General features: G+C 63.4%; 99 protein-coding genes, 1 tRNA gene and 1 pseudogene (1 of these 101 running past the window's edge). 50 read left to right on the forward strand and 51 right to left on the reverse strand.

All coding sequences use genetic code 11. From position 1 onward, the window contains the following. Window positions 1-161 precede the first annotated feature (161 nt). Both NKJ08_RS00005 and NKJ08_RS00010 read right to left on the reverse strand, forming a co-directional pair. Window positions 162-1,661 (reverse strand): helicase HerA domain-containing protein, encoded by a 1,500-nt coding sequence (locus NKJ08_RS00005; protein ID WP_352780647.1) that lies wholly within the window; start codon window positions 1,659-1,661, stop codon window positions 162-164. Window positions 1,662-1,830: 169 nt separating this feature from the next. Then, window positions 1,831-3,174: a lactonase family protein gene (locus NKJ08_RS00010; protein ID WP_352780650.1), complete on the reverse strand. Its 1,344-nt coding sequence runs from the start codon at window positions 3,172-3,174 to the stop codon at window positions 1,831-1,833. Window positions 3,175-3,295: 121 nt separating this feature from the next. On the opposite strand from NKJ08_RS00010, the gene NKJ08_RS00015 reads away from it, so the two are divergent. Beyond that, window positions 3,296-4,189: a LysR family transcriptional regulator gene (locus NKJ08_RS00015; protein WP_352780652.1), complete on the forward strand. Its 894-nt coding sequence runs from the start codon at window positions 3,296-3,298 to the stop codon at window positions 4,187-4,189. 55 nt (window positions 4,190-4,244) lie between these two features. On the opposite strand, the gene NKJ08_RS00020 is transcribed toward NKJ08_RS00015, so the two are convergent. Continuing rightward, window positions 4,245-6,284 (reverse strand): PAS domain-containing hybrid sensor histidine kinase/response regulator, encoded by a 2,040-nt coding sequence (locus NKJ08_RS00020; protein WP_352780653.1) that lies wholly within the window; start codon window positions 6,282-6,284, stop codon window positions 4,245-4,247. Window positions 6,285-6,336: 52 nt separating this feature from the next. Beyond that, entirely contained in the window at window positions 6,337-12,048 is a 5,712-nt protein-coding gene (locus NKJ08_RS00025) for a HAMP domain-containing protein (RefSeq protein ID WP_352781131.1), read from the reverse strand. A 288-nt stretch (window positions 12,049-12,336) separates the two neighbouring features. On the opposite strand from NKJ08_RS00025, the gene NKJ08_RS00030 reads away from it, so the two are divergent. Further along, complete coding sequence (locus NKJ08_RS00030) at window positions 12,337-12,645, forward strand: hypothetical protein (RefSeq protein ID WP_352780655.1); 309 nt, start codon at window positions 12,337-12,339, stop codon at window positions 12,643-12,645. 225 nt (window positions 12,646-12,870) lie between these two features. Here NKJ08_RS00030 and NKJ08_RS00035 read toward each other — a convergent pair. Then, window positions 12,871-12,946: transfer RNA gene (locus tag NKJ08_RS00035), tRNA-Ala, on the reverse strand. Window positions 12,947-13,114: 168 nt separating this feature from the next. Next, window positions 13,115-13,504, reverse strand: a complete 390-nt coding sequence (locus tag NKJ08_RS00040; RefSeq protein ID WP_352522539.1) for a TIGR02300 family protein — start codon at window positions 13,502-13,504, stop codon at window positions 13,115-13,117. A 195-nt stretch (window positions 13,505-13,699) separates the two neighbouring features. Between NKJ08_RS00040 and aroA the strand changes: the two genes are divergently transcribed. From aroA to rpsA, 4 genes and pseudogenes are all read left to right on the forward strand, one after another. Beyond that, window positions 13,700-15,058, forward strand: coding sequence for a 3-phosphoshikimate 1-carboxyvinyltransferase (gene aroA, locus NKJ08_RS00045; RefSeq protein ID WP_352780657.1), 1,359 nt, complete (start codon window positions 13,700-13,702; stop codon window positions 15,056-15,058). Beyond that, a pseudogene (locus tag NKJ08_RS00050) lies at window positions 15,055-15,333 on the forward strand (DUF6881 domain-containing protein); the annotation flags it as partial. The gene aroA and the pseudogene NKJ08_RS00050, both read left to right, overlap by 4 nt. Before the next feature lie 30 nt (window positions 15,334-15,363). Next, on the forward strand, window positions 15,364-16,014 hold the full coding sequence (cmk, locus tag NKJ08_RS00055) for a (d)CMP kinase (RefSeq protein WP_352522763.1): 651 nt from the start codon (window positions 15,364-15,366) through the stop codon (window positions 16,012-16,014). A gap of 205 nt (window positions 16,015-16,219) precedes the next feature. Further along, window positions 16,220-17,917 (forward strand): 30S ribosomal protein S1, encoded by a 1,698-nt coding sequence (gene rpsA / locus NKJ08_RS00060; RefSeq protein WP_023676278.1) that lies wholly within the window; start codon window positions 16,220-16,222, stop codon window positions 17,915-17,917. Window positions 17,918-18,012: 95 nt separating this feature from the next. Here the strand turns inward: rpsA and NKJ08_RS00065 are convergent, their stop codons facing one another. Genes NKJ08_RS00065 through NKJ08_RS00075 form a run of 3 tightly spaced genes read right to left on the reverse strand, consistent with a single transcriptional unit; the run spans window position 18,013 to window position 21,203 of the window. Further along, window positions 18,013-18,720 (reverse strand): SDR family NAD(P)-dependent oxidoreductase, encoded by a 708-nt coding sequence (locus NKJ08_RS00065; RefSeq protein ID WP_352522537.1) that lies wholly within the window; start codon window positions 18,718-18,720, stop codon window positions 18,013-18,015. Between the two features lie 57 nt (window positions 18,721-18,777). Then, complete coding sequence (locus NKJ08_RS00070; RefSeq protein WP_352522536.1) at window positions 18,778-20,358, reverse strand: 5-guanidino-2-oxopentanoate decarboxylase; 1,581 nt, start codon at window positions 20,356-20,358, stop codon at window positions 18,778-18,780. Further along, the gene (locus NKJ08_RS00075) at window positions 20,355-21,203 is read right to left on the reverse strand and encodes a dimethylarginine dimethylaminohydrolase family protein (RefSeq protein ID WP_352781133.1); all 849 of its coding nucleotides are present in this window, start codon (window positions 21,201-21,203) and stop codon (window positions 20,355-20,357) included. Before NKJ08_RS00075 ends, NKJ08_RS00070 begins: the two co-directional genes overlap by 4 nt. A 218-nt stretch (window positions 21,204-21,421) precedes the next feature. Here NKJ08_RS00075 and NKJ08_RS00080 point away from each other — a divergent pair, with 218 nt between their 5' ends. The 5 genes from NKJ08_RS00080 to NKJ08_RS00100 all read left to right on the forward strand — a co-directional run bounded on the left by NKJ08_RS00080 (window position 21,422) and on the right by NKJ08_RS00100 (window position 25,887). Then, window positions 21,422-22,231 carry an ABC transporter ATP-binding protein gene (locus NKJ08_RS00080; RefSeq protein WP_352522535.1) on the forward strand — a complete coding sequence of 270 codons (810 nt, stop codon included), beginning with the start codon at window positions 21,422-21,424 and terminating at the stop codon, window positions 22,229-22,231. Between the two features lie 52 nt (window positions 22,232-22,283). Then, entirely contained in the window at window positions 22,284-23,078 is a 795-nt protein-coding gene (locus NKJ08_RS00085) for a transporter substrate-binding domain-containing protein (protein WP_352522534.1), read from the forward strand. Window positions 23,079-23,293: 215 nt separating this feature from the next. Then, window positions 23,294-23,959, forward strand: coding sequence for an ABC transporter permease (locus tag NKJ08_RS00090; RefSeq protein WP_352522761.1), 666 nt, complete (start codon window positions 23,294-23,296; stop codon window positions 23,957-23,959). Continuing rightward, window positions 23,959-24,768, forward strand: coding sequence for an ABC transporter permease (locus NKJ08_RS00095; protein ID WP_352522533.1), 810 nt, complete (start codon window positions 23,959-23,961; stop codon window positions 24,766-24,768). The genes NKJ08_RS00090 and NKJ08_RS00095 overlap by 1 nt, the downstream gene beginning before the upstream one ends. A 117-nt stretch (window positions 24,769-24,885) precedes the next feature. Then, window positions 24,886-25,887 (forward strand): Ldh family oxidoreductase, encoded by a 1,002-nt coding sequence (locus tag NKJ08_RS00100; RefSeq protein ID WP_352522532.1) that lies wholly within the window; start codon window positions 24,886-24,888, stop codon window positions 25,885-25,887. Window positions 25,888-25,944: 57 nt separating this feature from the next. Here the strand turns inward: NKJ08_RS00100 and NKJ08_RS00105 are convergent, their stop codons facing one another. Beyond that, window positions 25,945-26,217 carry a hypothetical protein gene (locus NKJ08_RS00105; RefSeq protein WP_352522531.1) on the reverse strand — a complete coding sequence of 91 codons (273 nt, stop codon included), beginning with the start codon at window positions 26,215-26,217 and terminating at the stop codon, window positions 25,945-25,947. Window positions 26,218-26,561: 344 nt separating this feature from the next. On the opposite strand from NKJ08_RS00105, the gene NKJ08_RS00110 reads away from it, so the two are divergent. Continuing rightward, on the forward strand, window positions 26,562-27,533 hold the full coding sequence (locus tag NKJ08_RS00110; protein WP_352522530.1) for a complex I NDUFA9 subunit family protein: 972 nt from the start codon (window positions 26,562-26,564) through the stop codon (window positions 27,531-27,533). Between the two features lie 22 nt (window positions 27,534-27,555). Here the strand turns inward: NKJ08_RS00110 and NKJ08_RS00115 are convergent, their stop codons facing one another. Further along, window positions 27,556-28,929, reverse strand: coding sequence for a cytochrome P450 (locus NKJ08_RS00115; RefSeq protein ID WP_352780660.1), 1,374 nt, complete (start codon window positions 28,927-28,929; stop codon window positions 27,556-27,558). A gap of 187 nt (window positions 28,930-29,116) precedes the next feature. Between NKJ08_RS00115 and NKJ08_RS00120 the strand changes: the two genes are divergently transcribed. The 4 genes from NKJ08_RS00120 to NKJ08_RS00135 all read left to right on the forward strand — a co-directional run bounded on the left by NKJ08_RS00120 (window position 29,117) and on the right by NKJ08_RS00135 (window position 36,174). Further along, on the forward strand, window positions 29,117-29,686 hold the full coding sequence (locus NKJ08_RS00120) for an NADPH-dependent FMN reductase (protein ID WP_352522529.1): 570 nt from the start codon (window positions 29,117-29,119) through the stop codon (window positions 29,684-29,686). Between the two features lie 42 nt (window positions 29,687-29,728). After that, window positions 29,729-32,395 carry a caspase family protein gene (locus tag NKJ08_RS00125; protein WP_352780663.1) on the forward strand — a complete coding sequence of 889 codons (2,667 nt, stop codon included), beginning with the start codon at window positions 29,729-29,731 and terminating at the stop codon, window positions 32,393-32,395. A 146-nt stretch (window positions 32,396-32,541) separates the two neighbouring features. Then, window positions 32,542-35,013 (forward strand): DNA topoisomerase (ATP-hydrolyzing) subunit B, encoded by a 2,472-nt coding sequence (gene gyrB, locus NKJ08_RS00130; RefSeq protein WP_352522527.1) that lies wholly within the window; start codon window positions 32,542-32,544, stop codon window positions 35,011-35,013. Between the two features lie 246 nt (window positions 35,014-35,259). Beyond that, entirely contained in the window at window positions 35,260-36,174 is a 915-nt protein-coding gene (locus tag NKJ08_RS00135) for a hypothetical protein (RefSeq protein ID WP_352522526.1), read from the forward strand. Between the two features lie 97 nt (window positions 36,175-36,271). Here NKJ08_RS00135 and NKJ08_RS00140 read toward each other — a convergent pair whose 3' ends face one another. The 11 genes from NKJ08_RS00140 to NKJ08_RS00190 all read right to left on the reverse strand — a co-directional run bounded on the left by NKJ08_RS00140 (window position 36,272) and on the right by NKJ08_RS00190 (window position 50,040). Further along, window positions 36,272-37,744, reverse strand: a complete 1,473-nt coding sequence (locus NKJ08_RS00140) for a hypothetical protein (RefSeq protein WP_502906280.1) — start codon at window positions 37,742-37,744, stop codon at window positions 36,272-36,274. Window positions 37,745-37,887: 143 nt separating this feature from the next. Continuing rightward, window positions 37,888-39,285, reverse strand: coding sequence for an NAD(P)(+) transhydrogenase (Re/Si-specific) subunit beta (locus NKJ08_RS00145; RefSeq protein WP_352780665.1), 1,398 nt, complete (start codon window positions 39,283-39,285; stop codon window positions 37,888-37,890). Window positions 39,286-39,291: 6 nt separating this feature from the next. Next, the gene (locus NKJ08_RS00150; RefSeq protein ID WP_502906281.1) at window positions 39,292-39,714 is read right to left on the reverse strand and encodes a proton-translocating transhydrogenase family protein; all 423 of its coding nucleotides are present in this window, start codon (window positions 39,712-39,714) and stop codon (window positions 39,292-39,294) included. Beyond that, window positions 39,714-40,976, reverse strand: a complete 1,263-nt coding sequence (locus NKJ08_RS00155) for a Re/Si-specific NAD(P)(+) transhydrogenase subunit alpha (protein WP_352780669.1) — start codon at window positions 40,974-40,976, stop codon at window positions 39,714-39,716. Before NKJ08_RS00155 ends, NKJ08_RS00150 begins: the two co-directional genes overlap by 1 nt. An 81-nt stretch (window positions 40,977-41,057) precedes the next feature. Further along, window positions 41,058-41,282: an aa3-type cytochrome c oxidase subunit IV gene (locus NKJ08_RS00160; protein ID WP_023718042.1), complete on the reverse strand. Its 225-nt coding sequence runs from the start codon at window positions 41,280-41,282 to the stop codon at window positions 41,058-41,060. A gap of 240 nt (window positions 41,283-41,522) precedes the next feature. Further along, on the reverse strand, window positions 41,523-41,672 hold the full coding sequence (locus NKJ08_RS00165) for a DUF3096 domain-containing protein (RefSeq protein WP_013528205.1): 150 nt from the start codon (window positions 41,670-41,672) through the stop codon (window positions 41,523-41,525). A gap of 125 nt (window positions 41,673-41,797) precedes the next feature. Continuing rightward, entirely contained in the window at window positions 41,798-42,580 is a 783-nt protein-coding gene (locus NKJ08_RS00170; RefSeq protein WP_023676258.1) for an N-acyl amino acid synthase FeeM domain-containing protein, read from the reverse strand. A gap of 150 nt (window positions 42,581-42,730) precedes the next feature. After that, entirely contained in the window at window positions 42,731-45,052 is a 2,322-nt protein-coding gene (locus NKJ08_RS00175; RefSeq protein WP_352452207.1) for a putative bifunctional diguanylate cyclase/phosphodiesterase, read from the reverse strand. A gap of 152 nt (window positions 45,053-45,204) precedes the next feature. Further along, window positions 45,205-48,684, reverse strand: a complete 3,480-nt coding sequence (locus NKJ08_RS00180) for an indolepyruvate ferredoxin oxidoreductase family protein (RefSeq protein ID WP_352780671.1) — start codon at window positions 48,682-48,684, stop codon at window positions 45,205-45,207. Window positions 48,685-48,908: 224 nt separating this feature from the next. After that, window positions 48,909-49,439, reverse strand: a complete 531-nt coding sequence (locus NKJ08_RS00185; protein ID WP_352522518.1) for a hypothetical protein — start codon at window positions 49,437-49,439, stop codon at window positions 48,909-48,911. Next, window positions 49,432-50,040: a CGNR zinc finger domain-containing protein gene (locus NKJ08_RS00190; RefSeq protein WP_352780673.1), complete on the reverse strand. Its 609-nt coding sequence runs from the start codon at window positions 50,038-50,040 to the stop codon at window positions 49,432-49,434. Before NKJ08_RS00190 ends, NKJ08_RS00185 begins: the two co-directional genes overlap by 8 nt. Before the next feature lie 75 nt (window positions 50,041-50,115). On the opposite strand from NKJ08_RS00190, the gene NKJ08_RS00195 reads away from it, so the two are divergent. The 4 genes from NKJ08_RS00195 to NKJ08_RS00210 all read left to right on the forward strand — a co-directional run bounded on the left by NKJ08_RS00195 (window position 50,116) and on the right by NKJ08_RS00210 (window position 54,620). After that, a complete protein-coding gene (locus NKJ08_RS00195) occupies window positions 50,116-51,021 on the forward strand; it encodes a branched-chain amino acid ABC transporter permease (protein WP_352522516.1) in 906 nt (301 codons plus the stop codon). Window positions 51,022-51,224: 203 nt separating this feature from the next. Then, window positions 51,225-51,809, forward strand: coding sequence for a TRAP transporter small permease subunit (locus tag NKJ08_RS00200; protein WP_352522515.1), 585 nt, complete (start codon window positions 51,225-51,227; stop codon window positions 51,807-51,809). Beyond that, window positions 51,809-53,581: a TRAP transporter large permease gene (locus NKJ08_RS00205; protein WP_352781135.1), complete on the forward strand. Its 1,773-nt coding sequence runs from the start codon at window positions 51,809-51,811 to the stop codon at window positions 53,579-53,581. The genes NKJ08_RS00200 and NKJ08_RS00205 overlap by 1 nt, the downstream gene beginning before the upstream one ends. 16 nt (window positions 53,582-53,597) lie before the next feature. Next, on the forward strand, window positions 53,598-54,620 hold the full coding sequence (locus NKJ08_RS00210; protein ID WP_352522514.1) for a zinc-dependent alcohol dehydrogenase family protein: 1,023 nt from the start codon (window positions 53,598-53,600) through the stop codon (window positions 54,618-54,620). Window positions 54,621-54,686: 66 nt separating this feature from the next. Here NKJ08_RS00210 and NKJ08_RS00215 read toward each other — a convergent pair whose 3' ends face one another. Further along, window positions 54,687-55,796 carry a TRAP transporter substrate-binding protein gene (locus tag NKJ08_RS00215; RefSeq protein ID WP_023718055.1) on the reverse strand — a complete coding sequence of 370 codons (1,110 nt, stop codon included), beginning with the start codon at window positions 55,794-55,796 and terminating at the stop codon, window positions 54,687-54,689. A gap of 284 nt (window positions 55,797-56,080) precedes the next feature. Between NKJ08_RS00215 and NKJ08_RS00220 the strand changes: the two genes are divergently transcribed. Beyond that, on the forward strand, window positions 56,081-56,854 hold the full coding sequence (locus NKJ08_RS00220; protein WP_352780677.1) for a gamma-glutamyl-gamma-aminobutyrate hydrolase family protein: 774 nt from the start codon (window positions 56,081-56,083) through the stop codon (window positions 56,852-56,854). Window positions 56,855-56,928: 74 nt separating this feature from the next. Here the strand turns inward: NKJ08_RS00220 and NKJ08_RS00225 are convergent, their stop codons facing one another. The 5 genes from NKJ08_RS00225 to NKJ08_RS00245 form a co-directional block, all read right to left on the reverse strand. After that, on the reverse strand, window positions 56,929-57,321 hold the full coding sequence (locus NKJ08_RS00225; protein WP_352522512.1) for a hypothetical protein: 393 nt from the start codon (window positions 57,319-57,321) through the stop codon (window positions 56,929-56,931). Between the two features lie 156 nt (window positions 57,322-57,477). Beyond that, window positions 57,478-58,461, reverse strand: a complete 984-nt coding sequence (locus NKJ08_RS00230; protein WP_352776323.1) for a 2-hydroxyacid dehydrogenase — start codon at window positions 58,459-58,461, stop codon at window positions 57,478-57,480. Further along, window positions 58,458-59,480 (reverse strand): LacI family DNA-binding transcriptional regulator, encoded by a 1,023-nt coding sequence (locus tag NKJ08_RS00235; protein WP_352781137.1) that lies wholly within the window; start codon window positions 59,478-59,480, stop codon window positions 58,458-58,460. The genes NKJ08_RS00230 and NKJ08_RS00235 overlap by 4 nt, the downstream gene beginning before the upstream one ends. Before the next feature lie 68 nt (window positions 59,481-59,548). After that, window positions 59,549-60,433, reverse strand: a complete 885-nt coding sequence (locus NKJ08_RS00240; protein ID WP_352522510.1) for a DMT family transporter — start codon at window positions 60,431-60,433, stop codon at window positions 59,549-59,551. A 218-nt stretch (window positions 60,434-60,651) separates the two neighbouring features. Then, window positions 60,652-61,059 (reverse strand): DUF2000 family protein, encoded by a 408-nt coding sequence (locus NKJ08_RS00245; protein WP_352780682.1) that lies wholly within the window; start codon window positions 61,057-61,059, stop codon window positions 60,652-60,654. A gap of 49 nt (window positions 61,060-61,108) precedes the next feature. On the opposite strand from NKJ08_RS00245, the gene NKJ08_RS00250 reads away from it, so the two are divergent. Beyond that, window positions 61,109-61,981 (forward strand): AraC family transcriptional regulator, encoded by an 873-nt coding sequence (locus NKJ08_RS00250; protein ID WP_352776325.1) that lies wholly within the window; start codon window positions 61,109-61,111, stop codon window positions 61,979-61,981. Between the two features lies 1 nt (window position 61,982). Here NKJ08_RS00250 and NKJ08_RS00255 read toward each other — a convergent pair whose 3' ends face one another. Continuing rightward, complete coding sequence (locus NKJ08_RS00255) at window positions 61,983-62,465, reverse strand: MarR family winged helix-turn-helix transcriptional regulator (RefSeq protein ID WP_352454736.1); 483 nt, start codon at window positions 62,463-62,465, stop codon at window positions 61,983-61,985. Window positions 62,466-62,668: 203 nt separating this feature from the next. Then, entirely contained in the window at window positions 62,669-63,397 is a 729-nt protein-coding gene (locus tag NKJ08_RS00260; protein WP_352780685.1) for an intradiol ring-cleavage dioxygenase, read from the reverse strand. Window positions 63,398-63,614: 217 nt separating this feature from the next. Here NKJ08_RS00260 and NKJ08_RS00265 point away from each other — a divergent pair, with 217 nt between their 5' ends. Both NKJ08_RS00265 and NKJ08_RS00270 read left to right on the forward strand, forming a co-directional pair. Beyond that, window positions 63,615-64,673, forward strand: a complete 1,059-nt coding sequence (locus NKJ08_RS00265) for a CobW family GTP-binding protein (RefSeq protein ID WP_352780688.1) — start codon at window positions 63,615-63,617, stop codon at window positions 64,671-64,673. A gap of 113 nt (window positions 64,674-64,786) precedes the next feature. After that, the gene (locus NKJ08_RS00270) at window positions 64,787-65,761 is read left to right on the forward strand and encodes a WD40 repeat domain-containing protein (protein ID WP_352780691.1); all 975 of its coding nucleotides are present in this window, start codon (window positions 64,787-64,789) and stop codon (window positions 65,759-65,761) included. Between the two features lie 4 nt (window positions 65,762-65,765). On the opposite strand, the gene NKJ08_RS00275 is transcribed toward NKJ08_RS00270, so the two are convergent. Continuing rightward, entirely contained in the window at window positions 65,766-66,218 is a 453-nt protein-coding gene (locus NKJ08_RS00275; protein ID WP_352776327.1) for a hypothetical protein, read from the reverse strand. A gap of 160 nt (window positions 66,219-66,378) precedes the next feature. Here NKJ08_RS00275 and NKJ08_RS00280 point away from each other — a divergent pair, with 160 nt between their 5' ends. From NKJ08_RS00280 to NKJ08_RS00290, 3 genes are all read left to right on the forward strand, one after another. Further along, window positions 66,379-67,761 (forward strand): aspartate aminotransferase family protein, encoded by a 1,383-nt coding sequence (locus tag NKJ08_RS00280; RefSeq protein ID WP_352780694.1) that lies wholly within the window; start codon window positions 66,379-66,381, stop codon window positions 67,759-67,761. Window positions 67,762-67,775: 14 nt separating this feature from the next. Beyond that, on the forward strand, window positions 67,776-69,197 hold the full coding sequence (locus NKJ08_RS00285; protein ID WP_352522502.1) for a glutamine synthetase family protein: 1,422 nt from the start codon (window positions 67,776-67,778) through the stop codon (window positions 69,195-69,197). An 85-nt stretch (window positions 69,198-69,282) separates the two neighbouring features. After that, window positions 69,283-70,002, forward strand: coding sequence for a UdgX family uracil-DNA binding protein (locus NKJ08_RS00290; protein ID WP_352781139.1), 720 nt, complete (start codon window positions 69,283-69,285; stop codon window positions 70,000-70,002). A 7-nt stretch (window positions 70,003-70,009) separates the two neighbouring features. Here NKJ08_RS00290 and NKJ08_RS00295 read toward each other — a convergent pair whose 3' ends face one another. From NKJ08_RS00295 to NKJ08_RS00310, 4 genes are all read right to left on the reverse strand, one after another. After that, the gene (locus NKJ08_RS00295; protein WP_352522501.1) at window positions 70,010-71,275 is read right to left on the reverse strand and encodes a glycerate kinase type-2 family protein; all 1,266 of its coding nucleotides are present in this window, start codon (window positions 71,273-71,275) and stop codon (window positions 70,010-70,012) included. After that, a complete protein-coding gene (locus tag NKJ08_RS00300) occupies window positions 71,272-71,775 on the reverse strand; it encodes a heme-degrading domain-containing protein (protein WP_352522500.1) in 504 nt (167 codons plus the stop codon). Before NKJ08_RS00300 ends, NKJ08_RS00295 begins: the two co-directional genes overlap by 4 nt. 74 nt (window positions 71,776-71,849) lie before the next feature. Next, window positions 71,850-73,163, reverse strand: coding sequence for a guanine deaminase (gene guaD, locus NKJ08_RS00305; protein ID WP_352522499.1), 1,314 nt, complete (start codon window positions 73,161-73,163; stop codon window positions 71,850-71,852). Next, a complete protein-coding gene (locus NKJ08_RS00310) occupies window positions 73,160-74,377 on the reverse strand; it encodes a urate hydroxylase PuuD (RefSeq protein WP_352780698.1) in 1,218 nt (405 codons plus the stop codon). Before NKJ08_RS00310 ends, guaD begins: the two co-directional genes overlap by 4 nt. Window positions 74,378-74,516: 139 nt before the next feature. Between NKJ08_RS00310 and NKJ08_RS00315 the strand changes: the two genes are divergently transcribed. The 4 genes from NKJ08_RS00315 to dps all read left to right on the forward strand — a co-directional run bounded on the left by NKJ08_RS00315 (window position 74,517) and on the right by dps (window position 78,432). Then, a complete protein-coding gene (locus tag NKJ08_RS00315; protein ID WP_352522497.1) occupies window positions 74,517-75,437 on the forward strand; it encodes a LysR family transcriptional regulator in 921 nt (306 codons plus the stop codon). A gap of 76 nt (window positions 75,438-75,513) precedes the next feature. Next, window positions 75,514-76,536 carry an LLM class flavin-dependent oxidoreductase gene (locus NKJ08_RS00320; protein ID WP_352522496.1) on the forward strand — a complete coding sequence of 341 codons (1,023 nt, stop codon included), beginning with the start codon at window positions 75,514-75,516 and terminating at the stop codon, window positions 76,534-76,536. After that, a complete protein-coding gene (locus NKJ08_RS00325) occupies window positions 76,533-77,798 on the forward strand; it encodes an LLM class flavin-dependent oxidoreductase (RefSeq protein WP_352522495.1) in 1,266 nt (421 codons plus the stop codon). Before NKJ08_RS00320 ends, NKJ08_RS00325 begins: the two co-directional genes overlap by 4 nt. A gap of 145 nt (window positions 77,799-77,943) precedes the next feature. Then, window positions 77,944-78,432 (forward strand): DNA starvation/stationary phase protection protein Dps, encoded by a 489-nt coding sequence (gene dps / locus NKJ08_RS00330; RefSeq protein WP_352522494.1) that lies wholly within the window; start codon window positions 77,944-77,946, stop codon window positions 78,430-78,432. 9 nt (window positions 78,433-78,441) lie between these two features. On the opposite strand, the gene xdhC is transcribed toward dps, so the two are convergent. The 4 genes from xdhC to uraH all read right to left on the reverse strand — a co-directional run bounded on the left by xdhC (window position 78,442) and on the right by uraH (window position 83,707). Continuing rightward, on the reverse strand, window positions 78,442-79,422 hold the full coding sequence (gene xdhC, locus NKJ08_RS00335; RefSeq protein WP_352781141.1) for a xanthine dehydrogenase accessory protein XdhC: 981 nt from the start codon (window positions 79,420-79,422) through the stop codon (window positions 78,442-78,444). 76 nt (window positions 79,423-79,498) lie between these two features. Next, window positions 79,499-81,850 carry a xanthine dehydrogenase molybdopterin binding subunit gene (gene xdhB / locus NKJ08_RS00340; RefSeq protein ID WP_352522493.1) on the reverse strand — a complete coding sequence of 784 codons (2,352 nt, stop codon included), beginning with the start codon at window positions 81,848-81,850 and terminating at the stop codon, window positions 79,499-79,501. Further along, window positions 81,850-83,331, reverse strand: coding sequence for a xanthine dehydrogenase small subunit (xdhA, locus tag NKJ08_RS00345; RefSeq protein WP_352780703.1), 1,482 nt, complete (start codon window positions 83,329-83,331; stop codon window positions 81,850-81,852). Before xdhA ends, xdhB begins: the two co-directional genes overlap by 1 nt. 1 nt (window position 83,332) lies before the next feature. Next, complete coding sequence (uraH, locus tag NKJ08_RS00350) at window positions 83,333-83,707, reverse strand: hydroxyisourate hydrolase (protein WP_352522491.1); 375 nt, start codon at window positions 83,705-83,707, stop codon at window positions 83,333-83,335. Between the two features lie 173 nt (window positions 83,708-83,880). On the opposite strand from uraH, the gene puuE reads away from it, so the two are divergent. The 13 genes from puuE to NKJ08_RS00415 all read left to right on the forward strand — a co-directional run bounded on the left by puuE (window position 83,881) and on the right by NKJ08_RS00415 (window position 98,373). After that, window positions 83,881-85,314 (forward strand): allantoinase PuuE, encoded by a 1,434-nt coding sequence (gene puuE, locus NKJ08_RS00355; protein ID WP_352522490.1) that lies wholly within the window; start codon window positions 83,881-83,883, stop codon window positions 85,312-85,314. 63 nt (window positions 85,315-85,377) lie between these two features. Beyond that, complete coding sequence (locus NKJ08_RS00360) at window positions 85,378-86,226, forward strand: bifunctional allantoicase/(S)-ureidoglycine aminohydrolase (RefSeq protein WP_502895989.1); 849 nt, start codon at window positions 85,378-85,380, stop codon at window positions 86,224-86,226. Continuing rightward, window positions 86,223-86,726 carry an ureidoglycolate lyase gene (locus NKJ08_RS00365; RefSeq protein WP_352780708.1) on the forward strand — a complete coding sequence of 168 codons (504 nt, stop codon included), beginning with the start codon at window positions 86,223-86,225 and terminating at the stop codon, window positions 86,724-86,726. Before NKJ08_RS00360 ends, NKJ08_RS00365 begins: the two co-directional genes overlap by 4 nt. Continuing rightward, a complete protein-coding gene (locus tag NKJ08_RS00370) occupies window positions 86,726-87,319 on the forward strand; it encodes a nucleoside deaminase (protein ID WP_352780711.1) in 594 nt (197 codons plus the stop codon). Before NKJ08_RS00365 ends, NKJ08_RS00370 begins: the two co-directional genes overlap by 1 nt. A gap of 84 nt (window positions 87,320-87,403) precedes the next feature. Further along, complete coding sequence (locus NKJ08_RS00375) at window positions 87,404-89,389, forward strand: CocE/NonD family hydrolase (protein WP_352522486.1); 1,986 nt, start codon at window positions 87,404-87,406, stop codon at window positions 89,387-89,389. 155 nt (window positions 89,390-89,544) lie between these two features. Next, a complete protein-coding gene (locus NKJ08_RS00380; RefSeq protein ID WP_352780714.1) occupies window positions 89,545-91,131 on the forward strand; it encodes an ABC transporter substrate-binding protein in 1,587 nt (528 codons plus the stop codon). A 16-nt stretch (window positions 91,132-91,147) separates the two neighbouring features. After that, entirely contained in the window at window positions 91,148-92,107 is a 960-nt protein-coding gene (locus NKJ08_RS00385; RefSeq protein ID WP_352522484.1) for an ABC transporter permease, read from the forward strand. Window positions 92,108-92,117: 10 nt separating this feature from the next. After that, on the forward strand, window positions 92,118-92,942 hold the full coding sequence (locus NKJ08_RS00390) for an ABC transporter permease (protein ID WP_352522483.1): 825 nt from the start codon (window positions 92,118-92,120) through the stop codon (window positions 92,940-92,942). Continuing rightward, entirely contained in the window at window positions 92,942-94,594 is a 1,653-nt protein-coding gene (locus NKJ08_RS00395; protein ID WP_352780717.1) for an ABC transporter ATP-binding protein, read from the forward strand. The genes NKJ08_RS00390 and NKJ08_RS00395 overlap by 1 nt, the downstream gene beginning before the upstream one ends. A gap of 101 nt (window positions 94,595-94,695) precedes the next feature. Next, window positions 94,696-95,535, forward strand: a complete 840-nt coding sequence (locus NKJ08_RS00400) for an alkaline phosphatase family protein (protein WP_352780720.1) — start codon at window positions 94,696-94,698, stop codon at window positions 95,533-95,535. Between the two features lie 159 nt (window positions 95,536-95,694). Then, the gene (locus NKJ08_RS00405) at window positions 95,695-96,261 is read left to right on the forward strand and encodes a sigma-70 family RNA polymerase sigma factor (protein ID WP_352780723.1); all 567 of its coding nucleotides are present in this window, start codon (window positions 95,695-95,697) and stop codon (window positions 96,259-96,261) included. After that, window positions 96,258-96,926 (forward strand): anti-sigma factor, encoded by a 669-nt coding sequence (locus tag NKJ08_RS00410; RefSeq protein WP_352780726.1) that lies wholly within the window; start codon window positions 96,258-96,260, stop codon window positions 96,924-96,926. Before NKJ08_RS00405 ends, NKJ08_RS00410 begins: the two co-directional genes overlap by 4 nt. Further along, entirely contained in the window at window positions 96,916-98,373 is a 1,458-nt protein-coding gene (locus NKJ08_RS00415; protein WP_352780729.1) for a S8 family serine peptidase, read from the forward strand. Before NKJ08_RS00410 ends, NKJ08_RS00415 begins: the two co-directional genes overlap by 11 nt. 11 nt (window positions 98,374-98,384) lie before the next feature. Here NKJ08_RS00415 and NKJ08_RS00420 read toward each other — a convergent pair whose 3' ends face one another. Together NKJ08_RS00420 and NKJ08_RS00425 are read right to left on the reverse strand one after the other, a co-directional pair. Further along, on the reverse strand, window positions 98,385-98,879 hold the full coding sequence (locus NKJ08_RS00420) for a DUF8737 domain-containing protein (RefSeq protein ID WP_352780731.1): 495 nt from the start codon (window positions 98,877-98,879) through the stop codon (window positions 98,385-98,387). Between the two features lie 22 nt (window positions 98,880-98,901). Then, the gene (locus NKJ08_RS00425; protein WP_352780734.1) at window positions 98,902-99,090 is read right to left on the reverse strand and encodes a hypothetical protein; all 189 of its coding nucleotides are present in this window, start codon (window positions 99,088-99,090) and stop codon (window positions 98,902-98,904) included. A gap of 82 nt (window positions 99,091-99,172) precedes the next feature. Between NKJ08_RS00425 and NKJ08_RS00430 the strand changes: the two genes are divergently transcribed. Next, window positions 99,173-100,081 carry a LysR family transcriptional regulator gene (locus tag NKJ08_RS00430; protein WP_352780737.1) on the forward strand — a complete coding sequence of 303 codons (909 nt, stop codon included), beginning with the start codon at window positions 99,173-99,175 and terminating at the stop codon, window positions 100,079-100,081. Window positions 100,082-100,148: 67 nt separating this feature from the next. On the opposite strand, the gene NKJ08_RS00435 is transcribed toward NKJ08_RS00430, so the two are convergent. Continuing rightward, a complete protein-coding gene (locus tag NKJ08_RS00435) occupies window positions 100,149-101,171 on the reverse strand; it encodes a substrate-binding domain-containing protein (protein WP_352780740.1) in 1,023 nt (340 codons plus the stop codon). Window positions 101,172-101,531: 360 nt separating this feature from the next. Between NKJ08_RS00435 and NKJ08_RS00440 the strand changes: the two genes are divergently transcribed. The 5 genes from NKJ08_RS00440 to NKJ08_RS00460 all read left to right on the forward strand — a co-directional run bounded on the left by NKJ08_RS00440 (window position 101,532) and on the right by NKJ08_RS00460 (window position 108,091). After that, complete coding sequence (locus NKJ08_RS00440; protein ID WP_352522473.1) at window positions 101,532-102,887, forward strand: ABC transporter substrate-binding protein; 1,356 nt, start codon at window positions 101,532-101,534, stop codon at window positions 102,885-102,887. A gap of 227 nt (window positions 102,888-103,114) precedes the next feature. Further along, complete coding sequence (locus tag NKJ08_RS00445; protein WP_023680221.1) at window positions 103,115-104,128, forward strand: carbohydrate ABC transporter permease; 1,014 nt, start codon at window positions 103,115-103,117, stop codon at window positions 104,126-104,128. 1 nt (window position 104,129) lies between these two features. Next, window positions 104,130-105,284 (forward strand): carbohydrate ABC transporter permease, encoded by a 1,155-nt coding sequence (locus tag NKJ08_RS00450; protein ID WP_352780744.1) that lies wholly within the window; start codon window positions 104,130-104,132, stop codon window positions 105,282-105,284. A gap of 4 nt (window positions 105,285-105,288) precedes the next feature. Then, window positions 105,289-106,953 carry a beta-galactosidase BglA gene (bglA, locus tag NKJ08_RS00455; RefSeq protein WP_352522471.1) on the forward strand — a complete coding sequence of 555 codons (1,665 nt, stop codon included), beginning with the start codon at window positions 105,289-105,291 and terminating at the stop codon, window positions 106,951-106,953. A gap of 25 nt (window positions 106,954-106,978) precedes the next feature. Next, window positions 106,979-108,091: an ABC transporter ATP-binding protein gene (locus NKJ08_RS00460; protein WP_352522470.1), complete on the forward strand. Its 1,113-nt coding sequence runs from the start codon at window positions 106,979-106,981 to the stop codon at window positions 108,089-108,091. A gap of 185 nt (window positions 108,092-108,276) precedes the next feature. Here NKJ08_RS00460 and NKJ08_RS00465 read toward each other — a convergent pair whose 3' ends face one another. From NKJ08_RS00465 to NKJ08_RS00505, 9 genes are all read right to left on the reverse strand, one after another. Further along, window positions 108,277-108,513, reverse strand: a complete 237-nt coding sequence (locus NKJ08_RS00465; RefSeq protein WP_352522469.1) for a DUF680 domain-containing protein — start codon at window positions 108,511-108,513, stop codon at window positions 108,277-108,279. Between the two features lie 68 nt (window positions 108,514-108,581). Then, window positions 108,582-108,788, reverse strand: coding sequence for a DUF680 domain-containing protein (locus NKJ08_RS00470; protein ID WP_352780748.1), 207 nt, complete (start codon window positions 108,786-108,788; stop codon window positions 108,582-108,584). Window positions 108,789-108,860: 72 nt separating this feature from the next. Next, the gene (locus NKJ08_RS00475; protein WP_352780750.1) at window positions 108,861-109,064 is read right to left on the reverse strand and encodes a DUF680 domain-containing protein; all 204 of its coding nucleotides are present in this window, start codon (window positions 109,062-109,064) and stop codon (window positions 108,861-108,863) included. A 442-nt stretch (window positions 109,065-109,506) separates the two neighbouring features. Continuing rightward, entirely contained in the window at window positions 109,507-110,253 is a 747-nt protein-coding gene (locus NKJ08_RS00480; RefSeq protein WP_352776347.1) for an FAD-binding oxidoreductase, read from the reverse strand. Continuing rightward, a complete protein-coding gene (locus tag NKJ08_RS00485; RefSeq protein ID WP_352522465.1) occupies window positions 110,250-110,861 on the reverse strand; it encodes a molybdopterin-dependent oxidoreductase in 612 nt (203 codons plus the stop codon). Before NKJ08_RS00485 ends, NKJ08_RS00480 begins: the two co-directional genes overlap by 4 nt. A 133-nt stretch (window positions 110,862-110,994) precedes the next feature. Next, on the reverse strand, window positions 110,995-112,533 hold the full coding sequence (locus NKJ08_RS00490; RefSeq protein WP_352780752.1) for a DegQ family serine endoprotease: 1,539 nt from the start codon (window positions 112,531-112,533) through the stop codon (window positions 110,995-110,997). A gap of 397 nt (window positions 112,534-112,930) precedes the next feature. Then, the gene (locus tag NKJ08_RS00495) at window positions 112,931-113,656 is read right to left on the reverse strand and encodes an MBL fold metallo-hydrolase (protein WP_352780755.1); all 726 of its coding nucleotides are present in this window, start codon (window positions 113,654-113,656) and stop codon (window positions 112,931-112,933) included. A gap of 16 nt (window positions 113,657-113,672) precedes the next feature. Beyond that, on the reverse strand, window positions 113,673-114,839 hold the full coding sequence (locus NKJ08_RS00500) for a diphosphate--fructose-6-phosphate 1-phosphotransferase (protein WP_352780758.1): 1,167 nt from the start codon (window positions 114,837-114,839) through the stop codon (window positions 113,673-113,675). Window positions 114,840-114,935: 96 nt separating this feature from the next. Beyond that, a protein-coding gene (locus NKJ08_RS00505) for a L,D-transpeptidase (RefSeq protein WP_352780760.1) crosses the window boundary here: on the reverse strand, window positions 114,936-115,343 show its 3' portion. The gene runs 357 nt beyond the window's last position; 408 of the gene's 765 nt are visible here — the last part of the coding sequence; its start codon lies off the right edge, out of view; the stop codon is at window positions 114,936-114,938.

The following is a 115,343-nucleotide window of genomic DNA, read 5'->3' on the forward strand; positions in this document are numbered from 1 at the left end:
TCCTGCATCACACTTTGCTCGCCCATCATCGACTCAATCTCCTCTTACGACGAAGATTGAATCAGTGCTTCAGGACTGCTGCAACCCGGACTTTTTCAACACAATCGGTCATAAGCCGACATAGCTCGACGGCGCCTCTGAGCCAAAGCGCACCGCCCCCCTCACACCGCCAAACTCCCCTGCTCCGCTTCCTCGGCATTAGGGTCGCCCGGCGCAGTCGCCCAGGCGAGCTCCACCAGCGTCACAGTCCGCCTTCCAGTGCCGTCAAGCTGGCAGACGATGAGGCCTTGCTCCTCGATATAGGTCAGCAGGCGCCGGGCGCGGCGCAGCGAGTGCGAGCCATAGGCGCGGGCGATCGCCGCGTCGCTCGGGCAGGGCCAGCCCTCCTTGGCCGCGCGGGCGATCATCATGAACACACCTTGCATGTCCTCGGGCAGCAGCGAGGCGCGGACCGAGACATCCTGCCATGCGTCACCCCCGGCCATATCGGAGCCGAGGCCGGCGCGGGCGCGCGTCAGCATGCGGCGGAACTCCGGCAGGTCCGGCACGACCGAGGCGAGGCCCTCTATGCGGCAGCGGACCACGAACTCCTGATAGAGCACGCCGATGACGCGGAACCCCGCATCAGGCTGCGCCAGCACGGCGCGCAGGACCCGGTCGACGCGCTCCCGCCGCTGCGCCAGATCCTCGGCGCTGATCGGCGGTTCCACCGGTTCGGGGCGGATTTCCAGCGCCGCCGACTTCGCCGCCATCAGCTGATCGAGCAGGTCCGGCGACGACCGGCGCTGCGGCCGGACAGTCTCGGGCGGCGGGGCCGCCAGGATGATGGCGCGCGCGTCCTCCAGGGCCGATTCCGGCAGCGGCATCAGGCGCGGGGTCGCATTGCGCGGACTTGTATCGGTCGGGCCGATGCGCAAGCCCAGCGGACGGCGCGACAGCGCCGGGCCGAGCGCCATGAATTGCCCGCGCTCGAGGTCGCGAAAGGCCTCCGCCTGGCGCCGCTCCATGCCGAGAAGGTCGGCGGCGCGCGCCATGTCGATATCGAGAAAAGTCCGGCCCATGAGGAAATTGGAAGCCTCGGCGGCGACGTTCTTGGCGAGCTTGGCCAGCCGCTGGGTGGCGATGATGCCGGCGAGCCCGCGTTTGCGGCCACGGCACATCAGGTTGGTCATGGCGCCGAGCGAGAGTTTGCGCGCCTCATCCGAAACCTCGCCCGCGACTGCCGGCGCGAACAGCTGCGCCTCGTCCACCACCACCAGCATCGGGTACCAGTGGTCGCGGGCGACTTCGAACAGCCCGCCGAGGAAGGCGGCGGCGCGCCGCATCTGGTTCTCGGCGTCGAGCCCCTCGAGATTGAGCACCGTGGAGACGCGATGGATGCGCGCCCGCTCGCCGGCGCTCTGCAGGCCGCGCTCGGTATGCTCCTCGGCATCGATCACCAGGTGGCCAAAACGGTCGCCAAGCGTCACGAAGTCGCCTTCGGGGTCGATGATGGTCTGCTGCACCCAAGGCGCGCTCTGCTCCAGCAGCCGGCGCAGCAGATGGGATTTGCCGGAGCCCGAATTACCCTGCACCAAAAGGCGCGTCGCCAGCAGCTCCTCGAGGTCCAGTGCCGCCGGGGCGCCTGCGGTCGTGTGGCCCATCTCGATCGCAACGGTCATGTCTCGACTCTCCTTGTGGAGAGGGCTTATCAACCGCATCAGAGCCCGTCGAGCGCCCGTGGCCGACCGCTCGGTGTTGCGCACAGCTGGATGCCGCTGGCGGTCGAGGATTGCTGAGCACAGCAATGAAACGCACCGTTTCGACTCGATATGGCTTGTCTACGTGACTCTACTCCGCCAGATCGACATGATGGGCGCCGTGCGGCAGCGGTACGCGGCCGAGCCGTTCGAGCGATGGCCGTTCGCCGTTGACGACGCGGAAAACTTCGAGCCCGGCGCCGAGATCCGAGCCCTCATGTCCCTGGAACACGGTGGCGAGGAAGTGATCTCCGGTCCGATCGAAGGCGCCGCCCTCCGGCAACACCGCTTCAAAGGGATAATCGGCGATCTTGGCGATGGCACCCGTTGCCGGATCGAAGCTCAGAAGGCTGACGCTGGCCTCCCTATCGAAACGGGGCGTTCCGGGCAGGAATGCCGTGCCGCGCATGTTGACGGTTGCCACAAGCCGGCCGTCCGGGCTGACCGCGATGCCCTCGGCCGAAAGATCGGTCTCGGCGCCGGCGACAAGGTCATGGCGGGCGGCTGCGGCCGATGTCGCGGGGTCGGCCAGCCGCACCACGCTGATGCTCGAGCGCGTCTGCGGGATACGGCCCTCGAGGTTGGCCGCGGTGAAGTTTGGGCCCCAGTTGGAGGTCAGATAATGGCGTCCGTCCGGCGTGAAACGGCCGACAAAGGGATCCGCGCCGACATCGACGATATTGCCCCAGGGACGCAAGCCGGGCCTGCCGGCATTGTCGATCACCTCGAAGAAGGCGACCCGGTTCTGGGTGTTGATGTTGACAGCGATGAAGCGGCCGCTCGGATGCCAATGAACGTTGGTCGCCGTTACACCGCCGCGTGGCGTGGAGGCCGACCCCGTGACCCCCAGCCCGGCGAGATCGAACCGCGCGACCGGGCCGAAGCGGTCATCGCCATAGCCGACGATCTGGACGAAACTTGCCTCGGGCGTGTTGGACACCACGGCAACGCGGCCTCCGTCCGGGCTGACCGACAAGGCTTCGGGGAAAGTGGCGATTTCGGCGGTGCCCGCTAGGCGAGGTGCGGCGCTGTCGGACAGATCGACAGCGAAAAGGCGCCACCCCGGCGGCAGGTCGCGAACAGTGTCGCCCTCTCGGGGACGCTCACCCAGCCTTTCGGTGACAAAGGCGGTGCGCCCGTCTTCGCTCAGCTGCAGGACTTCCGGTGCCGCGGTCACCGAATTGGAGAGCGGCATCGTGCCGGTCACGACTTTGCCATCGACGGCGGACAGCACTGTCAGCACATCGCGATGGTCTGCCTCGCGTGGCGCAAGTTGCCCCGTGGCATAGGTCTGGGCGACGAAATCACCGTCGGAGACGACCGCTATCCGGCCTGCCGAAATCCGGCCGACAAGATCCGATGGTTCTGCGGTCACAGAAGAGGACACCCCGATGCTGAGCGCGATGGCGAGCGCAGAAGAGCTTGGCCTGATCATGATTTCGTTCCTTTGTTGGTCCCACCAAGCCCTTGCATTGGCGGAAAATATCTTCGACGCTGATTGCATTCCAATAGGAATGTCATTGCCTGTGATAGGTATTCTGCATAAGGAGGCGATGTTGGATATTCGCACACTCGCCTGTTTCGTGGCCGTTGCCGAAGACCTGCATTTTCGCCGCGCGGCGGAGCGGATGAACCTGACCCAGCCGTCGCTCAGCCAGCGCATCCGCGCCCTGGAACTTGAGATCGGCGCTGATCTGTTCGAGCGGGATCGCCGCGGCGTGGCGTTGACAGCCGCCGGAGCCGCCTTTCTCGACCCGGCCCGCAAGGCGGTGCAGCACGCCAATGCCGCAAAGACGCAGGCGCTAAGGGCGGTTCGCGGCGAGGTCGGGCGCTTGCGGCTCGGCTTCACCGTCATTGCTTTCTATGGGGTCCTGCCGGAAGCGGTGCGGATGTTTCGCACCCGCTATCCGGATGTCGAGGTCGATCTCATCGAGATGAACTCGCCATTGCTGGAAAGAGCACTCGCGGCCGGCGAGATCGATCTGGGCGTGCTGCATCCGCCGCTCTCGACGCCGGAGCTGATCGTCCATGGTCTGCCCGACGAACCGCTGGTGCTGGCGCTTCCGGCAACACACCGGCTCGCGGCACAAGTAACGATCCGCGTGAGCGATCTTGACGGCGAACCGTTCCTGCTGGCGCCGCGCGTCATTGGCCCAAGCATCTATGACCGGGTGATTGCGCTGTTTCGAGGCGAGGGCATCAGCCCGCGCATCGTCCAGGAGGTGACGCCGATGACGACACTGGCTGGCCTGGTCGCGGCGGGTGCCGGCCTGGGCTTCGTCACCGCGGGCATTGCCCGGGTAGCGCGGCCCGGCGTGGCGTACCGTCCGGTTACCCCGCAGCCGCCATCCTTGCCGATGGCCGCAGCGTGGCGCGAGCCGGTCTTGGCCGCGAGTGGTCGACGTTTCCTGGAAATGGTTGCGACGCTGGTTGCACAGAGGACGCCTTGAACCGAGATCGCGGTGAGATTGCCTGCGAACGCCCATGGTCCGATCGGCCCGCCTCTCACCCGCTGGCCTGTTTGGTGCCTCGCGACCCGGCGCGCGCAGCCACCAGGAAAATGCTCTCCATCAGATCCTTTTCGCGCAGTGGCTTGCCGAGCAGCGGCACGTCAGAGGGCCGGTCGGCGATCGCACCCGCATCGGCATATCCGGTTATGATCACCGCGGGCCAATCGGACCGCAGATTGCGTGCAAACCGAATGACCTCCAGGCCCGAGACGAGCGGCATGGCAAAATCGGTGACGATGACGTCGAAATCGTACGGCGCCCGCTCGATCATCGCCAGCGCTTCCGCACCTCCGCCGGCGCAGGTCACCGCAAAGCCATGTTGCCGAAGCGATTGCGCCGTCAGTTCCCGCAGCACATTGCTGTCGTCGATCAGAAGGACCGATGGATATTCCTCGCCGGCATTCACGACGGTGTGGTCGGCATCGGACTTCTCGGCGATTTCGACGGCACGCTCGATTGAACGCGGCAGCCAGAGCTGGACGGCAGTACCACGACCGACGACGCTGTCGATGCGAAGCGTGCCGCCGGATTGCTTGACGAAGCCATGGACCGTGCTCAGACCCAGACCCGTGCCTTTGCCGACGGGTTTTGTCGTGAAAAACGGTTCGACGACCTTGGCGAGAATGTCGGCCGGTATGCCCGATCCCGTGTCCTTGACAGTGACCAGGACATAATCACCCGACGAAATATCCTCGGCTGCACTGCTTAGCATTCGGTTTTGCGCATCCACAATTATCGTCCCGCCGGACGGCATGGCATCGCGCGCGTTGAAGACCAGGTTCATCAGCGCGAGCTCCAGCTGGCTGGCATCGACATGCGCCGGCCAGACAGTGTCGTCGACCAGCCAATCGAAGCGGATCAGCCCTCCCAGGACCGGAGCCACCAACCCGTTCATGGTGTCGCCGAGCGCGGCGAGGCGCACGGCCTGCGGCTTCAGCGTCTGGCGGCGCGAGAAGGCAAGCATGCGGTTGACGAGCTCGGCGCCTTGTTTTGCCGACCGGCGTGTCAGTTCCAGAACCTGCCTGGCCTGTCCGTCGAACTCGGCGTGGCGCTCGAGCAATCCCAATCCGCTGAGAATTGCGGCAAGCAGATTGTTGAAATCATGCGCCAGACCGCCGGTAAGCTTGCCGATCGCGTCGAGGCGCTGCGATTGCAGCAGCTGGTTCTCCAGCTCGCGCCGCTCGGTGATGTCCAGCAATGTGCCCAGGATCTCAGGCCTCTGGCCGTCGGAGCCGTTCGACAAGACGCCCTGGTCGAGAAAAATCCGGTAGTTGCCGTCGGCGCATAGCCAGCGGAATTCGCAGGTGTAGGAGCCAGCAGTCTTGGCTGCGAGCAGGGCTTGCCTCACTCTCGGCAGATCGTCGGGATGAACCCGGCTCAGGCCGAAGCCTGGATCGGACGTCAGCCGTTCGGGAGGAAAGCCAGTCAAGCGTTCGACCCCTTCGGTGACGAAGCTGGCGCCGAACGGCGGCTCCGCCGCCCTTGCGTGGAAGCAGACCGGAAGAGAGCTCAAAATGGCATGCTGCCGCTCCTGGGCGCTACGCAGCGCCCGCTCGGCCTCGAGCTTTTCCTTCTGCGCCTGCAGTGCCTGGGCCAGCAGCCCCTGCTCGACAGCCGCCTTTTGCTGGATTTCGAGCGTCTTTTCATGAAGCTCGACGAACACGGCGACCTTGGAACGCAGCATGCCCGGGTCGAAAGGCTTGAACACGTAATCCACCGCGCCGGCGTCGTAGCCGCGCAGCATGTGTGCGTCTTCCTTGTTGATAGCGGTGAGAAAAATTATCGGCGTTCGCCTGGATTGCTCGCGTTGGCGGATCAGTCCCGCGGTCTCGTAGCCGTCCAGTCCAGGCATCAGCACATCCAGCAGGATGACTGCGAAATCCTCCTTCAGCAGAGCGCGCAGCGCCTCTTCGCCCGACTGCGCGCAGACGACTTCGCCGATAGGGGCAAGAACCTCGCCGATCGCCAGCAGATTGCGCTCGTCGTCATCCACGGCCAGGATGCGCGCCCTTGCCGGCCCCTCCGCCGGGGCCATAACCTCTAGCTTCCTTGCTCCGTTCCTCGACAGCTTTTGCATCGAGCGGCCGTCAGTTCACTGCCATGAGCGTCTTTTCCGGACCATGCACGCGGGATCGCGAGCGGCCGATCCAGACACGCAGCAGCGCCAGCAGCAGGTCGAGGTCGACAGGCTTGGCGATATAGTCGGAAGCACCCGCCTCGAGACATTTTTGCCGGTCGCCCTTCATTGCCTTGGCGGTGACCGAGATCAACGGGATATGGGCGATCGCCGGCATGCCGCGGATCTGCCGCATCGTCTCGTAGCCATCCATCTCCGGCATCATGATGTCGATCAGTGCGGCGTCGATGTCCGGGCTCTGCTCGAGGAGCGCGATACCTTCCCGACCGCGTTCCGCGTGCAACACCTGGATATCATAGGTTTCGAGAACGCTGGTGAGCGAATAGATGTTGCGAATATCATCATCGACGATGAGAACCTTTGCGCCGCCGAGGTCGAATTTGCCCGGCTGTTCGGCTGCCGCACCGTTGTTTTCGTGGCCTCGCCCTGGGAGCGTCGCGGATATCAGGAGAGCCAGCTGCGCGAAATTCTCCGCCCGCGGAACATCCGCCAATGCCGGATGCAAGGCGAGCGACTGTTCCAGTGCTTCCGGATAAGGTGCAAAGAACAACAGCCGCGACACGGATTGTCCGAACAGGACGGCAATCTCATCCAGCATCTGGGCGTTGTCCTTGGCCGAGCGGCCAAAGCCGAGCACAACGGCATCATACGCGGCGATGCCGATGTCGTCCGCATTCGCCGCGACGCGGCCGATCGCCGTGACCGAGGTGGCACCGTCGCGGATCGCCTCGATCAATGAGAGGCGGCGCTCGGGATCGATATCGGCAATCAGAACGCGGCGCTGGACGCGGAGCTTTCTGGAGTGAATGTCCTGGAAGACCTTCATCAGTTCGTCCGACGATACGGGCTTGGTTGAAATGCTGGATGCACCCTTGCGGGCAAGGACCTCGATGTCTTCGGCGCCCGAGATGACATGGACGGGAATGTCCTTGGTTTTCGGGTCGTGGCGAAGCAGATCGAACAACACCCACCCGTCGATATCCGACAGTCCGAGATCGAGCGTGATCGCGTCAGGAACCAGCTTGCGTGCCAAAGCCAGCGTGCCGGAGCCCGCGGTCGACAGGACGCCTTTCAGCCCGGCCGCACGTGCGAGGCCGAGCAGCAAACCGCCGAAGGTCGGGTCGTCCTCGACGATCAGCACGACCCGGTCATCCGGTGAGATGGTATCGCGGTCATCGAGCAGTTCAGAGGATGGCGGGCTCGGCTGCGCGGTCGTTGCGCCCACCTCCGTCGCCGGCAGCAACCCCGCTTGCGGTGCCAAGGCCATCCGGGGTCCGTCGAACGGGATGACCAGCGTAAACGTCGAACCCTTGCCCGGCGTGCTCTCGACCCGCAATTCGCCGCCGATCAGCCGGGCAATTTCCCGGCTGATCGAGAGCCCAAGGCCGGTCCCGCCATATTTGCGGCTGGTGGTGCCGTCGGCCTGCTGGAAGGCTTCGAAAATCAGCTTCTGCTTGTCTTGCGGAATACCGATGCCCGTATCGGTGACCGCGATCGCGAGCGCTTCCATCGGTTGCACCGAGCCGTTGTGACGGCCTGTCTTTTCGGCCCGAAAATTTAAGCTGACCTCGCCTTCGGAGGTGAACTTGAACGCGTTCGACAAAAGATTGAGCACGATCTGCTGCAACCGCTTCTCGTCCGTGCGGACGGTCTCCGGAAGCTCAGGGGCGACATTGATGGTGAAGCCAAGTCCCTTGTCGGTCGCCAGCTGCCGGAAGGTTCGCTCCATATGCTGCCGAAGATGCACCACCGGCATGTCGCTGATATCGATCGAGACGGTGCCCGATTCGATCTTCGACAGATCGAGGATGTCGTTGATAAGGCTCAAAAGGTCAGTGCCGGCCGAATTGATGGTGCGCGCGAACTCGACCTGCTTGTCATTGAGATTGCCTTGCTGATTGGTTGCAAGCAGGTTTGAAAGGATGAGCAGCGAGTTGAGCGGCGTGCGCAATTCGTGGCTCATATTGGCGAGGAATTCGGACTTGTATTTGGAGGTCAGCGCCAGCTGCTCGGCCTTCTCCTCCAGCGCCCGCCGCGCCATCTCGATTTCGAGGTTCTTATTCTCCACCTGCTTCTTTTCGTTCTCGAGCAGCTGCGCTTTTTCCTGCAGCTCCTCATTGGTGGCGTGCAACTCCTCCTGCTTCTTGGTCAGCTCGGTCTGACGCGCCTGCAGCTCCGAGGTCAGCAACTGCGACTGCTTGAGCAGGCCTTCGGTGCGCATCGTGGCGGCGATGGTGTTGAGAACGATGCCGACGGATTCCATCAGCTGGTTGAGGAACGACTGGTGCGTGTCGCGGAATTCGCTGAACGAGGCGAGTTCGATGACGGCTTTCACCTCGTCCTCGAACAGAGCCGGAAGAATGATCACGTTCGCCGGCGCGGCATTGCCAAGGCCGGACGTGACGCGCAGGAAATCCGGCGGCACGTTGCCCAGCATGATGGCGCGCTTGTCGGCAGCACTCTGCCCGACAAGGCCTTCGCGCAGATCGAGGCGCTGCCTGATCTCCGCCTTGCTTTCGGCGCCATAGGAGGCCGCAAGCTCGAGATAGGATTCGTCCTCGTCGCGGTTGGTCACGTAGAACACGCCATATTGCGCATTCACCAGCGGGGCGAGCTCGGACATGATGAGACGCGAGACCGTGGCCAGGTCGCGCTCGCCCTGTAGCATGCGCGAGAACCGGGCGAGATTGGTCTTCAGCCAGTCCTGCTCGGCATTCTTCAACGTCTGATCCTTCAAATTGCGGATCATCTCATTGATGTTGTCTTTCAACGCCGCCACCTCACCGGAGGCCTGGACGCTGATCGAGCGGGTCAGATCGCCCTTGGTCACCGCCGTCGACACCTCGGCAATGGCGCGCACCTGGGTGGTCAGGTTGGCGGCGAGCTGATTGACGTTGTCGGTCAGGTCGCGCCAAAGGCCGGCAGCGCCAGGCACGCGGGCCTGGCCACCGAGCTTGCCTTCGATGCCCACCTCGCGGGCGACGTTGGTCACCTGGTCGGCGAAGGTCGCAAGCGTCTCGATCATGCCATTGATGGTGTCGGCGAGCGAGGCGATCTCGCCCTTGGCATCGACCGTCAGCTTGCGCTTGAGATTGCCTTGCGCCACCGCGGTCACGACATCGGCGATGCCGCGCACCTGGTTGGTCAGGTTCGTCGCCATCAGATTGACGTTGTCGGTCAGGTCCTTCCAGGTGCCGGCGACGCCCTCGACCCGCGCCTGGCCGCCGAGCTTGCCCTCGGTGCCGACCTCGCGGGCGACACGCGTCACTTCGCCGGCAAAGGAGTTCAACTGGTCGACCATGGTGTTGATCGTCGATTTCAGCTCCAGTATCTCGCCCTTGACGTCGACGGTGATCTTCTTCGACAGGTCGCCGCGCGCCACTGCAGTCGTCACCTCGGCGATGTTGCGCACCTGGCCGGTCAGGTTCTCGGCCATCGAATTCACATTGTCGGTCAGGTCCTTCCAGGTGCCGGCAACGCCGCGCACCTGCGCCTGGCCGCCGAGCTTGCCCTCCGTGCCGACCTCGCGCGCCACGCGCGTCACCTCCGAGGCGAAGGAATTCAGCTGGTCGACCATCGTATTGATGGTGTCCTTCAGCTCGAGGATTTCGCCGCGCACATCGACCGTGATCTTCTTCGACAGGTCACCCAACGCCACCGCAGTCGTCACCTCGGCGATGTTGCGGACCTGGCCGGTCAGGTTGGCGGCCATTGCATTGACGTTGTCGGTCAAATCTTTCCAGGTGCCGGCAACGCCGCGCACCTGCGCCTGGCCGCCGAGCTTGCCGTCGGAACCGACTTCGCGCGCCACGCGCGTCACCTCGGAGGCGAAGGAATTCAGCTGGTCGACCATCGTGTTGATGACGTCCTTGATCTGCAGGATCTCGCCCAATGCATCCACGGTAATCTTCTGGGTCAGGTCGCCGGTCGCAATTGCCGTCGCCACCTTGGAGACGTCGCGCAACTGCACGGTCAGATTGCCGGCCATGGCATTGACGTTGTCGGTCAGGTCCTTCCAGGTGCCGCCGACGCCCTCGACGTGCGCCTGGCCGCCGAGCTTGCCTTCCGATCCCACTTCGCGCGCCACACGCGTCACTTCCGAGGCGAAGGAATTCAGCTGATCGACCATCGTGTTGACGGTGTCCTTGAGCTCCAGGATTTCGCCCTTGACGTCGACGGTGATCTTCTTCGACAGGTCGCCGCGGGCCACTGCGGTGGTGACCTCGGCGATGTTGCGCACCTGGCCGGTCAGGTTGGCGGCCATCAGATTGACGTTGTCGGTCAGATCCTTCCAGGTGCCGCCGACGCCCTTCACCTCGGCCTGGCCGCCGAGCTTGCCTTCCGTGCCGACCTCGCGCGCCACGCGCGTCACTTCCGAGGCGAAGGAATTGAGCTGGTCGACCATCGTGTTGATGGTGTCCTTGAGCTCGAGGATTTCGCCCTGCACGGCGACGGTGATCTTCTTCGACAGGTCGCCCGAGGCGACGGCGGTGGTCACCTCGGCGATGTTGCGGACCTGGCCGGTCAGGTTCTCGGCCATCGAATTGACGTTGTCGGTCAAGTCCTTCCAGGTGCCGGCAACGCCGCGCACCTGCGCCTGGCCTCCAAGCTTGCCTTCGGTGCCGACTTCGCGGGCGACGCGCGTTACTTCGCCGGCAAATGAATTCAGCTGGTCGACCATGGTGTTGATGGTCGATTTCAGCTCGAGGATCTCGCCTTTGACGTCGACCGTGATCTTCTTCGACAGGTCGCCAAGCGCCACCGCCGTGGTCACCTCGGCGATATTGCGCACCTGGCCGGTCAGGTTTTCGGCCATCAGGTTGACGTTGTCGGTCAGGTCCTTCCAGGTTCCGCCGACGCCTTCGACGCGCGCCTGGCCGCCGAGCTTGCCTTCGGTGCCGACCTCGCGCGCGACGCGTGTCACTTCCGAGGCGAAGGAATTGAGCTGGTCGACCATGGTGTTGATGGTGTTCTTAAGCTCGAGGATTTCGCCTTTCACATCGACGGTGATCTTCTTTGACAGGTCGCCGGAAGCGACGGCGGTCGTTACCTCGGCGATATTGCGCACCTGCCCGGTCAGGTTCGTCGCCATGGCGTTGACGTTGTCGGTCAGGTCCTTCCAGGTCCCGGCCACGCCCTTCACGCGGGCCTGACCGCCGAGCTTGCCTTCGGTGCCGACTTCGCGCGCCACGCGCGTCACTTCCGAGGCGAAGGAGGCCAGTTGCCCGACCATGGTATTGACGATCTTGCCGATACGCAGGAACTCGCCGCGCAGCGGCCTGCCGTCGATTTCGACCATCATCGTCTGCGACAGGTCGCCCTTGGCCACCGCGCCGATAACGCGCGCCACCTCGGCCGTCGGCTGAACCATGTCTTCGATGAGGTCGTTGACGGAGCGGACGCTGGATTCCCAACTGCCGGTGGCGTTGCGGACGCGGCCGCGTTCGCCGATCCGGCCATCCTTGCCGACGACCTTGCTGAGGCGCTCAAACTCACGCGTCACCTGATCGTTGAGCTCGACGATTTCGTTGAAGGTATCGGCGATCTCCGAATCGAGGCCAGTGTAGACATTGTCGATGCGAACGGAGAAATCACCGCTCCGAAAAGCCTTCAACGCGTTCAGTATTTGACGACGGTCCAATTGCCCTTTGGATGCAAGCACGCTCACAGCGCCCCTCCCAGCTCACGACTCTCTTGAATGTCTTGATGAAACTGTCCCCTGCGGCCGACACAACTCCCCGCAAGCGCAACAACGCGGCATCTTCGATTTGGTTCCAGACGAAATTTCTGTTGTGACACAGGAATTTCACGGCCCCATTCACGAAACGATGAGCAACAAAGCTCTCATAGCGATTGTATTGATCACTATTTCTGTCAAACGGAACATCCCGGAAAACTCTCGTTTGGTATAGATCGCGATACAGCGATGCACCCCAATGGAGACACTATCATGCTGAAATTACTCTCTGCAGCCCTACTTGCCATAGGCCTGGCCACATCTGCCATGGCGCAAACTGCCGGCCAGGAAACCGGCGGAACTGGCAATGATGCCAATACCGGTGTCAATACGGGCACTTCCGGCGCTAACACAGGAACCGGCACCGGAACTACGCCGAACACAATCGATCCGAACGCAACGAACGCCACGCCGCAGGGCAACGGCATGAATGACCGCTGCAAGGATACGGCGGGCAACGACACCGACAACAACACCCCAAGCGGCGCTATGACGTCGGATATGCAGAACTGCAACAAGTAACGGAGTTTTGCTCAGCCGTCATTTCAGCCCTGGAACCTATCCGAAATCGGTGCTCGTGGTTCGATCACACGCCAGGCTAGGATAGGTGTTCTATCGGGCGCAGACTCGTCATTTGGATGAAATGGCGAGTCTTGGGCTGATCGACCGTGCTTAATTATTTTCCGCGCGATAGGCGGCGGCCAGCTCGGTTCGGGCGGCTGTCCTGATGGTTTCGATAGAGAGAACTGGTGGAGCCAATCGGAATCGAACCGACGACCTCTTGAATGCCATTCAAGCGCTCTCCCAACTGAGCTATGGCCCCACTCCGGCAGTCCGCCGGCGCCGTTTCCGGCGAAGAGATCCGGCGCGGGTTGAGACCGCGCCGTTAGTGCAGGCGGCTTCTAACCCCGCCTTCCCCTAATATCAAGCCTTCGAGAACCGCTTTTTCTTGCCGGCGCGACGAAAGCCGTCAAATGCGGTTCGCACCCGCTCAGACTTCGTCGTCGTCGTCGCCGACGCCGATCATGTCGGCGACGTCGTCGTCCTCTTCCTCCTCGTCGGCGAGGAAAGTGTCATCCTCGTCATCGCCGAGGTCGACGTCGTCCTCGTCGTCGCCGAGATCGGGCAGTTCGTCGGCCTTCACGTCCTCGTCCGCCTCTTCGAGCGAAACGACCTCGACGCCCTCTTCCTCCTCGGCGTCGACCTCCTTTTCGACAACTTCCTCTTCCTCTTCGACGGCGGCAACCTTGCCTTCCTCGAAATAGGAGCGCGGATAGCTCTTGCCTGTGTAAGGCGAGACGATCGGGTCTTTGTTCAGGTCATAGAATTTTCGACCCGTCTCCGGGTCGATGCGTTTGGTGCCAAGTTCGGGTTTTGCCACAGCAAGCCTCGTCGATAAAAGTTTGGTCCCCTTAACCAGAGTTTACGGCGCTGTCAAAGCGAAAAGCCGGCGTCCCAAAAACCTTGAATTCGAAGGCCTCGTGCCAAGGGGATGACCATTTCGGTCCGCCATGATAGGAGACCGCGCAAACCAGAAGAAAATAGCCGGCCGCCGGCGTTCATCCAGGAAAGAACCATGTCGCATACTGCCGCCCCGATGCAGGCCACCGCCCGCAAATCATCTGCCCTTTCCGGCGCGGCGCGGGTGCCGGGCGACAAGTCGATCTCGCACCGCTCGTTCATGTTCGGCGGCCTAGCCTCCGGCGAAACCCGCATTACCGGGCTGCTGGAAGGCGAGGACGTGATGCGTACGGGCGCTGCCATGAAGGCCATGGGCGCCCATATCGAGAAGCATGGCGCTGAGTGGGTGATCCGCGGTACCGGCAACGGCGCGCTGCTGCAGCCGGAAGGCCCGCTCGATTTCGGCAATGCCGGCACGGGCTCACGCCTCACCATGGGCCTGGTCGGCACCTATGACATGGAAACCACCTTCATCGGCGACGCCTCGCTGTCCGGCCGGCCGATGGGCCGCGTGCTCGAGCCGCTGCGCCAGATGGGCGTGCAGGTGCTGAAGGCGACGCCTGGCGACCGCATGCCGATCACGCTGCACGGGCCCAAGCACGCCGCGCCGATCACGTACCGCGTGCCGATGGCATCGGCACAAGTCAAGTCGGCGGTGCTGCTGGCTGGGCTGAACACGCCGGGCATCACCACCGTCATCGAGCCGGTGATGACGCGCGATCACACCGAAAAGATGCTCAGGGGATTCGGCGCCAATCTGTCGGTCGAGACCGACGAGCGCGGCGTGCGCCACATTTTCATCGAAGGCCAGGGCAAGCTCACCGGGCAGACCATCGCGGTGCCAGGCGACCCCTCCTCGGCCGGCTTCCCGCTGGTGGCGGCGCTGATCGTGCCGGGCTCGGACATTATTATCGAAAACGTGCTGATGAACCCGACCCGCACCGGACTTCTGTTGACGCTGCAGGAAATGGGCGCCCGGATCGACATTCTCGACCCGCGCAACGAAGGCGGCGAGGATGTCGCCGATCTGCGCGTGCGCTATTCCGAGCTGAAGGGCGTCACCGTGCCGCCCGAACGGGCGCCGACCATGATCGACGAATATCCGGTGCTTGCAGTGGCGGCCAGCTTCGCCGAGGGCGAGACGCTGATGCAGGGGCTGGAAGAGCTGCGGGTGAAGGAATCCGACCGGCTGGCGGCAGTCGCCAACGGGCTGAAGCTCAACGGCGTCGATTGCAGCGAAGGCGAGGCCTCGCTTGTCGTGCGTGGAAAACCCGGCGGCAAGGGCCTCGGCCAGCATCCGAACGGACGGGGCACTATTGTCCAGACCCATCTCGACCACCGCATCGCCATGAGCTTTCTGGTGATGGGCCTGGCGACGGAAAGGCCCGTGACCATTGACGACCAGGCGATGATCGCGACGAGTTTTCCGGAATTCATGGGTCTGATGAAGGGGCTGGGGGCGGAGATCGGGTGAAATATGTCTGCGTACATTGGAAGCACGAAAGGCCGGAGCAACCATTTCACCTCTGGTATGAGATTGAAGATGACAATTATCAGTCGAGAACAATAGAGTTCTATCGGGACGGTTCGGTCGGGTTCGCGTCACGTGGCGTCGCGCCAGATGGATCAAAGGACCTCGACGTTGGCGGGACAACGAACTCAGACCAACCTTTTCCGGACCTCGACGAGATCAACGCTGATCCTGTATTTGAGGCGGTGGAAGTCACGGCGGCAGAGTTTGAAAAGCGTTGGCAGCAGGCGCTTGCCTCGAGGCGGCGAATGACCTCAACCTTCACCATCGCCATCGACGGTCCCGCCGGCGCCGGCAAGGGCACCCTTGCCCGGCGACTCGCCGACCATTACCGGCTGAACCTGCTCGACACCGGCCTTACCTATCGCGCGGTGGCGCATGCGCTGCTCCGGCTCGGCCTGCCGCTCGACAATGTTTCGGCCGCTGAAACCGCTGCCCGGCAGGTCGATCTGGCAAAGCTCGACCGCCCAGTGCTTTCGGCACACGCCGTTGGCGAGGCGGCTTCGAAAGTGGCAGTGATCCCGTCGGTGCGGCGCATCCTGGTCGAGAAACAGCGTGACTTCGCAAGAACACCGCCTGGCGCGGTGCTCGACGGCCGCGACATCGGCACCGTCGTCTGTCCCGATGCCGACGTAAAACTCTATGTCACGGCCAGTGCCGAGGTGCGGGCAAAGCGGCGGCTGGATGAAATCGAGAGCATCGGCGGCACTGCCAATTTCGATGAAATCCTTGCCGATATCGTGCGCCGCGACGAGCGCGACATGGGCCGCGTGGACTCGCCCTTGAAGCCGGCCGTCGACGCGCACTTGCTTGACACGTCGGAAATGGCTATAGAGGCCGCGTTTCTGGCAGCTCGGGCGATCATCGACGACGTCCTGGCCAAGAGAAATGAAGCCTGAGCCGGGTGTTCCCGCCGCCGCCGATTGCCGGCGACAAAAAGAATTCCCATATCAGGCATGAACCAGCCTGCCAGCATTCTTCATGCGCCGGAATTGCCGCTCAAAGGCGGCCAAGGGCTTTTTGCCCGGAACGCCGGCAGGCCAACGCAACGCTAACCCACGGCGGCGGCCCCGCGACAGATTGCGGGGCATTCCAGGAGAAACTATGTCAGTTGCAAATCCCACTCGCGATGATTTCGCGAGCCTGCTCGAAGAATCATTTTCCGCCGGCCATTCCGGCGAAGGCCAGGTCGTCAAGGGCATCATCACTGCCATTGAGAAGGACATGGCTATCATCGACGTCGGCCTCAAGGTCGAAGGCCGCGTGCCGCTGAAGGAATTCGGCGTCAAGGGCAAGGACACGACGCTCAAGGTCGGCGACACGGTCGAGGTCTATGTCGAGCGTATCGAAAACGCGCTTGGCGAAGCCATGCTGTCGCGTGAGAAGGCCCGCCGCGAAGAGAGCTGGGTCCGTCTCGAAGAGAAGTTCACCAAGGGCGAACGCGTCGAAGGCGTCATCTTCAACCAGGTCAAGGGCGGCTTCACCGTCGATCTCGACGGCGCCGTGGCCTTCCTGCCGCGCAGCCAGGTCGACATCCGCCCAATCCGCGACGTCTCGCCGCTGATGCACAACCCGCAGCCCTTCGAGATCCTCAAGATGGATCGCCGCCGCGGCAACATCGTGGTGTCGCGCCGCACCGTGCTCGAGGAAAGCCGCGCCGAACAGCGTTCGGAAATCGTGCAGAACCTCGAAGAGGGCCAGGTGGTCGAAGGCGTCGTCAAGAACATCACCGACTATGGTGCATTCGTCGACCTCGGCGGCATCGACGGCCTGCTGCACGTCACCGACATGGCCTGGCGCCGCGTCAACCATCCGACCGAGATCCTCAATATCGGCCAGACGGTCAAGGTGCAGATCATCCGCATCAACCAGGAAACCCACCGCATCTCGCTCGGCATGAAGCAGCTCGAGAGCGATCCGTGGTCCGAGATCGGCACCAAGTTCCCGATCGGCAAGAAGATCAAGGGTACCGTCACCAACATCACCGACTACGGCGCGTTCGTCGAGCTGGAGCCGGGCATCGAAGGCCTCATCCACGTTTCGGAAATGTCGTGGACCAAGAAGAACGTGCATCCCGGCAAGATCCTGTCGACGACGCAGGAAGTCGACGTGGTGGTGCTCGAAGTCGATCCGGCCAAGCGCCGCATCTCGCTCGGCCTCAAGCAGACGCTGGAAAACCCGTGGGAAGCCTTCGCGCGCAGCCATCCGGTCGGAAGCCAGGTTGAGGGCGAGGTCAAGAACAAGACCGAGTTCGGCCTGTTCATCGGCCTCGAAGGCGACGTCGACGGCATGGTCCACCTTTCCGACCTCGACTGGACTCGTCCGGGCGAGCAGGTGATCGAGGAGTACAATCGCGGCGACATGGTCAAGGCGCAGGTGCTCGACGTCGACATCGACAAGGAACGCATCTCGCTCGGCATCAAGCAGCTGGCCAAGGATACGGTCGGCGAAGCAGCGACGTCAGGCGAACTTCGCAAGAACGCAGTCGTCACCTGCGAGGTTATCGGCGTGAAGGATGGCGGTCTGGAAGTGCGGCTGGTCGACAGCGGCATCGAGACCTTCATCAAGCGCTCCGATCTCAGCCGTGACCGCGACGAGCAGCGCCCCGAGCGCTTCACCGTCGGTCAAAAGGTCGACGCCCGCGTCATTGCCTTCGACAAGAAGACCCGCAAGCTGCAGGTCTCGATCAAGGCGCTGGAAATCGCCGAAGAGAAGGAAGCGGTCGCCCAATACGGTTCGACCGACTCCGGCGCTTCGCTGGGCGACATCCTTGGCGCCGCGCTGAAGAAGCAGGGCAGCTGAGCCAACACCGCGCCTCACGCAGGTTGTAAACGAAACAAAAAGCCCCGCCGGAGCGATCCGGCGGGGCTTTTTTTGTACTAGACTAGGCCTGAATTTCAGGCCCTGCCGTAAAGCGGCACCAGCGTACCGCTGATCGCCATGTTGGCCGGCGAGGCAAGATAGGCTATGGCCTCGGCTGCCGCTTCGAGGCTGACCCATCTGCTGAAATCGGCATCCGGCATGTCAGCTCGGTTGGCCGGCGTGTCGAGCGTCGAGGGCGCCACGGCGTTGATCAGGATGCCCTTGGCCTTCAGCTCTTCAGCCATCGCCACGGTCATCGCGGCGACCGCCGCCTTGGCGGCGGCGTAAGCGACCTTGCCGGAGCCGCGCCGCGGGTCGAGCCCGGCTCGCGCGGTGACATTGACGATGCGGCCCGACACGGAAGATCCCAGCATCGAGCGTATCGCCGCGCGGCAGCACAGGAAGGTAGTTCGGGCGTTGGTGTCCATCATCTCGGCAAAGGAGGCGGGCTCGATCTTCTCGACCGGCGCGGCGGTGAAGCCGCCGGCAAGATGCACCGATGCCCACAAATCCGGAACACTGGCATAGAAGGCGTCGACCTTGGCAGGGTCGGCGAGGTCGACATTGTGCGCCAGCCTGACGCGGTCATGTGCCGGGAAGGGAAAATGCGCAGGCGCGGCAGCGTGAGCATTGGGCACATGGCAAATCGCGCCCTGCTCCAGCAGTTTCCCCACGACCGCGCCGCCAAGCGCCCCGGTGCCGCCGGTCACCACGATATGTCTGCCGTCCAGTGTTTCCATCATATTCGACCGCTCCGTGATTGCGCGCCGCCGGTGCGGAAAGTCGCGCCTTTCGCGCGATCACTCAACCGAAATCTCGATGACATAGGGTCGTCCAGCCGCTCGCGCGCGCCTAAGCGCGTCCGCCAAGCCGCCAACGCCGGAAATCCGCTCGGCGGCAATGCCATAGGCTTCGGCCAGCTTGCAGAAATCCGGCGGCGCCGGCGAGACGCCGACCGGCTCGACGCCAACGTCAAGCATCGAGGTTTCGATCTCGCGGTAGCCGCGATTGTTCCAGACGGCGAAAATCACCGGCGCCGCCGCATCGAGCGCCGCGCCCAGTTCCGGCAGGGTGAACTGGAAGCCGCCGTCGCCGGTGAGGCAAACGACCGGTGCGTCGGGCCTGGCAAGGGCGGCGCCGATTGCCGCCGGCGGGCCATAGCCGAGCGCGCCGAAGCCGGTGGCGGCGTTGAACCAGCCGCCCGGCCGGTCGTGATCGTAATAGAGATTGGCGGCGTAGACCGGCTGGGTCGAATCGCCGACGATGATCGCGCCGGGCAGCGTATCGCGGATCGTCTCGACGGCCCGCAGTTGCGCCTGCATAGCCGGGCCGATCTCGGCAAAGGCTGCTTTGCGCGTCGCGGCGGCGCGAGCCGAACCATCATCCAACGGTGCCTGGCCCGTGCCGAGTTCGGCAAGCAGCGCTTCGAGCGCTGCGCCGCAATCGGCCTGGATCGAAATCCGCGCCGGCCGGCGGGCAAGCTGGTCGGCGCCGATGTCGATGCGGATCAGATTGGCGGGCAGGACAAAGCCGCCGTCACCATATCCGTCATAGTCGGTCGGACCGAATTCGGTGCCGGCGGCGATGACCAGATCGGCATCGGCCATCAGCGCACGCACCGCCTTCAGGCTGGGGCTGGCCGGCACGCCAAGCGGATGGCGATACAGCAGGCCGCGCGCATTGGCGGTCTGGACGACCGGCGCGCTTAGCCTCTCGGCCAGGCGCTGCAACGGCGCTTCGGCGGCTTTGGCGCCGCCGCCGGCGAGGATAAGCGGCTGGCGGGCAGACGCGCACAGCCTTGCCGCCTCTGCAATCGCCGCCACATCTGGCTCGGGCGGCGCTGAATTTCGCAGCAGCGCCACGATGCCGTTGGCCGGCATGGTCATGACATCGGTCGGGATCTCGATATGCACCGGGCCCGGACGCGAGGATGAAAACAGTGCGAAGGCGCGGGCGAGCACGCTGGGCAGTTCGCCAGCCTCGGTGACGCGGTGCGAAAACAGCGCCACCTTCTCCATCATGCCGCGCTGGTCCGGCAGTTCGTGCAGATGGCCGAGGCCCTTGCCCAGCGTCGGTGTGGCGTTGACGCCCGAGATCACCAGCATCGGCACCGAATCGGCGCGCGCCTGGCCCATGGCGGTGATGGTGTTGGTCAGCCCTGGCCCGGTGATGACGAAGGCGACGCCCGGCCTGCCGCTGGCGCGCGCATAGCCGTCAGCCATGAAGCCGGCACCCTGCTCGTGGCGCGGCGTGACGTGGCGGATATTCGACCGCGCCAGGCCGCGGTAGAGCTCGACCGTATGCACACCGGGAATGCCGAAGACGGTGTCGACGCCATGGGCTTCGAGCAAGGTGATGAGGGCTTCGCCGACCGTCGTCATTGTCTTAGCACCGGGCGTGTGAGGCAGGTTGGGCCGCCTTCGCAGGCAATGCACAGCGCATCGGCCTCGAATGTCGAGACCGTACAGCCGGCGGCCTGCATGGCCGCTGCTGTTTTGGGAAAGCCAGCAACGGCGATGACGTGGCGCGGCGCGGTCGGCAGGACGTTCAGGCTGAGCCCATTCGAGGCGAAGAATTCGTCGGCGTCGCCTTCGACCAGGCGAATGCCATGCGCGCGCAGCATCTGATAGAAGGCCACAGGCAAGAGCGGCGCATAAACCAGCGCCAGATCGTCGGCGAGCGGGCTGATCACCGACATCAGATGCAGGCAGGCCTCCTCGCCGTGCCAGAGCGGCAGATCGAAGCCATAGACCTGGATGCCCTTGGGCGAAAGCAGATTGGAGAGCTGCTGGATGCCGTGCTGGTTGGTGCGCACGCCGCGACCGACCGCCAGCGTCTTCGCATCCAGCCAGACGCAATCGCCGCCCTCGACCTGGCCGGGAGCCTCGATACGGCCGAGGATGGGGATGCCCATGCGCCCGTAGGCTGCCTCGTGCAGGCCGGGCTCGGGCCGGCGCAATGCCTTGCCCATGGCCAGGATAACGGCGCCATGGTCGGTCATCAGCGACGGATCGTGGGTGAAGACAGAATCGGCAAGCCCGTCATCGTTGTCGCTCAGCCATTCGATCTCGGCGCCTGAGGCCGAAATCAACCTGGCCAGCGCTTCATGCTGGGCCGCCGCCTTTTGCGGATCGAAGCCCGGGCCATAGTGCCACTCCAGCGCTTCGGCCCCATGCATGGCGCTGGCGGCGGAGCGCATCAGCACGCGCTGCAGCGGCCCGGCCATCGACTGCGACCCGTAAGCTTTGCCCACTAAATTCTCCTGAAACGCGCCCCCTCCTGCCAATAGCCACTCGGCAGGCCGTGATCAATGGTCCAAAAACTGCGGTTGACGGAGGCAAGCGGAACGGTCCATCTTGAGAATCGGAACGCTGTCCAGTGACGGGTAATGGGTAAAAAATTCCAGCAAGGACTGCCTCGGCCGCTCCGCGGGGCACCGCGACGATGACAGCGCCGGGCACCGCCCTGAAGCATACGGCGCAGAACGGCGCCGCCGAAGCCATTCACGTCGAGAACCTGCACAAGAATTTCGGCAAGCTGCATGTGCTGAAGGGCGTTTCGCTGTCGGCGCGCGATGGTGAGGTGATCGCCATCATCGGCGGCAGCGGCTCGGGCAAGTCGACGCTGCTGCGCTGCATCAATTGCCTGGAGAACCCGACCAGCGGCATCATCCGCGTCAATGGCGAGCAGATCCGGCTGAAGGCCGACAGCCACGGCCACACCGTGCCCGCCGACCGCAAGCAGATCGAACGCATCCGCTCCAAGCTCGGCATGGTGTTCCAGAACTTCAATCTGTGGAGCCACATGACGCTGATCGAGAACGTCATCGAGGTTCCCATTCATGTGCTCGGCGTCAAGCGCGATGCGGCGATCAGCGAGGCGGAGAAACTGCTGGCCCGCGTCGGCCTCGCCGAAAAACGCGACGTCTATCCCGCCTATCTCTCGGGCGGCCAACAGCAGCGCGCCGCGATTGCCAGGGCGCTGGCCATCAACCCGCGCGTCATGCTGTTCGACGAGCCGACTTCGGCGCTCGACCCGGAGCTGGTCGGCGAGGTGCTGAAGGTGATCGGCGACCTGGCGCGCGAAGGCCGCACCATGGTGCTGGTCACCCATGAGATGAAGTTCGCCCGCGAGGTCGCGACGCATGTCGTCTATCTCTACAACGGGCTGGTCGAGGAAGAAGGGCCGCCGGAGCAGATTTTCGGCGCACCCAAATCCGAAAGGCTGAAGCAATTCATCCGCAACATCGGTTAAACCGAGGCGGATGGAAAAACCGGGAACAACGACAAAACTGGGAGTCATGACCATGAAGACTATTCTCAAGACCTTTGCCGCAGCGCTGCTGCTTGGCGTTGCCGCGATGGGCGTGGCCAAGGCCGATCCGGTCAAGATCGGTGTCGCCGCCGAGCCCTATCCGCCGTTCACCTCGCCGGACGCTTCCGGCAAATGGGTCGGCTGGGAAATCGAATTCATCGACGCCGTCTGCGCCGAGGAGAAGCTCGATTGCGTCATCACGCCCGTCGCCTGGGACGGCATCATCCCGGCGCTGACGACCAAGAAGATCGACGTCATCGCCAGCTCGATGTCGATCACCGACGAACGCAAGAAGACGATCGACTTCTCCGACAAGTATTACAACACCCCGACGGCCATCATCGGGCCGAAGGACCAGAAGTTCGGCTCGACACCGGAGGATCTCAAGGGCAAGATCATCGGCGTCCAGGTCTCGACCGTGCATGCCGACTACGCCAAGAAGCACTTCGCCGAAGCGGCGGAAATCAAGGAATACCAGACCCAGGATGAAGCCAACCAGGATCTTGCCGCCGGCCGGGTCGACGCGGTGCAGGCCGATTCCATCGCCCTCGACGCCTTCCTGAAATCGGATCAGGGCAAGCAATGCTGCGACCTGAAAGGCATGGTCGCGCCGGATCTGGCCATCCTCGGGCCTGGCGTCGGCGCCGGCGTCCGCAAGGAAGACACCGAGTTGAAGGAAAAGATCAACGCCGGCATCAAGGCCATCCGCGCCAATGGCAAATATGACGAGATTTCGAAGAAATATTTCGACTTCGACATTTACGGTGCCGACACGCAGTCGAACTGACGGCCTTATCCCATGAGCGATAACCACGCGGCGCTGGCAGCGCGCCGCGTGGTTCGTCGAAAACCCATCCACGCAAGCTTCCGCAGGCGCAGATCGCCGGCGGTTTTAGCGCCAGCAATTCGGGGGCGACGCTGATCGACGCATTTCTTCCTGCTTGGGCCGCCTCTACGATCGCGCTTCTCTCGCCCACGCCGCCGGGCTGGGGTGGAACGCTCCTGGTCGGGCTGCTCCATACGATCGAGATCGCGGTCGGGGCCACCTGCCTCGGCCTTCTGATCGGCATCGGCGGCGCCTCCGGCAAGCTCTATGGCGGTCCGGTCGTGCGCGATCTCCTGGCAGTCTATACGACCGTCGTGCGCGCCGTGCCGGAGCTGGTGCTGATTCTGCTGCTCTATTACGCCGGCACCGACCTGATCAATCAGATGCTGGCGGCAATGGGCTATCAGCGCATCGACATTAGCGGGCTTGCGGCCGGCATTGCCGTGCTCGGTTTCGTCCAGGGTGCCTATTCTACCGAGGTGATCCGCGGCGCGATCCTCGCCATTCCGCAAGGCCAGATCGAAGCGGCGAGAGCCTATGGCATGCCTCCCGGCCTGCTGCTGCGGCGCATCACACTGCCGGCGATGTTGCCTTTCGCCATACCCGGCCTTGCCAATCTTTGGCTGATCGCCACCAAGGACACCGCCCTGCTGGCGGTCGTCGGCTTCTACGAGCTGACATTGGCGACGCGGCAAGCGGCAGGCGTCACCAAAGCCTATCTTACATTCTTCGTCGCCGCAGGCGCGATCTACCTGCTGTTGACGCTGGTTTCCAACCTGATCATCGGCCGGATCGAGACCTGGGCCCGCCGCGGCATGCCTTCGCTCAAGGAGGCCCGGTGATGACTGGCGAAGCTGTCGTTGTCAATGTCGCTGCACGCGCTTCGCTGTGGCTGAAGCCGCATCGCATCGTGCTGATCCTCATCGCACTGGGGCTGGTTCTGTCGGCGGCTTTCTTCATGCGTTGGGACTGGCTGCCGAAATATTACGAAATGGGACTGCTCGGCATCTGGCGCTCGCTGTGGATTCTTGCCGTCACCTGCACACTGGGCTTCCTGCTCGCCGTGCCGCTGGGGCTGGCGCAGGCCGCCGGCCCCATCTGGTTCGCGGCACCCGCCAAGGTCTTCTGCACCGTCATCAGGGGAACACCGCTGCTGCTGCAGCTCTGGCTGCTCTATTACGGCCTCGGTTCGCTGTTTCCGCAATATCCGTGGATTCGCCAGTCCTGGATGTGGCCTTATCTCAGGCAGGCATGGCCCTATGGCGTCCTCGGACTGACGCTGTCCTTCGCCGGCTATGAGGGCGAGGTGATGCGAGGCGCCTTTGCCGGCGTGCCGAAAGGGCAATTGGAAGCCGCCCGCGCTTTCGGCATGAGCCGCTGGAAGACATTCCAGCGAATCTGGCTGCCGCAGGCCTTCTACCGCGCATTGCCGACGCTGACCGGCGAAACCGTGCTGCAGCTGAAATCGACGCCGCTGGTGGCGACCATCAGCGTGATCGACATATTCGCCGTCTCCTCCAAGGTGCGGCAGGATACCTATCTCACCTATGAACCCTTGCTGCTCTTGGCGTTGATCTATATGGCGATCACCGGCATCCTCGTCTTCACCCTGGGCAAGATCGAGGCGCGGATCCCGAACAAGATCGGGTAGGTGAATGGTAAATGGTGAGTAGTGAGTAGTGGGATCAACCAGTCACCACTCCCATCCACCTATTCACGCTTCACTATTCACCATTCACCATTCACTACTCACCCAGAGGCAATCCCAATGCAACTCAGTCTCGACCAGGCGACAGGGCTGTGCCGGATGGCCGCACTTGGCGCCGGCGCCAACGAAGAGGCGGCACAGTCGCTGGCTGCCTCGATCGTCACGGCCGAGGCGGAAGGACTGTCGGCCGTCGGGCTGTCGCATTTCATCGATTATCTCGAAGCACTGGAGGCTGGCCGCATTGACGGCAACGCCGATCCGGTGATCACCAGGCCGGCGCTCGCCGTCTATCTCTCCGATGCGCGCGGCGGCCTGGCGCATACCGGTTTCGACCGCACGATCGATGACCTTGCCAAGGCGGCGCGGCTGTTCGGCGTCGCCATTTTTTCGCAGAAGAATGCCTATACGTGCGGCGCACTCGGCTATTTCACCGGGCGGCTTGCCGCGCAGGGGCTGGTTTCGTTCGCCGCAACCAACGGCCCGGCCGTGCTTGCCGGCTCGGGCTCGGTCAAGCCGGTCTACTGTACAAATCCGATGTCCTTTGCAGCACCCGCCGCAGACGGGGCGCCGCTGGTCATCGACCAGTCGTCGAGCGCCACCGCCTTCGTCAACATCCGCAAGGCGGCCGAGGACGGCAAGAAGATTCCCGAAGGCTGGGCGCTGGACGCCAGCGGCAACCCGACCACCGATCCCGCGTCCGCCATGAAAGGCGCTATGATTGCCTTCGGCGGCCAGCGCGGCGCCAACATCGCGCTGATGGTTGAGGTGCTGGCTGCGGGCCTGTCGGGCGCCAACTGGTCGCTCGATGCGCCATGGTTCAGCGGCGGACCGGACAGTCCGGGGACCGGCCTGTTCGTGCTCGCCGTCGAGCCCAAGCTGCTCGATCCGGACTTCGAGAAACGGATGAAGGATCAACTCGACCGGCTGCGCCGCCGCTATGGCGTGCATGTGCCAGGGCGTGCCCGGGCAGAAGCGGCTGAGAAGGCGGCGGCTCGCGGCATAAGCGCGCCGAAAGCCGTGGTGCAGCGCATTTCCGAATTCGCCGCCCGCTATTCATCCTGAAGAAATTCGTTTGTCCGATGAGTGGCTGACCACGCCGGCCGATCCGGCAGCGCGAGCCTACTTCCCGCAATGATGATCGTTGATGACGTTCAGCGCATTCGCGTCCGGTCCTACCCTGTTGTAGGAGCAGGGTTCGGCGGCCGTCGTGAACAAGTGGTTGTCATAGTAACGCGGGCCACCGAACAGGATGTCGATGATGTCGCCATTGGCGGAAACGTAGCGTTCGGGTTGAGCTTGGTGGTGATGCCGGTTTCCGGCGAACGCCGAAGCGCCAATGCTGCAGCCTGTTGCGAAAGCCAGAGCGAAGATCGCAACGCATTTTTTCGTCATCGGCAATATCCTCCATTCGGAATCAAACCATACATCTAAAATCGCCGACCGAATAAAAGTTCCTGCCGGTGCTGGTCCTATCGGATGTTCGGGGTTGGGGCGGGCGTACTTGCTTCACGCCCTCCCGATATCGTCTCAGGTCAAGCGGCCCGTTGAACCATGGTTGCAAATGAACGCGACCCCGGAAAGCCGCGCCTCGGCCGGGTTTTCTGCCGTTTCGAACGGATCCGGAAAATCATGCTTCAACAATGCCGGGCGACCTATGGTCACCCTTTGCCTTTGGCGCGAAACGGACTATGAAACGGCTTCAACCGAGCCATCTGGATAGCCCGCCGGAGCCAGCCATGACCGAAATCCTGCAGACCCCAAAGCTCGTCGTCGTCTTCGGCGGCTCCGGCTTTGTCGGTCGTCATGTCGTGCGGGCGCTGGCCAAGCGCGGCTACCGCATCCGGGTCGCCTGCCGCCGGCCCGATCTCGCCGGCCACCTGCAGCCGCTCGGCAATGTCGGGCAGATCCAGCCGGTGCAGGCCAATGTCCGGGTGCGCTGGTCGGTCGACCGCGCCGTGCAAGGCGCCGACCATGTCGTCAATCTGGTGGCTATCCCGTATGAGGGCGGCCGGCAGAAATTCGCTGCCGTGCATGAGTTCGGCGCACGCGCCATCGCCGAGGCGGCGCGCACCGTCGGCGCCGGCCTCACCCATATCTCGGCTCTGGGTGCGGATCTCCACGCGCAATCGGACTATGCGCGTACCAAGGCGCTCGGCGAAAAGGCGGTTCTGGAGACGATCCAGGACGCCGTGATCTTGCGGCCATCGATCAATTTCGGGCCGGAGGACGGTTTCTTCAACCGCTTTGCCAACATGGCCCGCTTTTCCCCAGTCCTGCCGCTGATCGGCGGCGGGCAGACGAAATTCCAGCCGGTCTATGTCGGCGACGTCGCCGAAGCGGTGGCGCACTCGGTCGACGGCAAGGTCCAGGGCGGCCAGATCTATGAGCTCGGCGGGCCGCAAGTGCTCAGCTTCAAGGAATGCATGCAAGAGCTGCTTGTCATCATCGAACGCAAGCGGCTTCTGCTGCCGATGCCATGGTGGCTGGCGAACCTCCAGGCATCAATTCTCGGGCTGCTGCCCAAACCGTTGTTGACCAAGGACCAGGTCCTGCTGTTGCGCCAGCACAATGTCGTGTCGGATGCCGCCGTCAAGGATAACAGGACGCTCGCCGGCCTCGGCATTCAGCCTCGGTCGATCGGAACCATTCTGCCAAGCTATCTCTGGCGCTACCGCGCCGCCGGCCAGTTCCAACGCAAGTCCGCATAATACGGAACGAACGTTCAGCCGCTTACGGCACGCGCCGGGTGACCTGCATCGGCAGCCCGCCTTGCGGCTGCGTCGTCAGCTTCTGCACCGGCCAGGGCCGGGTCTCTGCGGTGGTGTCGAAACGGTAGCGCGACAGCATGATCGCCAACGCGATGATCGCCTCCTGCATGGCGAAGCTGGCGCCGATGCAGACGCGAGGCCCGGCGCCGAACGGTAAATACTGGAAACGGTCGATCTTTTCGCGGTTTCCCGGATGGAAGCGTTCCGGCATGAAAGCGTCCGGCCGGTCCCACAATTTCCGATGGCGGTGGACGACCCACGGCATCACCAGCACCGCGGCGCGCCGCGGTATATAGAGGCCGTTCCAGGTTTCGGGCTCGATCGGTTCGCGGTTGATCGACGGCGCCGGCGGATAGAGCCTGAGCGCCTCGTCGAATGCGGCGCGGGTGAGCGGCATTGCGTCGAGCCATTTCGTCGGGTCGGGCTCGCGCGCCAGCACCGCATCGATCTCGTGCTCGATCTTTTCGCGCTCCCACGGCGCTTCGGCAAGGCAGTAGAGCGTCCAGCCGAGCGCCCTGGCTGTAGTCTCGTGGCCGGCGCCGATGAAGGTGATGATATTGTCCTCGACCTCGACCCGGGTCAGCCCGTCCGGTCCCTCCGCCTTGAGCAACAGAGTGAGAAAGTCCTGCGGCACCGTATCCGGAGCGCGCTTCAGCCGCTCTTCGCGCATCTGCACCGTGTCGGTGACGATCTTGCGGAAGTAGGCCATGGTCTTGCGGCCGCGGATGCGGGTCAGGCGCGGCATCCAGTCGGGCGCACGCAAAAGGTCGAGCGGATCGACCCGGCCCATCGTCTCGAACAGGCGGTCGATCTCCTTGGCGAAGCTGCCCGGCTCGCCCGATATCTCGCCCGAAAACAGCGTCTCGGCCAGGATGTCGAAGGTGAGCAGCGTCATGTCGTGGGCGATATCCGACGTGCCACCCTGCTCGTAGCGCGTGACGAACTCGAGCGTGCGTTTCAGCATCGGCTCGGCGAAGCCGAAGATGTGGCGCGGCGTGAACACCGGCGCCATCGCCTTGCGCGAACGCTTCCAGACATCGCCCTCGGCGGTCAGCAGGCCGTCGCGCAAGATCGGCCGCAGGATCAACTGGCGCACCGTCGCCATCTTGTAGTTCTTGGCATTGTCGACCAACACGTGGCGGATGAGGCCGGGATCGTTGGCGATGACCAGCGGCCCCCCGACGCCGTTCACCGAAATCCAGGGCTCGTTGTAGGTCGCCTCGCCCCACAGTTCGAGCGGATTGCGGTATACGATGCGGATCATCTCCAGCGTCGAAGGCGGCGAGGTGCGCGGCTTCGGCGCCGGCGGGACGAAGGGGACGGGCTGACTGTCCATGGCGTGCTCCGCTAGCCAGCTCAATGTAGTGGCTGGCAAGGCAAGCGTCCATGTGGCCGAACGGCAAGGCGAAGCATCCACTCTCTGGAATGTGACCGGGGCACCGGAAAGTGCCTGCTTGTTGTGTCTGGTTGCGTGCCTTAGGTGGCACTCACCAACAGATACCGCCAACCGGCAGGAGCCCACCTTGAAGCACCAGTTGAACGTCATCATCGGCAGCACGCGGCCGGGCCGCGCCGGGCCGGTTTTCGCAAAGTGGCTGGAGAGCTTCGCGGCCGAGCACGGGAAATTCGAGCCGGTGCTCACCGACATCGCCGCCTTCAACCTGCCGGTGCTAGACGAGCCGCATCATCCGAGACTCGGCAAATACGAAAACAGCCACACGAAGGCTTGGTCGGAGGCAATCGACGCCGCCGACGCATTCGTCTTCGTGGCGCCGGAATACAATTATTTCGCAGCCCCCGCGATCGTCAACGCGGTCGACTACCTGCTCAGGGAATGGCGATACAAGCCGGCCGCCATTCTCAGCTATGGCGGTGTCTCCGGCGGCTTGCGAGCGGCGCAGGCGGTCAAACCGCTGCTGACCTCCGTCGGCGTCATGCCGATCCCGGAAGGCGTGGCGCTGCCGATGTACCAGAAACTGCTCGACGAGACCGGTGCCTTCCTGCCCAGCGAGCAGGTGCTCGGCGGGGCCAGGACCATGCTGGACGAGCTGTTCCGCTGGAGCGAAGCACTGAAGCCGATGCGGGTCGGCTAACAACGCGAACAGCCTGGCTTGCTCATGCCATAAAGAGATGGAATGCTCCGGCAAATGACCGGGCCGGGGCGGTTCGATTTGCGTCTTCTGTTTGCCTTGCTGCTGATCCTCTCGACGGCCTCCGCTGCCGTGGCGGAGCGGCGCGTTGCGCTGGTCATCGCCGAGAACGACTACCGGCTGATCCGGCCGCTCGCCAATCCCGTCAATGACGGCGAGATCATGGAAACGGTGCTGAGGAAGCTCGGTTTCGAGGTCTTCCTCGAAACCAACCGCGACCTGCGGCGCATGCGCCGGGCGCTCGACGATTTCCGCGACGATGCCAAAGGCGCCGACGTGGCGTTCGTGTTCTTCTCCGGCCACGGCGTCGAGATCGCCGGCGAGAACCGGCTCCTGCCGGTCGATGCAGACTCGTCGTCGCTCGATGCGCTGGAAAAGACCAGTCTGCCGCTGGAAGAGGTCCGCGAGGTCGTCGCCGCCACCAGCAAGATCGGACTGATTGTGCTCGATGCCTGCCGTAGCGATCCATTCGCGGGCACGGGCGATGAAGGCCGCGGCGCGACGGCACTGGCAAAAGACGTCAGCGACAAGGTCCGGCCGGGTCTTGGTCGCATCGGGCGGGCAGAAAACATCCTGTTTGCCTTTTCGGCGGCGCCCGGCGAGACCGCAGCGGATGGGACCGGCGAGAATTCGCCGTTCACCGCGGCGCTGACGAAATATCTCGGCACCGAAGGGCTCGAGATCCGCTCCGTGCTGACGCTCGTGCAACAGGAGGTCTACGATCTCTCGCGCGGCAAGCAATTGCCCTATGTCGAGAGCGGCCTGCCGCAGCTGTTCTTTGCCACGACAGCCAAGGAGAAATTGCCGGAGCGCGAACGCCTGTTGCTGGCCATGGCCGAGGTGACGCCCGAGATGCGCGGCGAGGTGGAAAAGATCGCCAGCGACGCCGACATGCCGCTGGCACCGCTTTATGGCGCGTTGATCAGTTCCGATGCCGGCCACCTCTCCGCGGACAGTCTGAACGCCAGGCTGCGTGAGGCGGCCGACGCCTTCGTCAAGGTGCGAAGCGAAATGCAGACCCTTGGCTCCGACGATCTGCGGGTGGCAGCGTTGCGCCGGCAGGCCGAAGAGCAGCTTTCGCTGGGAGCGTTCGATGCCGCGCGGAAAAAGCTCGCCGAGGCAGCCGAGATCGACAATGTCTCGCGCAACGCGCTGAAGGCTAATTTCGTCAGCCGCACGCTTTCCGAAGCCGCGACGCGCTATCTGTCCGGCGGCGCGGCGCGCGCCGACCTCGACTACGCCACAGCCATCAAGGATTATGAATCGGTGCTCGCGCTTTATGGCGAAGCCGGCCAGGTGGTGCTGTCGCTCGACGATGCCGACCGCTTGATCCGCACGCTGGACGAGCTCGGCAAGCTCTATACCACGGTCGGCAATATCGAGGCGGCCGGCCGCGCCTTCGAGGCGCTGCAAGCTGATCTCGAGCGGCGGTCGCATCAGGAAACCGATCCGAACGTGAAGCGCGACTTCGCCGTCAGCCACGTCAAGCTCGGCAATGTGCGGATGGCGCAAGGCAATCTGCCGGCAGCGCTGCAGAACTATGAGACCGCCAAGACCGTTCTGCAGGGCCTGACCGAGGCAGAGCCGGACAATCTGGAGTGGTTCGGCGACCTCGCCATGACCGACGACAAGATCGGTAACGTGCTGGCGACGCAAGGCGATCGGGCCGGCGCCGCACAGGTCTATCAGGAAAGCCTGTCGATCAAGAAACAGCTCGCTGCCGGCGAACCCGACCGTGCCGAGCTGCAGCGCGACCTGACCATCGCCTATGATGAGATCGGCCATCTTGCCCATGTCGCAGGCCAACTGGACAACGCACAGGCGGCCTATGAAGAGAGCCTGAAGGTGCGGCTGGCGCTGGCGGCGGACAAGCCGGGAGATGCCGACCGGCAGCGTGACGTCTCGGTCAGCCACGATACGATAGGCGACCTGCTGCGCCAACGCGGCGACGCCGCCGGGGCGCTGGCGGCCTACAAGGAAGGCCTGGCGATCATCAAGCAACTGGCGAAACGCGATCCGGACGACACCGAGCTGAAACGCGACCTGTCGGTCGGCAACGCCAAGATCGGCAACGCGCTGAGCGACCAGGAGAATTGGCCGGCGGCACTTTCGGCTTATCGTGAGGCACTCTCGCAGGCCAGCGCGCTCGCCGCCGGCGACCCGAACAACACCGATTGGCAGCGTGACCTGTCCGTGTGCCTCGAGAAGGTCGCCGGCGTCCTGGCGATACAGGGCGACCACAAAGGCGCGCTGAAAGCCTATCTGGACAGTTACGCGATTGCACAGAGGCTGGCGAAGCTCGATCCCGCCAATTCCGACTGGCAGCGTGACTTGTCGATAACGCTGTCCGAAGTCGCCACGCTGCGCCTCAGGCAGCGCGACGTCAGAGGAGCCCGGCAAGCCCTTCAGGACAGCCTCGCCATTCGCGAGAAACTTGCCCAGTCCGATCCGGACAACGCCACCTGGCAGCGCGACCTTGTGGTCGCCTATATCGACTACGCGCAGATTGCGAAGGATCCGAAAGCTGTGCTTTCCAAGGCGCTCGACATGACGCTCGAGCTCGACCGGACCGGTCGGCTGGCGCCGCGATACAAGTTCATGATCAAGTTCCTGCGTGAGCGGCTGGCCAAGATCGAAGCCAGGCGCCGGTAGCCGGCCCACGCGACGGTCATTCCGTTCGGAAACGCCTGCAAACCTTGGAAAAACCGCCTTTTGCGCCTATATCTACGACATTAGAAATGCGCGATTCGACGCCGATTTTTCGCGCTCTGCACACGGCATCAATCAGACAGGTTTTCATGAGCGACCAGACCGACATCGCCAACGGCGTTGAAGCCGAATACGGCGCCGATTCCATCAAGGTTTTGAAGGGCTTGGATGCCGTTCGCAAGCGGCCGGGCATGTATATCGGCGACACCGACGACGGCTCGGGCCTGCACCACATGGTCTATGAAGTCGTCGACAACGCCATCGACGAAGCACTGGCCGGCCATGCCGACCTGGTGACGGTGACGCTCAATCCGGACGGCTCGGTGACGGTCATCGACAATGGCCGCGGCATTCCGACCGATATCCACACCGGGGAAGGCATTTCGGCGGCCGAAGTGATCATGACGCAGCTGCATGCCGGCGGCAAGTTCGACCAGAACTCCTACAAGGTGTCGGGCGGCCTGCACGGCGTTGGCGTGTCGGTCGTCAACGCGCTGTCGGCTTGGCTGAAACTGAAAATCCGCCGCAACGGCCAGATCTACGAGATGAGCTTCACGCATGGCGATGCGGACGCGCCGCTGCGGGTCACCGGCACCTACGAACAACACAAGGTCCCCGGCACCTATGAAGGACGCAGTGGCAGCGAAATCACGTTTTTGCCGTCGTCCGAAACCTTCACCATGGTCGAGTTCGACTACGGTACGCTGGAGCACCGGCTGCGTGAACTCGCCTTCCTGAACTCCGGCGTGCGCATCGTTTTGACCGACGCCCGCCATGCCGACATCGTGCGCCATGAACTGCACTACGATGGCGGGCTGGAAGAGTTCGCCAGATATCTCGACCGGACGAAGAAGCCGCTGCTCGACAAGCCGATCGCGATCCGCGCCGAGCGCGACGGCATCACCGTCGAAGTCGCCATGTGGTGGAACGACAGCTACCACGAGAACGTGCTGGCCTTCACCAACAACATCCCGCAACGCGACGGCGGCACGCATCTGGCCGGCTTCCGCGGTGCGCTGACGCGCCAGATAACCGGCTACGGCGATTCCTCCGGCCTGACGAAGAAGGAAAAGGTGGCGCTGATCGGCGACGATTGCCGCGAAGGACTGACGGCCGTGCTGTCGGTCAAGGTTCCCGACCCGAAATTCTCCTCGCAGACCAAGGACAAGCTGGTGTCGTCCGAGGTTCGCCCGGTGGTCGAAGGGCTCGTCAACGAAGCGCTCGGTACCTGGCTCGAGGAGCACCCGACCGAGGGCAAGGCGGTCATCGAGAAGGTCATCCAGGCCGCTGCCGCGCGCGAAGCCGCGCGCAAGGCACGCGATATCACCCGCAAGAGCTCGCTCGGCGTCACCTCGCTGCCCGGCAAGCTGGCCGATTGCCAGGAGCGCGATCCGGCGAAATCCGAAATCTTCATCGTCGAGGGCGACAGCGCCGGCGGCTCGGCAAAGGGCGGCCGTTCACGCCAGAACCAGGCCATTCTTCCGCTGCGCGGCAAGATCCTCAATGTCGAACGCGCCCGCTTCGACCGCATGCTCGGCTCCGACATGATCGGCACGCTGATCACCGCGCTCGGCACCTCGATCGGCAAGGACGAGTTCAATGCCGACAAGCTGCGCTACCACAAGATCATCCTGATGACCGACGCCGATGTCGACGGCGCCCACATCCGCACCTTGCTGCTGACCTTCTTCTTCCGGCAGATGCCGGAACTGATCGAACGCGGCCATCTCTATATCGCGCAGCCGCCGCTCTATAAGGTGACGCGAGGGAAGAGCTCGCAATATATCAAGGACGAAGCCGCCTTCGAGGAATTCCTGATCGGCTCGGGGCTGGAAGAGGCGTCGCTTGCGCTCAGCACGGGCGAGGTGCGGGCCGGACAGGACCTGCGCAGCGCCATCGACGACGCCTTGGCTGTCCGCCAGCTCATCAACGGATTGCATACCCGCTATAACAGAGGCGTGGTCGAGCAGGCAGCGATCGCCGGCGCGCTCAACCCCGAGATCTTCACCGATCTCGGCCGCGCCAACGAGATGGCCGAGCGTGTTGCGCGTCGTCTCGACATTATCGCCGAGGACACCGAGCGCGGCTGGACAGGCCGTATGTCAACCTCGAACGAGGGCACCGGCGGCTATGTCTTCGAGCGCACCGTGCGCAGCGTCAAGGAGTTCGCGCATCTCGATCTGGCGCTGATCAATTCCGCCGACGCACGCCAGCTCGACCGCTATGCGCCGCGCCTGTCAGAAATCTACGGCGAGCCGCCGGTGCTGCGCCGCAAGGACGTCTCCGAAACCATTTCGGGGCCGCTCGCACTGCTCAATGCCGTTTTTGCCACCGGCCGCAAGGGCCTGACCATGCAGCGCTACAAGGGCCTTGGTGAAATGAACGCCGAGCAGCTCTGGGAAACGACGCTCGACCCGAATGTGCGCTCGCTCTTACAGGTAAGGGTCAATGACGCAACGGACGCGGACTCACTGTTTTCGCGATTGATGGGCGACGAGGTCGAGCCAAGGCGCGAATTCATCCAGGAGAATGCGCTGTCGGTCGCCAATCTGGACATCTGAGCCGCGATCCAGATACCCAGCCGGCGGGCGTGAAGTGGATCGGTGCGCCTTGGCGCACCGATGCGCCTGCTGCATTGCAACAAAGATCACCGCGTATCTCCCGGAACGGAAAGTCTTTCAAGGCATTGTAGTCGATCACAATCGCCGCAGGAGGCATCCATGGGACGTGGCATTTTGCTCTGGCTTCTCGGAGTTCCGATTCCGATCATTATTCTCCTGATGCTGTTCGCACGGTAGGGGGCTTCGATGTCCACCCTAACGTCTGTCGACGTTTCCGCACCGACGGAATCCTCTTCTACTGCTGTCACCTGGGGGCCGATCATCGCCGGCGCCTTTGCTGCGTCGACGCTTACCTTCATTTTGATGCTGCTCGGCTCCGGGCTCGGGCTGAGCATGGTGTCGCCATGGTCCGGCTCGGGTGCGTCAGTCACCACTTTCGCCGTTTCCACCGCCGTCTGGCTGATCATCGTGCAGTGGCTATCTTCCGCTCTCGGCGGCTACCTTGCCGGACGCCTGCGGACCAAATGGGTCGGCATCCACACCGATGAAGTCTTCTTCCGCGATACCGCTCACGGCTTCCTGGCCTGGGCGCTTGCGACGCTGCTCGTCGCCGGCGTGCTCGGCACGGCGCTTTCGGCCGCAATTGGCACCGGTGTCCAGGCTGCTTCGACTGTGGCATCCGGCGCGGCAATGGGCGCTTCGGCGGGTGCCACTGCAAACGCTGGTGGCGCCTCGACTGACAGCGCCACATCGTATTTCGTCGATACGCTGTTCCGCCCGGCCGATCCGGCAAGGCTCGCTGCCGCCAATCCGGAGAGCGACGCCGCGGCAACTGCGCAGGCGTCGCGAATTCTGATCGCGAGTGCGGCAGCAGGCGAAATATCGGGCGACGACAAGACCTATCTGTCGCGGCTGGTGGCCGCCCGTACAGGCCTGTCCGAAGCGGATGCCACCGCTCGGGTCGATGCGGTAATCGCCAAAGTGCAGGACGCCAAGGTCAAGGCCCAGCAGGCGGCCGACACCGCCAGAAAGGCGGGCGCCACCTTCTCGCTGATTGGAGCGCTGTCGCTGGTCGTCGGGGCTTTCATTGCCAGTGCAGCTGCAGCACTTGGCGGCAGGCAGCGCGACGACGAGGAGGCAATTTTCCTGACCAACCGTTGATCCGTGCTTAAGCGAGTTTGATCCGCTTCAGGGAAGGTTACCCCGAAGCGGATTTTGCTTTGAGCTGTCGTCGCCATGATCGTGCGCCGTTCATTGCCTATGGCTCAGTTCCCAGCTTGCGGCCGAGATCGATTGCGTCGCGCAGCACGGCAAGATGCGAGCGCGGCACGCCGGATGGTGCGTTGGCCTCGACGCCGCTCGCCGTCAGCGACCAATAAAGGGTGTGCGTGAAGGCGCGGCCGCGCGGGCCGCGCAACTCGACCTGAATGTTTTCCACCCCCGGACCGAAATTCTCCGTCATCGGTCCGGAAATCGGGTCGCCGGTCAGCCAGCCATTGCCCCTGTCGAAAATGTTGGTCCAGCGCGTCGCCGCAAACACCGCGCCATGATGCACCGCCCGCTGCGGCTTGCCCGAATGGCTGCGCCCTTCCTGATAGAGCACAGTCCCGCCGCCTGCCGTGTCGGCGATCGGCGGACATGCCGAAAACAGGCGTTCGGCGATGCCGCGCCTGAATTCGGCGAGGTTGTAGGTCACCAGAAACTCGCTGTGGGTCAGCGGACTGCCGAGCGTGACGAAATCGCTGATCTTCCACGGCAGCGGGTGATCCGCATCCTTGGCACGGAGCTGCTGGTAGAGCTCCCATTGGTCGCGCTGGAATCCGGAGAGGTCATCGAGATGCTCGGGCCAAGCTGAAACATCGGCGGCCAGCGTCGCCTTGTCGACCGCGCGGATCGCCTTCAGCCTCGCTTTGTCGCGAACGGCTTCCAGCCTTCGAGGCCTGAAATCGGCCCACAATATCTGCAGCAGATCATAGGCGATGATCGACCCCAGGCTGTGCGAGACCAGGACGATGCGGTCGTAGGCGTCGTCCATCATAAGGCGCTTCAGCAGCTTGAGGCCACGCTCGCGGACCAGCGCGCGCTTCTCGACCGTTGCCGCTTCGGCCCGCACATAGGCGGCGACATCGCCGAAATAAGGCAGGCCAAACTGGTCCACCGACCAGATGACGAATGACGCCATGACGGTGAGAAGCACACCGGTCGTCCAGGAGATGTAGCCTTGCCAGGCCGACGTTGCGAGCGCCAGCGCCGCGCCGAGGACGACGATAGTGGCCAAAAGCGTGACAGCGTAGAGTTTGCGCACATCGCGCGGAATATCGGCGGGCTTGCGCCAGAGCAGGGTCGTCACCCAGGCAGCAAGGCGGCTCCGGGTCGTGCCTTGGGTGATGTCGGCCCAGTAAAGCTCGTAGAAATCGGTGCGACGGCCATCGACATCATAGGGCGTGGTGATCCGGCGAAGCTCGTGCGAATTGGTCCGGCTGTCGGGCGTGATCCAACTCTGGTTGATCTTCGCACCCGTCGGGTCGGCCGGATCTGCGACATGGGCATAAAACGGAGCACGGGCGGGATCGTGGCTCCATATCGCCTGGACAAATCCCCTCAGGGTGTCCATGGGCCGCTGTTCGCCCATGCCGTGTACGACCACCACCGCCTGGCTGAGCTTGCGCGGCGCCTTCTCTGCTGCAGTCAGATCGGTGGCCGGCGATGCAGCAGAACCAGGGTCGGGCAACGGCACCTCCACCGACGACGCCGTCAGACAAGACGACCGGTCGCTATCGTAACTTCAGAACCGGTAACAGCCAAGAAAAAGCCCGGCGCGAAGCCGGTCTGTATTCGACGACCGACCGGCAGTGAGTTGGCAACGACGCCGTTTCAGTGATCCATCGCCTTGACTATCTCCTCGGTCATCTTCTTGGCGTCGCCGAGCAGCATCATGGTGCCGTCCTTGTAGAACAGCGTGTTGTCGATGCCGGCATAGCCGGAGCCGAGCGAGCGCTTGACGAACAGGCAGGTGCGGGCCTTGTCGACGTCGAGGATCGGCATGCCGTAGATCGGCGACGACTTGTCGTCGCGGGCGGACGGATTGGTGACGTCGTTGGCGCCGATGACATAGGCGACGTCGGCCTGCGCGAACTCAGAGTTGATGTCCTCCAGCTCGAACACTTCGTCATAAGGCACGTTGGCTTCGGCCAGCAGCACGTTCATGTGGCCAGGCATGCGGCCGGCGACCGGATGGATGGCGTATTTCACGTCGACGCCGTTGGCCTTGAGCTTGTCGGCCATTTCGCGCAACGCGTGCTGCGCTTGCGCCACCGCCATGCCGTAGCCCGGCACGATGATGACCTTCTGCGCGTTCATCATCAGATAGGCGGCATCGTCCGCCGAACCCTGCTTGACCGTGCGCTCGATGCCGTCTTCGGCCTGAGCTGCCGTCTCGCCGCCGAAGCCGCCGAGGATGACCGAGATGAAGCTCCGGTTCATGCCTTTGCACATGATGTAGGACAGGATGGCGCCGGACGAGCCGACCAGCGCGCCGGTGATGATCAGCGCCAGATTGCCGAGCGTGAAACCGAGTGCCGCCGCTGCCCAGCCCGAATAGGAATTCAGCATCGACACGACCACCGGCATGTCGGCGCCGCCGATCGGGATGATGAGAAGGACCCCCAGGACGAGCGAGGCCACGACGATCAGCCAGAACACCAGCTTCGACTCAGTGGTGACCAACAGCACGATCAGCACGATCAGCGCTATGCCAAGCGCGGCGTTGATGAAGTGGCGGCCGCCGATCATGATCGGCTTGCCCGACATGCGGCCGTCGAGCTTCAAGAAAGCGATGACCGAGCCGGTGAAGGTGATGGCGCCGATGGCGACACCAAGGCTCATTTCGATCAGCGCCTGGGCGTGGATGTCGGCGACGGTGCCGATGCCGAAGCTTTCCGGAGCATAGATGGCGGCCGCCGCCACCATGACCGCGGCAAGACCGACCAGCGAGTGAAAGGCGGCGACCAGCTGCGGCATCGAGGTCATGGCGATGCGCCGTGCCGTGACCGCACCGGCTGAGCCGCCGATGGCCAGCCCGAGCACGATCAGGCCAAGGCGCCCGGCCGAAGGGGTGGCCAGCGCCAGCGTCGTGGCGATGGCGATGCCCATGCCGATCATGCCGTACATGTTGCCCTGGCGGCTGGTGGTCGGGTGCGACAGGCCGCGCAACGCCAGGATGAAGAGGATGCCGGAGACCAGATAGAGGAAGGAGGCAAAGTTGGCGTTCATAGCGCTCTACTTTTCCTTCTTCTTGTACATGGCCAGCATGCGCTGGGTGACGAGGAAGCCGCCGAAGATGTTGACCGAGACCAGCACCAAAGCAACGAAGCCGAAACCAGTGGCGATGCCGGAGGCAGAGATGCCGACGGCCAGCAGCGCACCGACGACGATGACCGAGGAAATGGCGTTGGTGACGGCCATCAGCGGCGTGTGCAGCGCCGGTGTGACCGACCAGACGACGTAATAGCCGACGAAGATCGCCAGCACGAAGATGGCGAAGCGGAAGACGAAGGGATCGATCGCCCCGCCGGACAGCGCGTGCGCGGCGTCGGCGGCGGCCTCAGTGCCGGGAGCGGCGGCCAGGTTCTGTACCGCGAGCCGGACGGCAGCGGTCGCCTGGTCGAGCTGGTCGAGGGCTTTCTGCAGGGTCTGGTCCATCACGCGATCCCCCCGGTGGTCTTTGGCTTCCTTGAAGCGGCCGGTTTCTTCGCAGCCGGTTTGGCCGAAGCGTCGGCAACCATCGTCTTGGCCGGAATGGCCGGCGGTTCGACGCGCGGCTCTTGCTCAGCCCTGACGAAAGCAGGATGAACGACCTTGCCGCCATTCGTCAGCATCGTCGCCTTGACCAGTTCGTCGTCGCGGTTGACGGCAAGCGTCTTCGTCGCCTTGTCGACCAGCGTCTCGAGGAAGGCATAGAGGTTTCTCGCATAGAGCAGCGAAGCGGAGGCCGCGACGCGACCGGGAACGTTGAGATGGCCGACGATCTTTACCCCGTCGGCCGTGGTCACCACCTGCCCCGGCACGGCGCCCTCGACATTGCCGCCGCGCTCGACCGCGAGGTCGACGATCACCGAGCCGGGTTTCATCGAAGCGACCATCGCCGCCGATACCAGCTTCGGCGCGAGCCGGCCGGGTATCAGCGCCGTGGTGATGACGATGTCCTGCTTGGCGATGTGCTCGGCGGTAAGCGCCGCCTGCTTGGCCTGATACTCCTTTGACATTTCCTTGGCGTAGCCGCCGGCCGTCTCGGCCGCCTTGAACTCCTCGTCCTCGACCGCCAGGAATTTTGCGCCGAGCGAGGCAACCTGCTCCTTGGCGGCCGGGCGCACGTCGGTGGCGGTGACCACGGCGCCGAGGCGGCGCGCGGTGGCGATGGCCTGCAGACCGGCGACGCCGACGCCCATGATGAAGGCCTTCGCCGCCGGTACCGTGCCGGCCGCGGTCATCATCATCGGCAACGCCCGGTCATATTCGGCAGCCGCGTCGATCACTGCCTGATAGCCGGCGAGGTTCGCCTGGCTGGATAGGACGTCCATCGACTGGGCACGGGTGATGCGCGGCATGAACTCCATGGAAAAGGCAGTAACACCGGCCTTTGCCAGCGCGGCAACGGCAGCATCGTTGCCATAAGGATCCATGATGGCAATGACGGCAGTGCCCGGCCGATAGGCTTTCAGCTCGGCCTCGCTCGGCCGGCGCACCTTCAGCACGACATCAGCCCTGGAAACATCGCCGGCCTTACCGATCGCGGCGCCCGCCTTGGTAAACTCCTCGTTGGGAATGCGCGACGCTGTTCCGGCGCCGGCTTCAACGACCACGTCGAACCCCAGCGCCGTCAGCCGTTTCACCGTGTCGGGCGAGGCCGCGACGCGCGGCTCGTTCGCGTCAAGCTCACGAGGGATGAAAACCGTCTGTCCCACCGCATGATCCTTTCGGCCGGAACCCGTTACCCAAGACGCCGACCGGCCCCCGGCGGCGCCCTCGACAAAGGTTGGAGGAGTCTACCGGAGAATAAAGGCGCCGACGGCAAGGATCAGAACGAACAGGATAGTCCCCGAGAAGAAGCCGCCCACGAAGAAGCCGAACGCCATGGCCAGAAGCACGGCGGCGCAAAATAGCGATCCATATTTGGCCAGCATCAGGAAGCCGGCATAGGTGCGGTCGTGCTCGGCATAATCCATCTTCGCGCCCAGTTCGACAGGACCGGTCGGCGTGTGTTCAGCCATAGGAATACCCCTTCGAAGACATCGTTCAGGCACATAGCGAAAAGCCGCGTCAAGGGCAATGGCGCTATTGCCGCATCGCTGCAGCCAACAGTCTCAAGCGAAACTTGAAGCCTGGGCCAGTGATGTGACCTGCAGCAATTCTGTGGCCGACCCCGGACTGAAACGACCGGACGGCAATGCACCGGCGCAGACCGATGCCAGTAGCGCCGCGCGATCAGGCAGCCGCTATTGCCGGGGCTTTTAGCCGGCGAGATGCGGAAACAGCCCGAGCAGGCCGACGACGATCAGATAAAGCGCGACGATATAATTGAGCAGTCGCGGCATCACCAGGATCAGCACGCCTGCGATCAAGGAGATCAGTGGCGTAAGGGCAAGCGTGGAAATGGTCATGTCGTTTCCTTTTGATCGGATCGCTGTCGAAGCGACGCGGGTCGACTTCGTTCACATGGACGTACCGCCGGCAGCGTTACCGTCATCCAGAACGCCGAAGCGACCGGAAGGCTCCATGGGCTCGTTCAGGCGGCTTCGCGAAAATACTTGGCGGTGGGCAGGATGGTCAGCGGGGCGAGTTCGCCGGCACCGGGCGTATCGAACAACATGCGCTGCTCCATCGGCGTCGAACGGAAGAACGGAAAGCGAGCGTAGGTTTCATTCTTGATCGCCAGGACATCGGCTTGATAAAGCAGCGCGAAACAGTTGATCACGCCGGCATAGGGCCGCGCATCGCCAATCGGTCGCGCCCGATAGATGCGCTTGTAGAAAGCCGCATGGTCCTCGCGGATCATGGATATGCAATAAGGCGCGCCGAAATGGAAGCAAGCCATGCCCGCAAGGCGCAGCGTCACATACGGGATCTGCGGGTAAAGCCGTGACCATTCGGCGTCCACGGCAAAACGGCTCGGGTCGATAAAGACTTCGCCGGCCGCCAGACGCGGCATCAACAAGTCCTTGTAGACGCTGAGCGCTGGTGATGTGGCGTTATCAGCAGACACGTTATGCAGGCGCATTGTGCTGACCAGCCGCCCCTCGATGTAGATTCCGAACGTATGGCAATTGGGCAGTTCGTCAAACTCGTCATGGACCTGACGGGACGCATTCTCGGGCACCAGATCGTTCATCCGATAGGAATTGTAGCGCAGCCTGTAAATGCTTTCGAAGTCCTCGCCGCTTTCACAGCGTCGGTACTCCGTCCGGTCAAGCAGCGCATAAACATGTTGCGCGAAGCTGGACATGGTCTCGGACGCATCTTTCCCACCAGCGCCCGCCGCATGGCCGAGCGAACTCAACTGGGCACACATGAACTCTATTCCCCGCGATTACCGCCACCAGCCGACACTACGGACGGGTCATGAGATGTAAAGATGAAAATAAGTAGGAGCTCGTTTACCGCTCGTTAAGGTTAACAATTAATAAAATTATACTAAAATACGCGGTTTTTCAGCGCGAAGTCAGCGCCGCGGCGCCTTCCTTGCCGTCTGGATGTCCTTGGCGAAGGGCCAGACGGTGCTCGACATCGTCTCGATGCCGGACGCGCTGAGTGCCGACCCGAACAGAAAGCCCTGGACCAGGTCCGGCTTGACCTGCAATGCCAGGATCTTGAGCTGTTCGAAGGTCTCGACACCTTCGACGGTAACCGAAAGTCCCAGCGGCCGTGACAGGTTGACGATGCCCTTGAGCAATTCGAGCGACCGGCTGTTCTGAGTGACATCCATCAGGAACGAGCGGTCGATCTTGATTTTGTCGAGCGGCAGTTTGTGGAGATAGCTGAGGCTCGAATACCCGGTACCGAAATCGTCGAGCGCAATGCGCACGCCGAGCCGCTTCAACTCCTCGATATATTGGCGTGTCAGCGACTTGTCGTCGAGCAGCGCCGTCTCGGTGACCTCGATCTCCAGACGTCCGGCGGAGAGACCGGATTCAGCCAGCGCGTCGCGAACCTTCTGGATGACATCACGGTTGCGGAAATCCTTGGCCGAGAGATTGACCGACACGCTGGTCTGGGCCGGCCATTTGGCGCATTCCGTGCAGGCCGCATGCAGGACGAAGGTGCTGATGTCGGAAATAATCCCCATTTCCTCCGCCAGCGGAATAAAGATACCGGGGGAAATCGGCCCGAGATCGGGATGATCCCAGCGGCACAGCGCTTCGCAACTGGCGATACGCATCGTGCTCATCGCCACGATCGGCTGATAGACCACCCGCAATTCGTTGTTTTCCACGGCGCTGCGCAGGTCCGCCTTCATCAGCTGACGGCTGCGGAAGGCAGCATCCATGGAGGCCTCGAACAGCCGCCAACCGTTCTTGCCAAGCTCCTTGGCCTTGTAGAGTGCAAGGTCGGCTTTGACGATCATGGCGTCAACGTCGGTATCCTTGACCCGCGACAGCACCGCGCCGCCGCTGGCCTGGATGCGTAATCCGTGGCCGGCGACATCGACCTCGCCCTGTAGATTGACAAAGATCTCATCAACCTGGCCGGTCAGGTGGCTTTCATCCTCGATGCGCTCGAAGAAGATCATGAACTCGTCGCCGCCGAAGCGGCTGACGGTGATGCCTGGCCCAGCGACTGCCGCCAGCCGCTCGGCAACGGCGTAGATCAATCCGTCGCCGACCGGATGGCCGAGCGTGTCGTTGACGCTCTTGAAATCATCGAGATCGAGCACCACCAGCCCGCAGAGACGCTCGGGATCCCCTGAGGCCATGGCTTCCACCACCAACTCGTGGAAGTAGGCGCGGTTGGGCAGGCCGGTGAGACTGTCGTAGCGCGCCATGAAGCGGATCTTGTCTTCCGCCTCGACCCGGGCGGTCACATCCTCGAAAGTGACGACGCCCAGTTCCTGGCTGCCTTCGCGCGCCGAAAATTCATAGTGCTGGCCGTTGGTGAGCGAGACCAGGACCTTGCGGTCGCGGCCCTCGCGCAACGCACGCGTCAGCTGGGCTTCGATGTAACGGCAATCTTTCGGCGCCAGCATGCCGCCTGCAGCGCCGCGCATCAGCAGACCGTGGATCGAGCGGCCTAGCAGCGCATCGGCCGATTTGAGCGACATCAGGTGCGCGGCTTCGGCATTGGCCACCGCCACCCGGCCGTCGGGACCAAGCATGACAAGGCCATGCGACATGGTGTTGAGCGCGCGGTTGAAACGCTGCGCGATGCGGTTCGCCTTCTTTTCCTCCGATAGGGCGGTAAACAGGACTTCGCGGACGATGTCGGCGAACCGCTTGATCGCGAACAGAAAAGGGGCCGACATCAGACCGAGGATGATGTGGTAGATATCGCCGCGCAGGATAAAGCCAAGCGATATGGGCCATGTGGTGGTTATGATAAAAATCATGACCATGCGCGGCGACCCATAATTGCGGCCGGCAATTGACGTGACCGATGCCAGAGTGACGCAGACAGAGGCTATTTCGGCATAGTTGTCGTGGCTGTCATTTGCCAGATAGATACTGACGAAACAGAACGCGCCAAGCATGAAACCATGCATCGAACCGAAAATTATGTAATCGTTTTCGCGATCATGGGCTTCTTCCCACGTCGTCGGGGAAGGAAGTCGCCCGTATTTTCGGATGTTGCGAAGGCGCAGAGTACCGACAATGATGAGCCCAGCGGCAACCAGAAGATACGCCAAGTCCATGGTCTTCCAATAGACCAGAATGACGAGGAGTGTCTGCGCAACAAGGCCGATCGACAGCGTGAACCCGTCGCGAAACAGCGTTTCCACGAACGGAATGTAAACGTCGACCGGAATCTCGTTTTTTCGTCTCAGATTCACGCCTGGATCCCAACCCTGGGGAACCCAGCAGTGTCACATTGGCCTTAAGAAAGGTTTAGAGCAGCGGTTCGGGCTCTATTGGCATTCATTGGTGACGCAGCGGAAGCAGGGAAACTACAGTTCAGGTAAACAAGGCGTATCACAGCGCTGAATTATTCGGCGGCTTGAAGTTGCGGCCGCAGCGGCGCCGTCGAGAGGCGGTCGAGCAGACGCTGGCGTTCGCCGGCGGCTTTTTCGGCACTGGCCTGCTTGACGTGGCCAAAGCCGCGGATGAGCGCCGGTACCGAAACAAGCGCGGCAGCAACCTCGATCTTGCCCGGCGCCAGCGCGCCGGCGACAAGCTCCAGGTCGGCTTCATAGAGGGCAAGAAGCTGCCGCTCCATACGCCTCTCGGCGCTGTAGCCGAACAGGTCGAAAGCCGTGCCGCGCAGGCCCTTCATCGCCGCCAGCAGGCGGAACCCGTTCATCATCCACCGGCCAAAGCTCGATTTCTTCGGCTTCCCGTCACTGCCGCGCCTGCCCATGATCGGCGGTGCGAGATGGAATTCAAGCTTGCCGTAGCTCTGGAACTGCTTTGCGAGCTCTGCGGCAAAGGAGCCGTCCGTATAAAGCCGCGCCACCTCGTATTCGTCCTTGATCGCCATCAGCTTGAACAGGTTCTTTGCGGCAGCCTCGGTCACCACGGTCGACCCGGGCACAGCATTGGTTTCGGCCTTGCGCAGCGCCGCCAGTCTGTCGGCATAGCGCTTGCCATAGGCGGCGTTCTGATAGGCGGTCAGGAAGGCGACGCGGCGAGCAATGATATCGTCCAGCGTCTCGGCAATGGCGGCAGGCTGCGTGGCCTTGCCCGGCTGGGCGAGAAGGCTGCGGACGAAATCCGGCTGGTGGGCGGCGCGGCGGCCCCAGCGAAATGCTGCGACGTTCATAGCCACCGCCTCGCCGTTGAGTTCGATCGCCTTCTCGACCGCCTCGGCCGACAGCGGCAGGCCGCCGTGCTGGAAGGCGAAGCCGAGCATGAACATGTTGGCGCCGAGCGAGCTGCCGAACAGCGCGGTGGCGGTGCGGGTGGCGTCGAAGAAATGCGTCTTGTTGTCGCCCGCGGCGGTTCGTATCGCTTTCTTCAGCCGCTCTACAGGCAGTAAGAAATCGGCCGAACGGGCGAACTCGCCCGGCATGATCTCGGCGGTGTTGGCGAGGAAGATGGTATGGCCCTCGCGCACCGCGGCCAGCACCTTCTTGGCACCCGAAACGACGAGATCGCAGCCAAGCACAAGGTCGGCTTTGCCGGCCGATACGCGAATGGCGTGGATGTCGTCCGGCGTGCGGGCTATGCGGACATGGGTGAACACGGAGCCGCCCTTCTGGGCGAGGCCGGCCATGTCGATCATGCCGCAGCCCTTGCCTTCGAGGTGCGCGGCCATGCCGAGCACCGCGCCGATGGTGACGACGCCGGTGCCGCCGACACCGTCGATGATCGCCGCCCAGCCTTGTTCACCGAGCGGAAATTGCGCCGGCACCGGCACCCCTGCGAGCGGGTCGGCTGCGCCGGCGATGGCTTCGGCTTTCCTGATCTTGGCGCCGTGCACGGTGACGAAGGACGGGCAAAAACCGTTGACGCAAGAGAAGTCCTTGTTGCAGCTCGACTGGTCGATCTTGCGCTTCCGGCCGAATTCGGTTTCGACCGGCTGGATCGAGACGCAATTCGACTGCACGCCGCAATCGCCGCAGCCTTCGCAGACCAGTTCGTTGATGAATACGCGCTTGTCGGGATCGGGGAAGGTGCCGCGCTTGCGGCGGCGGCGCTTCTCGGCGGCGCAGGTCTGGTCGTAGAGCAGCACCGAGACGCCCTTGACCGCGCGCAACTCGCGCTGGACGAGGTCGAGGTCGTCTCGGTGGTGGATGGTGGCGCCAGCGGGAAATTCCACCTTGCCGGCATATTTGTCCGGCTCGTCGGTGACGATGGCGATGCGCTCGACGCCTTCGGCGCGCACCTGCCTGGCGATCATGTCCACCGTCAGGCCGCCCTCGTGCGGCTGGCCGCCGGTCATGGCGACGGCGTCATTGTAGAGGATCTTGTAGGTGATGTTGGCGTCGGTCGACAGCGCGAAGCGAATCGCCAACACACCCGAGTGGTTGTAGGTGCCGTCGCCGAGATTCTGGAAGATGTGCTCGCGCTTCGAGAACGGCGCCTGGCCGACCCATTGCGCGCCCTCGCCGCCCATGGCGGTGAAGCCGACGGTGTTGCGGTCCATCCACAGCGCCATGAAATGGCAGCCGATTCCGGCGGCGGCGAGCGAGCCGTCCGGCACCTTGGTCGAGGAATTGTGCGGGCAGCCGGAGCAGAAGAAGGGCGTGCGCGAGGCAACGTCTGACGTGTCGGCGAGCATCGCCTGGAACTGGCGCAATTTCGCTACCCGCGCGGCGATCTCCTCCGACGGGCCGATCGTTCTCAAGATCCTCTCGCCGAGCGCGATGGCGATGTCGTTGGGGTCGAGCGCGCCCTTGGCCGGGAACAGCCAGTCGCCGCGCTCGTCCTTCTTACCGACTATGACCGGCTGCGTGGCGGTGCCGTAAAGGTTCTCGCGCAACTGCACCTCGATCAGCGAGCGCTTCTCCTCGACGACGACGATGGTGTCGAGGCCGCGGGCGAAGTCGGCAATGTGCTGCAGGTCGAGCGGCCACGGGCAGCCGACCTTGAACAGCCTGATCCCGATACGATTGGCGACCGCCTCGTCGATGCCGATATCTTCCAGCGCCTGACGAACGTCGAGATAACTCTTGCCGATGGTGACGATGCCAAGCTTGGGGCTGCGGCCGCCTGAATAGACGATCCGGTTCAGCCCATTGGCATGAATGAAGGCCGAGGCGGCGGCGCGCTTGTATTCATGCAACCGCTCCTCCTGGCCGAGCATGTCGATCTCGCTGCGGATGTTGAGGCCGCCGGGCGGCATGTCGAAGTCCGGCACGACGATGTTCAGCCGTTCGAGCGCTGCATCGACCGAGGCCGTCGATTCGACGTTGTCCTTGACGCATTTGATCGCCGCCCAGGTGCCGGCAAAACGCGACATGGCAAACCCGTAGAGACCGTAATCGATGATCTCCTGGACACCGGCCGGATTGAGGATCGGCACCATGGTGTCGACGAACAGGAACTCGGTGGCATGCGCGTTGGTCGAGGATTCGGCCATATGGTCGTCACCCATCAGGGCCAGCACGCCGCCATGTCTGGATGAGCCGGCGAGATTGGCGTGGCGGAACACGTCGCCGGAGCGGTCGACGCCCGGACCCTTGCCGTACCAGACCGAAAAGACACCGTCATGCGTGCCCTCGCCCAACAATTCGGCCTGCTGCGAGCCCCAGCAAGCGGTGGCGGCGAGCTCCTCGTTGAGACCGGGCTGGAAGACGATGTCCGACTGCGCGAGCTGGTTCTTGGCCTTCCACAGCTGCATGTCGAGGCCGCCGAGCGGCGAGCCGCGATAGCCGGAGACGAAACCGGCGGTGTTCAGGCCAGCCCGGCGGTCGCGCTCGCGCTGCATCAGAAGCATGCGGATGACCGCCTGGGCGCCCGACAGGAAGATACGCTCCTTTGCCAGGTCGAACTTGTCGTCTAGCGCGACATTGTGCAGCGTCATCAGGCATTTCCTGTGCGGAGGCCCCGCCTAGAGGTGCGCGGCCAACGTCGGAGTCGAGTGCCTACAGTCTTTCTTCCCTTGCCGGGGAGGTCAAACAAAATCGAAGGTGCCACGCGGTGCGCAACAAATGATCCGTGCGCGGCCGGGTGGCGCCACGAAACGCCTGTCGGGCAGGATGGCCGAGGACGAAAATTCCGGCGACGGTCAGTGCCGCTGGTGACGCATCATGCAGCCTTTGGGCAACTGGGCTTCGGTTCGCCGGGAAGCTTGCCGTCGACATGGCCGGCCAGGTCCTTGTTGAGCTCGTAGACCGGCCCGACCACCAGAGGCCGGTCAGGCAGCACCGACTGGTCGAGCGAGGACGTCAGCGTCGTCTCGAAACTCTGCAGCAGCTTGCCGCTGGAATCCTCGATGCGGATCGACACCGCATAGGGCTTGTCCTTGACGACGCAAGTGAGCGGCGGGCTGGTGAGCGTCACATGCGGCAGCTTCGGCCATATCTTCTGGTTGACGATGATCGGATCACCGCCGGCCGGGTTCTGGAAGGAGACCACGGCGACCTGTCCCTCACCCACTGGCCGCAGCGGATTGAGGGTGATGACGTAGGTGGCGATACCCAGCCGGTAGTTGAACTCGAACAGCTTCCCGGAAATGGCGAACAACTGGTCCTTGCCGGAATCACGGCAAGCGCCAAGCACGGCTGTCGCAAACAACGCCGCGCCGACAACGATCGCGCGCCAAAATATTTTAGACATTGATGACCTCCCTGGCCGCCGTCCGGCGGCGATAGTGACGGTTTGCCTTCTGGCGGTTGCCGCATACCGCCATGTCGCACCAAAGGCGGCTGGAATTGCGGCTTCGGTCGACAAACAGCCAGCTGCAATTGGGACATATCCTCAGCCTGGCGATGGTGTCGTCGCGCAGCAGCGACAGCGCCGAGATGGCCAGCGCTACCTCGAAGGCGACCGGCGTCGCCGCATCGCCGAACGGTTTTCCCGGCGCACCGATTTCGGTGCGGCTTTGTGCGAGGCCATCGGCGCAGGCTTCCAGGAATTCAGGCATGTCGCCGGTGGCGATCGCACCTTTCGACACCGCACGGCGAAACAGCCGATCGGTCGTCTCCCGGATCGACAGCACCATCGGCGCGATCTTTTCAGGCACCGGCGCTTCGAGCCGCCTGCCGCCGAGCTCGGCGGCGCGAAAGCTGCTCGCGGCTTCGGCAAAGCGGGCGATCTCGGCCGGATCTTCGAAACGATCGAAGATTTTCTCCGGATCGTTCCGCAAAACGACCGTGTTCGCCGTGTCGAGCGCAAGCATCCCGCCGGTGAAGCGGTGCGGGGTCCAGGATACTGTCATATGGCGAAATCTAACCGATAAATCGCGTTTGACAAGTTAGATTCCGGGTGCAACGCTCGTGACGGAGGCGACCGCATGCTCTATTTCTTCCAGCAGGTTCTAAACGGGCTGCATTCGGGCGCGCTCTACGCATTGCTTGCCTTCGGCTACGTGCTGACCAACGGCATCCTGCACCGCACCAATCTTGCCTATGGGGCGCTGTTCGCCTTTTGCGGGCATACAATGATCCTCACCGCGGCGTTCGGCTATCAGGCGCTGTGGCTGACGCTGTTTGCATCGGTCGCGCTTGGCGTAGCTGCGGCGTTCCTTTATGCGGCGCTGCTCAGCCATGTCCTGTCGCGAAGCATCTTCGAACCGTTGGCCGACCGTTCGCCCAACGCCATCGTGGTGACGACGCTCGGCATATTGCTGGTCTTGTCGGAAGCCAGCCGTATCGCCGCCGATACCCATGACCTATGGTTGCCGCCAATGCTGGCCCAGACCATCGTCTTCGCGCAGAATGCCAGCTTCAAGGCGACGTTGACGCTGATCCAATTGCTCGATTGCGCCGCCGTGCTGGCGGCCATCGCACTGGCTGCATGGGGCTTCGCATATTCGAGCTTCGGTCGGAGCTGGCGCGCCGTATCCGACGATCCCAAGGCGGCGGCGATGTGCGGCGTCGATGTCCGCGCGGTGTTCCGGCGCGCGGTGCTTTTCGGCGGCCTTTGCGCTGCGCTGGCCGGGGTGCTTGCCGGCTTCTACTACGGCAACATCAGCTTCGGCACTGGTCTGGTCTACGGGTTGAAGATCCTGTTCGTGACGGCAGTGGGCGGCTATCTCTCGCCGCTCCGGGCGGCACTGGGCGCGGCCGCTTTCGGCATGGCCGAATCACTATGGGCCGGCTATTTTCCGCTCGAATGGCGGGACGGCTGGATGTATCTGTTCCTCGTCGCCATGCTTGTGCTGATCGGCGCCGGCCGCGACCAACAGAAGATCGCCTGAACCACATCAGACTTTGGCTGGATGATAGCGCTGCGCGTCCTTAGACATGCAAGGCGCAGCCGCACTTTTGCCGGCCCTCACCTCACAACTGTGTTTATGCGGGCTGTCCCGTGTTGACCCGCCGGACCACGCACTGCATACCGTTGGGCCACAGCGACGCGGCGGACAGGGAACCGGCGCGCTCTGACACAAGGGAGGAATGCATGGCAGGGCTTCTCGCTCTATCCAGGGCCATTGACCGTTTGAACGAGTTCATCGGCAAATGGGTATCGTGGCTGATCCTGTTGGCAATCCTGGTAAGCGCCGCCAATGCCGTCATCCGCAAGGTGTTCGACATGTCGTCGAACGCCTGGCTGGAACTGCAGTGGTATCTGTTCGGCGCCGCCTTCATGCTGGCCGCCGCCTACACGCTGAAGCAGAATGACCATATCCGCATCGATATCGTCTACGGCATGTTCTCGCGCCGCGTGCAGCACTGGATCGACCTTTTCGGTCACGTCTTCTTCCTGATGCCGTTCGTGATGTTGATGGTGGTCTATTTTGTTCCCTATGTGTCGCTGTCGTATCGCAGCGGCGAGATGTCGAACAATTCCGGCGGGCTGATCATCTGGCCGGCGAAGGCGATCCTGCTGGTCGGCTTTTTCCTGCTCGCGCTGCAGGGCATTTCCGAAATCATCAAGAAAATTGCCATCATACGCGGCCAAATGGACGATCCCACTCCGTTCATATCGGTGCACGAGCAAGCCGAACTCGAAGCGAAGGCGCTCGTCGAAGAGGTGCGCTCGTGATCGAGTTCATCGCCCAGAACATGGCGCCGATCATGTTCGCCTCGCTGATCTTCTTCCTGCTGATCGGCTACCCCGTCGCCTTCTCGCTCGCCGCCAACGGTCTGATGTTTTTCTTCATCGGCGTGCTGCTGTCGCCCTATTCGGGTGGCTCGATCAATCTCGCCTGGCCGTTGCTGCACGCGTTGCCGGACAATTTCTACGGCAGCCGGGTGATGTCGAACGATACGCTGCTGGCGATCCCGTTCTTCACCTTCATGGGCATCGTGCTCGAACGGTCCGGGATGGCCGAAGACCTGCTCGACACGATCGGCCAGTTGTTCGGACCGGTCCGCGGTGGCCTGGCCTACGCCGTGATCTTCGTCGGCGCGCTGCTTGCCGCGACGACTGGCGTGGTGGCGGCTTCCGTCATTGCCATGGGACTGATTTCGCTGCCGATCATGCTGCGCTATGGCTACGACCGGCGGCTGGCGTCCGGCGTCATTGCCGCGTCCGGGACGCTCGCGCAGATCATCCCGCCGTCACTGGTGCTGATCGTCCTGGCCGACCAGCTCGGCCGCTCGGTCGGCGATATGTACAAGGGCGCGCTGATCCCCGGGCTCATTTTGACCGGCATCTACATGCTCTACATCCTGCTCATGTCGATCTTCCGGCCGAAGTCGATGCCGGCACTGCCGCTGGAGGCCCGCACGCTCGGCCACGGTGTGCTGTCGCTGCTGGCGGCGCTGCTGGCGGCGGTGGTGGTTTCCTATGCGGCGTATCGCTACCTCGCGCCGAACCATGGCGGCAACGCCGATATCCTCGGCGCCACCATCGGCGTGATCTTCATCTATGTCATGGCGATAATCGATCAGCGCCTGAAGATCAACGTCATGTCGAGGCTGGCGCAGCAGGTGATCATCGTGCTGATCCCGCCACTGGCGCTGATCTTCCTGGTGCTGGGCACCATCTTCCTCGGCATCGCCACGCCGACGGAAGGCGGCGCCATGGGCGCCGTCGGCGCGCTGGCGATGGCGGCGATGAAGGGCCGGCTGTCGCTCGACGTGGTCAAGCAGGCGCTGGCTTCGACGACGCGGCTGTCGTCCTTCGTGCTGTTCATCCTGATCGGCGCGCGGGTGTTCTCGCTGACCTTCTACGGGGTCAATGGCCACATCTGGGTCGAGCACCTGTTGACGTCGCTGCCGGGCGGTGAAGTCGGTTTCCTGATTGGCGTCAACATCCTCGTCTTCGTGCTCGCCTTCTTCCTCGACTTTTTCGAGCTTGCCTTCATCATCGTGCCGCTTTTAGCGCCGGCGGCCGACAAGCTCGGCATCGACCTGATCTGGTTCGGCGTGCTGCTCGGGGTCAACATGCAGACCAGCTTCATGCATCCGCCCTTCGGCTTCGCGCTGTTTTATCTGCGCTCGGTCGCCGCGCGCGTGCCCTATCTCGACCGGCTCACCGGCAAGCAGATCGCGCCGGTCACCACCGGCCAGATCTATTGGGGCGCAGTGCCGTTCGTCTGTATCCAGGTCATCATGATCGGCCTGACCATCGCCTTCCCGCAGATGGTGATGCACTACAAAGGCACCGTCGTCGATCCGGCGACCATCAACTTCCAGGTGCCGGAAATGCCCAGCCTGTCGCCTCTCGGCACGCCACCGGTCGGTGGCAGCACGGCACCCGCTGCGCCCGGTGCGCAGGATCTGTCACAGCCACCGAGCTTCGATGAAAAACCCCCTGCGAAACCGGCGGCACCGGCAACCGATCTGTCGCAACCACCGAGTTTCAAGTGACGAAGGCCGGGCAGCCATGAAGGCGGTGCGACTGGAGCGAGTGGGCGGCCTAGCCGTGCGCGAGGTCGAGAAACCTACCGCCGGGCCGGACGAGCTGCTGGTGCGGATCGAGGCGTGCGGTGTCTGCGGCACCGACCGGCATCTTTTCCATGGCGAATTCCCGTGCACGCCGCCGGTGACGCTCGGGCATGAATTCTCCGGCATCGTCGAGGCGATCGGATCTGCCGTATCCGGCTTTTCCGCTGGCGACCGCGTTACCGGCGATCCCAACATCGCCTGCGGGCGCTGTGCGCATTGTCAGGCAGGCCGGGTCAATCTCTGCGGCAATCTGCGCGCCATCGGCATCCATCGCGATGGCGGCTTTGCCGAATATCTTGTCTTGCCGCAGAAGCAGGCCTTCGTTTTGCCGGGCAATCTGAAGCCGACGCATGGTGCGTTCTGCGAGCCGCTCGGTTGCTGCCTGCATGGCGTAGACCTTGCCGCGATCCGGCCAGGCTCGTCGGTCGCCGTGCTCGGCGGCGGCGTGATCGGCCTGCTGACGGTGCAATTGGCGAAGCTCGCCGGGGCGACGACCATCATCCTGTCGACGCGTCAGGCCTCACGGCGGGCTCTTGCCGAGCAACTTGGCGCAACGGCGACGGTCGATCCCAGCGCTTCCGACGTCACCGATGTGATCGTCGGACCGTCGGGCTTGATGCCGGGCGGTGTCGACGTGGTGTTCGAATGCGCCGGCGTGAAAGAGACAGTCGAGCAGGCGATGCGGCTGGCCAAAGCGGGCGGCACGATTGTCGTCGTCGGCGTGATGCCGCAAGGCATGAAAGCGGCGTTCGAACCGTTCGACCTGCTGTTTCGGGAGTTGAAGGTCCTGGGCTCGTTCCTCAATCCCTTTACCCATCGCCGCGCGGCCGATCTCATCGCCTCGGGTGCCATCGAGGTCGACAGGCTGATATCGCGACAAGTCGGGCTCGACGAGGCGGCGGCGGTCATTGCCAACCCGCCTGCGCCAGGTGAGGTCAAAGTCCTGGTGATGCCCGGCTGACCGCAAACGGAATGCACTGCGGCGCCGGTGTCCCGAAGGAACGCCGGCGCCGCAGAGCAGCGAAGGTCAGAGCTTGCCGTTGCGCTGCTGGACCATCATGAAGGTGTCGTAATTGTATTCGGCCACCTGCGCCCAGAGATAATGCTCCTTGCGGAACGCCTTGATCGAGTCCCAGATCTTCTTGAACGGCGCGTTCGAGGCTTCCATCTCGGCATAGACCTCGTTGGCCTTTTCGAAGCAGGCGGCCATGATCTCCTGGCTGAACGGGCTCAACTTGGCGCCGCCGGCCACCAGCCGCTTCACCGCCGCCGGGTTGAGATAGTCGTATTTCTGCAGCATGTTGGCGTCGGCCGCTTGAGCGGCAGTATGCACCAGCGACTTGTAAGCCGGCGAAAGTTCGTCGTATTTCGCCTTGTTGAACATCAGATGGACGGTCGGTCCACCTTCCCACCAGCCGGGATAGTAGTAATAGGGCGCAACCTTGTAGAAGCCGAGCTTCTCGTCATCATAAGGGCCAACCCATTCGGCGGCATCGATCGTGCCTTTCTCCAGCGCCGGATAAATGTCGCCACCGGCGATCTGCTGCGGAACCACGCCGAGCCTTTGCACCACTTTGCCGGCAAAACCACCGATACGCATCTTGAGGCCGGAAAGGTCGGCGACCGTTTTGATCTCTTTGCGGAACCAGCCGCCCATCTGCACGCCGGTATTGCCGCCCGGCAGCCCGAACAGACCCTGCGTCGCCAGGAACTCGTTGAACAGATCGATGCCGCCGCCATGATAGTGCCAGGCGTTGATGCCGCGCGCGTTGAGCGAGAACGGAACCGCCGCTCCCAGCGCCCAGGTCGGGTCCTTGCCCCAGTAATAGTATGCCACCGTATGGCAGGCCTCCACGGTGCCGGCAGTGGTGGCGTCGGCGGCCTGCAGGCCGGGAACGAGTTCGCCGGCCGCAAAGACCTGAACCTGGAAGTTGCCGTCGGTCGCCTCCGACAGCATCTTGGAAAAGACTTCGGCGCCGCCATAGATCGTATCGAGCGACTTCGGGAAGGACGACGCCAGCCGCCAGGTCACTTTCGGATTGGACTGGGCGATGGCCGGCGCAGCAAGTGTCGCGGCAGCGGCCGCAGCGCCGAAACCGGTGGTGCCGGCCTTGCGGATGAACGAACGACGATCCATGAAGTTCCTCCCTTTTGGATCAACTGACCGACATTCGGGACGCTTCGGCGCCCGGATCGGCTTCGAGCCGACAATACACAGGCAAGGAGTCGAGTCCAGCGCGGCAGCCCGGTTTGAGTGGCGCATTTCGGGGAAATTCACGGCGTTGGGGCAGATCTTGCAACTATAGTCTAAGGTCGATTAACTGGCCTACGCGACACGCCGAAACTTGCCATGGAAATGCGCCTTCGGATCGCCTATTTTGCAGGCAGATAATTCGTTGCACCCGATGGGATCCGGACCAAATGCACCAGCCGCTCGTCGCCATATCGACCGACGTTAGCCAGTTCGACAATTACACCTGGCATGCCGCTCCGCAGCAATATCTTGAAGCGGCGCTTTCGGGTGCAGGCGTGTTCCCGCTGCTCGTACCGTCGTTCGGCGACCGGCTCGACTTCGATGAGCTGCTTTCCGCCGTCGACGGCGTCATGGTCACCGGTTCGAAGTCCAACGTCCATCCCTCGCTCTATGGCGGTGACGCCAGCGAAGCCGACGGCCCCTACGATCCCGCCCGCGACGCCACGACGCTGCCGTTGATCCGCAGGGCTGTGGAGCGCGGGGTGCCGTTGCTCGCCATCTGCCGCGGCATCCAGGAGATGAATGTGGCACTGGGCGGCACTCTTGCCACTGAAATTCAGGAACGCGACGGTTCGCTCGACCATCGAGCGCCGGCAAGCGACAATCAGGATGAGCGTTTCGCCATCCGCCAGACGATTTCGATAAAACCCGGCAGCTGCCTGGCCGGGATCTTCGGCGCCGGCGACATCATGGTCAATTCGGTGCATCGCCAGGCGGTCGACCGGCTTGGGCCGAAGCTGCAGGTCGAGGCGGTCGCCGCCGACGGCACTGTCGAAGCCGTTTCGGTGCGCGATGCACCGGCTTTCGCCGTTGGCGTCCAGTGGCATCCCGAATACTGGGTCAAGTCGGACAGCAACTCGGCAAAGATATTCCGTGCATTCGGCGATGCGGTGCGCCTGCATGCTGCCGCAAAATCCGGCGCGCGCGCCGCGGCAGAATAATCCCGCCGCGCTCGTCAGTCGCCGCTATTGTATGACCATGATCTTTTCCGAAAACCGGTTTCCACTTTTCGGGATCACGGTCTGGCCGCCAGCGTCAGCAGCGGCAGCGCCGGTGCATAGGATTCGTAGCCGTCGCCGTCAGCGACCGAGAACATGACGATCGGATCGGTGCCGTCGGCGCTGAAGGTGACCGTGCCGTCATCCTGCTCTCGCCAGAACTTCGCCTGCTCGACGCCCGGCAACACCCGGCGGCAATTCGCGGCGACCGTCAACAGCGACAAACCTTGCGAAATCTCGGCGCCGCGGCTGACTGCACAAGACGCCTCGTCGCCATTGGCGGTAAGCCTGTAGTTGCCGGACGACGGCGCTGTCTCGTTGGCTGCGAGGCTTTCTCCGCTACCGGCGTAAAACAGCTGGGCGCAGCCGAACAGCGCGGCGACCGCCAGCAATCCGGGAAGCGTTTTCATCCTTTTTTCTCCGCGCATTCCAAGCGCGCCGCGTTCCAAGAGATCAGGAGGCGCGCTTCATCTTGCTCTCATGTCGCTGTCAGGCGGACATACACGAGCGAAGGATCAGAATGATTCCGAAGGGTTAAGCTGAAGTTAACAAATATGGCAGGCCGCTCAGGACCTCGCCTGGAGGTTTGCGGTCTCCGGTACCGGCGTCAGCGCCCTGCGCTGCGAAAACCATGAAACCAGATTGTCGACGCACAGATCCGCCATGGCGCGGCGGGTGTGCTGCGAGGCCGAGCCGACATGTGGCAAAAGCGAGGTGTTGGGCGCGGCAAGCAACGCCTCTGGCACATTCGGCTCGTCGGCAAAGACGTCTAGCCCGGCAGCGGCGATGCTGCCGCTGGCAAGTGCGGCGGCAAGGGCTGGTTCGTCGACCGTGCTGCCGCGGCCGATATTGACGAAGACGCCGTTCGGCCCAAGGGCCGAGAGGATTTCGGCATTGACCGCCTGTTCCGTCGAGGCCCTGCCGGGCGCCACCGAGATCAGTGTGTCGACCGCCTCGGCGAGACCTTTCAGCGTCGGGTGATAATCATAGGACAGGCCTTCGACGCGGCGCCGGTTGTGATAGGCGATGGGCAGTCCGAAAGCGTCGAGCCGGCGGGCAATGGCGAGGCCGATGCGGCCCATGCCGAAGATGCCGACATGGCGGCCGCGCAAGGTCAGCCGGCTTAGTGGATAGTTACCGTTGCGCAGCCAACTGCCGTCGCGCAGCCAAGTCTCGGCGCGCGGCAATTCGCGAACGGTGTTGATCAACAGCCCGATCGCCGTGTCGGCGACCTCCTCGGTCAGCACATCCGGCGTGTTGGTGACCATGATGCCGCGCTGTGCGGCGTGGCGGACGTCAACCGAATCATAGCCGACGCCGAAATTGGCGATGATCTCGAGCTTCGGCAGCGCATCCATCAATGCAGCGGTTATGCCGCCAAAGGCGGCAATGCCGCGCACAGTGCGGCGCATCTCGTCGGTGACCAGCGACGGATCGGCGCGTTCGATCCAGACGCGGCTGAACGCCCCGTCGATGCGGCCGACGGCATGGTCGTTGAAATGGCCCGGCACCAGAATGGCAACCGCTTGCTGCTGTTCGGCTTTTGTCATGCCCGCTCCACCGGTTTGCCGGTCGACTGGCGCACGTGCAGTTCCGGCCTGATCAGTTCCTGCGACGGCCGCACCGTCTGTCCGTTTAGCTTGTCGAGCAGCGCGCTGGCGGCGCGGCGGCCGACCTCGCGCTGGCCGTTCCAGACAGTGGTCAGCGCCGGCGTCGCGATCGCCGCCTCCTCGAGGTCGTCATAGCCGGTGACGGAGATGTCGATGCCCGGCACCAGCCCGGCGCGCGCGATGCCGTTCATCAGGCCGATGGCGACGAGGTCGTTCCAGCAGCAGGCCGCGGTCGGCCTGTCCTTCAGTGCCAGGAACTGCCCGGCGGCCTCGAAGCCGGCCTGCTTGGTGCGCGGGCCGACGATGCGCCAGGACGGCCTGACCTCAAGCCCGGCCGCCTCCATGGCGTTGACATAACCCTGGTAGCGGTCGCGGCCGGTCGAGGTCTGGTCGGTGCCGCCGATCATGGCAATGCGCTTGTGGCCAAGCGAAATCAAATGATTGGTGGCAAGCCCGGTGCCATAGGCATCGTCGCCGCGAAAGACCGGCACGTCGGCACCTTCGACGGTGCGTGCAATCAGCACTGCCGGAAGACCGTTTTCCTCGGCCATGATTATGTCTTCGGGCGGTGTGCCGATGGCTGGCGACATGATGACGCCGTCGGCGCCGAGCTGCAGAAGCGTGTCGATGAAGGTGCGCTGTTTCTCGAGCTGGTCGTAGTGGTTCGACAGGATGAAGGTCTGCCGGCTGCGGTCGAGCTCGCTCTCGATCGAACGCAATATCTCGGCAAAGAAGGGGTTCATGATGTCGTGGACGACGACGCCGACAATGCCCGAGCGCGAGGTGCGCAGGCTGGCGGCGCGGCGGTTGTAGATATAGCCGATGGCGCGTGCATGTTCCTTGATGCGGTCGCGGGTGCCGCCGGCGACCAGCGGGCTGTCGCGCAAGGCCAGCGAGACCGTGGCCGTGGACACGCCCAGCGCATCCGCGATGGTCGAAAGCTTGATCTTCTGTGCCAGCGCCCTGCGCTCCCGAAGCAATTTAAACTGTTTAAAGGCCGGCTCTTATGCCATCGATCCCGAGCAAATCAAAGTTTTTTTGCCAGCGCTTCCGCCTCCGCGTCCAGCATCGCGCGGTTGCGCACGCGAAGCTGGTGCTCGCGATGGACGATGTAGAGGCCGCTGGCGACGATGACGCCGGCACCAAGCAACGTCCAGCGGTCGGGAAACTGGTTGAAGACGATGAAGCCGCAGATGATCATCCAGATCATCTGCGAATAGGGATAGGGGGCCAGAGCCGTGGTGGTGGCAAGGCGATAGGCCTGCACCAGCAGCCAGTGACCGATGGCGCCGAAGACGCCAAGCATCGAGAGAATGAACCAGTGCCAGCCGTCAGGCGGCAGCGACAACGAAAGCGGCAGCATCGGCAAAAGCAGCACGGCCGGCGCGAGCGCCGAAAACAGGATGAGGCTCTCGGACGTCTCTGTAGCCGACAACCGGCGCGTCATGATGACGTAGAAGCAATTCGACAGTATCGAGCAAAGCGCGAAGAGATACCCGATGCCGAAAACACCGACGCCCGGCCGGGTGATGATGAGGACGCCGGCAAGGCCGGTCAGGATCGCCAGCCAGCGGCGCCAGCCCGCCCATTCGCCGAGCAGCGGACCGGCAAGCGCGGTGATCACCATCGGCCCGAAAAAGTAGATCGAAGTGGTTTCCGCGAGCTGCAGCGTCCGCAGCGCCAGAATGTTGAACATGGTCGACCCGAACAGGAACAGACCGCGCGTGATGTGCGCCGGCAGGTTGGCCGGACGAAAACGCGACGGCTCGCGCCACCCGCGCAGAAAGACGCCGACGAGCAGGACATGGACCGCGAAGCGGGTCCAGGCGACGATCAGCGCCGAGACGCCGGCCAGGACAAGGTATTTGCTGCTGGTGTCGAGGAAGGTGAAAAACACGTAGACGGAAAGCATGCAGAGGATCGCCGCCGGCGACGTCGCGCTTTCGTCTTGTCTTGAGGGAGCACTCAATTTCAGGCCGGACGGGAAGCAAGGCAGTCCTTCACCAATGCGGGAAATGTCGCCTGCCGGCAAGCCAAAAGAGGCTGGCACAACGACAGGCGCCGACAGGCACAGTCTCTGTTCCGCATATCGCTGTGCCAGAACGTCCACGCACTCTTGGGTGACATGCGTCAGGCGTGCATCCGGGCACCCTTGGTGATCTTGTCGACGAGCTTCTTTTCGGCGCGAAGCGCGATGCCGACGATCTTGGCGTCGTCCGGGGCAAATTCGGCAAAGACGGCACGGTTGGCCAGATCATGACCGGTCGAAAACATTTCCTTGACATAGAGCGAGGCCGTTACGTCGCGATCCAGCGCCCGCCGATGGATCGCGCCGAGTGTCTGGCCGTCCGCCGAAAGCACGATGACCGGCTGGATCGACAGCGGGTTGTAGATATTGCCGGCGCGATCACGGTAGGGGTCGCCGATAATGTCGGGAAATTGCGCGACGATGCCGCTGGTCAGAAAGGCGGTGACATTGAGCTTTTGCCAGACGGGAAGATCATCCTTGAGCACGATTGCAAATTTCGTATCGAACATGCGACAGTTTCCAATCCGAAAGGGCCAATCCGAGGCTGCGAGAGAAGCGATGCCGCACGGTCTAGACGGGGAAGCCTTTCAGGGTCTTGGACGTTTGTGCGTGGATGCAGCCGAAAACTGCATCGTACCGGCACCCCGTGCTGCCGGCATGGAACGCATCGAGGCCCGGTTCCACGGCAACGCCTTCGATCTCCATCGCCACGACACCTATGCGATCGGGGTGACGCTTTATGGCGTGCAGCGCTTCCGCTATCGCGGCCAAATGCATCAGAGCTTGCCTGGCCAGATCATCATTCTTCATCCGGACGAAATGCACGACGGCGGCGCCGGCACCGAAGACGGATTGCGATACAGAATGCTGTATCTGGAGCCATCGCTGATGCTCGATTGTCTCGGCGGCGGATCACTGCCATTCGTCGGGAATGCCGTGGTGACAGACCGCGATCTCCGCGCGACGCTGCTTTCGGCGCTCGGGCCGCTGGATCAGGAACTGGACGAGCTGTTTGTCGTCGATTTCATGACGCAGCTTATGCAAAGCCTGGCCCGGCACGCCGGTCAGCCGGCGAAACCGGTAGCGAAAACGGCGTGGCGCGCCGCCAGCCTGGCGCGCGACTATCTGGAAGAAAATGTCGCGCGGATTGTGCGTTCGGATGAATTGGAGGCGATCACCGGGTTGGACCGTTATGCCCTGTCGCGGCACTTCCGCGCCACCTTCTCGACCAGCCCGCACCGGTTCTTGTTGATGCGCCGGCTTCAGCGAGCCCGTCGGATGATCGAAGCCGACGAGCCGCTGGCGCAGATCGCCATCGCAGCCGGCTTCAGCGACCAAAGCCATTTCAATCGGCATTTCAAGAAGGCGTTCGGCGTCACGCCCGGACGTTGGTCGGCACTGACGCGCCGGCCGTCAGCGGCGAACGCGTGACCTATTCAAGGATCTTGTCTTCAATATCCAGTTCGTCATCCGGGAGCACCATTTCGCCGTTCGAAAGGTTCGCCTCGACACGGGCAAGCAGCTTGAACAGCGCTTTCTGATCCTTCTTGTCGAGACCCTTCAATGCCTGCTTTTCGGTCTTCTTCACCGATTTCTCGATGGCGTGGATGATTTCGCGGCCGGTGTCGGTGAGGAAAATATGAGCCTGGCGGGCATCGGCGGAAGAGGCGCGCTTTTCCAGAAAACCCTGCGCCTGCAGCCGGTTGATGGTCTTGGTGATGGTCGGCGGACGCACGCCGAGGCGGCCGGCAAGATTGCCGGGCGTCTGCCCGTCCTCGCGGTCGAGCGCCAGCATGATCTGGTCCTGGCCGGCATAGAAGCCATGCGCCAGAAGCCGAGCGGCAAGCGCCGTGCGCGCCAGCCGCGCCGCCGAATGCAGCCGGCTCATTGTTGCAGTCTTATCCGCCTTGGCCATGCTCATCCCTCCTCGGCCGAACCGGTGCGGACAGCATAGAAGCAGCCCGCCGGTTGGCAATGACGATCGAAAACATTCCGGCTCGGAAAATAGCTTTGCCGGCAAGCATCGCGGTGTTCGCCGTGGCTAATGCCAGATGTTTATTTCAGTTAGATGACAAACGACTTTCCGCGAGGGCTAGATGGCGACGTGACGAGGTGTTCTCAACCGGCCTTCACCGCGACCACCATCAAGGCCTGATAGGCGTCCGCCATTTCCCGCAGCGCTGCCTGCGACAGCGGCCCGGCCTGCCGCGCAATGCCGTCCCGCGCGTTCGATGTGTCGCGTTTGCCGGGGCGATCGTTATAGGGCGCGACGGTGGCGAATATCTGCTCGCTGAGGCTGTCGGGGAAAAACATCTGGCCGGTCATCACCGAGCGGTCGTCGGGAAACACCTTGAAATGGATGTGGGTGGTGCGGCCGCGATACCAGCCGGGATAGATGGTGGCGAAAGAAGCAATGCCGCTTTCATCGGTTCTCTGCCAACCGCGCAGAAAACTCTGGCCGGAAGTGTCGATATCCTGCCCGTCGCCCTGTCCGGGATATCCGGAATAGGCGCCTTGGGCGTCGCAATGCCAGATGTCGACGCGTGCGCCGAGAAGCGGCCGGCAGGCGGCGTCGACGATTTGCAGCCGCACATTGAGGGCGACGCCCTTCTTGCCCTCGGTGACGTCGGTGCGTTCGAGCTTCGGGTCGAAATAGAACGGCCCTTCCGTGACCTCGGGCGTGATGGCGCAGACTCCGGCACCGGCTTCAAACAGGGCAAGCCCGGCATAGGGTGAAACCTGCCCAGCTCTTGCCCCGGCGGGCAGGAATATGCCGCCGGCGGTGACAGCTACGAGACCGAGTGCCTGCCGCCGGCTTAGTGGCAAAGAGGATGGCTTGTCGGTCATCTGGCGCCTCTTCAATGCGAACAGCCCCCGTGAGCAGCCCTTGGCCTATCTAGGCCCCACCACCAGCCCGCGCCAATGAAAGTTCGGTAATGTGGGGAATGTTCGGCAATGCAGAGAACTTTCGGTAATGCAGGGCCTCTTTGGCCCACCGGTTTGCCTCGTGCAAAAGCAGAGCACACATCCTATATGGAGCCGACAATCCTTTTCGAGGCACGACATGAGCGACGCACAGACGCAGATCCCCGTAACCGTCCTCACCGGCTATCTCGGCGCCGGCAAGACGACACTGCTCAACCGCATCCTTTCGGAAAACCATGGCAAGCGCTACGCCGTCATCGTTAATGAATTCGGCGAGATCGGTATCGACAACGAGCTGATCGTGGAATCCGACGAGGAAATCTACGAGATGAACAATGGCTGTGTCTGCTGCACCGTGCGCGGCGACCTGATCCGCGTTGTCGAAGGCCTGATGCGCAGGCCCGGCCGCTTCGACGCCATCGTCGTCGAGACCACCGGCCTCGCCGATCCCGTGCCGGTGGCGCAGACCTTCTTCATGGACGACGACGTGCGTTCCAAGACCAGGCTCGATGCGGTGGTGGCGTTGGTCGATGCCAAGCACCTGCCGCTGCGTCTCAAGGATTCGCGCGAGGCCGAGGACCAGATCGCCTTTGCCGATGTCGTCGTGCTCAACAAGACCGACCTGGTCACCCCCGAAGAGCTGAGCAAGGTCGAGGCAACGATCCGCGCCATCAACCCGGCGGCACGCATCCATCGCACCACGCGCGCCGGCGTGGCGCTGTCCGACGTGCTCGATCGCGGTGCTTTCGACCTGTCGCGGGCGCTGGAGAACGACCCGCATTTCCTCGAGGCGCATGACGAACACGATCATCATGACCACGACCACCATGATCACGACGGCCACGATCATCACGATCATGACGGGCATGACCATCATCATGCGCACCCTTCCGACATCCATGACGTGACGGTGCAGTCGGTGTCGCTGCGCGGCGGCGAGATGGACCCGAAAAAGTTCTTCCCGTGGATCGAGAAGGTCACCCAAGTGGAAGGCCCCAACATCCTGCGGCTGAAAGGGATCATCGCGCTCAAGGGCGATGACGAGCGCTATGTCATCCAGGGCGTACACATGATTATCGAGGGCGACCACCAGCGCGCCTGGAAGGACGGCGAGAAGCACGAGAGCCGGCTGGTGTTCATCGGCCGCGAACTCGACGCCGAGCGGTTGAAGATGAGTTTCGAGGCCTGCCAGGCTTAGATCGTAACGGATATCTGGTTGGCCACCTGCTTGCTCGAGCAGGAAAGGTCGAGTAAGCCCCCTAACGGCCCTCGCAAGCGCCCTGAATCAGACATTCAACCGATCACAAACTCATGCCCACAGTCGCCCCGCTCGATCTCGAAGGCCATTGCCTCGCCGCCGGCTTCCTTGGCGACGTGCCGCATTTCGCGCTGGCCGACGGCACCGTCCATCGGCTCGACCATGGCCACAAGACGGTGCAGGCCAATGACGGAATGCTCGCCGCCGTTCACGATGCGGCAAACGACCGGCTGATCACCGGCGGTGAGGACGGCAAGATCTTTGCCGTGACCGCCGGCGGCAATACCACGGAATTGGCGACCGCAGGCAAAAAATGGATCACCAGCGTCGCCGCCGGGCCGCAAGGCGCTGTTGCCTATGCTTCGGGCAAGATTGCCTATGTGCGCTTTGCCGACGGCAAGACCAGAGAATTCTCGCATCCGCGCTCGGTCGAGGGGCTGGCCTTCTCGCCCAAGGGCATGCGCTTCGGCGTTGCCCGCTACAATGGCGCAACGCTGCATTTCCCGGCCGCCGACGGCAAGCCGGTCGAACTCGAGTGGGCCGGCGCCCACACCGGCATCACCTTCTCGCCGGACGGCAGCTTCGTCGTCACCACAATGCAGGAAAACGCGCTGCATGGCTGGAAACTCGCCGACGGCAAGCACATGCGCATGTCCGGCTATCCCGGCAAGGTCAAAAGCCTGTCGTGGAGCGCCAAGGGCAAATGGCTGGCGAGTTCCGGCGCGCCGGCGGCGATCGTCTGGCCGTTTTCGGGCAAGGACGGGCCGATGGGCAAGGCGCCACTGGAACTCGGCACGCGCGGCAACGCCATGGTCACCTGCGTCGCCTGCCACCCGAGCCAGGATGTCGTCGCCATAGGCTATGATGACGGCATGGTGATGGCGGTGCGCTTCGCCGACGCCAGGGAAGTGCTGTTGCGCCGGCCGGGCAAGGGCGCCGTCACTTCGATGATGTGGGACAAGGAAGAGCGCCGCGTCGCTTTCGGCAGCGCCGCCGGCGATTGCGGCGTCATCGACATTTCGGCGTAGTCCGTTACTCAGCTCCACAAGATACTTTGCCGGTCAATTCAGCCGGCTTACCGTCCCGGTCCGCGTCTGTCGTGCCGTCATAGACTTCGAGCAAATAGCGCCCGTCATAGACGCCTTCGTCGCTGGCCTTTGTCAGAATGGCCAGCTTGACATAGCTATAGGTGTTTGCGACCTCGTGCTCGCGATAGACGAGCAGCCGCAACTCCTTGTTGTCGAGCCAGTATTGCGTGAGGTTCGAATCCTCGAACAGCGTCTTGCGCAGATCGTCACCGACTGGCCTGTCCAGAATTTCGACATCGCCGCGAAAATTGAAAGTTGGTCCGCCCATGCCGGTGGTGACGCCGGCATCGACCTGGAATTTTACCGCCTTGTCTTCGACCGAACACCAGATGCCGCCGGAGGCCAAGGCCGTGCCGGCCGACAAAAGCAGCGTTGCTGCACAAACGATCGCCCGCATTGTTCTTCCCCAACCACCAACCTGCCCGCATTGATGCCGGTTGCCACGCTGAGGTCAAGCGCCGGTCATGTTCGCCATGATCGCTGAACCAACGCAGGGCAGCCACCCGGCCAATTGCGGTGGCAGAGGCCGATTGGCTAGAGTGCTGATGAGAGGGCTCATGAACGTCATCGACCATTCAAAGACTTCCATCGGCGGCATCGGCCCGGCCCGGATCGCCGAGTTGCGCGAGACCGAGGCAGAAGCCTTCCGCCGGGCGCGGCCGAAATCGATGGCCAAAATCGGCAATGGCCTGCCCGGCTTCTTCGGCGGCGTGCCGATGCACTGGATGAACGACTGGCCGACGCCGTTCCCGATCCTCGTGGATAGCGCCAAAGGCACCACTATCACCGACATCGACGGCAACCGGCTCGACGATTTCTGCCTCGGCGACACCGGCTCGATGTTCGGCCATTCGCCGCCGCCAGTCGCCCGCGCAATCCGCCGGCAGGCCGGACGCGGCCTGACCTACATGCTGCCTTCCGAAGACGCGCTCGCCATCGGTCCGCTGCTGCAGCAGCGTTTCCGCTTGCCGTCTTGGCAGATCGCGACGACGGCGACAGACGCCAACCGCTTTGCGCTGCGGGTTGCCCGCGCCGTCACCGGCCGGGAAAAGATCCTGGTCTTCAACGGCTGCTATCACGGCTCGGTCGACGAGACGATGGTCCGACTGGTCGACGGCAAGGCGGTGAACCGGCCCGGCCTTGCCGGCGAGTTCCGCGACTTGACGCGGGCGACTGATGTGGTCGAGTTCAACGATCTGCCGGCGCTCGAGGCCGCACTCCGCGACAACGATGTCGCCTGCGTCATCACCGAGCCGGTGCTGACCAACTCCTGCATGGTGCTGCCCGAAGCCGGCTTTCATGACGGGTTGCGGCGGCTCACCCGTGCGACCGGCGCGCTGCTGCTGATCGACGAGACGCACACGATCTCGACCGGTCGCGGCGGCTATACGAGGAAATACGGGCTGGAGCCGGACCTGTTCGTACTCGGCAAGCCGATCGCCGGCGGCGTGCCGGCGAGTGTCTGGGGCATGAGCGAAGACGTTGCGGCGCGCTATGCCGCTTATATCAGCCAGAAAGAGCCCGGCTATTCCGGCATGGGGACAACGCTATCGGCCAATCCGCTGCAATTCGCGGCGATGCGCGCCACGCTCGAACACGTCATGACCGACGACAACTACAGCCATATGGAGCATCTGGCGCGGCGGCTTGACGCCGGGTTGACCGCCGTCATCGACCGCTACCGGCTGCCCTGGCACGTTGCCCGAGTCGGCGCCCGTGTCGAGTTCATCTGCGCACCAGGCCCGCTGAGGAATGGCGGCGATGCAGAGGGAGCGCATGCGCCGGAGCTCGAGGCGGCGATCCACGTTGCGCTGGTCAATCGCGGCGTGCTGATCGCACCGTTCCGCAATATGATGCTGATCTCGCCTGCGACCGGCGCCGCCCAGGTGAACCGGCTGATCACCGCCTTCGGCGCGGTTGCGGCAAAGCTTGTGGCATGAGACAAGCTTGCCACATGAAACAAGCGCCCAAGCAAAGTTTGAACCTGGTCACGGCATCCCCTTCGGGCTCGACGCCCGCCGAGGCGCAGGCCTTTCTCGACGCCCATCCCGAGATCGAGGCGTTCGACATCGTGCTGACCGACGCCAATGGCGTCGGGCGTGGCAAGATCGTGCGCCGGCATGAATTGATGAGCATCTTCGAGGGCGGCCGGCACATGCCGATCTCGATTCTCGGCCTCGACATCACCGGCGAGGATGTTCACGAGACCGGGCTGATCTGGACGACCGGCGACGGCGACCTGCGCGCATGGCCAATCCCCGGCACGCTGGTGCCGCTATTCGGCACACAGCCGCCGCGCGGCCAGGTGCTGATGGCGATGTACCACCTCGATGGCCAGCCGATGTCGTCCGACCCGCGGCTGGCGCTCGCCCGCCAGGTGGATATCCTCGCGGCCAAGGGCCTGCATCCGGCCGGCGCCTTCGAGCTCGAATTCTTCCTGCTCGCCAACGAGCGCGATGCCGAAGGCAAGGTGCAGCCCGCCCACGCGGTGCTCGACGGCCGCCGCTCGGCCAAGACCGAAGTCTATTCCGTCGACCATCTGCACGGCATGGAGCCGCTGTTTTCCGACATCTATGCTGCCGCCAAGGTGCAAGGCATCCCGGCCGAGACGGTCATCTCGGAATATGCGCCCGGCCAGTACGAGCTGACGCTCAACTACCGCAAGGACGTGATGCGTGCGGCCGACGATCTCGTCATGCTCAAGCGGCTGGTGCGGGCGCAGGCACGTCGCCATGGCGTTACCGCTTGCTTCATGGCCAAGCCGATCGAGAAGTATGCCGGCTCAGGCATGCATTTCCATGTCTCGCTGCTGGACGATGCCGGCAAGAACGTCTTTGCCGAAGCCGGCGGCGAAAACTGGTCGCTGCCGCTGCTGCGCGGCCTTGGCGGCCTCATCCAGACGATGGCGGAATCGATGCTGGTGTTTGCACCGCACGCCAATTCATGGCGGCGCTTCGTCTCGCAATCCTATGCCCCGGTGGCGCCGAGCTGGGGCGTCAACAATCGCTCGGTGGCGCTGCGCGTGCCGGCCGGCGATGCCAAGAACCGGCGCATCGAGCACCGGCCGTCGGGCGTCGACGCCAATCCTTACCTGGTGGCGGCGACGGTGCTGGCCGGCATCACCAGGGGTCTCGACGAGGGGCTCGATCCCGGTCCCGAAACCACCGGCAATGGTTACGAATCCGCCGTCACGCGCACGACGATGCCAGTCGACTGGCGCGCGGCGATCGAGGCGGCAAGAGCGTCGACCTTCCTCAAGGGCGCATTGGGCGAAGACCTGCACCGGACGTTCGTGGCGATCAAGCAGTCGGAATATCTGCGCGTGGCGCGCACGGTCAGCGAACTGGATTATCACCTCTATCTGCACGAGGTGTAGGGCACTACCCCCGCAGGGCCGCCCGGCGAAGTTTCGACCGAACCAGTTTTGAAGGAACCTTCTGGCGGCTTCGCTCATTCCGGTTCTGATCGCGGAAGCGGACAGGACCGTACTCGCCATGATCGCCAGAATGACAACCCCCACGCCGCACCACGCCAAGGTGCAGGCCAGACGCTTGCCGGCAGGCAAGTCCCCGGAAACGACAGAAATCGACGCCAGGACCATTCCTGAACTGCGCGAAACGGCTAAAATCTGCCGCCGCTGTCCGCTATGGCACGACGCGACGCAGACCGTATTCGGCGAAGGGCCTGACAAGGCGAAGGTGATCTTCGTCGGCGAACAGCCGGGCGACCAGGAAGATCTGGCCGGCAAGCCTTTCGTCGGTCCGGCGGGCAAGGTGTTCGATGCGATCCTGGACGATGCCGGCGTCGACCGGCTGAAAGTCTACGTCACCAACGCGGTCAAGCACTTCAAGTTCGAGCCGCGCGGCAAGCGGCGCATCCATTCGAAGCCGAATGCCGGGGAGGTGCAGGCCTGCCGCTGGTGGCTCGACAAGGAGCTCGATCTGATCAAGCCCAATCTGGCGGTGGCGCTCGGCGCCACGGCAGCGCAGTCGCTGCTCGGCAAGGTGGTGCCGATCATGAAGATGCGCGGGGCGGTCGTAGAGCGGGATGATGGCCTGCGTGTCTTCGTCACCATCCACCCGTCCTTCATCCTGCGCATTCGCGAGCCGGCGGACAAGCAGGCCGAACGCGAACGGTTTCTGCAGGACATGAAAGCAGTGAAAAAGCTGATGGCGGCCTGAGCTTAGCCTATTTGACTAATATCGCCCTGAGATCGTTGACGTTCGTCCCGGTCGGTCCAGGCACGAAGAGGTCGCCGACGGCGTTAAACGCGGTCCAGGCGTTGTTGCCGGCAAGCATGGCCTTGGCATCGACGCCCACCGCCCGCATCCGCGACACCGTCGAACCGTCGGCGAAGGCGCCGGCATTGTCTTCCGAACCGTCGATGCCGTCGGTGTCGGCGGCCAGTGCATGGACGCCCGCCATGCCGTTGATGCCAATGGCGAAAGCAAGCAGGAATTCCGAGTTGCGTCCGCCCTTGCCTTTCGCGCGCAAGGTCACCGTCGTCTCGCCGCCGGACAGGATCAGCACCGGTTTTGGGAATGGCCGGTTGCGCGTCGCCACCTCGCGGGCGATCGCCGCGTGGACGCTGCCGACCTCGCGCGCCTCGCCTTCAATGGAATCGGAGAGGATGACGGCCTGAATGCCTTGACGCTTCGCTTCGGCTGCAGCCGCCTCCAGCGACACGCCGGCCGAGGCGATCAGATGCACTTCGTTGCGGGAAAAGCGCGGATCATCCGGACGCGGTGCATCTGCAGCCGGCGAGCTGATATGCGCCATCACTTGAGCAGGCAGTTTCATGCCATAGGCGGCGATCGATGCCAGCGCCTCTTCGCGGCTTCCCAAATCGGGAACGGTTGGGCCGGAGGCGACCAGCGCCGGATTGTCGCCCGGAATGTCTGAAACGACCAGCGAGACCAGTTTGGCCGGATAGGCGGCGGCCGCCAGCCTGCCGCCCTTGATCGTGGAAAGATGTTTGCGGATGGTGTTCATGGCGGCGATGGGCGCGCCGGAGGCGAGCAGCGCCTCGTTGGCGGCGATCTCATCGGCCAGCGTCAGACCTTTGGCGGGCGCCGGCAGCAGCGCCGAGCCGCCGCCGGAGATGAGCGCGACGACGAGGTCGTTGGCCGTTAGTCCCTGAACCTTTTCGAGCAACCGTCGTGAAGCCTCCAACCCGGCGGCGTCCGGCACCGGGTGCGCCGCCTCGATGATCTCGATGCGCCGGCATGTCGCGCCACAGCCATAACGGGTGACCACCAGCCCTTGGATCGGCCCGTCCCACACTTTCTCGAAAGCCGCCGCCATCTGCGCCGAGCCTTTTCCCGCGCCGATGACGATCGTGCGGCCCTTCGGCTTTGCCGGCAAATGGTCCCTGATGGTCCTTTCGGGATCGGCGGCGGCAACGGCGGCGTTGAAGATCGACGTGAGGAAGAGTTTGGGGTCTACCTCTGTCATTTTGCTTCCAGCGGCAGTGCCAGCCCGCGCGCGTCGATGCTGAGATGCTCGCAAAGCGCATTGACCACCACGCCGTGGTCCTCACGCTCCGGCAGGCCGGAGACTGCGATCACGCCAATGACACCGGCGCTCTTGACCGTGATGGGAAAGCCGCCGCCGGCCAGCACATAATCTGATATATCCAGCCCCTCGCCGGGCTTGAAGCTGCGGTCGGGGCGCTGCTGCTCCAGCACCATGCGATAGGTGCTTTTCAAAAACCGGCGCACGACATTGATCTTGCGCCGCGCCCAATCCGGATTGGAGGCGTTCGAGCCGGGCATTGCCGCATAAAACAGCGGCCGGTCGAAGGTTCTGATATCGACGATGATCGGCAGGTTCTCGGCTAGCGCGCGGTCGCGGATCGCCGAGCCGATCTTGAAAGCGACGGCCTCATCGAACGCCGGGAAGACGAGCGTGGCTTCCTGTTTCTTGATCAGAGCGATGTCGTCCGCAACGGCCATGTCGTTCCCCTGTCAACTTCGCTGCACGATTTGACCGATGGCTGCCGCTCGGTCAAGCCCGCCGTATACGACAGCTAAACCGCCATGTCCGTCTTGGCCGCCCGGCCGGCGACATAGACCTCGCGCACGGCGCGGTCGTCGCCGAGCGTCTGCAGCAGAAACAATTCCTCGGCGAGCGTGTCCGCCGTCTCCATCCGCAGCCGCATCGCCGGCGTGGCGCGAGCGTCGAGCACGACGATATCGGCATCGCTGCCTTCCTTCAGGGTGCCGATCTTTTCCGCAAGCGACAGCGCCTCGGCATTGCCGAGGGTCAATTGCCAGAAGGACTGCAACGGATTGAGCTTCTCGCCGTTCAGCGCGATCACCTTATAGCCCTCGTCCATGGTACGCAGCATCGAATAGTTGGTCCCGCCGCCGACATCGGTGGCAGCGGCTATGCGGAGCGACTTTTCGCGGCGGCGATACCGCTGATAATTGAACAGGCCCGAGCCGAGAAACAGATTGGAGGTCGGGCAGAACACCGCCACCGAGCCGCTATCCGAAAGCGCATCCGCCTCGCGTTCCGACAGATGGATGCAGTGGCCGAACAGGCTTTTGCGGCCGAGCAGCCCGTAATGCTCATAGATGTCGGTATAGTCGCGCGCCTGCGGATAAAGCTTCTGGGTGAAAGCGATCTCGGCGTGGTTTTCCGACAGATGCGTTTGCATATGCAGGTCCGGATATTCACGGCAGAGCGTACCCGCCATCTCCAATTGCTCCGGCGACGAGGTGATGGCGAAGCGCGGGGTGATGGCATAGTGCTGGCGCCCCTTGCCGTGCCACTCCTCGATCAGCGCCTTGCTGTCGTCATAACCCGATTGCGGCGTGTCGAGCACGCCTTCCGGGGCGTTGCGGTCCATCATAACCTTGCCGGCGATATTGAGCATGTTGCGGTCGTGCGACTCGGCAAAGAACGCCTCGGCCGATTCCTTGTGCACCGAGCAATAGGCGGCGACCGTCGTCGTGCCGTGGCGCAATACTTCATCCAGGAACAGTCTGGCGATACGGCGTCCATGCTGAGCGTTCTGGAATTTGATCTCCTCGGGAAAGGTGTAGGTGTTCAGCCAGTCGAGCAGCTCGGCGCCGTAGGAAGCGATGACCTGCATCTGCGGAAAATGCGCGTGCGCATCGATGAAACCGGGCAGCAGCAGATGCGGCCGATGGTCGATCTTTTTTGTTCCCGCGCCCGCCTTTTTCTCGACCTCGGAATAGGCGCCCGCTGCAATGATCCTGCCGTCGTGCATCAGCAGGCCGCCATCGTGCTCGTAACGCCAGGCGGAATGGTCGTCGATGGTTTCGGGCCAGCGCAAAAACGACAGCGTACGGCCGCGCAGGAGCGTGCTGGTCATTTCCCCGCGCCTTCGAACCAGGCCACCAGCAGCGCCCGTTCCTTGTCGGTGATCTGGGTGACGTTGGCGGGCGGCATGGCGTGGCTGCGGCCGGCCTGCAGGTAGATCTCGCCGGCGTGCTCGGCGATGCCGGCATCGGTGTCGAGCATCACGCCCTTCGGCGCGTGGTAGATACCCTCGTAGGACGGCTCTGCCGTGTGGCACATCGAACAGCGGCCAAGAACGGTGTCGCGCACAGCGGCGAAGTGCGCCGAGGCGACGTAGACCTCCGCCGCCGAGGACGTCTTGACCTCGCCGGTCAACAGCTTCGGCACCGTCGACAGCCAGATGATGACGACGAACAGCACGGCCGCCACCAGCCAGGTCCAGGTCGGATTGCCTTTACGTGCATGCATGGTGTTGAAATAGTGCCGGATCAGCACGCCGATGATGAACACCAGCGAGGCAATGACCCAGTTGAACTCTGTCCCGAACGCCAGCGGATAGTGGTTCGACAGCATCAGGAACAAAACCGGCAGCGTCAGGTAATTGTTGTGCAGCGAGCGCTGCTTCGCGATCTTGCCGTATTTCGGATCTGGCTTCCTGCCGGCGATCAGGTCGGCGACGACGATCTTCTGGTTGGGGATGATGACCATGAAAACGTTGGCCGACATAATCGTCGCGGTGATGGCACCAAGATGCAGGAAGGCGGCGCGGCCCGTGAACAGGTGGGTTAGCCCCCAGGCGACGAACACCAGCACCCCGTAGAGCACCAGCATCAGGCCGGTGTCGCTCTTGCCGAGCGGCGAACGGCACAAGAGATCGTAGACCACCCAGCCGATGCCGATCGTCGCCAGCGACAGCAAGATGCCTGTAGGCACCGACATCGCGAGCACATTCGGATCGATCAGGAACAGGTCCGCGCCGGCATAGTAGACCACGCACAGCATGGCGAAGCCCGACAGCCAGGTGGCGTAGGATTCCCATTTGAACCAGGTCAGGTGCTCGGGCATTTCAGCCGGCGCCACCAGATATTTCTGCACGTGGTAGAAGCCGCCGCCATGCACCTGCCATTCCTCGCCGAAGGCGCCGGCAGGCATGCCCGGACGCTGGCGCAGGCCGAGATCGAGCGCGACGAAATAGAAGGACGACCCGATCCAGGCGATGCCGGTGACGACGTGCAGCCAGCGCACGGCGAAATTCAGCCAATCCCAGAATATCGCGAAATCCATCATGAAAAGTCGTCCCTGCCGATCGGCTGACTTTACGGGCTGGAGCGCAAACGGAAAGGGCCGAGGTGCACGATGACTTTCAAAAAAAATTGGAAAATACTACGCTCGTTACACGCAGCCACATGAGAGCCACGAAAGCCGCATGGCCTATCTCGATAACATCGCCGTTTTCGTCCGCGTCGTCGAGCTCGGCAATTTGTCGGCGGCTGGGCGCGACATGCGCATTTCGCCGGCGGTCGCCTCCAACCGCATCAAGGAGCTCGAGAAGCATCTCGGCGTCAGGCTGTTCAACCGCACGACGCGGCAGTTGATGCCGACCGAGCACGGCACGGTGTTCTACTCCGGCGCCAAGCAGGTGCTGGAGGCGGTCACCGAGGCGGAAGCGGCGGTCAGCGCCTTATCCGGCCAGCCGCGCGGCACCATAAAAGTGACGGCACCGCTCGGCCTCGGCCGGCGGCTGGTAGCATCGGGCATTCCGGATTTCCACGACAGGTACCCCGATATCGAGGTGCGGCTCCGGCTTTCCGATCACAATGTCGACATCATGAAGGAAGGCATCGATGTTGCGTTCCGGCTGGGCATCATCGAGGATTCTAGCCTCAGAATGCGCGGCATCATGGAATGCGAACGGGTGCTGGTGGCGGCGCCGAAATATCTGGAAGCGCGCGGCGAGCCCCGCGAGCCGCAGGAGTTGATCGGCAAGAAGCACGACTGCCTGATGCTGCGTTATTCCGGCGCGCGCGAATATGTCTGGACGCTGCAGACGCCAAGCGGGCCGCAAAAATTCGAGGTGCACGGCCCCTACGATACCGATGATGGCGACGTGCTGACCGGCTGGGCGCTGTCCGGCCGCGGCATCATCAACAAGCCGCGCTTCGAGGTCGAGCCATTTATCCGCGACCAGCGGCTGAAAGTGATCCTGAGCAACACGCCGCCGACGCCGGTACAGTTCGCCGCCGTCTACCCGCACAAGAAGCTGCAGGATCCGAAGGTGCGGCTGCTGCTCGACTTCATGGCCGAGCGCTGCCAGCGGCTGATCAGGGATATTCTGGCCGGCAAGTGATCGCCGGCTGGCCGGTTGCTTTCCGTCCAGCCGGCGAAGATAATTCCTGCGGAATCTCACTCACCAGGGAAGACCAATGGCCAACGGCGCCACAATGCATCTCGCCGTTTCGCTGTCTCCGGAAGCCGCCCCTCCCCATCCGCCCGACGCCGGCCCGGATTTCAGCCTTCTGACCCGGTCCGTGCAAAAGGCCGAAGCAGCCGGGTTGGACATGGTGTTGCTCGCCGATTCCGCGCTGGCTGCAGGCGGCGGACCGAACCGGCAAGTGCCGTTCGAAGCGACGACCCTGCTGGCAGCACTGGCGACGGTGACGAGCAGGATCGGCCTGGTCGCGGCAGCCTCGATGGTCGCCCACCAGCCCTACAATCTCGCACGCCGTTTCGCCTCACTCGACATCATCAGCCATGGTCGCGCCGGCTGGCACGCGAGCATGATGCCCGGTCCGCGCGAGGCGGCCAATTTCAGCCGGCCGGAAGGGATTCCCACTGACGATTTTCGCCGGCGCGCGGTGGAGTTCATCGGCATCGTGCAAGGCCTGTGGAAAGGCTGGGACGCGGACGCGCTGCTGTTCGACAAGCGTGGCGGCCGCTTCTTCGATCCCGAAAAAATGCACCTGCTCGGCCACAAGGGCGAGTATTTCTCGGTGCGGGGGCCGCTCAATGTGGCACCGTCGCCGCAGGACACGCCGGTGCTAGTGATGTCCGGCCTGTCCGAGCCCGACATGGACATCGCCGCCCGCACCGCCGACGTCGTCCTGCTGGACGAGCTATCCGTCGAGCGCACCAAGGCACTGCACGACGATCTGAAGCGCCGCGCACTTGCGTTTGGCCGCAGTCCGGGCGCGATAAAGGTGCTGATGAATGTAGCGGCGGGTGCCGAAATGACGGCCAGGCCGGACACATTCGCGGACAGGCTCGAAGAGCGCTTTCGCTCGAGAGCCTGCGAGGGGTTCAACATCGACATGCCGCTCAAGTCGACGCTCGACGATTTCATCGGTCGCGTGCTGCCGGAGCTTCACCGTCGCGGCCTTGTTCTGTCTGGTTACAGCGGGGCGACACTGCGCTCCCACCTCGGACTTGCCGGGGAGGATCGACAATGAGTACCGGTCGACGCCAGATGAAGCTCGGCGCCTTCCTGTGGGCGACAGGCCACCACATCGCCGCCTGGCGCCATCCGCAGGCGCATGTGACAGCCGGTATCGACATCGACCATTACATCCAGCTGGCGCGCACGGCGGAGGCGGCGAAGTTCGACATGATCTTCTGCGAGGACGCCGCCGGCGTGCGCGAGGCCAATGTCAACATCGCCAGCCAGACCTCACGCTCGATCGGCTTCGAGCCGATCAGCCTGCTTGCGGCGCTCGCCGTCCAGACGGAGCGCATCGGGCTCGTCTCCACGGCATCGACGAGCTACAATGAGCCTTACGGGCTGGCGCGGACCTTCTTGTCGCTCGATCATCTGAGCGGCGGGCGTGCCGGCTGGAACCTTGTCACTTCCGCCAGCCAGATCGAGGCCGCCAATTTCGGCTCGACCGGTCTGCGCCCGCATGCGGACCGTTACGAGCGGGCGCGCGAATTCGCTGCCGTGGTCGCAGCTCTCTGGCGGGGCGCAGGAACCAGCGGCTTCAATCACGAAGGCAGAAGTTTTTCGGTGCGCGACCCGCTCGATCTGCCGCGTTCGCCGCAAGGTGCACCGGTCATGATTCAGGCGGGAGCGTCGGACGAGGGCCGCGACCTCGCCGCCCGAACCGCCGATGTGGTGTTCACGGCGGCGCAAACGTTCAAGGAGGCGAAGGCCTTCTACGATGACCTCAAAGGGCGGCTGGCGGTCTATGGGCGCGAGCCGGACGACGTCAAGATCATGCCTGGCGTCGCACCGATCGTCGCGGCAAGCGAAACGGAAGCCCGGGCAAAATATGATGAATTGCAGGAACTGATCCCGGACGACGTCGGCGTCGCGCTGCTTTCCAGCTATCTCAGCATATCCGATCTCGCGCGCTATCCCATCGACGGACCGCTGCCGGAGCTGCCGGCCAGCGAAGGCATGCAGAGCCGGCAGGCGCTGGTCATCGAGCAATCCCGCCGCGATAACCTGTCCATTCGCCAGCTTGCCCGCCATTTTGCCGGCGCGCGCGGCCATTGGCGCGTCGTTGGAACGCCGGCTCAGATCGCCGACGAGCTCGAGGCACGCTTCGAGGGCGGCGCGGCAGACGGTTTCAACGTCATGCCATCCTATTTTCCCGGCGAATTCGACGCCTTTGCAACGCTTGTCGTGCCGGAGTTGCAGCGACGCGGCCTGTTCCGCACGGACTATCGAGGCAGCACGCTGCGTGAACACCTGGGCTTGAATCGGCCGGCGTAAGCGGCGAGCGGAACGAAAGTCGGAGATCGTCGTTTTGGGATGCTGTGCCGCGCGGCGATGAGGGCGTCTGCGCGCATGTTCGATTGACCTTCCACAAACTCGCCCTCTTTGAACCACGCGGACGCAACCGCCACAGGAGCCGATCATGGACGCCATCGCCACCCGCAACGACCTGCAATCCAACGCCAAGAAAGAGTGTATCGATCTTCTCAACGCCCGCCTCGCCGACGCCATCGATCTGGCGCTGATCACCAAGCAGGCGCACTGGAACGTCAAGGGGCCGCAATTCATCGCCATCCATGAGATGCTCGACACGTTCCGCGACGAGATCGATGGCCATGTCGACACCATTGCCGAGCGCGCCGTACAGCTCGGCGGCACCGCGCTCGGCACATCGCAAGAGGTGTCGAAGGCGACCATGCTCGAGGCCTATCCGACCGACATCCACAAGACCAGGGATCATCTGGCAGCGCTGATCGACCGCTATGCCGCGACAGCCAAGCGGGCACGCGCGGCGATCGACGAGGCGGCGGGTGCGGGCGACGCCGACACCGCCGACATCTTCACCGCCTATTCGCGCTCGCTCGACAAATTGCTGTGGTTCCTAGAGGCGCACACGCAGGAGAAGGAATAAAAGGAAACGTCAGCCGGCCATAGCCCCGCCATGAGGGGCTCTGGACGGAGTGGCCGAGGGCGCAGCATGGGCGGCCAACACCGTCATGATCTGGGCTGCGGCGAGTGCGGCGATCACCTGCGGGCGCTTGTCCTTGACGGCATCGCCGCCGATCGGCGAGACGAGGCGGGCAAATTCCGCCTCGCTTCCGTCCGCCGACTTCAGGAACCAGTTCCGGAACGTCGCCTTCTTGGTCCTGGAACCGATCATGCCGACATAGGCGGCATCCCGGCGTTTCAGCGCCTCGGCGACGATCAGGAAATCCAGCGCGTGGTCGGGGGTGAGGACGACGAAGGCGGAGCCGGCCGGGGCCCTGCGAACAATCGCCTCGGGCATCGGCGTCAGGCTTGTTTCGACCGTGCCCGGCATGCCCTCCAGCGCCTCGGCTCGTGTCTCGACAACAACGACATGCACCGGCAGCAAAGCCACCGCCGATGCCAGCGCCTGGCCGACATGGCCGCCGCCGAAGATGTAGACATGTGGCAGCTGCGCCTCCTCGGCTTCCGCCGCCGCAACCAGCTCGGCCTCAAGCGCCGCGTCCACCAGCCGGATCAGCACTTCCACCCGACCGCCGCAGCACTGGCCGATCTCCGGCCCGAGCGCGATGTCGAGGGTAGTATCCCTCCCCCTTGAGGGGGCGGCGAAGCCGTCGGGTGGGGTCGTCGCGGCAGTGCTCGACATTTTCTTGGGTCGCGCGCCCCCTCCACCGACCCCCTCTGGCCGCTCCGCGGCCATCTCCTCGAGGGGGGAGAAAAGCATCTGCCGCGCCTTGTCGATCGCCATGTATTCGAGCTGGCCGCCGCCGATCGTGCCGAAAGTGGCCGATCCAGAGACGAGCATGAAGGCGCCCTTTTCGCGCGGCGTCGAACCTTTTGTCCCGGCGACCTCGACCACTGCGATGCGGCCGGCGCTGGCAAGAAAGATTTTCAGGCTTTGCACTCTCGCGTTCATCATTCGCATTCCCTATCGGGAAAATATAGAGTTTTTCGGCCTGAATTGCACGCTTTCCGGGATTCCGAGGCCGGGTTTAGGTGCCGGTCTTGGCTTCCCGCTTCAGCCGTTCGATCGCCATCAGCACACGCTCCGGCGTAGCAGGCGGGTCGAGGCGCGGACAGATCTTGTGGCCGGCAACGCTCGCCACTGCGTCCGAGAGGGCATGCAGCACCGACATTGCGAGCGGAAAGGGCGGCTCGCCGACCGCCTTGGAGCGGTGCACCGTCGGCTCGCCTGCTTCCGCCCAGTCGGCCAAAGTCACGTTGAAAATCTTCGGCCGGTCCGAAGCGAGCGGGATCTTGTAGGTCGACGGTGCATGGGTGCGCAGCCGCCCCTTGTCGTCCCACCACAGTTCCTCCGTCGTCAGCCAACCCATGCCCTGGATGAAACCGCCCTCGACCTGGCCGAGGTCGATGGCGCGGTTCAGCGAGCGGCCGGTTTCATGCAAGATGTCGGTGCGCTCGACGATGTATTCGCCAGTCAGCGTGTCGACCGAGACTTCCGAGCACGCAGCCCCGTAAGCGAAATAGTAGAAGGGGTGGCCCTCGCCCTTGTCGCGGTCCCAATGGATTTTCGGCGTCGTGTAGAAGCCCGCCGCCGAAAGCTGGATGCGCGCCATGTAGGCCTGCCTGACGAGATCGGCGAAGGCGATCTCCTGGTTGCCGATGCGCACCCGGTTGGGCAGGAACAGCACCTGGTCGCGCGGCACCTGGTATTTCTCGACGGCAAAATCGGTCAGCCGGTCCTTGATTTGCCGGGCGGCGTTCTGTGCCGCCATGCCATTGAGGTCGGAGCCGGACGATGCGGCAGTTGCCGAGGTGTTCGGCACCTTGCCGGTCGTCGTGGCGGTGATCTTCACCTGGTCGAGGTCGATCTGGAATTCCTCCGCCACAATTTGCGCCACCTTGACGTAGAGACCCTGTCCCATTTCGGTGCCGCCATGATTCAGATGCACCGAACCGTCGGTGTAGACATGCACCAGCGCGCCGGCCTGGTTGTAATGGGTGGCGGTGAACGAGATGCCGAACTTGACCGGCGTCAGCGCCAGTCCGCGCTTGATGAAGCGGCTATTGGCGTTGAATGCATCGATGGTCCGGCGACGCCTTGCATAGTCGGAACTCGCCTCCAGCTCGGCGACAATGCGGTGGATGACGTTGTCCTCGACCGTCTGGTGGTAGGGCGTGATGTTGCGGTCGCCGGTGCCGTAGAAATTCTTCTTGCGGATTTCGAGCGGGTCTTTGCCGACGGCAAAGGCGACCTCGTCGATGACGCGCTCGGCGCCGACCATGCCTTGCGGACCGCCGAAGCCGCGAAAGGCGGTGTTCGACACAGTGTTGGTGTAGAGCGGCGCCGATTGCGCGTGCACTGCCGGCCAGAAATAGGTGTTGTCGCAATGGAACAGCGCACGGTCGGTGACCGGGCCCGAGAGGTCGGCCGAGAAGCCGCAGCGCGCCGCGAACATGAAATCGACGCCGAGAATATTTCCATCGTCGTCGAAGCCGACCTCGTAATCGACCAAAAAGTCGTGGCGCTTGCCGGTGGCGATCATGTCGTCGTCACGGTCGGGCCGGATCTTGACGGCGCGATGATGTTTCTTCGCAGCGATAGCAGCCAACGCCGCAAACTGATTGCCTTGCGTTTCCTTGCCGCCGAAAGCGCCGCCCATCCGGCGGATTTCTACCGTCACCGCATGGCTCGGCACACCGAGCGCATGGCTGACCATGTGCTGGATTTCGCTCGGATGCTGGGTCGAGGAATAGATGGTGACGTCCTGGTCCTCGCCCGGAATGGCCAGGGCGATATGGCCCTCCAGATAGAAATGCTCCTGGCCGCCGATGCGCATCTGCCCTTTGAGCCGGCGTGGTGCTTGTTCGATGGCGGCTGCGGCATCGCCGCGCTTCAGGGTCAGCGGCGGAGTGACCAGCTTGTCTTTCCGGGGATCGAGGTCGCCAATATCGGCGACGAACGGCAACTCCTTGTATTCGACCTTGGCCAGCCTTGTGGCGCGGCGCGCCTGCTCGCGGGTTTCGGCGATGACGCAGAAGATCGGCTGGCCGAAGAATTGAACCCTGCCGTCGGCCAGCACCGGCTCGTCGTGACGGCCGGTCGGCGAAATGTCGTTCTCGCCGGGCACGTCGCTTGCCGTCAGCACGTCAATGACGCCGGGGGCAGTGCGCACCGCCGACAGATCGATTTTCGTGATGGTGGCATGCGTAGCATTGGAAAGCCCGAGGCAGCCATGCAGCGTGCCGGCCGGTTCCGGCATGTCGTCGATATAGACGGCTGTGCCGCTGACATGCTTGTGGGCGGAATCGTGCCGCTGGTCGGTGGCGACGCCGCCGGCGATTTTTTGCGCCTTGAGGTTGGGGGTGGCATGCTTGTTCATCACGCCGCCTCGTGCCGTGACACCTGGGCAGGCGCCCTGGTGCCGCTGGTCTCGACAAAGAAGCGCAGCAGCAGGTTGCGCGCCGCCAGCGCCCGGTATTCCGCGCTTGCCCTCATATCGGTCAGCGGGGTGAAATCGCTGGCGTACTCGGTCATCGCCGCCTCGACCGTCTCTTCCGTCCAAGGCTTGCCAAGCAATGCCTTTTCCACGCCAAAGGCCCGCTTCGGCGTTGCCGCCATACCGCCATAGGCGATGCGCACATCCGCCACCGAGCCGTCCGCTGCCAGCGTCAGGGAAAACGCGCCGAGCGCAGCCGTAATGTCTTCGTCGCGGCGCTTGGTGATCTTGTAGACGGCAAATTTCGTCTCGCTGTCCGGCACCGGAACATGCACGGCCTCGACGAATTCGCCGGGCTGCCGGTCCTGCTTGCCATAGGCGATGAAAAAGTCCTCCAGCGGGATCGTCCGCCGCTTGTTGCCGCGGCGCAGCGTCAGTTGCGCGCCGAGCGCGATCAGCGGCGGCGGCGTGTCGCCGATCGGCGAGCCGTTGGCGATGTTGCCGCCGATCGTGCCCATGTTACGGACCTGATCGCCGCCGATGCGGTCGAACAGCGGCCCGAGCGCCGGGACGCGCTTCGAAAGCGTCGCGAAGGCTTCGCTGTAGGTGACACCGGCGCCGATCGAAATGATGCCCTTGTCCTCGGACATCCCGCACAGCCCATCGAGATTGCCGATGAAGACCGCCGGCGAGATGTCGCGCATGTGCTTGGTAACCCAGAGGCCGACATCGGTCGAACCGGCGACGATGGTGGCACTTGGCTCCTTGTCGAGCACGCTGGCCAGATCGTCGGCATTGGCCGGCACGATCAGCCGTTTATTGCCGGAACCGATCTCGATGCGCAAACCGTCCTTCATCGCTTCGAGCTTGGCTGTGACTGCCTCGCGCTCGGCCGCCAACGGGTCCTTGGCGACCTTGCCGTAGCCGGAGATGGCGCGCGCCGCGCGCATGATCGCCTCATAGCCGGTGCAGCGGCAGAGATTGCCCTGCAGCGCCTTTTCGATCGCCGCATCCGACGGCTCCGGCGACTGCATCCACAGCGCATAAAGCGACATGACGAAACCCGGCGTGCAAAAGCCGCATTGCGAGCCGTGGAAATCGACCATCGCCTGCTGCACGGGGTGCAGTTTTCCTGCGTCGCCGCGCAGATGCTCGACGGTCACGACATGAGTGCCGTCGAGCGAGCCGAGGAAGCGGATGCAGGCATTGACGCTTTCATACACCAGCCTTCCGGCCGAGAGCCTGCCGACCAGCACCGTGCAGGCGCCGCAATCGCCCTCGGCGCAACCTTCCTTGGTGCCGCGCAGCGAGCGGTCGAGCCGCAGCCAGTCGAGCAGTGTCTGGTCGGGCGCAACCGCGCTGAGCGCGACGTCCTCGTCATTGAGAATGAATCGAATTTCGTTGCGTGTCTTGATCCCAGCCATCTCAGCTTCCCCGGTAGGTCGAATAGCCGTAGGGTGATAGGAGCAGCGGCACATGATAGTGTACCGGCTCGGCCATGCCGAAGCGGATCGGCACATGGTCGAGGAAGGCCGGTTCCGGCAGTTTCGTCCCCTGCCGGCGCAGATAATCGCCGGCCGCAAAGACCAGCTCGTATTCGCCGGTGCGGAATTCCGCGCCGGCAAGCAAAGGTGCGTCGCAGCGGCCGTCATCGTTGGTGACGACAGTCTTCAGATGCGTCCGCACCTGGCCGTCGATATGATAGAGCTCGATCGACAGGCCTGTCGCCGGCCTGCCGGCTGCGGTGTCGAGCACATGGGTCGTCAGGCGCCCGCCTTCGGCTTTCGACGTTTCCGCCACTGGCTGCTCCATTCCCTGCACCGTCGAACACTATTCATGAATTGTGCGCCAATTAAAGGCGATGCATAAGTCCCGGTCGAGCGGAGCACGACAAAAACACTTTCAAAAATTTCGGGGGAATGCGCAGGCACTCCTTTCGACTATCCTGATCACAATTTCCGGCAGGAGCGAGAATGCGTTACGAACGAGACATGCGCGGCTACGGAGCCAACCCGCCGGATCCGAAATGGCCCGGCGGCGCGCATGTCGCGGTGCAGTTCGTCGTCAATTACGAGGAAGGCGGCGAGAACTGCGTCCTCCACGGCGATAAGGCTTCGGAGGCTTTCCTGTCGGAGATCGTCGGCGCGGCGCCCTGGCCCGGCCAGCGCCACTGGAACATGGAATCGATCTACGAATACGGCGCCCGCGCCGGCTTCTGGCGATTGCTGCGCCTGTTCAGCGAGGCACAAGTGCCGGTCACCTGCTATGGCGTCGCCACGGCCCTGGCGCGTTCGCCCGATCACGTCGCGGCGATGCAAGAGGCCGATTGGGAAATCGCTTCGCACGGGCTGAAATGGATCGACTATCGCGACCACGCGCCAGAAGACGAGCGCCGCGATATGGAGGCGGCGATCCGGCTGCACTACGAAGTGACAGGCGCGCGGCCGACCGGCTGGTACACCGGCCGCACGTCGATCAACACGGTGCGGCTGGCGGCGGAAGAGGGCGGCTTCGAGTATGTGTCGGACACATATGACGACGAACTGCCCTACTGGTTCGAGCACGTGGCGCCGGACGGCACGGCGAAACCGCAGCTGATCATCCCCTATACGCTCGACGCCAACGACATGCGCTTTGCTACGCCGCAGGGCTTCAACTCGGGCGACCAGTTCTTTGCCTATCTCAGGGATAGTTTCGATACGCTCTATGAAGAGGGCAAGGCAGGGCGGCCGCGCATGATGAATATCGGCCTGCACTGCCGCCTGGTTGGGCGGCCGGGCCGGGTCGCGGCGCTGAAGCGCTTCATCGACTACGTCAAATCGCATGACAAGGTCTGGCTGGCACGGCGCATCGACATTGCAAAGCACTGGCAGCAGACGCATCCGTTTCGGTTGCCGGCGCTGCGCCCGTCGAAAATGGAATTCGAGGCCTTCGTCCACACATTCGGCGGCGTTTTCGAGCATTCGCCGTGGATTGCCGAGCGCGCCTACGAGCTGGAGCTCGGCCCGGCGCATGACAGTGCCGGCGGCCTCCACAATGCGCTCTGCCGTGTGTTTCGCGCGGCCAGCAAGGCCGAGCGGCTCTCCGTGCTCAACGCCCATCCCGACCTTGCCGGAAAACTGGCGCAAGCCAGAAGGCTGACGGCCGAATCGACGAGGGAACAGACCTCGGCCGGGCTCGATGCGCTGACCGACAAGGAGCGCGAGCTGTTTTCAAAACTCAATGCCGCCTACGTCACCAGTTTCGGTTTCCCCTTCATCATCGCGGTGAAAGGCAAGACCAAGGCGGAAATCCTGGCCGAGTTCGAGGCGCGTATCGGCAACAGCCGCAGCCTCGAATTCGAAACCGCCTGCAGACAGGTCGAGCGCATCGCGCTGCTTCGCCTGAAGGATATGCTTCCGCAATAGGCCTTTGGCTTCGCAATAGGCCTTGGCTTCCGCAATAGGCTTGAACTTATGGATATGATGAAAATGGCCGAGCGAACCTACTACGCGCCGCAGGGCGGCCACCCCGGCCAGAGCGAATTGCTGACCGGCCGTGCGGTCTTCACCGAAGCCTATGCCGTCATCCCCAGAGGCGTGATGCAGGACATCGTCACCAGCGCCTTGCCCTTCTGGGAGGGGACACGCGTCTGGGTGCTGTCGCGGCCGCTGTCGGGCTTTGCCGAGACGTTTTCGCAATATATCGTCGAGGTCGCGCCGGGTGGCGGCAGCGACCGGCCTGAACCCGATTCCGGCGCCGAAGGCGCGCTGTTCATGGTCGAAGGCGAGCTGAGCGTTTCGGTTGCCGGCAAGAAGCATGTGCTCAGGCCGGGCGGCTTCGCGTTCCTGCCGCCGGCCATCGGGTGGACGGTTCGCAACGAAAGCGGCGCGGCTGTCCGCTTCCACTGGATCCGCAAGGCTTATGATGCAGTCGACGGCATCGATACGCCGCAAGCGTTCTTCGCTAACGAACAGGATATCGCGCCGACGCCGATGTCCGGAACCGAGGGCCGATGGGCGACGACGCGCTTCGTCGATCCGGCCGACATGAGCCACGACATGCATATCACCATCGTCACCCTCGAGCCGGGTGCCGTCATCCCGTTTGCCGAGACGCATGTCATGGAGCACGGGCTTTATGTGCTGGAGGGCAAGGCGGTCTACCGCCTCAACCAGGACTGGGTCGAGGTCGAGGCAGGCGACTATATGTGGCTGCGCGCCTTCTGCCCGCAGGCCTGCTATGCCGGCGGCCCGGGCAAGTTCCGCTATCTCCTCTACAAAGACGTCAACCGGCACGCCAAGCTCGGCAGCGCCGGCGTCGCAAGGCGTACGCCATGACCCGCATTGTCGCGCGGCCACTGACCCGCGAGAATTTCGCCGAGTTCGGCGACGTCATCGATAGGGGCGGCGACAACCATTATCCGATCAACGGCGGCAAGGCCGAGCGCTACCACGATCTCGCCACCGCTGAAGCACGAGGCCCGAATGCGCGCGTGCTGATCTCGATGGTGCGTGGCACGCCCTATGATTTTCCGTTGAAGCTCACCATGGTGGAGCGTCACCCTTTTGGCAGCCAGGCCTTCATCCCGCTGTCGCCACGGCCGTTCCTGGTCGTCGTCTGCCATGATGGCGAGGAAGGTCCTGGCGAGCCGCACGCCTTCATCACCGCGCCCGGACAAGGCGTCAACTACCCGCGCAATCTGTGGCACGGCATGCTGACGCCGATCGGCGATGTCCAGGATTTTGTGGTCGTCGACCGCGGCGGCGACGGCTCCAACCTCGAAGAGTGTCATTTCTCGCACCCTTACGAAATCCATCTTCCCAACGGGATTAGGTGATGACCGACATCTCGCTGATCGACCGACTGCTCGACGTCATCGAGCACGACATCGTGCCGAAGACCGCCGAAGGCGTCGCCCATGGCAACAAGCTGTTCGGCGCGGCGATCCTGCGCAAGGACGACCGCTCGCTGGTGCTTGCCGAAACCAACAACGAGACCGAAAACCCGCTCTGGCACGGCGAGGTGCATTGCCTGAAGCGCTTCTACGAAATGCCGAAGGCCGAGCGCGTCGACACCAGGGACGCTATCTTCCTCGCCACCCACGAGCCCTGCTCGCTCTGCCTGTCGGCGATCACCTGGACCGGCTTCGACAATTTCTTCTATTTGTTCAGTCACGAGGATTCGCGCGACAGCTTCGCCATCCCGCACGATTTGAAGATCCTGAAAGAGGTCTTTACCCTCAATCCCGGCGGCTACAATGCCGAGAATGCCTATTGGAAGAGCTTCTCGATCCGCAGACTGGTGCGATCGCTGCCCGATGCCGAGCGCGAGCGGCTGGAAGCGCGGATCAGCGCGATCTCCGCAATTTACGACGAGCTCTCCAATGCCTATCAGGCGAGCAAAGCGGAAAACGACATACCGCTGAATTGACGCGGATTGACCAGCCGAATTCGTTGGCTGGCCCACGACGACGTCCTGCGGACTCCATCATCTGGCGGTCCTGGAGCCTGCCGCATGAAAACCATCACTGAATTCCCCCGAGAAGTCGTAGAGTTCCCGGACGTTGGCATCGTCATGCCGGACGGCTGCCGGCTGTCGGCGCGGGTGTGGATGCCAGCCGACGCCGCCGACGATCCGGTGCCGGCAATTCTCGAGCACCTGCCATATCGCAAGCGCGACGGCACGACCTATCGCGATCAGCTGACGCATCCCTATTTCGCCGGCCACGGCTACGCCTCGATCCGCGTCGACATGCGCGGCAACGGCGATTCCGAAGGGCTGATGGACGACGAATATTCCGAGCAGGAATTGCAAGATGCTTGCAATGTGATTGCCTGGGCGGCGGCGCAGCCGTGGTGCAACGGCAATGTCGGCATGATGGGCATTTCCTGGGGCGGCTTCAATTGCCTGCAGGTTGCGGCGATGCAGCCGCCGGCGCTAAAGGCGGTGATCAGCCTGTGCTCGACCGTCGACCGCTATGCCGACGACATCCACTATAAGGGCGGCTGCCTGCTGATCGAGAATTTCGGTTGGGCCTCGACCATGCTGTCCTATTCGTCGCGGCCGCCGGATCCGCTGCTGGCCGGCGACAACAGATGGCGCGACCTGTGGCTGACCCGGCTGGAGAACCAGCCTTTCCTGGCGCCGCTATGGCTGAAGCACCAGCATCGCGATGCCTATTGGAAGCGCGGCTCGGTCTGCGAGGACTATTCCGCCGTTCATGCCGCGGTGCTGTCGATCGGCGGCTGGCATGACGGCTATCGCAATACGATTTCCCATCTCGCCGCCAACATCGAGGCACCGGTCAAAGGCATCGTCGGCCCGTGGATCCACAAATACCCGCATTACGCCGCGCCCGAACCGCGCATCGGCTTCCTGCAGGAGGCGTTGCGCTGGTGGGACCGCTGGCTGAAGGACATCGACACCGGCGTCGAGGCCGACCCGGCCTACCGCGCCTATGTCATGGACAGCGTGCGCCCGGCGCGCTGGCATCCTGAGCGGCCGGGCCGCTGGGTCGCAGAATCGGAATGGCCGTCGCCCACTATCAAGACGCAAGAGGTTGAGCTTATCCCTGAAGGCAGCGAGCCCGCCATCGTCGCTTCGCCGCAAAGCTGCGGCCTTGCCGGCGGCGAATATTTTCCCTTCACCTTCGGCCCGGAATTGCCTGGTGACCAGCGCCCCGACGATGCATTCTCGGTGTGCTTCGACCAGCCGGTGCTCGCCGAAGCGGTCGACATTGTCGGTGCTCCAGAAGTTCTGGTCAGGCTCTCGTCGGACCGGCGCCAGGCGAACATCGCGATCCGGCTGTGCGACGTGCATCCCGATGGCGCATCCGAGCTGATCTCCTACGGCGTGCTCAACCTGACGCACCGCAACTCGCACGAGTTCCCGCAAGCGCTGGTGCCGGGCGAAACCGTCAGCGCCCGGGTGGTGCTCGACCAATGCGCCTATCGCGTGCCGGCCGGCCACCGCATGCATATTGCCGTTTCGAACACCTATTGGCCGATGATCTGGCCATCGCCGGAGCCGGTCCGGCTCGAACTGTCGGCCGCGATGCTGAAGCTGCCGTTGCGCCCGCTGGCGCAGGGCGATGAAGTGACGTTTCCCACGCCCGAGGCCGCCACTCCCTGGGCAACGGAGACGGTCCGCGCCGCGAGCTCCGAACGTCATGTCGATCGCGACGAAAAGACCGGAATGATTACGCTTTCCATCGTCGACGATTTCGGCGAGGTGCGCGATCTGGCGCATGGCCTTGCCAATGGCAGCATTGCGAGAGAGACATGGACGATCCATCCTGACAATCCGCTGTCAGCGTCGGGCCAGACGCATTGGACCCAGACGCTGTCGCGAAATGGATGGTCGGTGCGCACCGAAACCTTCGCCGAAATGCGGTCCGACGCGCAAAGCTTCATGGTTAGCGCCAGAATCGAAGCCTACGAAGGCGAAAAACTGGTTTTCGAGCGCAATTTCGAGGAGAAAATCCCGCGCGCACTGGTTTGAGCGCTTATAGCGATTGGTCCAATTGCGACGCACGATTTACGCCACGGCATGTCGCATTCGGTCTTGCTTACCGCTTTCCCTTAAGGTCATTATTCTCCCGATAAGAAATGAGAAAAACGACCATAAGGTCGGACCAACAGAGTGAGGAACTCAACATGTCTAACGAACTGGAATATCTGAGCCGGCGCGTTGCGTCCGGCAAACTGAGCCGTCGTGATTTTCTCGGCCGGGCGGCAGCGCTCGGCGTCACGGCAACCTTCGCCAATTCGCTGCTTTCCGGCGCAGCACGCGCGGCGGGTCCGGTCAAGGGCGGCACGCTCAAGGCCGGCCTGGTTGGCGGCGAGTCCACCAACAGCCTCGATCCGGCCCTGTTCATGACGCAGGTGCCGTTCGCCTTCGGCAAGATGTGGGGCGAACTGATCGTCGAGCTGTCTCCCGAAGGCAAGCTCGAGAACCGTATTGCCGAGGAGATCGGCTCGTCGGACGACGCCAAGACCTGGACGCTGAAGATCCGCGATGGCGTCGAGTTCCACAACGGCAAGACGGTGACCGCAGAGGACGTGGCCGCCACGCTCGAACGCCATTCGGACGAGAAGTCGAAATCCGGCGCGCTCGGTTACATGAAGGGCATCGAGAGCATCAAGGCCAGCGGCAAGGAAGTCGTGCTGACGCTGAAGGAGCCGAACGCCGACCTTCCCTATCTGCTCAGCGACTACCATCTGATCGTCCAGCCGAATGGCGGCAAGGACAAGGCGGATGCCGGCATCTCGGCCGGTCCTTACAAGGTCACCACCAACGAGCCCGGCGTGCGCCATGGCGGCGAGCGCTTCGCCAATTACTGGCAGGGCGACAAGATGGGCCATGCCGACCAGATAGAGATCATCGTCATCAACGACGCCACCGCGCGCACGGCGGCCCTGCAGGGCGGCCAGGTCAACATGATCAATCGAGTCGAGCCGAAGATCGTCGATCTGATCAAGCGTCTGCCCGGCGTCACCATCCGCAACCACGCCGGACCCGGCCACTACGTCTTCATCATGCATTGCAACACGGCCCCGTTCGACAACAATGATTTGCGGATGGCGCTGAAGCTGGCGATCGACCGCGAGGAGATGCTCGACAAGATACTCAGAGGCTATGGCTCGCTCGGCAACGACTTCCCGATCAATTCGGCGTATCCGCTCTTCACCGAGATCGAGCAGCGCAAATACGATCCCGACAAGGCTAAGTTCCATTACAAGAAGTCGGGCCATGATGGTGCCGTTCTGCTCCGGACATCGGATGTCGCCTTCCCCGGCGCTGTCGACGCCGCACAGCTGTTCCAGCAGAGCGCGGCCAAGGCCGGCATCAAGCTGGAGATCAAGCGCGAACCGGGCGACGGCTATTGGTCGGAAGTCTGGAACAAACAGCCCTTCTGCGCTTCTTACTGGGGCGGTCGCTCGACCCAGGACCAGATGTACTCGACCGCCTACCTGTCGACGGCGGACTGGAACGACACGCGTTTCAAGCGTCCGGATTTCGACAAGATGGTGCTGGCTGCCCGCGCCGAACTCGACGAAGCCAAGCGCAAGGCAATGTACCACGACATGGCTGTCATGGTGCGCGACGAAGGCGGCCTGATCCTGCCGATGTTCAACCAGTTCATCGACGCGACGGGCGCCAAGGTTGCCGGCTGGGTGGACGATCCGCATCAGGAGCTGATGAACGGATACGCTCTGGCAAAGTGCTGGCTCGAAGCCTGAGCCCGGCCTTGCGGATATGTCCTCACCCATCGTGAAACTGGTGGCCCAGCGCATTGCGCTGGGCATCGTCCTGCTATTGGCCGTTTCGGTCCTCATCTTCGCCGGCACCCAGATCCTGCCCGGCGACGTTGCGCAAGCGATCCTCGGACAGTCGGCGACGCCGGAGTCGCTCGCCAATCTGCGCGAGCAGCTCGGCCTCAACGACCCGGCCTATATCAGGTATTTTCGCTGGCTCGGCGGCGTGCTCACTGGCAATCTTGGCACCGCGATGTCGAGCGGGCAGGATATTGCGACCTCGATCAAGGGGCGGCTGTGGAACACGCTGTTCCTCGCCTTCTGGGCGGCGATCATCGCGGTGCCGCTGGCGATCATCCTCGGGCTCATCGCGGTGCGCTACCGCAATGGCTGGGTCGACAAGCTGATCTCTGGGCTGGCGCTCGCCTCGACATCCTTTCCGGAATTCTTCATCGGCTATGTGCTCGTCTATTTCTTCGCCGTGAAGTGGCAGATCTTCCCGGGCATCTCGACCGTCTTTGACGGGATGCCTTTCCTCGAGCGCATGCAGGCGATCGCTCTGCCGGCGGCGGCACTGACGCTGGTGGTGCTCGCCCACATGATGCGCATGACACGCGCCGCGATCCTCAACGTCATGCAGTCGGCCTATGTCGAAACGGCGGAGCTCAAGGGGCTTTCGGCCTTCGCGGTCATCCGCAGGCATGCCTTCCCCAATGCGATCGCGCCCATCATCAACGTCGTGATGCTCAATCTCGCTTACCTCATCGTCGGCGTCGTCGTGGTCGAAGTGATCTTCGTCTATCCGGGCATGGGGCAGTATCTCGTCGACCACGTCACCAAGCGCGACGTGCCGGTGGTGCAGGCGGTGGGGCTGATCTTTGCCGCCGTTTACATTAGCCTGAACATCATTGCGGACATAGCGGCGATCGTCGCCAATCCGCGCCTCAGACATCCGAAATGAGGGGGCGGGTATGCTCGTCATAAAACGCATCCCCATCCCGGCGCTGATCGGACTGGTGCTGACCGCATTGTTCGTGCTGGCGGCGATCTTTGCGCCCTGGATTGCACCGCACGGCAATGGTGAGATCGTTGGCGACGTGTGGGAGCCGATGTCGGCCACACATTGGCTGGGCACCGACAATCTGGGCCGCGATCTGTTGTCACGCATGATTTACGGCGCCCGTATCACCCTGTTCATCGCGGTGCTGGCCACCGCATTGTCGTTCTCGCTCGGCGCTATCCTCGGCTTCTCTGCCGCGGTGTTCGGCGGCTGGTTCGACACGCTGCTGTCGCGCCTCGTCGATCTCCTGATGTCGATCCCGACGCTGATCATGGGCCTCGTCGTGCTCTCGGTGCTGCCAACCAATTTGGTGACGCTGATCCTGGTGATGGGCATTCTCGACTCGACCCGCGTCTACCGCCTGTCGCGGGCGGTGGCGGTCGACATTAACGTCATGGATTATGTCGAGGCGGCCAAATTGCGCGGCGAAGGCAGCGGCTGGATCATCTTCCGCGAGATCCTGCCCAATGCGCTGTCGCCGCTGGTTTCTGAACTCGGCCTGCGCTTCATCTATGCCGTGCTGTTCTTGTCGACCTTGTCCTTCCTCGGCCTCGGCGTGCAACCGCCGGACGCCGACTGGGGCGGCATGGTCAAGGAAAACAAGGACGGTATCGTCTTCGGAATTGCGGCGGCACTGATCCCGGCGGCGGCGATCGCCGCGCTGGCGATTTCCGTCAATCTTGTCGCCGACTGGGTGCTCAACCGCACGACAAGCCTGAAGGGAGGACGCGGGTAATGGCTGACCAGCGACCGAAGTCCGTGCTGCTCGATATCCGCAATCTACGTATCGAGGCCACGGTGTACCCGCCGGGTGAGGCGCCGAAGAACATCGTGCTGGTGCACGATGTCTCGCTGACGCTCGAAAAGGGCAAGGTGCTCGGCCTGATCGGGGAGTCCGGCGCCGGCAAGTCGACCATCGGCCTGTCGTCGATGGGCTATGGCCGTGGCGGCGTGCGCATCACCGGCGGCGAGGTCATCCTCAATGGCCGCGACATCCTGAAGAGCGGCAAGGAGGGGTTCCGCAAATTGCGCGGCCGCGAGGTCTGCTATGTCGCGCAATCGGCGGCAGCTGCCTTCAACCCGGCGCACAGGCTGATGGACCAGGTGGTCGAGGCAGCACTGCTGCACGGCATTGCGACGCGGGCCGAAGCCGAAAAGCGCGCCGTCGCGCTGTTCAAGAAGCTCGGCCTGCCGAATCCCGAAAGTATCGGCGAGCGCTTTCCGCACCAGGTGTCGGGCGGCCAGCTGCAGCGCGTGATGACGGCAATGGCGCTGTGCTCGGAGCCCGATCTGATCGTCTTCGACGAGCCGACCACGGCACTCGACGTGACGACGCAGATCGACGTCTTGGCGGCAATCAAGGACGCCATCCGCGATACGCATGTGGCGGCGCTCTACATCACCCACGACCTTGCCGTCGTCGCCCAGGTCTCGGACGAGATCATGGTGTTGCGCCACGGGCGGCTGGTCGAATGGGGCGGCACCCGCCAGATCATCAAGGAGCCGCGCCAGGAATACACCAACGCGCTGGTCTCGGTGCATCAGATCGAACACCAGGAGCAGAAGCCAGGCACGACGCCGTTCCTGTCGGTCAAGAATATCACCGCCGCTTATGGCCGCAGCCACATCAAGGTGCTGAAGAACGTCTCGGTCGACATTTTCCCGGGCCAGACGCTGGCGGTGGTCGGCGAGTCCGGCTCCGGCAAGTCGACACTGGCGCGCGCCATCACCGGCCTGTTGCCGCCCGAACAGGGAACAGTCACCTTCGACGGGCGTCCGCTCGCCAACCGGCTCGCCGACCGGCCGAAAGAGGATCTTCGTCAGCTGCAGATGATCTATCAGATGGCCGATGTGGCGATGAACCCGCGCCAGACGGTCGGCACCATTATCGGCCGGCCGCTCGAATTCTATTTCGGTCTGCGTGGAAGGCAGCGGGACGCCCGCGTCGCAGAACTGCTCGACAAGATCGAGATGGGCAAGGGTTTTGTCGACCGCTACCCGGCCGAGCTTTCCGGCGGCCAGAAGCAGCGCGTCTGCATCGCCCGTTCGCTCGCCGCCAAGCCGAAGCTGATCATCTGCGACGAGGTGACCTCGGCGCTCGATCCACTGGTGGCCCACGGCATACTGGAGCTGCTGCTCGAGCTGCAGAAGGAGGAGAATGTCGCCTATCTCTTCATCACCCATGATCTCGCAACGGTGAAGTCGATCGCCGATTCCATCGCGGTGATGTATCGCGGCGAAGTGGTGCGCTACGGTGCCAAGAGCAAGGTGCTGGCGCCGCCCTTCGATGCCTACACCGATCTTTTGCTGTCGTCGGTGCCCGAAATGGAGATCGGCTGGCTGGAAAAGGCGATCAAGGGACGGCGCATGGCAAGCGCGGGGAACTAGCGGGCCGGCCGTTGCGCCTACGATCAGGTCCTGGCCTGGATTGAACGGCAGGCCCCAGACGCACGCTCTGACTTTTTCGATTGAATCGCATGGAGCCGCCCGTGGCGCTCAAGACAAAACTATTGCTCATCATCCTTGACGGCGTGCCTTACAGGAACTGGCGACGGCTGATGGGCAATCTCGAAGGCTGGGTGCAATCAGGCGAAGCACGCGTATGGAAGATGCGCTCCGTGCTGCCGTCGACCTCGGCCTGCTGCTATGCCTCGATCCACACCGGCGTGCCGCCTCAAGTGCACGGTATCCTGTCAAACGAGAACCGGTTTCGCGTCGAACAACCGGACATCTTTTCCGAAGTCACCAAGGCCGGCGGCAAAACTGGTGCGGTCACCCACTCCTACTGGTCCGAATTCTTCCGGGTCTATCCGTTCGACTTGGTCGAGGACATGGAGTTCGACGAGCCGGGCGGGCCGATCAGCCATGGCCGGTTTCACACCATGACCGGCTACAATGCCAGGAACCAGATGACGCCGAGCGACGTCGACCTGTTCGCGACGTTGACCATGCTGACCCGGCGCCACGGCATCGACTACGGCATCCTGCACAGCTGCACGCTGGACTCGATGGGCCACCGCTTCGGCCACGACTGTCACGAGATGGATCATGCCGTCTATGCAGTGGACGCCATGCTCGCCGGCTTCCTGCCGCGCTGGCGGGACGCCGGCTACGAGGTGATCGTCACCGCCGATCATGGGCAGACCAATCGCGGCCATCATGGCGGCCATGACGAGGAGATGCAGGATTTCGCACTTTATTACTTCGGATCCGGCGAGGGTCCGGAAGCCAACACGCTGCTCGATCAGCTGCAGCTCGCCCCGACGGTGCTGAGGCGCCTCGGCGTGCCAGTGCCGGCGACGATGAAGGCAAAGCCGTTTCTCAGTTGATCCGGCAGCTCGCTTCTCCCAAGGGAGAAGGGAAAGCGCTCCCTCTGGCCACGCTCCCGCTCTTCGGCTAGCCTCCGCAAAAGTCCTCGGGCGGATGCGGTGAACCTTTTTGGGCCGATCAGCGACAGAGCAGGCAGGAGCCAGGCGGCTCGACCGGCGATGACCGTCACGGCGGAGACCGATCGTGCGCTTGTCGACCGGGTCGCGAAGGGCGACCGTGCCGCCGTGCGGCTCCTGTTCATGCGCCACCACGCGCGGGTCTACCGCTTCGTGGCACGCCAGACGGGATCGGAACTTATGGCCGACGATATCGCGAACGAGGTGTTCCTCGAACTCTGGCGGCAGGCGCCGGCCTTCGAGGGGCGCTCGGAGGTCTCGACATGGCTGCTCGGCATTGCCCGCTTCAAGGCGCTGTCCCTGCTGCGCAAGAAGAAGGAAGACTGGATCGACGACGATGACGCGGCCCAGGTCGCCGACGGCGCCGACACGCCGGAAGTCGTGACGATGAAGGAAGACAAGGCCTCTGCCTTGCGGCGCTTCATCGATGCCATGCCGGAAGAACACCGCACGGTGATCGACCTTGCCTATTATCACGGGCAGTCGGTGAGCGAGATCGGCGAGGTGCTCGGCATCCCGGTCGCCACGGTCAAGACCAGGATGTTCTACGCCCGCAAGAAACTCGGCGAAGCCCTCAAGGCCGCCGGTTACGACAGGAGATGGCCATGAGTGCCGCTGAAAAAATGTCGCGCCGCGACGAAATGGAAATGCTGCTGCCGTTTTATCTGAACGGCTCGCTGGAGGGCGCCGAGCTCGAAGCCATCGAGGAATGGCTGGCGAGCGATCCGGCGGCGATGGCCGCACTTGGCGAGGCCGAGGCCGAATTCTCCGGCACCGCTGCCGCCAACGAGGCAATCCGCCCGCCGGCCGATGCGCTCAGCCGCTTTGCCAAGGCGCTCGACGCCGAGGCCGGTCCGGCCCGCGCGCCTCCGGCATCGTCCTGGCTGGCGCAAGCCTGGAGCCGCCTCATGGCGGTGCCGGTCGGCGTCGCCTGGGCCGCGGCCGCAGTGCTGCTGGCTCTGGTCGTGGTGCAATCCTTTGTGCAGACAGGCAACAAGAGTGGCGACTTCGAGATTGCCGGATCGGAAGACGATCTGGCCAAAATGCCGTTTGCGCTGGTGAAGTTCAAACCGGATGCGAAGCTGTCCGACATCGTCGCTTTTCTCGACCAGAACCAGTTGAAGATCGCCGGCGGGCCTACCGCCGACGGCGTCTTCCGCCTCGGCGTTCCGGCCAAGACCGCCGCGGACTATCAAAAACTGCTCGGCCTTATTGCCGCCCAGCCTTTCACTGAAGCTGCCCTGGAGGGAAGGAAACCGGCTGATGGCGGCTAAGGCGGTCATTCGATTGACGGCGGTGATGACAATCTTCGCCGCGTCCGCAATGGCGCAGACCAACGACCCGAACCTCACCCAGGCGGAGATCGACTGCCTGAACCGGGCAAGTGCGGCCGGCGCCGACTGCGCCAAGGATGGCGGCGGCGTGAAGGATGGCGGCAAAACGCCGGCTAAAGCTTCCACGGCGAGTGCCGTGGTTCTTCCCGCGCTGATCGTCGACTTGTTCCCCAATCCTGCCGTAGTCGCCGAGGCGCCGATACCCAATCCTGGCAATACCGCAGCCCCGCCGTCCGCTCCGCCCGCCGATGCGCCAGCAGTACAGGTGGCCGCGCCGGGCGGTCCGGTCGTAGCGCCGACCGATCTTGTCGCAACCGAGCCGCCGCGCGCGGTGATCGGCGATTTCGTGCCTGACGAGGTGCTGGTCACGATCAATGGCGATGCCGGCGCGGTCCAGCAGATCGCCGCTTCGTTCGGCCTCGAGATACGCTCGCAGCGGCAGTCGCGGCTGCTCGGCAACACGCTGGTGCGCTTCGGCATTCCCGATGGCCGCCCGGTCGGCGTCGTGCTGGCGCAGCTTGCCGCCGACGGCCGCACTTTGCGGCGTGAGGCCAACCATGTCTATTCGCTGCAGCAGGCGGCCAGCATCGTCAATTATGCGTTCGAGCGCATCGCGCTCGACGCTAATGAGGCCAGCGGCGACAACGTCCGCGTTGGCGTCATCGATACCGGCATCGACGATAGCAATCCAGCGCTCTTCGGCGTCATTGCCGAGCAGTTCGATGCCATGCCCGACGTGCCGATCAAGGCGCGCGACCACGGCACTTCGGTCGATGGATTGATCGCCGGCACCGGCGCGTTCAAAGGCATGGCGCCCGGCGCCAGGATCTATCACGCCCGCGCCTTCGAGGGCGGCAAGTCGACCATGGACGTCATCCTTTCGGCGCTCGACTGGGCGGCGGACCAGGACGTCCGCATCATCAATATGAGCTTCGTCGGCCCGAAGAACGATCTGCTCGGCATTGCCTGCCGCAATGCCCGGGCGCTCGGTATCGTACTGGTCGCGGCCGCCGGCAATAATGGGCCGAGGGCGCCCTATGGTTATCCGGCCGCCTTCGACGGTGTGATCGCGGTGACGGCCACCGATGCGAAGGACGGGCTGATGCCGCAGGCCAATCGCGGCGCCTACGTCTTCATCTCCGCTCCCGGCGTCGAGATGGGAGCGCCAAGCGGCGCCGGCTCGGATGTGGTGACCGGGACTTCCTTTGCAGCGGCGATCGTGACCGGTGCCGTCGCCAACCTGTTTCATGCCGCACCCGACCGTTCGGCCGACTGGGTCGAGAAAGCACTTGCCGCCACCGCAAGGGATCTCGGTCCCAAGGGGCGGGACAATGATTTCGGCTTTGGCCTGCTGGACACCAGGGCGGCCGAGGCGGCGAAGGAATAGTCTGCGACGGCTCAAGTCGCGTTTTGCTGAGGACGTACCAGAAAATAGAATGCGACGATGTGCGTGATCATCAACAGCGGTACGTAGATGATCGGGATCGCGTAGGTGGCGCCCAGTTCGCCGGCGTGTGCAGGAAGGCCGATCTGGACGGCATGGTAATAGTCGACGATGAGGTCGACCGTCCCCACGACATTGAAGGCGACGACGAACAGCCAGAAGAGCCGGCGTATCCTCACCGTGAGCAGCGCCAGCATGGCCAGCACCCCTGTCGCGAAGTCGCCATAGGCGGCAAACACGGCGAAGTCGGCGGGCAGATTGGGGCTTACGACGCCCGGAAGGAGGAAGACGAGCCCAAAGAAGCGGAAGCTGTGCAGCGTAGCGATAGCGCGCTGCGCTGCGACCCGGTCCATCGACCTGAGCCACGGCAAACCATATGCGCCGAAGCAAAGCAGCCACGCGACATAGCCGAGAACGAGATGGGTTTGGAACACCATTTCCGTGGACATTTGGCCTCCTCTCAACGTTGGTTCACGCGGCCTCGAACACCGCGCTCGGGACGCCGAGCCGGCCGTTCATGAGATTCCGTCCCAGGTCGGCGGAAAGCCGCGCGAAGTCCGGTCCCGCGCCGAGATTTGGCGAAGGTCGCGGCCCCGGCAGCCGCTTGGTCAGGCCGGCGGCGCGATGGTGGTCGCGCACGCCATCAAGTCCATCCGTCATCGCAAGATGTCTCCGAGCTTCCGCCGATTACCCCCTAAGCCCGCTACCGCAATTCGACTATCCGGTGTAATCACAACAACCTATGAAGCAGAACTACACAGTCCGACATGGTGCGCTGGAGGGCGTCGAGGCGTTCCTGGCTGTCGCCAGGCGCCGCAACTTCCGCCGTGCCGCCGCGGATCTCGGCGTGACGCCGTCCGCAGTGAGCCAAGCGGTGCGCGCCCTGGAAGCTCGCATGGGCACGGCGCTGTTCGTCCGCACGACGCGGAGCGTTGGTTTAACCGAGCCTGGTCAGCGGTTCCTCGACCGTGCCGGCCCTGCTTTCGAAGAGCTCGTCGCGGCCGGCGAGGCCGCGCGCGATATCGGCCAACGGCCGACCGGTCTGCTGCGCCTGTCTGTACCCCGCGCTATCGTGCCGTTGATGTTGGAGCCGGTGATCGCGTCGTTCTGCCAAGCCTATCCTGAGATCGAACTGGAGATCGCCGTGAGCGATCAGATGGTCGATCTGGCGACCGGCGGGTTCGATGCCGGTATCCGCCTCGGCCAGCTCATTGCCGCCGACATGGTCGCGGTGCGGCTGACTCCGCCGTTCTCGTTCGTGGTCGTCGGCAGCCCTGACTATCTCGAGCGCCACGGCCGTCCCGAGCGTGTCGACGACTTGCGCCACCACGCCTGCTTACGCTTGCGCCGCTCGAACGGCGCTATCGCACCCTGGTCCTTCATCGACGGCAACGGCGCGATCGAAGCGGTCGTCTCAGGCCCGCTGATCGCGCACGACTATTCGACATTGGTCGGGGCTGCGATGCGGGGCGTTGGCCTGGCGCAGACTCCGCGACCACTCGCCGAAGGTCCGATAGCCGAAGGAAAACTCAAATCGGTGCTGGACGGCGTCGCCATCACGACGCCGGGCGTCTTCCTCTATCATCCCGGCAAGCGCCAGGTCCTGCCGAAGCTGCGCGCCTTCATCGATCACCTCAAATCCGCGGCCTGAGACCAGGACGCACAGCAACCGCCGACGCTGGCTAACAGCCGCCATTCAGAGTGATTGAGTCGTGCCCCTAGGCCGGTGCGCCGGCCACCGATCCCCTGACCACCAGATCGACCGGCCAGACCTCGCCGCGGGCGCCCTCCTCCAATCCGGAAATCCGCGCCGCCAGCCGTTCGGCGATGCGCGCGCCGGCCAGGCGGATCGACGAACGCGTCGTCGACAGCGGCACCGAAAAATTTTCCGGCTTCAGCCACGGGAAGACGTCGTCATGGGCGATCAGCGACAGGTCGCCCGGAATGGTCAGGCCGAGATCGCGCACCGCGCGCACCACGCCGAGCGCCATGATCAGGCTGGAGCAGGCGATCGCCGTCGCCGCGTCGCTTTGTTCCAGCAAGCGCCGGGCGGCGCGGTAGCCGTTCTCCTCGGTCATGGTGAGGGAACAGACATGCTGATCACGAAGCAACAGGCCGCTCGCCGCAAGCGCGCGCCGCACACCGCGCTCGCGATGGATTGCGAAGGTCTCGCGATCGTCGCCATTGATCAGCGCCAGACGCCTGTGACCAAGCTGGACGAGAAGCCGCGCTGCTTCGTGGAAGGCGCCCTCATTGTCGATGTCGGTGAAGGGATAGTCGAAATCGAAGCCTTCGCTGCGGCCATGGACGATGAAGGGAATGCCGAGCGTGTTGACCAACGCCACCCGCCGGTCGCCCGGCCTCGGCGAGGAGATATAGACCGCGTCGACCTGCCGGTTGGCGACAATGCGGCGGTAGGTCGTCTCCTGGTCATCGGCATCGGCTGGTGACAGCACCAGGTCGAGCTCGTGCGAACGCGCATAGTCGCCGAGGCCGGACAGGAACTCGACGAAATGCGGGTCGATATCGACGGTCGTTCCCGTCGGCAGCACATAGCCGATCATGCCGGTCTTGCCGGTTGCCAGCCGGCGGGCGCTCGGGTTGGGGCGATAGCCCTGGCGCTTGGCGGCATCGACCACCCGCCGGCGCGTTTCCTCGTTGACCTCCGGGTAGCCGTTCAATGCGCGGCTGACCGTGGTCTGTGAAAGCGCCAGCATGTGGGAGAGCTGCTTGAGGTTCACCGGAGGCCTCCAAACCCCAAAGCGCTTTTAATCTGAATCGATGTGGCCACTACGAACCGCGTCGCCGAGCGCAATGACCATACGCACGGTTCGGACCGGTTTGAAGCCGAATTTGCTGCTGCACCGCCAGAAAACGTGCTGCAGTGCACTTTCGCCGGCATTCGGCGCAGAAATTAAATCGATTAGTCTGGCTTCCTCTTGACTCCCGATCAATTCAGTGGCGAGATCAAAATAACCAAAGCGCTTTGGAAGACTCTACGAAAGGTTGCGGTTCCCTTCCGACTGAGTCACAGTCCTGCAGCGCCGGCGGACGGAATGGAGGTTTCGTTCGGTGTTTGTCACCACTGGGAGGGAATACCGATGAAGAAAATGCTTCTGCTGGGCGCCGCGTTTGCTACGCTTGCCTTGGCCATGCCCGCGCAAGCCGAACTGAAGTTCAAGCCGGGCGAAGATCCTCGTTTCAACTGGGCTAACTACGAAGAGCTCAAGAAAGTCGACCTCAAGGGCGAGACGCTGACGATCTTCGGACCGTGGCGCGGCGAGGACGAAGGGCTTATCCGCACCGTTCTCGATTACTTCTCCGAAGCCACCGGCGCCGAGATCAAGTACTCCTCGTCGGAGAATTACGAACAGCAGATCGTCATCGACACGCAGGCCGGCAGCCCGCCCAACATCGCCGTGTTGCCGCAGCCGGGCCTGATCCAGGATCTGGCATCGAAAGGCCTTTTGACGCCGCTCGGCGACGACACGGCCAACTGGGTCAAGGACAATTACGGCGCCGGCCAATCCTGGGTCGACCTCGGCACCTTCAAGGACAAGGACGGCAAGCCCGGCTTCTTCGCCTTCCCCTACAAGGCCGACGTGAAATCGCTGGTCTGGTACTCGCCGGACAATTTCGAGGAAGCCGGCTACAAGGTGCCGAAGACGCAGGAAGAGCTTGCCGAGCTCGAAAAGAAGATCATCGCCGACGGCGGCACGCCATGGTGCATCGGGCTTGGTTCGGGCGGCGCCACCGGCTGGCCGGCGACCGACTGGGTCGAAGACATCATGCTGCGCACCCAGACGCCCGAGACCTACGACAAATGGGTGAAGAACGAAATTCCGTTCAACGATCCGGCCGTGGTCAACGCCATCGACATTTTCGGCAAGATCGCGACCGACGACAAGATGGTCGAGGGCGGCGCCAAAGCGGTTGCGGCGACCGATTTCCGCGACAGCCCGAAGGGCCTCTTCTCGGTGCCGCCAAAATGCTATCTGCACCACCAGGCATCGTTCATCCCGACCTTCTTCCCGCAAGGCACCAAGATCGGCGAGGATGCCGACTTCTTCTACTTCCCGCCTTACGCTTCCAAGCCCGAGCTCGGCACTCCGGTGCTCGGCGCCGGCACGCTCGCCATGATCACTAAAGACAGCAAGAGTGCCCGCGCGTTCATCGAATTCCTGAAGCTGCCGCTCGCTCATGAGATCTGGATGGCACAGGGCGGCTTCGTGACGCCGTTCAAGTCGGTCAACAAGGACGCCTATGCCAGCGACGCGCTGAAGAAGCAGGGCGAGATCCTGGCCAACGCCTCGACCTTCCGCTTCGATGGGTCCGACCTGATGCCGGGCAAGATCGGCGCCGGCGCCTTCTGGACCGGCATGATCGACCTGGTCGGCGGCAAGTCCGCCCAGGACGTCGCCACCGACATCCAGAAAAGCTGGGACGCGATCAAGTAAGCGGCCGGCTTGAGTTCCCGATCCGATGCGATCCGGGCCTCAAACGGCCCGGATCCTACCCGGTGCTTGGCGTCGCGTCGATTGTCGTGAGCACAACGCATTCCGGCATGACGCGCGCCCAGTGACCTGCTTTTCGGCTGGTCGCGCTCCAGACAACTGAATCGGCGCATGATCCCGTCGCCAAAGCCATTCTCGACTGGCGGATCCGTGCGCAGGGGGAGGGACCCATGGCGGCTCAGATTTTTTCGGCGATATTCGTCATCATCATCGGCGTGGGCGGCTGCGTCGCCTATTTCTGGGGCGCCAACAAGGCACTCGACACGATCTTTCCGGCGCGCGGCGTTTCCGGCAAGGCGGCGATCAACAATCTGCGCCGGCAGGGGGTGATCCGGCCCTGGCTGTTCGTCGGCCCGGCGATGATTATCCTCACCATCTACCTGATCTACCCGGTGGTGGAGACGCTGAGGCTGTCGTTCCTCGATCGCGGCGGCGCCCATTTCGTCGGCTTGGCCAACTATCAATGGGCGTTCGGCGACCGCGAGTTCCGCAACTCGATCCTCAACAACATCATCTGGCTGGCGGTGGTGCCGGCCGCCTGCACCTTCCTCGGGCTGATCATCGCCGTGCTCACCGACAAGATCTGGTGGGGCACCATCGCCAAGAGCCTGATCTTCCTGCCGCTGGCCATCTCCTTCGTCGGCGCCAGCGTCATCTGGAAATTCATCTACGAGTATCGCGGCGACGGCCAGACGCAGATCGGCCTGCTCAACGCCATCATCCAGTATTTTGGCGGCCAGCCGCAGGTCTGGATATCGCTGCCGTTCTGGAACAATTTCTTCCTGATGGTCATCCTGATCTGGATCCAGACCGGCTTTGCCATGGTCATCCTGTCGTCGGCCTTGCGCGGCATTCCGGAAGAGACGCTGGAAGCCGCCGTCATCGACGGCGCCAACCCTTTCCAGATCTTCTGGAAGATCATGGTGCCGCAGATCTGGGGCACCATCGCCGTCGTCTGGACCACCATCACCATTCTGGTGCTGAAGGTTTTCGACATCGTGCTGACTATGACCAACGGCCAGTGGAACAGCCAGGTGCTGGCCAATCTGATGTTCGACTGGATGTTCCGCGGCGGCGGCGATTTCGGCCGCGGCGCCACCATCGCCATCATCATCATGATAGCGGTCATTCCGATCATGGTCTGGAACATCCGCCAGGCGAACAAAGAGACGGAAGGGCATTGAGATGGCCGTGACGACAGGAAAGTCCTTTGTCAGCCGTTTCGGCGTCCATATCGCCGTCTTCATCTTCGTTGCGATCTGGACGATCCCGACGCTCGGGATTCTGGTCTCGTCGCTGCGCGACAAGGACCAGATCATCGCTTCGGGCTGGTGGAACTCGTTCACCAGTTCCAGCCAGACGGAAGCCGGCCGGCTGCCGCCCGCCTCGGCGCAGGTCGAGAAGGACGGCAAGTTCGTCCTGCAAGGCAATATCTTCGGCGATGGTCCTGCCCGCAACATCAGCGCCTTCGGCGTCAAGTCGGCAGCGCCGACGCAATATCCCGCCGGCACGACAGCCGATCTCGGCGACGGCGTGACCCTGCAGCTCAATGCCGACGGCAGTTTCGTCATGACCTCGCCGAAGGCCTTCGAAAGCGAACGTGGCCAGCGCGTGTATTACGCCTCGTCGGCGCCGCCGAAATTCACCACCGACAATTACGACACAGTGCTGTTTTCGGAAGGCATCGGCCGCTCCTTCATGAATTCGCTGACCGTCACCATTCCGGCGACCGTCATCCCGATCCTGATCGCCGCGTTCGCCGCCTACGCGCTGGCCTGGATGCGCTTTCCCGGCCGGGCTCTGCTCATCGCCGTCATCATCGGCCTCCTGGTCGTGCCACTGCAAATGTCGCTGATCCCCCTGTTGAAGCTCTATAACGGCGTCGGCAGTTTCTTCGGCGTGCCGTCGAAGACCTATCTCGGCATCTGGCTGGCGCATACCGGCTTCGGCCTGCCCTTCGCCATCTATCTCCTGAGGAGCTATATTGCCGGCCTGCCACGCGAGATCATGGAATCGGCGCGCATCGACGGCGCCAGCGATTTCGAGATCTTCGTCAAGATCGTGCTGCCATTGTCGTTCCCGGTGCTGGCCTCGTTCGCCATCTTCCAGTTTCTCTGGGTGTGGAACGATCTGCTGGTGGCGATGGTTTTCCTTGGTACCGAGGGCGACCAAATCGTGCTGACCGCCAAGCTCAATGCGTTGCTCGGTTCGCGCGGCGGCGACTGGGAGATCCTGACGACATCGGCCTTCGTCACCATCATCGTCCCGCTGATCGTGTTCTTCTCGCTGCAACGCTATTTCGTCCGCGGGCTGCTTGCCGGCTCGGTGAAAGGAGGTTGAGATCATGCAATCCGCTTTGAAGGCGACCCCGAAGCCCGATCTCGCTATCGATCGCGACTGGTGGCGAGGTGCCGTGATCTATCAGATCTACCCGCGCAGCTATCAGGATTCGAACGGCGACGGCATCGGCGACCTCAGAGGCATCATCGGCCGGCTGCCCTACATCGCCTCGCTCGGTGTCGACGCCATCTGGATCTCGCCATTCTTCAAATCGCCGATGAAGGATTTCGGCTACGACGTGTCGGATTATTGCGACGTCGATCCGATGTTCGGCACGCTGGCCGACTTCGACGCGCTGACCGCCGAGGCGCACCGGCTTGGCCTCAAGGTGATGATCGACGAGGTGCTGTCGCACACCGCCGACATCCATCCGTGGTTCAAGGAAAGCCGTTCGAACCGGAGCAATCCAAAGGCGGACTGGTATGTCTGGGCGGATGCCAAGCCGGACGGCACGCCACCCAACAACTGGCTGTCGATCTTCGGCGGCTCGGCCTGGCAGTGGGACACCAGCCGCCAGCAATATTATCTGCATAATTTCCTGGCCGAGCAGCCCGACCTCAACTTCCATAGCCGCGCGGTACAGGACGCGCTGCTCGACGTCACCCGCTTCTGGCTGGAGCGCGGCGTCGATGGCTTTCGCCTCGATACCATCAATTTCTATTTCCACAGCCAAGGCCTGGAAGACAATCCGCCGCTGCCGCCTGAGCAGCGCAACGACCAGACGGCGCCGGCCGTCAACCCCTACAACTACCAGGACCATCTCTATGACAAGAGCCGGCCTGAAAACCTCGGCTTCCTCGAACGCTTCCGCGCCCTGCTCGACGAATATCCGGCGACGGCCGCGGTTGGCGAAGTCGGCGATTCGCAGCGTGGGCTGGAAGTGGTGGCGGCCTATACGGCCGGCGGCAAGCGCGTGCATATGTGCTATTCCTTCGACTTCCTGGCGCCGGAGAAGATCAGCGCGGCAAAGGTGCGCTCGGTGCTGGAAACCTTCGGCAAGGTGGCCAGCGACGGCTGGTCGTGCTGGGCCTTTTCCAACCATGACGTGATGCGACCTGCCTCGCGCTGGGCGGCCAACGAGCCCGACCCGACCGCCTATCTCAAGGTCATCTCGGCGCTGCTGATGTCGTTGCGCGGCTCGGTCTGCATCTATCAGGGCGAGGAGCTCGGGCTCAGCGAGGCCGAACTCAGCTTCGAGGATCTGCAGGACCCATACGGCATCCGCTTCTGGCCGGAATTCAAGGGCCGCGACGGCTGCCGTACGCCGATGGTTTGGGACGGCGCCGCTCGCAATGGCGGCTTCTCGACGGCAAAGCCCTGGCTGCCGGTGCCCAGCAAGCATCTAGCGCAAGCGGTCAACGTGCAGCAGGGCGACGACGGCTCGCTGCTCGAGCACTACCGGCGCTTCCTGGCTTTCCGCCGCGCCCATCCGGCGTTGACCAAGGGCGATATCGAGTTCATCGAAAGCGAGGGCGACACCGTCGCCTTCACGCGCCGCGAAGGCAACGAGCAGATCGTCTGCGCCTTCAATCTCGGAGCAAAGCCGGCCGAAGTCGATCTTGGCGGCCGCTCATTGCAGCCCTTGCCGGGACACGGGTTTTCGGGACAGACTGGCGCCGGCACTATCCGCCTCGGCGGCTACGGCGCCTGGTTCGGGCGTATCGACTGAATTCAAGGAAGAACTGGAGGGTACCATGGCCGATGTCAGGCTAAGGCAAGTGAAGAAATCATACGGCAATCTCAACATTCTGCACGGCATTGACCTCGACATAAAGTCGGGCGAATTCATTGTCTTTGTCGGTCCCTCGGGTTGCGGCAAGTCGACCTTGCTGCGCTGCATCGCCGGGCTCGAGGAGATCACCTCGGGCGAGCTCAGGATAGACGGCGAGATCGTCAACGACGTGCCGCCGTCGAAGCGCGGCATCGCCATGGTGTTCCAGTCCTATGCGCTCTACCCGCATATGACCGTCTATGACAACATGGCCTTCTCGATGAAGATCGGCAAGGAAAGCAAGGCCGAGATCGACAAGCGGGTGCGCCAGGCGGCCGAGATCCTGCAGCTGACCAAATATCTCGACCGTCTGCCCAAGGCGATGTCGGGCGGCCAGCGCCAGCGCGTCGCCATCGGCCGCGCCATCGTGCGCAATCCCAAGGTCTTCCTGTTCGACGAGCCGCTATCCAACCTCGACGCGGCGCTGCGCGTCGCCACCCGCATCGAGATCGCCAAGCTCAAGGAATCGATGCCCGCTACGACGATGATCTACGTTACCCACGACCAGGTCGAGGCGATGACGCTGGCCGACCGCATCGTGGTGCTGAAGGAAGGTCATATCGAACAGGTCGGAACGCCGATGGAGCTCTACAAGCGGCCCGGCAATCTGTTCGTCGCCCAGTTCATCGGCTCGCCGGCGATGAACATCCTGCCGGCGACGATCGACAAGACCGGCAACCCGACGGTCGTCAGCCATGTCGGCGGCCGCAAGGCGACGGTGCCGATCGCAACGCCTGCCTCCGCGAAAGGCGCTGCGGTGAGCTTCGGCGTGCGGCCGGAGGATCTGATGATCGCCACCGGGGCCGACTATTTGTTCGAAGGCACGGTCGATTATGTCGAGCAGCTCGGCGAAGTCCAACTCGTCTATGTCGACATCGGCCGCGCCGACCTGCCGCTGGTGACCAAGCTGCCGGGCAATGTCGGGGTCAAGCGCGGGGCGACGATGCGGCTGACGGCGGATGCCAGTGATCTGCATATCTTCGATGCGGACGGACACTCCTTCGCGCTCCATGAAGCAGAAGCAAAGGCGGCCTGAACTCTGGAACGGTTCATCGTTTCACGGAAACGCCGAACCGCGCTATCTTTTTTGACGCAATTCCGGACGGAAAACCGTTTCACACTTTTCCTGGAATTGCTCCGAGCGGGCGTTTTCTCGGCACGCAAAAAACAAGAGCAGCGGGCATGGCCCGCCGCTCTTGTTCAGGAAATCCAGCTCGGCTGTTAGCGGCCGAACAGGTTGCGGTCGGCGCCCTGAGGCGCGGACTTCGGGACGTCGCCCGACGAATTCAGCAGCTTGTAGACCGGCGAATTGCTGTCACGTACCGAAGACGTCTGCGTCTTGTCGACGTTGACGGTCGACTGCTTGTTGATGTCGGTCCCGCCAACATTGTCGTTGCGGGCATAGGCGCTGCCGGCGGCGATCAAAAGAGCGGCGGCAGTAAGAACAATCTTTTTCATTTGGATACTCCTGGATTTTCGAATCAAGCGGCGGGCATGCCCGCCCGCCTTAGTGGTGGGATCGGCTGTTAGTTGTTGCCGAAGAGGTTGCGGTCGGCGCCCTGGACGACCGGCTGCTTTTCAGCCTGGTCCGACTTCTTGACGGAAGCCGTGTAGGAGCTGTCGACCGAGACAACCGGCTGGTTGGCTCCGTTGGAACCATAATTGTCGCTGCCGGCGAAGGCGCTGCCGGTGATGGCCAAAACGGCGACGGCAGCAAGAGCGATCTTTTTCATTTCAATACTCCTGAATTTTTTTCAGATCCCGGGCGGCGGCTATGCCCGCCGCCCTGATGCTGGGATCGGCTGTTAGTTGCTGCCGAAGAGGTTACGGTCGGCGCCCTGGACAGGCTGCTTGTCGGCATGAGCCGGCTTCTGAATGGAAGCCGTATACGAGCTGTCGACCGAGGCGGCAGGCTGGTTCGCACTATTGGAACCAAAGTTGTCGCTGCCAGCGAAGGCGCTGCCGGTGATGGCCAAAACGGCGACGGCGGCAAGAGCGATCTTTTTCATTTTTTAGTACTCCAGTATCTTAGTTTTCGGTCCGTCTAGCGGCGTGTCTTGGGAGGAATTCGCGTCGTTCGGACAGCCCCGATGTGGGAAAGCCAATGGCCAGTTTCCAATCACGAAGTTGTTTGGTGTGGACCAAGAATCTACACCTTGAAATTGTGCCAGAGATTCCTTTCGCCACAATTTTATTGCTAAACATCAAGTAGATAGCCCATAGCATCGGTCTGGCTGCAAGGTGACTTGGAGAGGCAGCGTTCACAGCGTCCTGCACGCATTGTCAACAGAAACGAACCGTTCGGTTCGATTTTTCAAACCGATAAAAGTCGCAGCCGAGGTTGTTTGTCGAATCGTTAACCATTTCGGCCAAATGCGGCGTCGGCGTTGCGGCTGCTTTGGCCTGCCTTATGCCGCCCAGCGAAGACTGCAACGGGCAAGCAGAACCGGGTCAGACCCCGTAACGTTCGGTGCGGATGAGAGCCGCGGGAACGCCGGCATCGATCAGCGCCTCGGCGGCGGCCGTCACGAATGCGTTCGAGCCGCAGACGAAGGCGAGCTTCGGCGGCGCGGGCAGCCTGGTCATGGCTTGCACCATCATCGCGGTGTCGACCCGCCGCGCATAATCCGACGGTCGGCGGGCCGGCTCGCGCGTCAGCGTCAGCACCAGATCGAAGCCATCCCGGCGCTCGGCGAGGTCGATCAACTCGTCGCGAAAGATCACCTCGTCCCAGACCCGCGCGGAAAACACCAGGGCGGTGGCGACCAGCGATTTCCGCATCGCCCGGTGACGGACCATCGCCATCAGCGGCACCACGCCCGACCCGCCGCCAACCAGCAGGAGCGGTCCGCCATCGCTGTCGGACCAGACGAAATGGCCGCCGAGCGGCCCGCGCAATTCGACCTCGTCGCCCACCGCCGCGATCTCGTGAAAGAACGGCGAGACCTCGCCGTCCTCGAGTTTTTCAATCGCCAGCTCGATGGTCTCGCCGCCCTCCGGCGCCGAGGCAATGGAGTAGGAGCGGCGCGCCTGATAGCCGTCCGGCGCCGTCAGCCTGACGTCGACATGCTGTCCGGCACGATAGGCGAAAGGCCGCGACGGCTGCAGGAAAAAGCTGGTGACGCGCGGCGTGCGCTTTTGGATGCGGGTGATGGTGACCGTCTGCCAGGGCGACTGCGCCGCCGGTCCATCGCTCATGGATCGTTCGTGTAGCGCTGCTCGCGCCACGGATCGCCATAGATATGATAGCCTCGCAACTCCCAGAAACCCGGCTCGTCACGCTCGGTGAACTGCAATCCGTTCAGCCATTTGGCCGATTTCCAGAAATAAAGATGCGGAACGAGCAGCCGCGCCGGCCCGCCATGGTCGGGCGTGATCGGCTTGCCCTCGTAAAGCAGCGCCACCATCGCCTTGCCGGCGGTGAGATCCTTCGTCGGCACATTAGTGGTGTAGCCGTCGAAACCCAGCGCCAGCGTGAAAGCGGTCGGCGGCTCAATGCCGGCATCGGCAAGGATGTCGTCGACCAGCACGCCCTGCCACGCCGTGTCGAATTTGGTCCATGCGGTCACGCAATGGATGTCGCGCGTCATCTTGGTCAAGGGCAGCGCGTTGAACTCGGCCCAGTTCCATTTCTTGATCGGCCGCGGCCCGTGCTTAAGCGTGAACGACCAGTCCTCGGTGCGCACGTGCGGCGTCGGGCCGGCCGACAGGACCGGGAACCCTTGCTCGAGATACTGCCCCGGCGGGATGCGTGCATCCGTATCCGTCGGGGGCTTTCGTCCGGAAGAGAAGCCGCGGGTAACCATCGAGAATATCCGTTTGCGCAAGGTCCAATCGAACTTTGCCAGTTTTCTCGAAGACGCGCCCGCGGGCAACTGAAATCTTGGCTCCGGCCTGGCGGCAAAGCTCTACATCGACCTTCGCAGCGCGGCGCTCGCTTCAGCCATTGGCGAAGGGCACGGCGACAAACATCTGGGCGTCGCCGCGCTCGACAAGCAGCAGCACCGATTTCTTGCCGGATTTGGCAGCCTGCACAATCGCCTGATTTGCCTGTCTGGCGCTCCGCAGCGGAGTCTGGTCGACGCCGACGATGATGTCGCCGGGCTGGATGCCGGAAGCCGATGCCGCCTTGTTCGGGTCGACGCGCTCGACCAGTGCGCCGTGCTGGTTTTCTGGCAGGTTCATTGCCTGGCGCACATCCGGAGTGACGTCCATCAGGCCGAGACCGAGCGCCGGTGCGCGAAGGCCCTGCCCCGTCGACGGCTGACCTGAATCGCCGGTCACCGATCCCGTTGCCGTGTCGTCTTCGTTGCGCCCGATCTCGACGGAGATCTGCAGGCTTTTCCCCTTGCGCCAGACATTGAGGGCTTCCCTCGTGCCAGGCGCAACGTCAGCGACGGCGCGCGACAGATCCCTCGGATCCTTTATCTCCTGGCCGGCGAAGCTGGTAATGACATCGCCGGTCTCGAGGCCGGCCTTGGCGGCCGGCGATCCGTCGCTGACCTGCGCGACCAGCACGCCGGCGGGGTGATCGAGGCCGATGGCGCTCGCCACATCAGGCGTCACCGGCTGAATCTGGACGCCGAGATAGCCGTACTGGATGGAGCCGCCCTTCATCAGCTTGGCGACGACCTTTTGCGCCTGGTCCGAGGGGATGGCGAAGCCGACGCCGACGCTGCCGCCATTCGGCGAAAAGATCGCGGTGTTGATGCCGACGACATCGCCGTTCCCATCCGTCAGTGGGCCGCCGGAATTGCCCCGGTTGATCGGTGCGTCGATCTGGATGAAGTCGTCAAACGGGCCGCTGTGCAGATCGCGGCCGCGCGCCGAGACAATGCCGGCCGTGACCGTGGTGCCAAGGCCGAAAGGATTGCCGAAGGCGAGCACCTGATCGCCCGGCATGAGTTTGTCGGAATCGCCCCATTTGACGGTCGGCACGGGCTTGCCGGCGTTGACCTTGAGCACGGCAAGATCGTTCTTGGCGTCATGGCCGATCAATTTGGCGGGAAGCTCGCTGCCGTCGTCGAGCGTCACCTTGACCGACTGGGCGCCGTCGACGACGTGATTGTTGGTGACGATCGTGCCGTCGGAGCCGACGATGAAGCCTGAGCCGAGAGCCTCGGTACGGGGCGCCTGTTCCGGCGGTGTCTTGGGGGCGGGCAGTCCCTGGTCACCGAAGAAACGGCGGAAATAATCGTCGAAAGGCGAGTTTCCGCCGAAGGGAGAGGCGTCGCTCGTGATGTCCGGCTGTTGTACTTTCATGACCGTCGTGATGGTCACCACTGCCGGTTTGTCGGCCGCCACGACCGGAGCGAACGAGCCGCGGGGCGCCGTCATGCCGGTGACAGGTGGGGTCACTGTTGCCGCCAGGACATCATTCAGCCTGGGAGCGAAGGACAGGGCGAAGGGGCTGACTATCAGTGCGGCGCCCAGCAAAGCGGCGACGCGATGTCTGCGAAGGGTGTGGATTGGTGACATGGCCGTTGTCCGGGCGAGAGATTGGTGGAGCGCCGCGACGTTCCGTCACCGGAACAATTCATCGGCGCGTCGGTCGTCGGCGTTGCCTGTCTCGCCTGTCACGGCAGCCGACCGGATCGACAGCCCCGCATCTAGGGCGCCGATCGGAGTGTCCAGATGAGGTTACGAAGATTTAATTTCCGGCTGGACGAAGATTTGATTTTCCGGCTGGCAACCGCCTTGCGGCGTTGCCGCCGAAACCCGAAAATACAAAAACCCGCCTCGGGAGGCGGGTCGTTGGGGCGAATCAGCACCCAAATTAGTAGCATAGCTGCCGGCACAAAGCAAGAACAAAATAGCTGCCCAAGACAAATCGCTTCACATTTGCGCCGCCCCGTCACTGCCACTGCCGAGGCCGCTATGCCGCTGTCCCGTCGGTCCGGCTGAGATAAATGGTGGCGATCTCGCGCATCCGCCTGCCGTCGAAGCTCGGTCCATGACCGCCGTGGCCGATACGGATCGGCAGCTCTAGCAGCCGCTGCATCGTCCGGCGGTAGGCGGCACGATCCGAATCCGGCAGGTCGTCGATCAGCATGGCGTCGTAGATGGCGTCGCCGGCGAAGAACAGGCCGTCAGTCTCGTCGAACAGCGCGATCGAATCGGGAGAGTGGCCGGGCAGATGCAGCACGCGGAACTGCCGGTCGCCGAGGTCGACCATATCGCCCTCGTCCAGGGTCCGGGTCAGCGGCGCCGGCGGAATCCTGTAATCGGCCGCTTTCCAGCCTTCCGCCGGCAGCTTGGAGACGGCGCCTTCCAGATCATGGAACATGTAGGCGTAGGTAACCGCTTCATCCATGCTGTCGAAATGCGCTGCGCTGTGGCTCGGCCCGGCCCGCAACGGAAACTCGTGCAACGAGCCGACATGATCGAGATGGATATGCGTGGCGACGACGAGCAGCGGCTTGCCGGCCGGCGTGTCGATCTGCGGCGCCAGCGGGCAGATCCCCATGCCGGTGTCGACCAGCAGGTCGACATCGCGGCCGCGCAAATGCCAGATGTTGGCACGCACGAAATCATGCACGAAGGGCTCGGTCAGCATCGTCGTCTTGGCGTCGACGATGGTTTTGCTGAACCAGTTGTCCATCAGGTCAAGGCCGGCATCAGACGAACGGCTTGCCGACCTTGTACTTTTGCGGGACCAGCCGCTTCAGATAGGCCATGCCCGCATCGGACAGCCGGTTGACATCGGGCAGCATGAAATCATCCGGCATATGGCGCGTCTTGCCGGCGACGTCCTTCAGCGGCACCTTCCTCAGCACGGTTTTCTTGCCGTCATATTGCAGCGCCACCGAACCGCCGCCCTCTTCGGCCACCGTGACCGCGAAGGCTCCGGCGTCGAAGGCCTCCTGCGCGTCCACCGCGCTGATGGCACCGACATAGCCGCGCGGCATGTAGCCGAGCGCATCGACGCGCGCCCGCTTGCCCGGCAATCCTTCGGCGAGCGCGCGCTCCAGTGCTGCCGGCAGGTCGCTGCCCGACAGCTTGACGTTGCCGTGCTGGTCGCGCTCCAGCCTTTCCGGCGGCACCAGGCTTTCGACCAGCGCCTTGCCGTCGGCGGTGCTGACGCCTTCGGAGACGGCAACGATGCAGCGCTTGTGGCGGTCGAGCGTGGCGCGCACGTCGTCGATGAAGCCGGCCGCCGAGAACGGCCGCTCCGGCACGTAGACGAGATGCGGGCCGCTGTCCTGATCGAGCTGCCATGCCGCGGACGCGGCCGTCAGGAAACCGGCATGCCGCCCCATGACGATGCCGACATAGATGCCGGGCAGAGCGCGGAAATCGAGATCGACCGAAAGGAATGCTCCGGCGACGAACTCGGCCGCCGACATAAAGCCGGGCGTGTGGTCGTTCTCCTCGAGGTCATTGTCGATGGTTTTCGGTGCGTGCACGAAGGCGATCTTGCCGCCGGCGGCGTCGGTGAGGATCTGCTGGGTGCCCGACGTGTCGTTGCCGCCGATGTAGATGAAGGCGTCCGCGCCGGCTTTCTTCAGGCCGTTGAGGATGAGGTCGCAATAGGCGGCATCCGGCTTGTCGCGCGTCGAGCCGAGGGCGGCACTCGGCGTCGCCGCGATCAATCGCAGGCGGTCCTCGGGGATGGCCGAGAGATCGACGTAATTGCCGTCACGGATGCCGCGCACGCCGTGGATGGAACCAAGCACCTTGGCGCCGGGATGTCGCTTGCGGATTTCGAGCGCAGCGCCCACCACCGTCTGGTTGATGACGGCGGTTGGTCCGCCGCCCTGCGCAATCACAAAAGTTCCGGACATTGTTCACGTCTCCCGGGCGATGAAAATTGCAGGCACATTCGCCTGTCTTGCGACATCGCGCAACGGCAGAGTGATCGCTAAGGACGCAGCCGGCAGTCAGACGACGACGACCGGATTTTTCTTCGAGACGCGGCTGTAGAGATCGATGATGTCCTGATTGATCAGGCGCACGCAGCCCGACGACATCGCCTTGCCGATGCTCCACCATTCGGGCGAGCCGTGTATGCGGTAACCGGTGTCGCGGCCGGTCTGGTAGATGTAAAGCGCCCGCGCGCCGAGCGGATTGTCGAGGCCGCCCGGCTGTCCGCCCTGCCATTTCACCAGTTCCGGCCTGCGGGCGATCATCTCGGGCGGCGGGGTCCAGGCCGGCCATTCCTTGCCGTATTGGATGTTGGCTCGGCCGGACCAGCGGAAGCCGTCCTTGCCGATGCCGACGCCGTAGCGGATCGCATCACCGCCGCTCTGCACCAGATAAAGCATGCGTTCTTGCAGATGCACGACAAT

This window comes from Mesorhizobium sp. M0244 (assembly GCF_040321795.1).
In the GTDB taxonomy this organism is placed as follows: domain Bacteria; phylum Pseudomonadota; class Alphaproteobacteria; order Rhizobiales; family Rhizobiaceae; genus Mesorhizobium.

Bases quoted from the DNA above. Each gene is read 5' to 3' on its own strand.
- NKJ08_RS00500 (WP_352780758.1), bottom strand. From the start codon at position 114,839: ATGTCCGGAACTTTTGTGATTGCGCAGGGCGGCGGACCAACCGCCGTC.
- NKJ08_RS00395 (WP_352780717.1), top strand. From the start codon at position 92,942: ATGGCTGACCAGCGACCGAAGTCCGTGCTGCTCGATATCCGCAATCTA.
- dps (WP_352522494.1), top strand. From the start codon at position 77,944: ATGGACGCCATCGCCACCCGCAACGACCTGCAATCCAACGCCAAGAAA.
- NKJ08_RS00075 (WP_352781133.1), bottom strand. From the start codon at position 21,203: ATGGCCGGGCCGCTGCAGCGCGTGCTGATGCGCTCCGCCGCCAGCGCC.
- NKJ08_RS00440 (WP_352522473.1), top strand. From the start codon at position 101,532: ATGAAGAAAATGCTTCTGCTGGGCGCCGCGTTTGCTACGCTTGCCTTG.
- NKJ08_RS00430 (WP_352780737.1), top strand. From the start codon at position 99,173: ATGAAGCAGAACTACACAGTCCGACATGGTGCGCTGGAGGGCGTCGAG.
- NKJ08_RS00425 (WP_352780734.1), bottom strand. From the start codon at position 99,090: ATGACGGATGGACTTGATGGCGTGCGCGACCACCATCGCGCCGCCGGC.
- NKJ08_RS00220 (WP_352780677.1), top strand. From the start codon at position 56,081: ATGCACCAGCCGCTCGTCGCCATATCGACCGACGTTAGCCAGTTCGAC.
- NKJ08_RS00445 (WP_023680221.1), top strand. From the start codon at position 103,115: ATGGCGGCTCAGATTTTTTCGGCGATATTCGTCATCATCATCGGCGTG.
- NKJ08_RS00190 (WP_352780673.1), bottom strand. From the start codon at position 50,040: ATGACAGTATCCTGGACCCCGCACCGCTTCACCGGCGGGATGCTTGCG.
- NKJ08_RS00370 (WP_352780711.1), top strand. From the start codon at position 86,726: ATGACCGACATCTCGCTGATCGACCGACTGCTCGACGTCATCGAGCAC.
- NKJ08_RS00005 (WP_352780647.1), bottom strand. From the start codon at position 1,661: ATGACCGTTGCGATCGAGATGGGCCACACGACCGCAGGCGCCCCGGCG.
- NKJ08_RS00125 (WP_352780663.1), top strand. From the start codon at position 29,729: ATGCTCCGGCAAATGACCGGGCCGGGGCGGTTCGATTTGCGTCTTCTG.
- NKJ08_RS00195 (WP_352522516.1), top strand. From the start codon at position 50,116: ATGCTCTATTTCTTCCAGCAGGTTCTAAACGGGCTGCATTCGGGCGCG.
- NKJ08_RS00310 (WP_352780698.1), bottom strand. From the start codon at position 74,377: ATGATGGATTTCGCGATATTCTGGGATTGGCTGAATTTCGCCGTGCGC.
- NKJ08_RS00165 (WP_013528205.1), bottom strand. From the start codon at position 41,672: ATGACCATTTCCACGCTTGCCCTTACGCCACTGATCTCCTTGATCGCA.
- NKJ08_RS00360 (WP_502895989.1), top strand. From the start codon at position 85,378: ATGGCCGAGCGAACCTACTACGCGCCGCAGGGCGGCCACCCCGGCCAG.
- NKJ08_RS00200 (WP_352522515.1), top strand. From the start codon at position 51,225: ATGGCAGGGCTTCTCGCTCTATCCAGGGCCATTGACCGTTTGAACGAG.
- NKJ08_RS00110 (WP_352522530.1), top strand. From the start codon at position 26,562: ATGACCGAAATCCTGCAGACCCCAAAGCTCGTCGTCGTCTTCGGCGGC.
- NKJ08_RS00325 (WP_352522495.1), top strand. From the start codon at position 76,533: ATGAGTACCGGTCGACGCCAGATGAAGCTCGGCGCCTTCCTGTGGGCG.
- NKJ08_RS00170 (WP_023676258.1), bottom strand. From the start codon at position 42,580: ATGTGTGCCCAGTTGAGTTCGCTCGGCCATGCGGCGGGCGCTGGTGGG.
- NKJ08_RS00215 (WP_023718055.1), bottom strand. From the start codon at position 55,796: ATGGATCGTCGTTCGTTCATCCGCAAGGCCGGCACCACCGGTTTCGGC.
- NKJ08_RS00145 (WP_352780665.1), bottom strand. From the start codon at position 39,285: ATGAACGCCAACTTTGCCTCCTTCCTCTATCTGGTCTCCGGCATCCTC.
- NKJ08_RS00260 (WP_352780685.1), bottom strand. From the start codon at position 63,397: ATGACCGACAAGCCATCCTCTTTGCCACTAAGCCGGCGGCAGGCACTC.
- NKJ08_RS00490 (WP_352780752.1), bottom strand. From the start codon at position 112,533: ATGTCACCAATCCACACCCTTCGCAGACATCGCGTCGCCGCTTTGCTG.
- NKJ08_RS00265 (WP_352780688.1), top strand. From the start codon at position 63,615: ATGAGCGACGCACAGACGCAGATCCCCGTAACCGTCCTCACCGGCTAT.
- NKJ08_RS00095 (WP_352522533.1), top strand. From the start codon at position 23,959: ATGACTGGCGAAGCTGTCGTTGTCAATGTCGCTGCACGCGCTTCGCTG.
- NKJ08_RS00160 (WP_023718042.1), bottom strand. From the start codon at position 41,282: ATGGCTGAACACACGCCGACCGGTCCTGTCGAACTGGGCGCGAAGATG.
- NKJ08_RS00460 (WP_352522470.1), top strand. From the start codon at position 106,979: ATGGCCGATGTCAGGCTAAGGCAAGTGAAGAAATCATACGGCAATCTC.
- NKJ08_RS00485 (WP_352522465.1), bottom strand. From the start codon at position 110,861: ATGGTTACCCGCGGCTTCTCTTCCGGACGAAAGCCCCCGACGGATACG.
- NKJ08_RS00270 (WP_352780691.1), top strand. From the start codon at position 64,787: ATGCCCACAGTCGCCCCGCTCGATCTCGAAGGCCATTGCCTCGCCGCC.
- NKJ08_RS00085 (WP_352522534.1), top strand. From the start codon at position 22,284: ATGAAGACTATTCTCAAGACCTTTGCCGCAGCGCTGCTGCTTGGCGTT.
- NKJ08_RS00475 (WP_352780750.1), bottom strand. From the start codon at position 109,064: ATGAAAAAGATCGCTCTTGCCGCCGTCGCCGTTTTGGCCATCACCGGC.
- NKJ08_RS00210 (WP_352522514.1), top strand. From the start codon at position 53,598: ATGAAGGCGGTGCGACTGGAGCGAGTGGGCGGCCTAGCCGTGCGCGAG.
- NKJ08_RS00185 (WP_352522518.1), bottom strand. From the start codon at position 49,439: ATGTCTAAAATATTTTGGCGCGCGATCGTTGTCGGCGCGGCGTTGTTT.
- xdhA (WP_352780703.1), bottom strand. From the start codon at position 83,331: ATGGCTGGGATCAAGACACGCAACGAAATTCGATTCATTCTCAATGAC.
- NKJ08_RS00180 (WP_352780671.1), bottom strand. From the start codon at position 48,684: ATGACGCTGCACAATGTCGCGCTAGACGACAAGTTCGACCTGGCAAAG.
- NKJ08_RS00465 (WP_352522469.1), bottom strand. From the start codon at position 108,513: ATGAAAAAGATTGTTCTTACTGCCGCCGCTCTTTTGATCGCCGCCGGC.
- NKJ08_RS00150 (WP_502906281.1), bottom strand. From the start codon at position 39,714: ATGGACCAGACCCTGCAGAAAGCCCTCGACCAGCTCGACCAGGCGACC.
- NKJ08_RS00030 (WP_352780655.1), top strand. From the start codon at position 12,337: ATGCTGAAATTACTCTCTGCAGCCCTACTTGCCATAGGCCTGGCCACA.
- NKJ08_RS00380 (WP_352780714.1), top strand. From the start codon at position 89,545: ATGTCTAACGAACTGGAATATCTGAGCCGGCGCGTTGCGTCCGGCAAA.
- gyrB (WP_352522527.1), top strand. From the start codon at position 32,542: ATGAGCGACCAGACCGACATCGCCAACGGCGTTGAAGCCGAATACGGC.
- NKJ08_RS00495 (WP_352780755.1), bottom strand. From the start codon at position 113,656: ATGGACAACTGGTTCAGCAAAACCATCGTCGACGCCAAGACGACGATG.
- NKJ08_RS00255 (WP_352454736.1), bottom strand. From the start codon at position 62,465: ATGGCCAAGGCGGATAAGACTGCAACAATGAGCCGGCTGCATTCGGCG.
- NKJ08_RS00230 (WP_352776323.1), bottom strand. From the start codon at position 58,461: ATGACAAAAGCCGAACAGCAGCAAGCGGTTGCCATTCTGGTGCCGGGC.
- NKJ08_RS00315 (WP_352522497.1), top strand. From the start codon at position 74,517: ATGGCCTATCTCGATAACATCGCCGTTTTCGTCCGCGTCGTCGAGCTC.
- NKJ08_RS00320 (WP_352522496.1), top strand. From the start codon at position 75,514: ATGGCCAACGGCGCCACAATGCATCTCGCCGTTTCGCTGTCTCCGGAA.
- NKJ08_RS00375 (WP_352522486.1), top strand. From the start codon at position 87,404: ATGAAAACCATCACTGAATTCCCCCGAGAAGTCGTAGAGTTCCCGGAC.
- NKJ08_RS00100 (WP_352522532.1), top strand. From the start codon at position 24,886: ATGCAACTCAGTCTCGACCAGGCGACAGGGCTGTGCCGGATGGCCGCA.
- NKJ08_RS00105 (WP_352522531.1), bottom strand. From the start codon at position 26,217: ATGACGAAAAAATGCGTTGCGATCTTCGCTCTGGCTTTCGCAACAGGC.
- NKJ08_RS00275 (WP_352776327.1), bottom strand. From the start codon at position 66,218: ATGCGGGCGATCGTTTGTGCAGCAACGCTGCTTTTGTCGGCCGGCACG.
- NKJ08_RS00415 (WP_352780729.1), top strand. From the start codon at position 96,916: ATGGCGGCTAAGGCGGTCATTCGATTGACGGCGGTGATGACAATCTTC.
- bglA (WP_352522471.1), top strand. From the start codon at position 105,289: ATGCAATCCGCTTTGAAGGCGACCCCGAAGCCCGATCTCGCTATCGAT.
- guaD (WP_352522499.1), bottom strand. From the start codon at position 73,163: ATGACCAGCACGCTCCTGCGCGGCCGTACGCTGTCGTTTTTGCGCTGG.
- NKJ08_RS00300 (WP_352522500.1), bottom strand. From the start codon at position 71,775: ATGGCCGTTGCGGACGACATCGCTCTGATCAAGAAACAGGAAGCCACG.
- NKJ08_RS00365 (WP_352780708.1), top strand. From the start codon at position 86,223: ATGACCCGCATTGTCGCGCGGCCACTGACCCGCGAGAATTTCGCCGAG.
- NKJ08_RS00480 (WP_352776347.1), bottom strand. From the start codon at position 110,253: ATGAGCGATGGACCGGCGGCGCAGTCGCCCTGGCAGACGGTCACCATC.
- NKJ08_RS00070 (WP_352522536.1), bottom strand. From the start codon at position 20,358: ATGACGACGGTCGGCGAAGCCCTCATCACCTTGCTCGAAGCCCATGGC.
- NKJ08_RS00385 (WP_352522484.1), top strand. From the start codon at position 91,148: ATGTCCTCACCCATCGTGAAACTGGTGGCCCAGCGCATTGCGCTGGGC.
- cmk (WP_352522763.1), top strand. From the start codon at position 15,364: ATGACCTCAACCTTCACCATCGCCATCGACGGTCCCGCCGGCGCCGGC.
- NKJ08_RS00420 (WP_352780731.1), bottom strand. From the start codon at position 98,879: ATGTCCACGGAAATGGTGTTCCAAACCCATCTCGTTCTCGGCTATGTC.
- xdhB (WP_352522493.1), bottom strand. From the start codon at position 81,850: ATGAACAAGCATGCCACCCCCAACCTCAAGGCGCAAAAAATCGCCGGC.
- NKJ08_RS00225 (WP_352522512.1), bottom strand. From the start codon at position 57,321: ATGAAAACGCTTCCCGGATTGCTGGCGGTCGCCGCGCTGTTCGGCTGC.
- NKJ08_RS00280 (WP_352780694.1), top strand. From the start codon at position 66,379: ATGAACGTCATCGACCATTCAAAGACTTCCATCGGCGGCATCGGCCCG.
- NKJ08_RS00390 (WP_352522483.1), top strand. From the start codon at position 92,118: ATGCTCGTCATAAAACGCATCCCCATCCCGGCGCTGATCGGACTGGTG.
- aroA (WP_352780657.1), top strand. From the start codon at position 13,700: ATGTCGCATACTGCCGCCCCGATGCAGGCCACCGCCCGCAAATCATCT.
- NKJ08_RS00080 (WP_352522535.1), top strand. From the start codon at position 21,422: ATGACAGCGCCGGGCACCGCCCTGAAGCATACGGCGCAGAACGGCGCC.
- NKJ08_RS00240 (WP_352522510.1), bottom strand. From the start codon at position 60,433: ATGCTTTCCGTCTACGTGTTTTTCACCTTCCTCGACACCAGCAGCAAA.
- NKJ08_RS00295 (WP_352522501.1), bottom strand. From the start codon at position 71,275: ATGACAGAGGTAGACCCCAAACTCTTCCTCACGTCGATCTTCAACGCC.
- puuE (WP_352522490.1), top strand. From the start codon at position 83,881: ATGCGTTACGAACGAGACATGCGCGGCTACGGAGCCAACCCGCCGGAT.
- NKJ08_RS00010 (WP_352780650.1), bottom strand. From the start codon at position 3,174: ATGATCAGGCCAAGCTCTTCTGCGCTCGCCATCGCGCTCAGCATCGGG.
- NKJ08_RS00285 (WP_352522502.1), top strand. From the start codon at position 67,776: ATGAAACAAGCGCCCAAGCAAAGTTTGAACCTGGTCACGGCATCCCCT.
- NKJ08_RS00450 (WP_352780744.1), top strand. From the start codon at position 104,130: ATGGCCGTGACGACAGGAAAGTCCTTTGTCAGCCGTTTCGGCGTCCAT.
- NKJ08_RS00470 (WP_352780748.1), bottom strand. From the start codon at position 108,788: ATGAAAAAGATCGCTCTTGCTGCCGTCGCCGTTTTGGCCATCACCGGC.
- xdhC (WP_352781141.1), bottom strand. From the start codon at position 79,422: ATGAACGCGAGAGTGCAAAGCCTGAAAATCTTTCTTGCCAGCGCCGGC.
- NKJ08_RS00065 (WP_352522537.1), bottom strand. From the start codon at position 18,720: ATGATGGAAACACTGGACGGCAGACATATCGTGGTGACCGGCGGCACC.
- NKJ08_RS00115 (WP_352780660.1), bottom strand. From the start codon at position 28,929: ATGGACAGTCAGCCCGTCCCCTTCGTCCCGCCGGCGCCGAAGCCGCGC.
- NKJ08_RS00405 (WP_352780723.1), top strand. From the start codon at position 95,695: ATGACCGTCACGGCGGAGACCGATCGTGCGCTTGTCGACCGGGTCGCG.
- NKJ08_RS00135 (WP_352522526.1), top strand. From the start codon at position 35,260: ATGTCCACCCTAACGTCTGTCGACGTTTCCGCACCGACGGAATCCTCT.
- NKJ08_RS00410 (WP_352780726.1), top strand. From the start codon at position 96,258: ATGAGTGCCGCTGAAAAAATGTCGCGCCGCGACGAAATGGAAATGCTG.
- NKJ08_RS00245 (WP_352780682.1), bottom strand. From the start codon at position 61,059: ATGTTCGATACGAAATTTGCAATCGTGCTCAAGGATGATCTTCCCGTC.
- NKJ08_RS00020 (WP_352780653.1), bottom strand. From the start codon at position 6,284: ATGGCCCCGGCGGAGGGGCCGGCAAGGGCGCGCATCCTGGCCGTGGAT.
- rpsA (WP_023676278.1), top strand. From the start codon at position 16,220: ATGTCAGTTGCAAATCCCACTCGCGATGATTTCGCGAGCCTGCTCGAA.
- NKJ08_RS00250 (WP_352776325.1), top strand. From the start codon at position 61,109: ATGCCGCACGGTCTAGACGGGGAAGCCTTTCAGGGTCTTGGACGTTTG.